The sequence below is a fragment of the Micromonospora sp. NPDC018662 genome (genome assembly GCF_044391475.1).
In the GTDB taxonomy this organism is placed as follows: domain Bacteria; phylum Actinomycetota; class Actinomycetes; order Mycobacteriales; family Micromonosporaceae; genus Micromonospora.
The window spans coordinates 1-112079 of the sequence record NZ_JBISAC010000010.1 but is presented as its reverse complement, the minus strand read 5'-3'; the positions used below and the strand labels follow the sequence as shown (position 1 = coordinate 112079).

At 74.5% G+C, this 112079-nt stretch carries 114 protein-coding genes, 1 tRNA gene and 1 pseudogene (1 of these 116 running past the window's edge); 47 read left to right on the top strand and 69 right to left on the bottom strand.

The genetic code is table 11. The annotated features are described in order from the left end of the window. The 4 genes from ACH495_RS25225 to ACH495_RS25210 all read right to left on the bottom strand — a co-directional run. Window positions 1–630: the 5' portion of a CDP-alcohol phosphatidyltransferase family protein gene (locus ACH495_RS25225; RefSeq protein ID WP_396860175.1), read on the bottom strand. Its footprint begins 6 nt before the window's first position; the window shows 630 of its 636 coding nt (coding positions 1–630); it begins with the start codon at window positions 628–630; its stop codon lies off the left edge, out of view. Between the two features lie 284 nt (window positions 631–914). Beyond that, complete coding sequence (locus ACH495_RS25220; protein ID WP_396860174.1) at window positions 915–1385, bottom strand: MarR family transcriptional regulator; 471 nt, start codon at window positions 1383–1385, stop codon at window positions 915–917. Between the two features lie 48 nt (window positions 1386–1433). Next, window positions 1434–2621, bottom strand: coding sequence for a PP2C family protein-serine/threonine phosphatase (locus ACH495_RS25215; protein ID WP_396860284.1), 1188 nt, complete (start codon window positions 2619–2621; stop codon window positions 1434–1436). Between the two features lie 86 nt (window positions 2622–2707). Then, window positions 2708–3454, bottom strand: a complete 747-nt coding sequence (locus ACH495_RS25210) for an SAM-dependent methyltransferase (RefSeq protein WP_396860173.1) — start codon at window positions 3452–3454, stop codon at window positions 2708–2710. A 139-nt stretch (window positions 3455–3593) separates the two neighbouring features. Between ACH495_RS25210 and ACH495_RS25205 the strand changes: the two genes are divergently transcribed. From ACH495_RS25205 to ACH495_RS25195, 3 genes are all read left to right on the top strand, one after another. Further along, window positions 3594–4475 carry a universal stress protein gene (locus tag ACH495_RS25205; RefSeq protein ID WP_396860172.1) on the top strand — a complete coding sequence of 294 codons (882 nt, stop codon included), beginning with the start codon at window positions 3594–3596 and terminating at the stop codon, window positions 4473–4475. Between the two features lie 89 nt (window positions 4476–4564). Continuing rightward, window positions 4565–4774, top strand: a complete 210-nt coding sequence (locus ACH495_RS25200; RefSeq protein WP_091056824.1) for a phosphatidylethanolamine-binding protein — start codon at window positions 4565–4567, stop codon at window positions 4772–4774. Further along, window positions 4771–5244: a hypothetical protein gene (locus ACH495_RS25195; protein WP_396860171.1), complete on the top strand. Its 474-nt coding sequence runs from the start codon at window positions 4771–4773 to the stop codon at window positions 5242–5244. The genes ACH495_RS25200 and ACH495_RS25195 overlap by 4 nt, the downstream gene beginning before the upstream one ends. Here the strand turns inward: ACH495_RS25195 and ACH495_RS25190 are convergent. Beyond that, the gene (locus ACH495_RS25190; protein WP_396860170.1) at window positions 5241–5447 is read right to left on the bottom strand and encodes a hypothetical protein; all 207 of its coding nucleotides are present in this window, start codon (window positions 5445–5447) and stop codon (window positions 5241–5243) included. The two genes, ACH495_RS25195 and ACH495_RS25190, sit on opposite strands and share 4 nt — an antisense overlap. A gap of 130 nt (window positions 5448–5577) precedes the next feature. Here ACH495_RS25190 and ACH495_RS25185 point away from each other — a divergent pair, with 130 nt between their 5' ends. Continuing rightward, window positions 5578–6234 (top strand): hypothetical protein, encoded by a 657-nt coding sequence (locus ACH495_RS25185; protein ID WP_396860169.1) that lies wholly within the window; start codon window positions 5578–5580, stop codon window positions 6232–6234. 9 nt (window positions 6235–6243) lie between these two features. On the opposite strand, the gene ACH495_RS25180 is transcribed toward ACH495_RS25185, so the two are convergent. The 9 genes from ACH495_RS25180 to fdh all read right to left on the bottom strand — a co-directional run bounded on the left by ACH495_RS25180 (window position 6244) and on the right by fdh (window position 16386). After that, a complete protein-coding gene (locus ACH495_RS25180) occupies window positions 6244–6414 on the bottom strand; it encodes a hypothetical protein (protein ID WP_396860168.1) in 171 nt (56 codons plus the stop codon). A gap of 81 nt (window positions 6415–6495) precedes the next feature. Beyond that, entirely contained in the window at window positions 6496–6693 is a 198-nt protein-coding gene (locus tag ACH495_RS25175; RefSeq protein WP_107157830.1) for a hypothetical protein, read from the bottom strand. 44 nt (window positions 6694–6737) lie between these two features. Beyond that, entirely contained in the window at window positions 6738–7613 is an 876-nt protein-coding gene (locus ACH495_RS25170) for a hypothetical protein (protein ID WP_396860167.1), read from the bottom strand. Window positions 7614–7642: 29 nt separating this feature from the next. After that, on the bottom strand, window positions 7643–9406 hold the full coding sequence (selB, locus tag ACH495_RS25165) for a selenocysteine-specific translation elongation factor (RefSeq protein ID WP_396860166.1): 1764 nt from the start codon (window positions 9404–9406) through the stop codon (window positions 7643–7645). Between the two features lie 3 nt (window positions 9407–9409). After that, window positions 9410–10702 (bottom strand): L-seryl-tRNA(Sec) selenium transferase, encoded by a 1293-nt coding sequence (gene selA / locus ACH495_RS25160; protein WP_396860165.1) that lies wholly within the window; start codon window positions 10700–10702, stop codon window positions 9410–9412. A gap of 20 nt (window positions 10703–10722) precedes the next feature. Then, window positions 10723–10818 (bottom strand) — tRNA-Sec (locus tag ACH495_RS25155). Between the two features lie 45 nt (window positions 10819–10863). Continuing rightward, window positions 10864–12024: an NrfD/PsrC family molybdoenzyme membrane anchor subunit gene (nrfD, locus tag ACH495_RS25150; protein ID WP_396860164.1), complete on the bottom strand. Its 1161-nt coding sequence runs from the start codon at window positions 12022–12024 to the stop codon at window positions 10864–10866. Further along, complete coding sequence (locus ACH495_RS25145) at window positions 12021–13067, bottom strand: 4Fe-4S dicluster domain-containing protein (protein ID WP_396860163.1); 1047 nt, start codon at window positions 13065–13067, stop codon at window positions 12021–12023. The genes nrfD and ACH495_RS25145 overlap by 4 nt, the downstream gene beginning before the upstream one ends. Continuing rightward, window positions 13060–16386: a formate dehydrogenase gene (gene fdh, locus ACH495_RS25140; protein WP_396860162.1), complete on the bottom strand. Its 3327-nt coding sequence runs from the start codon at window positions 16384–16386 to the stop codon at window positions 13060–13062. The genes ACH495_RS25145 and fdh overlap by 8 nt, the downstream gene beginning before the upstream one ends. Window positions 16387–16718: 332 nt before the next feature. On the opposite strand from fdh, the gene ACH495_RS25135 reads away from it, so the two are divergent. The 3 genes from ACH495_RS25135 to ACH495_RS25125 all read left to right on the top strand — a co-directional run bounded on the left by ACH495_RS25135 (window position 16719) and on the right by ACH495_RS25125 (window position 19585). Continuing rightward, window positions 16719–17045 carry a hypothetical protein gene (locus ACH495_RS25135; protein WP_396860161.1) on the top strand — a complete coding sequence of 109 codons (327 nt, stop codon included), beginning with the start codon at window positions 16719–16721 and terminating at the stop codon, window positions 17043–17045. Continuing rightward, window positions 17042–17692, top strand: coding sequence for a nucleotidyl transferase AbiEii/AbiGii toxin family protein (locus ACH495_RS25130; RefSeq protein ID WP_396860160.1), 651 nt, complete (start codon window positions 17042–17044; stop codon window positions 17690–17692). Before ACH495_RS25135 ends, ACH495_RS25130 begins: the two co-directional genes overlap by 4 nt. Window positions 17693–17794: 102 nt before the next feature. Beyond that, window positions 17795–19585, top strand: a complete 1791-nt coding sequence (locus ACH495_RS25125) for a bifunctional metallophosphatase/5'-nucleotidase (RefSeq protein ID WP_396860159.1) — start codon at window positions 17795–17797, stop codon at window positions 19583–19585. Window positions 19586–19689: 104 nt separating this feature from the next. On the opposite strand, the gene ACH495_RS25120 is transcribed toward ACH495_RS25125, so the two are convergent. After that, window positions 19690–19875 carry a hypothetical protein gene (locus tag ACH495_RS25120; RefSeq protein WP_343447184.1) on the bottom strand — a complete coding sequence of 62 codons (186 nt, stop codon included), beginning with the start codon at window positions 19873–19875 and terminating at the stop codon, window positions 19690–19692. A gap of 266 nt (window positions 19876–20141) precedes the next feature. On the opposite strand from ACH495_RS25120, the gene ACH495_RS25115 reads away from it, so the two are divergent. Continuing rightward, window positions 20142–21176 carry an NAD(P)-dependent alcohol dehydrogenase gene (locus ACH495_RS25115; protein WP_396860158.1) on the top strand — a complete coding sequence of 345 codons (1035 nt, stop codon included), beginning with the start codon at window positions 20142–20144 and terminating at the stop codon, window positions 21174–21176. On the opposite strand, the gene ACH495_RS25110 is transcribed toward ACH495_RS25115, so the two are convergent. Continuing rightward, window positions 21163–22299 carry a geranylgeranyl reductase family protein gene (locus ACH495_RS25110; RefSeq protein WP_396860157.1) on the bottom strand — a complete coding sequence of 379 codons (1137 nt, stop codon included), beginning with the start codon at window positions 22297–22299 and terminating at the stop codon, window positions 21163–21165. The genes ACH495_RS25115 and ACH495_RS25110 overlap by 14 nt on opposite strands. Before the next feature lie 137 nt (window positions 22300–22436). Here ACH495_RS25110 and ACH495_RS25105 point away from each other — a divergent pair, with 137 nt between their 5' ends. Continuing rightward, entirely contained in the window at window positions 22437–22673 is a 237-nt protein-coding gene (locus tag ACH495_RS25105; RefSeq protein WP_357302028.1) for a hypothetical protein, read from the top strand. A gap of 71 nt (window positions 22674–22744) precedes the next feature. Further along, window positions 22745–24232 carry an MFS transporter gene (locus ACH495_RS25100; RefSeq protein WP_396860156.1) on the top strand — a complete coding sequence of 496 codons (1488 nt, stop codon included), beginning with the start codon at window positions 22745–22747 and terminating at the stop codon, window positions 24230–24232. A gap of 54 nt (window positions 24233–24286) precedes the next feature. On the opposite strand, the gene ACH495_RS25095 is transcribed toward ACH495_RS25100, so the two are convergent. From ACH495_RS25095 to rho, 4 genes and pseudogenes are all read right to left on the bottom strand, one after another. Further along, window positions 24287–24838: a hypothetical protein gene (locus tag ACH495_RS25095; protein WP_396860155.1), complete on the bottom strand. Its 552-nt coding sequence runs from the start codon at window positions 24836–24838 to the stop codon at window positions 24287–24289. 437 nt (window positions 24839–25275) lie between these two features. After that, on the bottom strand, window positions 25276–26001 hold the full coding sequence (locus tag ACH495_RS25090; protein WP_396860154.1) for a hypothetical protein: 726 nt from the start codon (window positions 25999–26001) through the stop codon (window positions 25276–25278). Window positions 26002–26188: 187 nt separating this feature from the next. Next, entirely contained in the window at window positions 26189–27274 is a 1086-nt protein-coding gene (locus tag ACH495_RS25085) for a DUF3626 domain-containing protein (protein ID WP_396860153.1), read from the bottom strand. Window positions 27275–27331: 57 nt separating this feature from the next. Next, window positions 27332–28432: pseudogene (gene rho, locus ACH495_RS25080) on the bottom strand (transcription termination factor Rho); the annotation flags it as partial. A 327-nt stretch (window positions 28433–28759) separates the two neighbouring features. On the opposite strand from rho, the gene ACH495_RS25075 reads away from it, so the two are divergent. Beyond that, on the top strand, window positions 28760–29599 hold the full coding sequence (locus tag ACH495_RS25075; protein WP_396860152.1) for an MEDS domain-containing protein: 840 nt from the start codon (window positions 28760–28762) through the stop codon (window positions 29597–29599). Between the two features lie 18 nt (window positions 29600–29617). Here ACH495_RS25075 and ACH495_RS25070 read toward each other — a convergent pair whose 3' ends face one another. From ACH495_RS25070 to ACH495_RS25040, 7 genes are all read right to left on the bottom strand, one after another. Beyond that, entirely contained in the window at window positions 29618–30247 is a 630-nt protein-coding gene (locus ACH495_RS25070; RefSeq protein ID WP_396860151.1) for an MBL fold metallo-hydrolase, read from the bottom strand. After that, entirely contained in the window at window positions 30244–31332 is a 1089-nt protein-coding gene (locus ACH495_RS25065) for an S-(hydroxymethyl)mycothiol dehydrogenase (protein WP_396860150.1), read from the bottom strand. The genes ACH495_RS25070 and ACH495_RS25065 overlap by 4 nt, the downstream gene beginning before the upstream one ends. Window positions 31333–31458: 126 nt before the next feature. Next, window positions 31459–32736, bottom strand: coding sequence for a nitrate/nitrite transporter (locus ACH495_RS25060; protein ID WP_396860149.1), 1278 nt, complete (start codon window positions 32734–32736; stop codon window positions 31459–31461). Further along, the gene (locus tag ACH495_RS25055) at window positions 32733–33401 is read right to left on the bottom strand and encodes a GntR family transcriptional regulator (RefSeq protein ID WP_396860148.1); all 669 of its coding nucleotides are present in this window, start codon (window positions 33399–33401) and stop codon (window positions 32733–32735) included. The genes ACH495_RS25060 and ACH495_RS25055 overlap by 4 nt, the downstream gene beginning before the upstream one ends. Before the next feature lie 134 nt (window positions 33402–33535). Continuing rightward, entirely contained in the window at window positions 33536–34399 is an 864-nt protein-coding gene (locus ACH495_RS25050; protein ID WP_396860147.1) for an alpha/beta fold hydrolase, read from the bottom strand. Beyond that, window positions 34396–35397: an SDR family NAD(P)-dependent oxidoreductase gene (locus ACH495_RS25045; RefSeq protein ID WP_396860146.1), complete on the bottom strand. Its 1002-nt coding sequence runs from the start codon at window positions 35395–35397 to the stop codon at window positions 34396–34398. The genes ACH495_RS25050 and ACH495_RS25045 overlap by 4 nt, the downstream gene beginning before the upstream one ends. Beyond that, a complete protein-coding gene (locus tag ACH495_RS25040; RefSeq protein WP_396860145.1) occupies window positions 35390–36889 on the bottom strand; it encodes a flavin-containing monooxygenase in 1500 nt (499 codons plus the stop codon). Before ACH495_RS25040 ends, ACH495_RS25045 begins: the two co-directional genes overlap by 8 nt. A 116-nt stretch (window positions 36890–37005) precedes the next feature. On the opposite strand from ACH495_RS25040, the gene ACH495_RS25035 reads away from it, so the two are divergent. Continuing rightward, window positions 37006–37674 carry a TetR/AcrR family transcriptional regulator gene (locus ACH495_RS25035; protein ID WP_396860144.1) on the top strand — a complete coding sequence of 223 codons (669 nt, stop codon included), beginning with the start codon at window positions 37006–37008 and terminating at the stop codon, window positions 37672–37674. On the opposite strand, the gene ACH495_RS25030 is transcribed toward ACH495_RS25035, so the two are convergent. From ACH495_RS25030 to ACH495_RS25020, 3 genes are read right to left on the bottom strand one after another with little or no spacing between them, the layout of a single operon-like run. Continuing rightward, the gene (locus ACH495_RS25030; RefSeq protein ID WP_396860143.1) at window positions 37638–38168 is read right to left on the bottom strand and encodes a hypothetical protein; all 531 of its coding nucleotides are present in this window, start codon (window positions 38166–38168) and stop codon (window positions 37638–37640) included. The genes ACH495_RS25035 and ACH495_RS25030 overlap by 37 nt on opposite strands. Before the next feature lie 9 nt (window positions 38169–38177). Next, window positions 38178–38633, bottom strand: a complete 456-nt coding sequence (locus tag ACH495_RS25025; protein ID WP_396860142.1) for a hypothetical protein — start codon at window positions 38631–38633, stop codon at window positions 38178–38180. Beyond that, the gene (locus tag ACH495_RS25020; protein WP_396860141.1) at window positions 38633–39109 is read right to left on the bottom strand and encodes a hypothetical protein; all 477 of its coding nucleotides are present in this window, start codon (window positions 39107–39109) and stop codon (window positions 38633–38635) included. The genes ACH495_RS25025 and ACH495_RS25020 overlap by 1 nt, the downstream gene beginning before the upstream one ends. Before the next feature lie 45 nt (window positions 39110–39154). Here ACH495_RS25020 and ACH495_RS25015 point away from each other — a divergent pair, with 45 nt between their 5' ends. After that, the gene (locus ACH495_RS25015; RefSeq protein WP_396860140.1) at window positions 39155–40147 is read left to right on the top strand and encodes a helix-turn-helix transcriptional regulator; all 993 of its coding nucleotides are present in this window, start codon (window positions 39155–39157) and stop codon (window positions 40145–40147) included. Between the two features lie 24 nt (window positions 40148–40171). Here the strand turns inward: ACH495_RS25015 and ACH495_RS25010 are convergent, their stop codons facing one another. The 8 genes from ACH495_RS25010 to ACH495_RS24975 form a co-directional block, all read right to left on the bottom strand. Further along, window positions 40172–41416, bottom strand: a complete 1245-nt coding sequence (locus ACH495_RS25010) for a hypothetical protein (RefSeq protein WP_396860139.1) — start codon at window positions 41414–41416, stop codon at window positions 40172–40174. Next, window positions 41409–41966, bottom strand: a complete 558-nt coding sequence (locus ACH495_RS25005) for an RNA polymerase sigma factor (RefSeq protein WP_396860138.1) — start codon at window positions 41964–41966, stop codon at window positions 41409–41411. The genes ACH495_RS25010 and ACH495_RS25005 overlap by 8 nt, the downstream gene beginning before the upstream one ends. 103 nt (window positions 41967–42069) lie before the next feature. Beyond that, window positions 42070–42642, bottom strand: a complete 573-nt coding sequence (locus tag ACH495_RS25000; protein WP_396860137.1) for an AAA family ATPase — start codon at window positions 42640–42642, stop codon at window positions 42070–42072. Between the two features lie 41 nt (window positions 42643–42683). Beyond that, entirely contained in the window at window positions 42684–43700 is a 1017-nt protein-coding gene (locus tag ACH495_RS24995) for an ABC transporter ATP-binding protein (RefSeq protein ID WP_396860136.1), read from the bottom strand. Beyond that, window positions 43697–44731 carry an ABC transporter ATP-binding protein gene (locus tag ACH495_RS24990; RefSeq protein WP_396860135.1) on the bottom strand — a complete coding sequence of 345 codons (1035 nt, stop codon included), beginning with the start codon at window positions 44729–44731 and terminating at the stop codon, window positions 43697–43699. Before ACH495_RS24990 ends, ACH495_RS24995 begins: the two co-directional genes overlap by 4 nt. A 15-nt stretch (window positions 44732–44746) precedes the next feature. Continuing rightward, window positions 44747–45736, bottom strand: a complete 990-nt coding sequence (locus tag ACH495_RS24985) for an ABC transporter permease (protein WP_396860134.1) — start codon at window positions 45734–45736, stop codon at window positions 44747–44749. A 61-nt stretch (window positions 45737–45797) separates the two neighbouring features. Beyond that, window positions 45798–47543, bottom strand: coding sequence for an ABC transporter substrate-binding protein (locus tag ACH495_RS24980; protein ID WP_396860133.1), 1746 nt, complete (start codon window positions 47541–47543; stop codon window positions 45798–45800). Window positions 47544–47604: 61 nt separating this feature from the next. Next, window positions 47605–48636 (bottom strand): ABC transporter permease, encoded by a 1032-nt coding sequence (locus ACH495_RS24975; RefSeq protein ID WP_396860132.1) that lies wholly within the window; start codon window positions 48634–48636, stop codon window positions 47605–47607. Window positions 48637–49047: 411 nt separating this feature from the next. Between ACH495_RS24975 and ACH495_RS24970 the strand changes: the two genes are divergently transcribed. From ACH495_RS24970 to ACH495_RS24960, 3 genes are all read left to right on the top strand, one after another. Continuing rightward, window positions 49048–49932, top strand: a complete 885-nt coding sequence (locus tag ACH495_RS24970) for a pentapeptide repeat-containing protein (protein WP_396860131.1) — start codon at window positions 49048–49050, stop codon at window positions 49930–49932. 153 nt (window positions 49933–50085) lie between these two features. Beyond that, complete coding sequence (locus ACH495_RS24965; protein ID WP_396860130.1) at window positions 50086–50322, top strand: preprotein translocase YidC; 237 nt, start codon at window positions 50086–50088, stop codon at window positions 50320–50322. Between the two features lie 36 nt (window positions 50323–50358). Continuing rightward, window positions 50359–50619 (top strand): hypothetical protein, encoded by a 261-nt coding sequence (locus tag ACH495_RS24960; protein WP_396860129.1) that lies wholly within the window; start codon window positions 50359–50361, stop codon window positions 50617–50619. Here ACH495_RS24960 and rnhA read toward each other — a convergent pair. After that, a complete protein-coding gene (gene rnhA, locus ACH495_RS24955; RefSeq protein WP_396860128.1) occupies window positions 50538–51110 on the bottom strand; it encodes a ribonuclease HI in 573 nt (190 codons plus the stop codon). The two genes, ACH495_RS24960 and rnhA, sit on opposite strands and share 82 nt — an antisense overlap. Window positions 51111–51278: 168 nt before the next feature. Between rnhA and ACH495_RS24950 the strand changes: the two genes are divergently transcribed. Further along, a complete protein-coding gene (locus tag ACH495_RS24950; protein WP_396860127.1) occupies window positions 51279–52052 on the top strand; it encodes a tyrosine-protein phosphatase in 774 nt (257 codons plus the stop codon). Between the two features lie 2 nt (window positions 52053–52054). After that, window positions 52055–53164, top strand: a complete 1110-nt coding sequence (locus tag ACH495_RS24945) for a serine hydrolase domain-containing protein (RefSeq protein WP_396860126.1) — start codon at window positions 52055–52057, stop codon at window positions 53162–53164. Here the strand turns inward: ACH495_RS24945 and ACH495_RS24940 are convergent. Next, window positions 53161–54345, bottom strand: coding sequence for a lycopene cyclase family protein (locus ACH495_RS24940; RefSeq protein WP_396860125.1), 1185 nt, complete (start codon window positions 54343–54345; stop codon window positions 53161–53163). The genes ACH495_RS24945 and ACH495_RS24940 overlap by 4 nt on opposite strands. Before the next feature lie 80 nt (window positions 54346–54425). Between ACH495_RS24940 and ACH495_RS24935 the strand changes: the two genes are divergently transcribed. Next, window positions 54426–55484: a Gfo/Idh/MocA family oxidoreductase gene (locus ACH495_RS24935; RefSeq protein ID WP_396860124.1), complete on the top strand. Its 1059-nt coding sequence runs from the start codon at window positions 54426–54428 to the stop codon at window positions 55482–55484. Here the strand turns inward: ACH495_RS24935 and ACH495_RS24930 are convergent. Beyond that, window positions 55456–56727: an MFS transporter gene (locus ACH495_RS24930; protein ID WP_396860123.1), complete on the bottom strand. Its 1272-nt coding sequence runs from the start codon at window positions 56725–56727 to the stop codon at window positions 55456–55458. The genes ACH495_RS24935 and ACH495_RS24930 overlap by 29 nt on opposite strands. Window positions 56728–56916: 189 nt before the next feature. Here ACH495_RS24930 and ACH495_RS24925 point away from each other — a divergent pair, with 189 nt between their 5' ends. Beyond that, complete coding sequence (locus tag ACH495_RS24925; protein ID WP_396860122.1) at window positions 56917–58098, top strand: aromatic acid exporter family protein; 1182 nt, start codon at window positions 56917–56919, stop codon at window positions 58096–58098. 42 nt (window positions 58099–58140) lie between these two features. Here the strand turns inward: ACH495_RS24925 and ACH495_RS24920 are convergent, their stop codons facing one another. The 3 genes from ACH495_RS24920 to ACH495_RS24910 form a co-directional block, all read right to left on the bottom strand. Further along, window positions 58141–58713 (bottom strand): hypothetical protein, encoded by a 573-nt coding sequence (locus tag ACH495_RS24920; protein WP_396860121.1) that lies wholly within the window; start codon window positions 58711–58713, stop codon window positions 58141–58143. Window positions 58714–58790: 77 nt separating this feature from the next. Next, window positions 58791–59927 carry an RNA polymerase sigma factor gene (locus tag ACH495_RS24915; protein ID WP_396860283.1) on the bottom strand — a complete coding sequence of 379 codons (1137 nt, stop codon included), beginning with the start codon at window positions 59925–59927 and terminating at the stop codon, window positions 58791–58793. Between the two features lie 8 nt (window positions 59928–59935). Next, a complete protein-coding gene (locus ACH495_RS24910) occupies window positions 59936–60346 on the bottom strand; it encodes a YciI family protein (protein ID WP_396860120.1) in 411 nt (136 codons plus the stop codon). A gap of 222 nt (window positions 60347–60568) precedes the next feature. Between ACH495_RS24910 and ACH495_RS24905 the strand changes: the two genes are divergently transcribed. Next, on the top strand, window positions 60569–61393 hold the full coding sequence (locus ACH495_RS24905; RefSeq protein ID WP_396860119.1) for an ArsR/SmtB family transcription factor: 825 nt from the start codon (window positions 60569–60571) through the stop codon (window positions 61391–61393). Between the two features lie 50 nt (window positions 61394–61443). Here the strand turns inward: ACH495_RS24905 and ACH495_RS24900 are convergent, their stop codons facing one another. After that, entirely contained in the window at window positions 61444–61860 is a 417-nt protein-coding gene (locus ACH495_RS24900; protein ID WP_396860118.1) for a DUF6069 family protein, read from the bottom strand. Between the two features lie 171 nt (window positions 61861–62031). Here ACH495_RS24900 and ACH495_RS24895 point away from each other — a divergent pair, with 171 nt between their 5' ends. Beyond that, a complete protein-coding gene (locus ACH495_RS24895) occupies window positions 62032–63138 on the top strand; it encodes a sensor histidine kinase (protein WP_396860117.1) in 1107 nt (368 codons plus the stop codon). Window positions 63139–63185: 47 nt separating this feature from the next. Then, window positions 63186–63851, top strand: a complete 666-nt coding sequence (locus tag ACH495_RS24890; RefSeq protein WP_396860116.1) for a response regulator — start codon at window positions 63186–63188, stop codon at window positions 63849–63851. A 67-nt stretch (window positions 63852–63918) separates the two neighbouring features. Here ACH495_RS24890 and ACH495_RS24885 read toward each other — a convergent pair whose 3' ends face one another. Further along, window positions 63919–64146, bottom strand: a complete 228-nt coding sequence (locus tag ACH495_RS24885) for a hypothetical protein (RefSeq protein ID WP_396860115.1) — start codon at window positions 64144–64146, stop codon at window positions 63919–63921. 173 nt (window positions 64147–64319) lie between these two features. Between ACH495_RS24885 and ACH495_RS24880 the strand changes: the two genes are divergently transcribed. The 3 genes from ACH495_RS24880 (at window position 64320) to ACH495_RS24870 (ending at window position 66705) form a co-directional block, all read left to right on the top strand. Beyond that, complete coding sequence (locus ACH495_RS24880) at window positions 64320–64805, top strand: hypothetical protein (protein WP_396860114.1); 486 nt, start codon at window positions 64320–64322, stop codon at window positions 64803–64805. A gap of 76 nt (window positions 64806–64881) precedes the next feature. After that, window positions 64882–65532, top strand: coding sequence for a class F sortase (locus ACH495_RS24875; RefSeq protein WP_396860282.1), 651 nt, complete (start codon window positions 64882–64884; stop codon window positions 65530–65532). Between the two features lie 75 nt (window positions 65533–65607). Continuing rightward, entirely contained in the window at window positions 65608–66705 is a 1098-nt protein-coding gene (locus tag ACH495_RS24870) for a magnesium and cobalt transport protein CorA (protein WP_396860113.1), read from the top strand. Window positions 66706–66715: 10 nt separating this feature from the next. Here ACH495_RS24870 and ACH495_RS24865 read toward each other — a convergent pair whose 3' ends face one another. Further along, window positions 66716–67231 (bottom strand): TetR/AcrR family transcriptional regulator C-terminal domain-containing protein, encoded by a 516-nt coding sequence (locus tag ACH495_RS24865; RefSeq protein WP_396860112.1) that lies wholly within the window; start codon window positions 67229–67231, stop codon window positions 66716–66718. On the opposite strand from ACH495_RS24865, the gene ACH495_RS24860 reads away from it, so the two are divergent. Then, complete coding sequence (locus ACH495_RS24860) at window positions 67217–67396, top strand: hypothetical protein (RefSeq protein WP_396860111.1); 180 nt, start codon at window positions 67217–67219, stop codon at window positions 67394–67396. The two genes, ACH495_RS24865 and ACH495_RS24860, sit on opposite strands and share 15 nt — an antisense overlap. 357 nt (window positions 67397–67753) lie before the next feature. On the opposite strand, the gene ACH495_RS24855 is transcribed toward ACH495_RS24860, so the two are convergent. Continuing rightward, on the bottom strand, window positions 67754–68071 hold the full coding sequence (locus ACH495_RS24855) for a peptidase inhibitor family I36 protein (RefSeq protein WP_396860110.1): 318 nt from the start codon (window positions 68069–68071) through the stop codon (window positions 67754–67756). Window positions 68072–68377: 306 nt separating this feature from the next. Here ACH495_RS24855 and ACH495_RS24850 point away from each other — a divergent pair, with 306 nt between their 5' ends. After that, a complete protein-coding gene (locus ACH495_RS24850; RefSeq protein ID WP_396860109.1) occupies window positions 68378–70666 on the top strand; it encodes an NB-ARC domain-containing protein in 2289 nt (762 codons plus the stop codon). A gap of 133 nt (window positions 70667–70799) precedes the next feature. After that, window positions 70800–71189, top strand: coding sequence for a YchJ family protein (locus ACH495_RS24845; protein ID WP_396860108.1), 390 nt, complete (start codon window positions 70800–70802; stop codon window positions 71187–71189). A gap of 74 nt (window positions 71190–71263) precedes the next feature. On the opposite strand, the gene ACH495_RS24840 is transcribed toward ACH495_RS24845, so the two are convergent. Next, on the bottom strand, window positions 71264–73126 hold the full coding sequence (locus ACH495_RS24840) for a transketolase (RefSeq protein ID WP_396860107.1): 1863 nt from the start codon (window positions 73124–73126) through the stop codon (window positions 71264–71266). A gap of 35 nt (window positions 73127–73161) precedes the next feature. Further along, window positions 73162–74499 carry an MFS transporter gene (locus ACH495_RS24835; protein WP_396860106.1) on the bottom strand — a complete coding sequence of 446 codons (1338 nt, stop codon included), beginning with the start codon at window positions 74497–74499 and terminating at the stop codon, window positions 73162–73164. A 183-nt stretch (window positions 74500–74682) separates the two neighbouring features. Here ACH495_RS24835 and ACH495_RS24830 point away from each other — a divergent pair, with 183 nt between their 5' ends. The 3 genes from ACH495_RS24830 to ACH495_RS24820 are packed head-to-tail and all read left to right on the top strand — an operon-like array spanning window position 74683 to window position 77244. Continuing rightward, window positions 74683–75738: a LacI family DNA-binding transcriptional regulator gene (locus ACH495_RS24830; RefSeq protein ID WP_396860105.1), complete on the top strand. Its 1056-nt coding sequence runs from the start codon at window positions 74683–74685 to the stop codon at window positions 75736–75738. 17 nt (window positions 75739–75755) lie between these two features. After that, complete coding sequence (locus ACH495_RS24825; protein WP_396860104.1) at window positions 75756–76679, top strand: arylamine N-acetyltransferase; 924 nt, start codon at window positions 75756–75758, stop codon at window positions 76677–76679. Then, a complete protein-coding gene (locus ACH495_RS24820) occupies window positions 76672–77244 on the top strand; it encodes an NADPH-dependent FMN reductase (protein ID WP_396860103.1) in 573 nt (190 codons plus the stop codon). Before ACH495_RS24825 ends, ACH495_RS24820 begins: the two co-directional genes overlap by 8 nt. A 55-nt stretch (window positions 77245–77299) precedes the next feature. On the opposite strand, the gene ACH495_RS24815 is transcribed toward ACH495_RS24820, so the two are convergent. The 6 genes from ACH495_RS24815 to ACH495_RS24790 form a co-directional block, all read right to left on the bottom strand. After that, complete coding sequence (locus tag ACH495_RS24815; protein WP_396860102.1) at window positions 77300–78301, bottom strand: hypothetical protein; 1002 nt, start codon at window positions 78299–78301, stop codon at window positions 77300–77302. 73 nt (window positions 78302–78374) lie between these two features. Beyond that, the gene (locus ACH495_RS24810; RefSeq protein WP_396860101.1) at window positions 78375–79334 is read right to left on the bottom strand and encodes a hypothetical protein; all 960 of its coding nucleotides are present in this window, start codon (window positions 79332–79334) and stop codon (window positions 78375–78377) included. Between the two features lie 55 nt (window positions 79335–79389). Beyond that, entirely contained in the window at window positions 79390–81054 is a 1665-nt protein-coding gene (locus ACH495_RS24805) for a serine/threonine-protein kinase (RefSeq protein WP_396860100.1), read from the bottom strand. Window positions 81055–81329: 275 nt separating this feature from the next. Further along, complete coding sequence (locus ACH495_RS24800; RefSeq protein WP_396860099.1) at window positions 81330–83123, bottom strand: hypothetical protein; 1794 nt, start codon at window positions 83121–83123, stop codon at window positions 81330–81332. 163 nt (window positions 83124–83286) lie between these two features. Continuing rightward, a complete protein-coding gene (locus ACH495_RS24795) occupies window positions 83287–83727 on the bottom strand; it encodes a DUF4395 domain-containing protein (RefSeq protein ID WP_396860098.1) in 441 nt (146 codons plus the stop codon). Between the two features lie 128 nt (window positions 83728–83855). Next, entirely contained in the window at window positions 83856–84332 is a 477-nt protein-coding gene (locus ACH495_RS24790; RefSeq protein ID WP_396860097.1) for a TlpA family protein disulfide reductase, read from the bottom strand. A 212-nt stretch (window positions 84333–84544) separates the two neighbouring features. Between ACH495_RS24790 and ACH495_RS24785 the strand changes: the two genes are divergently transcribed. The 7 genes from ACH495_RS24785 (at window position 84545) to ACH495_RS24755 (ending at window position 93758) form a co-directional block, all read left to right on the top strand. Beyond that, the gene (locus ACH495_RS24785; protein WP_396860096.1) at window positions 84545–85678 is read left to right on the top strand and encodes an N-acetylmuramoyl-L-alanine amidase; all 1134 of its coding nucleotides are present in this window, start codon (window positions 84545–84547) and stop codon (window positions 85676–85678) included. A 267-nt stretch (window positions 85679–85945) separates the two neighbouring features. After that, on the top strand, window positions 85946–89131 hold the full coding sequence (locus ACH495_RS24780) for a penicillin acylase family protein (protein WP_396860095.1): 3186 nt from the start codon (window positions 85946–85948) through the stop codon (window positions 89129–89131). Window positions 89132–89225: 94 nt separating this feature from the next. Next, window positions 89226–90413 carry a DNA polymerase IV gene (gene dinB, locus ACH495_RS24775; RefSeq protein WP_396860094.1) on the top strand — a complete coding sequence of 396 codons (1188 nt, stop codon included), beginning with the start codon at window positions 89226–89228 and terminating at the stop codon, window positions 90411–90413. Between the two features lie 101 nt (window positions 90414–90514). After that, the gene (locus ACH495_RS24770; RefSeq protein WP_396860093.1) at window positions 90515–91447 is read left to right on the top strand and encodes a hypothetical protein; all 933 of its coding nucleotides are present in this window, start codon (window positions 90515–90517) and stop codon (window positions 91445–91447) included. Continuing rightward, window positions 91444–91896: an ABA4-like family protein gene (locus ACH495_RS24765; protein WP_396860092.1), complete on the top strand. Its 453-nt coding sequence runs from the start codon at window positions 91444–91446 to the stop codon at window positions 91894–91896. Before ACH495_RS24770 ends, ACH495_RS24765 begins: the two co-directional genes overlap by 4 nt. A 9-nt stretch (window positions 91897–91905) precedes the next feature. Further along, entirely contained in the window at window positions 91906–93135 is a 1230-nt protein-coding gene (locus ACH495_RS24760; RefSeq protein ID WP_396860091.1) for a sensor histidine kinase, read from the top strand. Further along, complete coding sequence (locus ACH495_RS24755) at window positions 93132–93758, top strand: response regulator (RefSeq protein ID WP_396860090.1); 627 nt, start codon at window positions 93132–93134, stop codon at window positions 93756–93758. The genes ACH495_RS24760 and ACH495_RS24755 overlap by 4 nt, the downstream gene beginning before the upstream one ends. Before the next feature lie 3 nt (window positions 93759–93761). Here the strand turns inward: ACH495_RS24755 and ACH495_RS24750 are convergent, their stop codons facing one another. The 3 genes from ACH495_RS24750 to ACH495_RS24740 all read right to left on the bottom strand — a co-directional run bounded on the left by ACH495_RS24750 (window position 93762) and on the right by ACH495_RS24740 (window position 96019). Then, on the bottom strand, window positions 93762–94475 hold the full coding sequence (locus tag ACH495_RS24750; protein WP_396860089.1) for an RraA family protein: 714 nt from the start codon (window positions 94473–94475) through the stop codon (window positions 93762–93764). Between the two features lie 207 nt (window positions 94476–94682). Next, entirely contained in the window at window positions 94683–95093 is a 411-nt protein-coding gene (locus tag ACH495_RS24745; protein WP_396860088.1) for a DUF6069 family protein, read from the bottom strand. Further along, window positions 95093–96019, bottom strand: a complete 927-nt coding sequence (locus tag ACH495_RS24740; RefSeq protein ID WP_396860087.1) for an NADP-dependent oxidoreductase — start codon at window positions 96017–96019, stop codon at window positions 95093–95095. The genes ACH495_RS24745 and ACH495_RS24740 overlap by 1 nt, the downstream gene beginning before the upstream one ends. A 99-nt stretch (window positions 96020–96118) precedes the next feature. Here ACH495_RS24740 and ACH495_RS24735 point away from each other — a divergent pair, with 99 nt between their 5' ends. Continuing rightward, window positions 96119–97057: an AraC family transcriptional regulator gene (locus ACH495_RS24735; RefSeq protein ID WP_396860086.1), complete on the top strand. Its 939-nt coding sequence runs from the start codon at window positions 96119–96121 to the stop codon at window positions 97055–97057. Here the strand turns inward: ACH495_RS24735 and ACH495_RS24730 are convergent. The 4 genes from ACH495_RS24730 to ACH495_RS24715 form a co-directional block, all read right to left on the bottom strand. Next, window positions 97011–97496 (bottom strand): maleylpyruvate isomerase family mycothiol-dependent enzyme, encoded by a 486-nt coding sequence (locus ACH495_RS24730; protein WP_396860281.1) that lies wholly within the window; start codon window positions 97494–97496, stop codon window positions 97011–97013. The two genes, ACH495_RS24735 and ACH495_RS24730, sit on opposite strands and share 47 nt — an antisense overlap. A gap of 13 nt (window positions 97497–97509) precedes the next feature. Further along, complete coding sequence (locus tag ACH495_RS24725) at window positions 97510–98262, bottom strand: dienelactone hydrolase family protein (protein ID WP_396860085.1); 753 nt, start codon at window positions 98260–98262, stop codon at window positions 97510–97512. Window positions 98263–98335: 73 nt separating this feature from the next. Further along, window positions 98336–99265 carry a diacylglycerol/lipid kinase family protein gene (locus tag ACH495_RS24720; RefSeq protein ID WP_396860084.1) on the bottom strand — a complete coding sequence of 310 codons (930 nt, stop codon included), beginning with the start codon at window positions 99263–99265 and terminating at the stop codon, window positions 98336–98338. A 10-nt stretch (window positions 99266–99275) separates the two neighbouring features. Beyond that, the gene (locus tag ACH495_RS24715; RefSeq protein WP_396860083.1) at window positions 99276–99872 is read right to left on the bottom strand and encodes a TetR/AcrR family transcriptional regulator; all 597 of its coding nucleotides are present in this window, start codon (window positions 99870–99872) and stop codon (window positions 99276–99278) included. Window positions 99873–99946: 74 nt separating this feature from the next. Here ACH495_RS24715 and ACH495_RS24710 point away from each other — a divergent pair, with 74 nt between their 5' ends. After that, complete coding sequence (locus tag ACH495_RS24710) at window positions 99947–100492, top strand: hypothetical protein (protein WP_396860082.1); 546 nt, start codon at window positions 99947–99949, stop codon at window positions 100490–100492. Here the strand turns inward: ACH495_RS24710 and ACH495_RS24705 are convergent. Further along, complete coding sequence (locus tag ACH495_RS24705; protein WP_396860081.1) at window positions 100453–100800, bottom strand: DUF1905 domain-containing protein; 348 nt, start codon at window positions 100798–100800, stop codon at window positions 100453–100455. The two genes, ACH495_RS24710 and ACH495_RS24705, sit on opposite strands and share 40 nt — an antisense overlap. Before the next feature lie 120 nt (window positions 100801–100920). Here ACH495_RS24705 and ACH495_RS24700 point away from each other — a divergent pair, with 120 nt between their 5' ends. Together ACH495_RS24700 and ACH495_RS24695 are read left to right on the top strand one after the other, a co-directional pair. Next, complete coding sequence (locus tag ACH495_RS24700; RefSeq protein ID WP_396860080.1) at window positions 100921–102210, top strand: histidine kinase; 1290 nt, start codon at window positions 100921–100923, stop codon at window positions 102208–102210. Further along, a complete protein-coding gene (locus tag ACH495_RS24695) occupies window positions 102198–102857 on the top strand; it encodes a response regulator (protein WP_396860079.1) in 660 nt (219 codons plus the stop codon). Before ACH495_RS24700 ends, ACH495_RS24695 begins: the two co-directional genes overlap by 13 nt. A 4-nt stretch (window positions 102858–102861) precedes the next feature. Here ACH495_RS24695 and ACH495_RS24690 read toward each other — a convergent pair whose 3' ends face one another. Beyond that, window positions 102862–104490, bottom strand: coding sequence for an ABC-F family ATP-binding cassette domain-containing protein (locus tag ACH495_RS24690; protein WP_396860078.1), 1629 nt, complete (start codon window positions 104488–104490; stop codon window positions 102862–102864). Window positions 104491–104688: 198 nt separating this feature from the next. Next, the gene (locus tag ACH495_RS24685) at window positions 104689–104994 is read right to left on the bottom strand and encodes a DUF1330 domain-containing protein (RefSeq protein ID WP_396860077.1); all 306 of its coding nucleotides are present in this window, start codon (window positions 104992–104994) and stop codon (window positions 104689–104691) included. 154 nt (window positions 104995–105148) lie between these two features. On the opposite strand from ACH495_RS24685, the gene ACH495_RS24680 reads away from it, so the two are divergent. Next, window positions 105149–106117 carry a hypothetical protein gene (locus ACH495_RS24680; protein WP_396860076.1) on the top strand — a complete coding sequence of 323 codons (969 nt, stop codon included), beginning with the start codon at window positions 105149–105151 and terminating at the stop codon, window positions 106115–106117. A 9-nt stretch (window positions 106118–106126) separates the two neighbouring features. Further along, window positions 106127–106459 carry a putative quinol monooxygenase gene (locus tag ACH495_RS24675; RefSeq protein WP_396860075.1) on the top strand — a complete coding sequence of 111 codons (333 nt, stop codon included), beginning with the start codon at window positions 106127–106129 and terminating at the stop codon, window positions 106457–106459. 46 nt (window positions 106460–106505) lie between these two features. Here ACH495_RS24675 and ACH495_RS24670 read toward each other — a convergent pair whose 3' ends face one another. After that, window positions 106506–107348: a S1 family peptidase gene (locus ACH495_RS24670; RefSeq protein ID WP_396860074.1), complete on the bottom strand. Its 843-nt coding sequence runs from the start codon at window positions 107346–107348 to the stop codon at window positions 106506–106508. A gap of 411 nt (window positions 107349–107759) precedes the next feature. Here ACH495_RS24670 and ACH495_RS24665 point away from each other — a divergent pair, with 411 nt between their 5' ends. Next, window positions 107760–109202 carry an endo-1,4-beta-xylanase gene (locus ACH495_RS24665; RefSeq protein ID WP_396860073.1) on the top strand — a complete coding sequence of 481 codons (1443 nt, stop codon included), beginning with the start codon at window positions 107760–107762 and terminating at the stop codon, window positions 109200–109202. A 112-nt stretch (window positions 109203–109314) separates the two neighbouring features. Here the strand turns inward: ACH495_RS24665 and ACH495_RS24660 are convergent, their stop codons facing one another. Continuing rightward, on the bottom strand, window positions 109315–110889 hold the full coding sequence (locus ACH495_RS24660; protein ID WP_396860072.1) for a Na+/H+ antiporter: 1575 nt from the start codon (window positions 110887–110889) through the stop codon (window positions 109315–109317). A 76-nt stretch (window positions 110890–110965) separates the two neighbouring features. Further along, window positions 110966–111586: an L-threonylcarbamoyladenylate synthase gene (locus tag ACH495_RS24655; protein WP_396860071.1), complete on the bottom strand. Its 621-nt coding sequence runs from the start codon at window positions 111584–111586 to the stop codon at window positions 110966–110968. Window positions 111587–111682: 96 nt separating this feature from the next. On the opposite strand from ACH495_RS24655, the gene ACH495_RS24650 reads away from it, so the two are divergent. Continuing rightward, a complete protein-coding gene (locus ACH495_RS24650; RefSeq protein WP_396860070.1) occupies window positions 111683–111949 on the top strand; it encodes a hypothetical protein in 267 nt (88 codons plus the stop codon). Window positions 111950–112079: the final 130 nt, after the last annotated feature.

Below are 112079 nucleotides of genomic sequence, written 5' to 3'. Positions count from 1 at the left end.
CGGCACCCCCGCGCGCCGTGCCCGCATCGCCCGGACCAGCCGGCGCGCCTGCACCACGTACATCGCCCCGGCGGCCCAGTAGAGGACCAGGCCCCACCAGGCCAGCCCCCAGCCGATCGCCCCGGCGGCGGTCGCCGCGGCCGGGGCGGCGTCGGCCAGCAACAGGATCGGGAACGCCGCCAGCAGCAGGAACGTCGCGGTCTTGCCCACGTAGTGCACCGGCGGCGGGCCGTAGCCGTAGCGGCGCAGCACCCCGAGCGAGGCGAGCAGCAGCAGCTCCCGAGCCAGCAGCGCGGCGGTGAACTGCCAGGGCACCACCTCGCGGGCGGTGAACGCGAGCAACGTGGCGAGGATGTACAGCCGGTCCGCCAGCGGGTCCAGCAGCTCGCCCAGCCGGCTCACCTGCCGCAGGCGGCGCGCGATCCAGCCGTCCACCCAGTCGCTGGTGCCGCCCACGGCCAGCACCACGATGGCGACCACGTCGGCCCGGACCACCAGGAACAGGTAGAGGAAGAGCGGCACGCCCAGCAGGCGCACGAAACTGATCAGGTTCGGCAACGTGAGGACGCGGTCCGCCGCGACCGTCGCCGCATCCCCCGGGTGCTCCGCTGGAGCCGGCCGACGCGACACCCCTCACCCTCCCTCCGCAGCACGGTCCGGCAGCCGAACGAACGGCCGCTGGAGGAACGTGCGCGTTGCCGGCCGGTCAGACGCCGGCAGCCTCTGCGATCCCGGGCTGGGACCTCCCCGATGCGGCCCGTGATCACGGGCCGTCCAGTTGCGCTGCCACTATATCGGGCTTCCCGTGCCGCCCCTGTCGTCGTGCTGCGTGGGTGCTCAGCGTGGCGACGGTGGGGACCGTCACATCGCGTACGGCATCCTAGGATGCTAGTGGAGCGATCGGGCGCGGTCGGTCACGCCGTGCGGGCGGTGGAGTCGGAGCCGGCCTGCGGCGCGCTCATGGTGGCCGCCTGACCGAACGCCAGCAACGCCAGCAGCAACTCGTGCTGCACCCGGTTGGGCATCCGGTCGAGCACCGCCTGCACCGCCCGGTGCCGCCGCTCCTGCAACTCGCGCAGCAGCGACTCCGCCGCGTTCGTGGGCAGGAGCCGCACCTCGCGCCGGTCGCGCGGGTCGGCCACCCGGCGCAGCAGCCCCACCGCCTCCAACCGGTCGCAGAGCCGGCTCGCCGACGAGGGCACCACGTCCAGCAGCTCGGCCAGCCGGTTCACGTTGGTGTCGGGGTGGGACATGATCAGCGACAGCACCCGCAACTGGGTGGGCGAGACGCTGACGTTGTGCCGTGAGGTGGCCGAGTCGAGCACACCGATGAGCGCCTCGGCAGCCGCCTCGACGGCCGCGGCAAGATTCGGAGGTCGCTCCACCCGCTGTCCCCTGCGATCGTCCCGCTCGTGTTCGCCCCGCCGCTCCGGTCACCGCCGCGAGGCGTCGTCCGGCCGGCTGGAACCGCGCCAGTCCAGGCAGACGACGACCGCGTCGTCGCGGAGATCCGCGTCGGCATGGTACGCGTGCAGTTCGCGCATCACCGTACCAACTGCCTCGGTGGCCGGCTGCAACCGAGTGGACCGCATCGCCCGCGCCATCGCCCGCGCGCCGTAGGGCTCCTGCTCGTCCGGCTCCGCCGCGTACACCCCGTCGCTGACCACGAAGAGCCGGTCGCCCGGCTCCAGGCCGAACTCCTGCACGTCGTACCGCGTCTCGGCGAACATGCCCAGCGGCAACTGCTGATCCAATGTGACCGGGGTGACCCGGCCGCCGCGCAGCCGCAGCACGTGCGGGGAACCGGCGTCCACCGCCCGGACCACGCCCCGCCGGCCGTCCAGCTCCAGCAGCAGCGTGGCCACGTGCCGGCTCCCCCGGTGCTGGTAGTAGATCGTGTCGGAGGCCAGCTCCGCCTGCTCCACCAGGCTGCCGCCAGAGCGACGCGCGTTGCGCATCGCGTTGACGGTCACGGCGGTGAGCAGCGACGCGGACAGCCCGTTGCCGGCGCCGTTGAGCACCGTGACGGTGAGCCGGTCGCCGTCGACGGACCAGTCGAAGTGGTCACCGCCCACCGTGTACGCCGGCTCGAGCTGCCCGGCCAGCAGCACGTCACCGTGCCGCACGCTGCGCCCGGGCAGCAGGTCCCACTGCATCTCCGCGGCCATGCTCAGCCGCTCCCGGCGACGCGCCCGGCGGTAGCGGTCGGTCTCCCGGTCGGCCGCGCGGATCGCCACCGCCAGGTCGCCGGCGGCGTCCCGGGCCGCCGTCACCGTCGCCGCGTCCGGCACGGTCGGCAGCTCGACCATCAGCACCCCGAGGCGTTCGCCCCACACCGACAGCGGCAGATAGGCGTGGCACCGGCCGTCGTCCGCGGTGTCCAGCACCGGCTCCTGGCTGCTGAAGCAGCGCTGCGCCACGCCGTGGGAACGGAGCGGGCCGCCGTCCGGGCGCTCCGGGTCCAGCACCGGCCACAGGCCGCTGGACCGGTAGTCGGCGACGAACACCTCCGCACGCGCGGCGCCGAGCGTGTGGCGGAGCACCGCGTCCGCGGTCTCCGCCAACTGGTCGGGTGGCGACGTGCGCAGGGCACGCGACACCGATCCGGACGCCTCCGGCATGCTCATCCTCCGATGACGACTATTGCTACAGGGCAAACATCATACGGAGGACGACCGACACCGGACGCGCCACCTCGACGGGCGACTCAATCGGCCGGCCGCCACGCCAGCGCGCCGTGGAACGCGTCCGGCACCGGCTCCGGCTCGCCCACCGGCCGCCACCGCGCGACCGGCACCACCCCCTCGGCCGTCGGACGCCACCGGCCGAGCAGCGGCGGGAACCGCTCGGGCGCGCGCATCCGGAACGCCGGCCCCATCATGGCCAGCGCCTCCGGGTGCGCGGCGAGTTCCGTGCCGTCGAAGTCGATCGCCAGCCAACTGCCCGGCGCCGCCGCCCGGTAGAGCTCGTCGAGCGTACGGGCGAGCGTGTCGTCGTCCAGGAACGCGGCCAGCCCGAGGAAGACCACCCCGACCGGTCTGCTCCCCCAGCCCGGCACGAAACGACGCAGCAGGGCCGGATCGAGCGTACCGATGTCGGTGGCGTCGCCGTAGCCGTAGCCGGCCCGGTCACTGCCGGCCAGCAGGCGCTCGCCGAGCGCGACCGTCTCCGGGTCGGCGTCGGTGTAGAGGACGGTCGCCCCCGGCGCCACCTCGTGCACGTTGCCGCAGGTCGGCACGCCGGCGCCGAAGACGAGGAACCCGTCGACCCCCTCGGCGGCGACGGCCTGCACCGTGCGGCCGAGAAAGGCCCGCAGCGAGCGGAAGATCGCCGCGCACGGCCCGTACGCCGCTTCGAACGCGGTCGCCGCCGCCACGTCCACCGGGCGGTGGTCCCGACCGCCGAGCCAGTGGTCGATCATGCGGGCGGTGCTGGGCCGGGCCGGCTCGACCATCGACGGGGCTCCCTCCCCTGCGCGCTGGTCGCCAGCGTACCGACCGGTCGACTCACGCGGTATCGCCCCGGCGGGGCCGCGCCGGCCGCGATACTGGCGGCGCGGGCCGGCGGGGCGGCCGGCGGCGAGGGGGTACGGGGTGAACTCGGCGAACGGCGCGGCGGTGGTGGTCGGCGTGGACGGCTCCGAGTCGGCGTCGCGGGCGGTCCGGCTGGCCGCCCGGGAGGCCGGTCGCCGCAACCGCCCGCTGCGGGTGGTGCACGGCTTCATCTGGCCGCTGCTGCGCGTGCCGGTGTCGGCGCCCGCGCAGGCGCCCCCCGGCGCCGGCCTGCGCCACCAGGCCGAACAGCTCGTCGGTGACGCGGTCGCGGTGGCCGAGGCGGAATGCCCCGGGCTGCGGATCACCGGCGAGATCATCGACGGGGAGGCGGCCGCCGTGCTGCTCGGCGAGTCCCCCAGCGCCGCCCTGGTGGTGCTCGGCGACCGGGGCCTCGGCGGGTTCGCCGCGCTGGTGGTCGGCTCCGTCGCGGTGCAGGTCGCCTCGTACGCCGACTGCCCGGTGCTGATCGCCCGCGGTACGGCCCGCGACACCGGCCCGGTGGTGGTCGGCGTGGACGGCTCCGCGCTGTCCCGCGCCGCCGTCGAGTTCGCCGCCGGCACCGCGTCCTCGCGCGGCGCCCGGCTGCACGCGGTGCACGCCTACACCCACCCGTCCTCCACCGGGCCCGGCGACATGCAGCCCCTGGTGTACGACGAGGACCAGCTACGCGGCGAGGAGGACCGGGTGCTGACCGAGGCGCTGACCGGGATCGCGGAGCGCTGGCCGGACGTGCCGGTGACCCGCGAGGTGACGCACGCCCGGCCGGTGAAGGCGCTCACCGCGGCCTCGCGCGACGCCCAACTGGTCGTGGTGGGCCGGCAGGGTCGCGGCGAGCTGAGCGGACTGCTGCTCGGCTCGGTGAGTCAGGGACTGCTGCACCGGGCCGACTGCCCGGTGGCGGTGGTCCGCGCCCCCGACTGAGGGACGCCCGGCCCCCGCCAACGGCACGGTTGGCGCCGGCCGGGGCGGGTAGACGGGGCGGACAGCCACAGCGACCGGAGGAGGCAGCGATGCCAGGACCACGGCCGGGCAGCAACGCGTACGACAAGCAGCGGGCGCGGTTGCGCGACCGCGTCGAGCAGTCCGGGCGGGCCGCCGACCAGGAGGCGAACCAGGTGGCCAACCGGATCCTGCAGGACGACCGGGGTCAGCGCGGCGTCGTCCGGGGCGAACGGACCTACGGGCCCAAGGGCGAACGCGAACCGGGCGACCCGAAGTGAGGACGGCACCCCTGGTCGACGGCGCCATCGCGGGCGCCGTCGGCAGTGCCGTGCTCAACGTGGTCAGCTACCTCGACATGACGGTGCGGGCGCGGCCGGCCAGCACCACCCCGGAGACGACCGCGGGCCGCCTCGCCGACGTGACGCACGTCGACCTCGGGCCCGCCGAGGAGGCGGCGAACCGCCGCGCCGGTCTCGGGCCGGTCCTCGGGTACGCCACCGGCATCCTCGCCGGCGCCGCGTTCGGCCTGCTCGCCGCGCGGCGCCGGGTGCCGCTGCCGCTGGCCGTCACGCTGCTCGGCGGCGGCGTGATGGCCACCTCGGACAGCTCGATGACGCTGCTCGGAGTGACCGACCCGCGCACCTGGCGGCGCGTCGACTGGGCCGCCGACCTGGTGCCGCACCTGGCGTACGGGCTGGCGGCCGCAGCCACCTGGCGGAGGCTGCGGCCGTCGTCGCCGCGCGGTTAGCGGTCGCTGGCGTCCTCGGCCACCGGCTCGCCGGCCGGGCCGTACGGCGACACCTGCCCCTTCGGCACCCGCCGGCCGGCGTCGGCGTTGGACGTGCCCCCGCCGCGCGAGCGGTCGCCGCCGCCGACGGCGGACTTCCGGCTGTCCTGGCTGGTCGCGCCGAGATCGTTGCGGCGCAACTCCTCCTGCTGCGGCTTGACCACAGGTCTCTCCCTTCCCGGTGGGAAGCGCGCGGTCGTCGACCGCGCCCGTCAGTCGGGTACCCGCCGCCGCCCGGCACATTCCGGTGCCGCGCGGGGGTCTGGGCCGGCCCCGGGCGGGTATCCCGGTCGAATGCCGGACGATCGGAACGTGGCCCGGGCCCTGCTGGCCCGGCAGTCCCGCACGTACGCGGAGGAGGCCGGGATCACGCTCGCGGACCGGCCCGGCCCGCTCTACCAACTGCTGGTGCTCACCACGCTGCTGAGCACCCGGATCCGGGCGAGCGTCGCGGTCGCCGCGGCCCGGGAGCTGTTCGCCGCCGGCTGGCGGACCCCGCAGGCGATGGAGGCGGCGAGCTGGCAGGACCGGGTCGACGCGCTGGGCCGGGGCCACTACCGGCGCTACGACGAGCGGACCGCCACCATGCTCGGCACCGGCGCCCGGCTCTGCCTGGACCGGTGGCACGGCGACCTGCGCCGGCTGCACCGGGAGGCCGGCGCGGACCGGACGGTGCTGCGCCGGTTCCTCACCGAGTTCCCCGGCATCGGCCCGACCGGGGCGGACATCTTCCTGCGGGAGGCGCAGGCGGTCTGGCCCGACGTCCGCCCGTACGCCGACCGCCGCACGCTGGCCGGGGCGCGGCGGCTGGGTCTGCCGACCAATCCGGGCAGCCTGGTCGGGCTGGTCGGGGAGGCCGACTTCGGGCGGCTGGCGTCGGCGCTGGTCCGGGTCGCGCTCGGCGAGGAGTCGGCCGGCGAGGTGAGCCGTTCCGCCGCGGCGGCCGGCTGAGCCGGCGGGCTACTTTGCCGAGCCGGGCCGGGTCAGGTGCCAGGCCAGCAGCGAGGCGAGCAGGGCGAGCAGCACCACCCCACCGGAGATGCCACCGCCTTCCCCGCCGCTCGCGCGGTGCCCGGTGGCGCCGAAGTAGATCACCGCCAACCCGGCTAGCACGGTGACGAATGTCCGCATGCCTCGGTCCCTCACGCCCCGGACGGTACGGCCACCGGCGGTCGCGGCGGCCCGGTTCGCCCCGGTTGTCCCCCGTCCGGGTCAGTCCGTCTCCAGGTCGTCGAGGGAGACGGCGTGGGTCATCAGCCAGCGGGCCAGCGCGGCCATCCCGAACAGCCACAGCGGCGCCGACTCGGTGGTGCCGTTCGTGGCGAAGATGGCGAACCGCAGGTCCGGGGCTCGGTACGCCTCGATCCGCCACCTGTGGTTCTTGTCCCGCCAGACCGCGGAAGGGTCCATGGCGTCACGGTAGGTGACCGGGCGGGCCGTCGTCGCCGGTTGGCTCACCCACCCGGCACGACGTACCCGCCGAGCAGCATGCGGAGCACCCCCACCGCTACCGACACCGCGATGCCGCCGACGATGAACCAGCCCACCCCGGCCCAGCCGGTGCGGCGCGGCCGGGCGGCGGGCACGTCCGCGCGCCACCGTTCCCGGTACGCCCAGGCGAGCACGCCGAGGCCGAACGGCAGCAACCCGATCCAGAACCAGTACCAGCGCGTCCCGAGCACCGGTGGTGGGCCGGCCACCAGCGTGAGCAGCCAGCCGACGCCGACCACCAGGGCGAACAGCGCGGCCGTGTTCGCGATCGCGTCGGCGCGGGTGTCGCCGCCGTGGGTGGTGGCGTCCCGGGCCCGGGGGTCGGCCAGCGGGTCGGCCTCCCGGCCCGGCCACCGGGCGGCGTCGTCGACGCCGGTCGGGTCGGCGCTCGCCGGGGTCGGGTCGGCGCTCGCCGGGGTCGGGTCGGCGCTCGCCGGGGTCGGGTCGGCGCTCGCCGGGGTCGGGTCGGCGGCGTCGCTCCCCGGGCCGGTGGCCGGGTCGTCCTCGACGAAGCCGCCGTCCGGGGTCGGCGCGGGCACGTAGGCGTAGCGGAACTGCCCGTCGGGTCGGGCCCAGACGATCGTCGAGCCGCCCTCGCGGTAGCGGGGCTCGGGGCGACGGCCCCAGGGGCCGGAGTCGTCCCACCCGTCGGCCCGCACGATCGTCAGCACCCGGCCGGCGGTGAGGTCGCGTTCCAGCTCGGCCGCGTCGACCGAGCGCGGCGCCGACCACCAGGCGAGCGCCGCCCAGAGCAGCCAGCAGCCCAGCAGGGCCAGCGGAAACACGCGCCGGTTCAGCCACGCCCGGTCGGCCCTCCCGGCGCGACGTACGTCGATCATGACGCCACCCTGCCATTCCGGCGCAACGCTCAGCCCGGCCGGCGGACCACCTCGCGGGCGTCGTCGGGCAGCCGGCGGGTGAGACCGCGGCGGTCCAGCAGCTCCAGCAGCGGCACCGCCACCCGGCGGGTGGTGCCCAGCGCCTGCCGGGCGGCGCTGAGCGTGAACGGCTGCGGCAGCCCGGCGAGCACCCGCGCCGCGTCGTCCGGCGCGCCGGGCAGCAGCACCACGTTCTCGGCCAGCCTCAGCAGCGCCCCCGCCCGCACGGCCGCGCCGATCTCCTTCGGGCCCAGGCCGAGGCCGGCGAGGTGGTACGCCTCGGGCGCCTGGAACGGCCGGTCGGCGTACTCGGCGCGGACCTTCGCCACCGCTCGGGCGACCGGGTCGGGCAGCGTCCCGGCCGGGGCGGCGGTGACCAGGCCGGCGTGCAGCCGCAGCGGTGGGCGCAGCAGCGCGGTCACCAGCGCCCGGTCGGGCAGGCCGAGGCGGTGGCGCAGCGCGTCGACCGGCACGCCGGCGGCGAGCGGGTGCTCGGCGGCGTACCTGGTGACCTCCTCGGTGAGCCGGCGCCCCAGGTCCCGCCAGTGGTCGGGGTCGGCCAGCCAGTCACCGGCCACCGGCGTGGCGGCCGGCGGCACGCCCATCCGGGTGAGCTGGCCGGCCCGGACCAGCCGCCGCCGGCGCAGCTCGCCGACCGGGTCGGGCCGCCCGTCCAGCCCGGCCAGCACGGTGGCGCGGGCGGCCGCCGCGCCGCGGCGGCGCAGCGGCGGTGGGTCCACGTCCAGCACCGTCACGCCGCCGGCCACGTGGTGCCGGCCCGGGTCGCGCAGCAGCGCCCGGTCACCGATCAGCAGCGGCAGTGGGCGGGCCAGGCGCAGCCGTACCGTGTCCGGGCCCAGCGGCCGCACCCGGGCCGGCACCGCCGCGGAACCGACGTGCAGCGTGAGGGTGGCCGGCAGGTCGGCGGCCGGATCGCCGGCCAGCCGCACGTCGAGCAGGTCGGTGCGGCCGAACCGGCCGGGGCGCAGCAGCGCGTCGCCGCGCCCCACCCGGTCCCGGGGCAGGCCGCGCAGGTTCACCGCCACCCGCGCCACCGCGTCGACCTCGCGGTGGGCGGCGCCCAGCGCGTGCAGGCCGCGCACCCGCACCGGCTCCCCGGTGGCGGCCAGTTCGAGTTCGTCGCCGACGCGCAGCCGGCCGCCGCCGAGCGTGCCGGTGACCACAGTGCCGCTGCCGCGCACGGTGAAGGCCCGGTCCACCCAGAGCCGGACCGGGGCGTCCCGGGCCGGGTCGGGCAGCCGGGCGACCAGGCGGTCCAGCGCGGCGCGCAGCTCGGGCAGGCCGGCGCCGGTGACCGCGGAGACCGGCACCGCCTCCACCTCGCCCAGCGAGGTCGCGGCGATCTCCTGCCGGGCCCGCGCCGTCGCCGGCCCCGGGTCGGCCAGGTCCGCGCGGGTCACCGCCAGCAGCCCGTACGACACACCCAGCGCGTCCAGCGCGGCCAGGTGCTCGGCGGACTGCGGCATCCAGCCCTCGTCGGCGCCGACCACGATCAGCGCGGCCGGGACCGGGCCGACGCCGGCCAGCATGTTCGGCACGAACCGTTCGTGCCCGGGCACGTCGACGAACGCCAGCGTGCCGCCGGAGGGCAGCGTGGTCCAGGCGAACCCGAGGTCGATGGTCATGCCCCGGCGGCGTTCCTCCGCCCAGCGGTCCGGTTCCATCCCGGTCAGCGCCCGGACCAGCGTCGACTTGCCGTGGTCGACGTGCCCGGCGGTGGCCACCACCCACACGGGTCAGCCCGCCACGCGCAGGATCGCCGCGTGCACGCGGTCGTCGGCGGTGGCCGGTACGGCCCGCAGGTCCAGCAGGAGCCGGCCGTGCAGCACCCGGCCGAGGATCGCCGGGTCGCCGGTGCGCAGCGGCGCCGCGTAGCGCTCGGGCAGGCTCAGCGCCCACGAGTCCAGCTCGACGCCGGGCGCGCCGCCCCCGCCGACGACGGCGGCGACCGGCACCACCTCGGCCTTGCAGCCGTCGGCGCCGAGCCGGTCACGCAGCCGTTCGGTGCGGGCGCGCAGCCGGCCCGGCTCGGCGTGCAGCGCCTCCCCGGTCGGGGTGGCCGGCGTGTGCAGCGTGGCGGCGAGCGCGGCGAGGGTGAGCTTGTCCACCCGCAACGCCCGGGCCAGGGGATGCCGGCGCAGCCGCTCGACCAGGTCCGCGGCGCCGAGCAGCAGGCCGGCCTGCGGGCCGCCGAGCAGCTTGTCGCCGCTGGCGGTGACCAGGTGGGCGCCGGCGCGCAGCGTGGTCGCGGCGTCCGGCTCGGCGGGCAGCAACGGGTCGGCGGCGAGCAGCCCGGAGCCGATGTCGGCGACCACCGGCACGCCGAGCGTGGCCAGCTCCCCGACCGGCACCGCCGAGGTGAAGCCGGTGACCACGAAGTTCGACGGGTGCACCTTGAGCACGAAGCCGGTGTCCGGGCCGATCGCGGCGGCGTAGTCGGCGCGGGTGGTGCGGTTGGTGGTGCCCACCTCGCGCAGCCGGGCACCGGTGCTGGCCAGCAGGTCGGGCAGGCGGAACCCGTCGCCGATCTCGACCAGCTCGCCGCGGCTGACCACGATCTCCCGGCCGGCGGCGAGCGCGGTGGCGGCCAGCACCAGCGCGGCGGCGCCGTTGTTGACCACGTGCACGGCGCCCGCGTCGGGCACGGCGGCGGCGAGCGCGTCCAGCGCCTCCCGGCCGCGCCGGGCCCGCCGGCCGGTGACCAGGTCGAGTTCCACGTCGGTGTGCCCGGCGGCGGCGACCAGCGCGTCCACGGCGGCCGGGGCGAGCGGGGCCCGGCCGAGGTTGGTGTGCAGCACCACGCCGGTGGCGTTGAGCACCGGCCGGGGCGTGCGTGCCGGCAACGCGGCCAGCGCGGCGTCGCGTACCGCCTCGGGGGTGATCTCGCCGCGGCGGGCGCGGTGCTGGGCCGCGACGACGGCGGCCTTGACCCGGTCGCGGCCGAACGTGCCGGCGGCGGCCGCCAGCGCGGGGTCGGCGAGCAGCGCGTCGGTGCGCGGCACCCGCCGACGCGGGTCCACCTCACGCATCGGCGCTCCCCCGGACGATGTGGCGGAGACGGACGGGAATCGAACCCGCCTGGCCCGGATCCCGGACCACACCGGTTTTGAAGACCGGGAGGGGCACCAGCCGCCTGAACGCCTCCACGCAGCAGTCAACCACAGCGGCGCGGTGGCCGCCCGGCGAGGTGTCAGGCCCGCCGGTCGGCGCGTTCGCGCTGCGGGACCACGGTGTACTTCGGGTCCCGCGCCGACGCGACGCCGCCGTGGAAGATGCCGAATCGGGTGCAGACGGCGGCGGCGAGCAACGCGCTGCCGGAGACCGCGGACAGCAGCCGGCTGCGGCGGCCGACCAGCGCGCCGACCACCCCGGCGGCGGTGAGCGCCCGGCCGGCGCGCAGCAGCTTCCCGGGCGTGCCGTCGGCGTAGGGCTCGCTGAGCAGGCCGAGCCGGTTCTCCACCCGGTGCGCGCCCCACAGCTCCAGCGCCGCGCCGGCGACCGCCATCCGCCGCGCGGGCCCGGCCTGGCCGGTCGGCGCGGCCAGCAGCCCGACGCCGGCGCCGCTGGCCAGCGCGCTGCCCGCGAAGATGACCGGCAGTTCCGGGTACGCCTCGTGCCACGACGGCACCGCCGTGCCGGCCAGCAGCACCCCGGTGTACGTGGCCAGCGCCGGCGCGGTGACGGCGGCGACCAGCCCGGCCGCGTGCCCGGTCGGGGGCAGCAGCCGCCGACCCAGCCCGAGCACCCCGTGCTCCGGCAGGCGGGGCGCGACCTCGGCGATCGCGGCCAGCCCGGCGGCCGGGCCGAACGCGCTGAGGATCCAGGTGCCCACCGACATCGGCGAGGTCAGCTTCGCCACCCGCAGCATGTGGTGGAAGCGGCTGGGCCGGCCCAGGTCGTTGATGAGGAAGTACGCGCTGGCGCTCACCGCCGCCAGCGACGTGACCCGGCCGGCGCGACGCAGCGCCGGCCGGCCGGTGAGCTGCCCGCCGGCGGCCAGCATCGAGGAACCGGCGGCGAGCCCGCCGGTGAACAGGTACGCGGCGATGTCCCACCGCCACACCGGCGGCTTGAGCACCGGCCGGCCGTAGTAGGAGGTGAACTCCGCCGGGGGCACGGTGAGCTGCTCGCCGCCCCGGCCGCCCTTGCCGCCACGCCGGCGACCGACGGTCGGCGCGGCGTCGCGGGGCGGGTGCGGGGCCAGCCCGGCGTCGCGGGCGCCGGCGTCGGTGCGGCCCACCCCCGCCCCCGCGCCGGTGGCCCGGCTGCCGCTCTCGGCGGGTACGCCGTCGGCGGCGAGGCGCTCGCGGAAGCGGCGGAACAGGGCACCCACCGGGCGGTCCGGGCTCACGACGATCCTCCGACGAACGCGGCGACGGTGGCCGCCGCCATGGCCAACGCGGCCAGACCGGCGCGCTTCCACATCTTCGGCAGGTCCCGGGTGGTGACCACCGGGTCCGGCGGCAGCCCGTACACCTCCGGCTGGTCGAGCAGCAGGAAGAACGCGCCGTCGCCGCCCACCCCGTCGGTCGGGTCGTGGCCGTAGAGCCGGGCCTCCGGCACGCCGCGCTCGTGCAGCGTGGCGACCCGCTGGGCGGCCCGGTCGCGCAGTTCGTCGAGCGGACCGTACTGGATCGACTCGGTGGGGCACGCCTGCGCGCAGGCCGGCGTCATGCCGGCGCCCAGCCGGTCGTAGCAGAGCGTGCACTTCCACGCCCGGCCGTCGTCCTTGCGCTGATCGATCACGCCGTACGGGCAGGCGGAGATGCAGTAGCCGCAGCCGTTGCAGATGTCCTCCTGCACCACGACGGTGCCGAACTCGGTGCGGAACAGCGAACCGGTCGGGCAGACGTCCAGGCACGCCGCGTGCGTGCAGTGCTTGCAGACGTCGGACATCATCAGCCAGCGGAAGTCGGTGCGGCTCTCCGCGCCGGTGCCCCGGCCCGGCGGTTGCGCGCCGGGCATGCCGAGGAACTCCGGCCCGGCCGCCATCCGCGCCGCCGGTTCGCCGCGCCCCGCCGGCAGTCCCGGGTTGGTGCCGGTGTCGGTGGCCGTGCCCGCGCCCACCGACGCCGACGCCGGGCTGCTGGTCGCCGGGCCGGTCGGGTCGCCCGCGAACGGTGGCGTCCGGGGCCCCGCCGGGCGGGGCTGCTCGATGAACGCCACGTGCCGCCACGAGTTCGCGGTCAACGCGCCGGTGTTGTCGTACGACATGCCGAGCAGGTCGAAGCCCGCGTCCGGGACGCCGTTCCACTCCTTGCAGGCGACCTCGCACGCCTTGCAGCCGATGCAGACGCTGGTGTCGGTGAAGAAGCCCATCCGGGGCGGCGCGGCGACCCAGCCCGCGTCCGGGGCCGGGTCGAGCGGTCCGTACAGGCTGTTGGCGTCAGGCATGGTCTTCTCCGTCGCGCGCCGCGGCCTCGGGCGTCTGCTCGTCGGTGCTGCCGGCCGCGTTCTCGCCGCCCAACACGTCGGTGGTCACGATCGGCACCTTCCGGTCCGCGGTCATCCCGGCCCGCCGCTGGTAGTCGCCGACCAGGTCGAGCAGCGCCGGCCCGGTGGGACGCCGGCCCGGCCGGACGTCACACGTGCCGATCTTGCTCTCCTGGATGAGCACGTTCGGGTCCAGCGTGATGCCGAACAGGTCGTTCGCCGAGTCACCGGTGACCAGGCCCTCGCTGCCGAAGTGGTAGGGCAGCCACACCTGGTGGATGACCCGCCCGTCCACCCGCAGCGGGGTGAGCCGGTCGGTGACCAGCACCCGCGCCTCGATCACGGCCCGCCCGCTGATCAGGTGCGCCCAGCCGAGATGCGCCAGCCCGACCTCGGCGGCCAGCTCCGGGGACACCTCGACGAACATCTCCGGTTGCAGCTCGGCCAGGCGCGACACGGTCCGGCTCATCCCGCCGGCGGTGTGGTGCTCGGTGAGCCGGCTGACCGTGAACACGTACGGGAAGACCTCGCTGTGCGGCTCCGGCGGGCTCGGGTTGATCCGGTTCACCGGGTGCTCGTAGATCTTGCGGGTCGGGTTGGCCTGCTGCCCGTAGAGCGGGTTGCGCATCGGCGACTCGGCCGGCTCGTAGTGCGTCGGCAGGGGGCCGTCGAGCACGCCGCTCGGCGCGTACAGCCAGGCCTTGCCGTCGCCCTGCATGACGAACGGGTCGTCACCGGCGAGCGCCGCCGGGCCGGAGGCGTCGGCCGGCGGCCGGTACGACGGCGGCTTCGTCTTCTCGAAGTCAGGCACGTCGTAGCCGGTCCACTCGCCGGCGTCCGGGTCCCACCAGACGTACTTCTTGCGTTCGCTCCACGGCCGGCCCTCCGGGTCGGCGGAGGCGCGGTTGTAGAGCGTGCGGCGGTTCGCCGGCCAGGCCCATCCCCACTCGGCGGCCACCCAGTCCTGCTCGTGCCGGGATTTGCGGCGGGCCGCCTGGTTCACCCCGTCGGCGTAGACGCCGGTGTAGATCCAGCAGCCGATCGCGGTGGAGCCGTCGTCCTTCGCCTCGGCGAACGCGTTCAGCGGGCGGCCGGTCGCCACGTCGAAGCCGTTGATCTCCCTGAGCACCGCCTCGGCGCTCGGCTCGTCGTGCTCGCCGTGCGTCGGGTAGTCCCAGGTCAGGTCCAGCAGCGCCCGGTCGCGGGGCTTGGTGGAGGCGGCCAGCTTCTCCCGCAGCACCCGGCCCAGGTGGTAGAAGAACCACAGCTCGGAGCGGGCGTCGCCGGGCGGGTTCACGGCCTTCTCCCGCCACTGCAGCAGCCGCTGCGTCTGGGTGAAGGTGCCCTCCTTCTCCACGTGCGAGGCGGCCGGCAGGAAGAACACCTCGGTGCGGCACTCCTCCGGCACGATCTCCCCGGTGGCGATCTCCGGGCTGTTCTTCCAGAACGTGGCGCTCTCGATCAGGAACAGGTCGCGGACCACCAGCCAGTCCAGGTTGGCCATGCCGAGGCGCTGGGCCCGGCCGTGCGCCGAGCCGACCGCCGGGTTCTGGCCGAGCAGGAAGTAGCCCTTCACGTGCCCGTCGATCATGTTCAGGACCTGCTGGTACGTCCCGTGGTCGCCGGTCATCCGGGGCAGGTAGCCGTAGCAGAAGTCGTTCTCCGGTGTCGCCGCGTCCCCCCAGTACGCCTTGAGCAGGCTCGCCGCGAACGCGCCCGAGTTGCCCCAGAAGCCCTTCTGGCCGGGGTGGCGGAGGCTGTCCACCCACTTGTCGAACGTCGGGTGGTCGGCGTGGTGCGGCATCGGCAGGTAGCCGGGCAGCAGGTTGAACAGCGTCGGGATGTCGGTGGAGCCCTGGATGCTGGCGTGCCCGCGCAGCGCCAGGATGCCGCCGCCCGGCCGGCCCATGTTGCCCAGCAGCGTCTGGATGATCGCGCCGGTGCGGATGTACTGCACGCCGACGCTGTGCTGCGTCCAGCCGACCGAGTAGACCAGCGCGCCGGTGCGCTCCCGGCCGGAGTTCTCCGTCCAGGCGCGGGCCAGCTCCAGGAACTTCTCCTCCGGAATGCCGCAGACCCGGGCCACCATCTCCGGGGTGTAGCGAGCGAAGTGCCGCTTGAGGATCTGGTAGACGCAGCGCGGGTGCTGCAACGTCTCGTCCCGCTGGGTCTGCGCCGGCACCGGCTCGCCGTGCGACTCGTGCTCCATCCCGGAGGCCGAGTCACGTTCCTTGCCGGTGCCCCGGGCCGGGGTGTTGCCCTCCTGGCCCTCGTACTGCCAGCTGGCGTGGTCGTAGGAGCCGGTCTCCGGGTTGTAGCCGGAGAAGAGACCGTCCAGGTCCTCGGTGTCGGCGAACTGCTCGCTGACGATGGTCGCCGCGTTGGTGTACGCCAGCACGTACTCCCGGAAGTCCAGCTCGTTGTCCAGGATGTAGCGCACCACGCCGCCGAGCAGCGCGATGTCGGTGCCCGCCCGGATCGGCAGGTAGGTGTCGGCGAGCGCGCTGGTGCGGGTGAACCGCGGGTCGACGTGGAAGACCTTCGCGCCGCGCTTCTTCGCCTCCATCACCCACTGGAAGCCCACCGGGTGGGCCTCGGCCATGTTCGAGCCCTGGATGACGATGACATCAGCGTTGGCGAGGTCCTGCTGGAAGTCCGTCGCGCCGCCGCGACCGAAGCTGGTCCCCAGACCGGGGACGGTGGCGGAGTGTCAAATGCGCGCCTGGTTCTCGATCTGGAGCGCCCCCATCGCCGTGAACAGCTTCTTGATGAGGTAGTTCTCCTCGTTGTCCAGCGTCGCGCCGCCCAGGCTGGAGATGCCCAGCGTCCGGTTCAGCGGGCGCCCCTCGTCGTCGACGTCCTCCCAGGTCTCGTCGCGGGCGGCGAGGATCCGGTCGGAGATCATGTCGAGCGCGACGTCGAGGTCCAGATCCTCCCAGTCGGTCGCGTACGGCCGGCGGTAGCGGACCTTGGTCTGGCGCAGCGGGCTGGTCACCAGGCTCTTGCTGGCGGAGCCCTTCGGGCAGAGCCGGCCGCGGGAGATCGGGCTGTCCGGGTCGCCCTCGATCTGGGTGACCCGACCATCGGAGTGGAAGACGCGTTGCCCGCAACCGACCGCGCAGTAGGGGCAGACCGAGCGGGCCATGCCGTCGGCGGTCTCGGTGCGGGCGGTCAGCTCGGCGGATCGGGCCGACTGCGCGGCGGCGCCGCGACCCAGCGGGTCGGTGCCGGTGAGCTGCCGGTAGACCGGCCACCCCTGGATGAACGTCTTCAGACCCATCCCGGGCACCCCCTCCCCGTCGAGAACGGCTGACGCTTAAGCACACTAGGCCAGCCGTCCGACGGCCGCGAGCCGAGCGCGAAACAGCGCCGCCCCGACCGGAGGGCCGGGGCGGCGCTGGGCGTCGGTGTGCAGGTCGCCTCTCGGCGAGTGGCGCGACGCGGCTCCAGCCGAACGGTATTCCGCGAAGGCTATTTAGGTGAGGCCCGGGGACACTGGTCACACCGACGCTCTGCACAACGGTACCGGGACGGTCGTTCTTCCGCCGGTCGTCGTGACGCCGGTCACGGAGCCTGGCGACCGGAACGCCCGGCTCGGGTTACCCTGAGGCCATGTCGGCCACCGCCAGCGCGTATCTCGCCCGTCCCGGGCGTCCCGCCGTGGTCGCGCGCACGCTGGACGAGCTGGCCGGCCCCACCGGGGGCATCGTCGAACTGCCGGTGCGCCTGATGTGGAACAGCGAACGCGCCTTCGACCTCGCCGACCCCGACGAGCTGCTCTGGATGTACGAGAACGTGCTGCGCGAGACCACCCGGGTGGAGGACCTGCGGGAGCTGATCCACGCGGGAACGCTGCGCCGGGTGTGGCCGCTGCTCAACCTGCCCCGGGGCGTCCGCCTGGCCTGGGAGGGCCGGCACCGGTGCCTGCGTAGCGCGTGACGCACCCGCACGACTTCTACCGGGAGGTGGCCCGGGTGGCGCTCGCCGCCGCCGGCCCGCACCGCTTCGTGCTCGGCGGCGGGGTGGCCTGGGCGGCGCACGGCCTGGTCACCCGCCCGACCGAGGACGTCGACCTGTTCGCCGACGTGGAGGGCGCCGCCGCCGCGGCGGCCGCCGACGTGCGCGCCGCGCTGGAACGGGCCGGCTACCGGGTCGACGACGCGGACCCGGGCGGTCTGGGTGAGGTGTTCGACGGCTTCGACAGCGACCTGCGGGACTTCGTGGTCGGCCGGGACGGCCGGCGGATCCGGCTCAGCCTGGCCCGGCTGGACCGCCACCGCAGCCCGGTGGTGATGGACTTCGGCCCGGTCATGGACGTCCGGGACCTGCTCGCCAACAAGACCGCCGCGCTGGTCAACCGGCGGGAGGTACGCGACTACATCGACGTCGCCGCCGCGCTGGACCGGTATGCGGTGGCCGAGCTGCTGGCGCTGGCCCGCCAGGTCGACCCGGCGCTGGAGGACGAGGACGTGCGGGCGGCCGGCCGCTACCTCGACGGTCTGGCCGACCGCCGCTTCACCCGCTACGGCCTGGACGCGGCCCGGATCGCCGAGGTGCGCCGCCGGATGGCCGTCTGGCCCCGGTGACGGGAGGGGAAACATCTCGGGGTGATGTGGCGCGTGTGACACCTGCTGGTTATGGTGCGCAGCGGCGCCCACGAGGCGCCTACCCCCATGGAAAGGCACCTCATGACCTCCTCCTCCGGCGCCTCTCGGCGCCAGGTGCTGGCCGTCGCCGCCGCCGCGGCGACCGCTCCCCTGCTCGCCGGCGCGCCCGCCGAGGCGAAGCCGAAGCAGCCGAAGACCTGGGACCTGACCGTCCTCGGCACCTCGGACACCCACGGCAACGTCTACAACTGGGACTACTACAAGGACGCCGAGTTCGACGACAGCAAGCACAACGACGTCGGCGTCGCGAAGCTGGCCACCCTGGTCAACCAGATCCGCGCGGAGCGCACGGGCAAGGCCACGCTGGTCCTGGACGCCGGCGACACCATCCAGGGCACGCCGCTGGCCACCTACTACGCGAAGCAGGAGCCGATCACCAGCACCGGTGAGACGCACCCGATGGCAGGCGCGATGAACGTGCTGCGGTACGACGCCGTCACGCTCGGCAACCACGAGTTCAACTACGGCCTGCCGCTGCTGGCCACCTGGATCAAGCAGCTCGGCTTCCCGGCACTCGCCGCGAACGCGATCAACGCCAGGACCGGCAAGCCGGCCTTCCTCCCGTACGTGATCAAGGAGGTCCGGCTCGGCGGGCACGGCGCGCCGAAGCTGCGCGTCGGCATCCTCGGCCTGACCAACCCCGGCGTGGCCATCTGGGACAAGGCCAACGTCGAGGGCCGGCTGGTCTTCGCCGACATGGTCGCCACCGCCGCGAAGTGGGTGCCGGTGATGCGCCGGCGCGGCGCCGACGTGGTCATCGTCTCCGCGCACGGCGGGGACAGCGGCACCTCCAGCTACGGCCCGGAGCTGCCGAACGAGAACCCGACCGCGCTGATCGCCGAGCAGGTGCCCGGCATCGACGCGATCCTGTTCGGTCACGCCCACAACGAGGTGCCGGAGAAGTTCGTCACCAACCTGAAGACCGGCAGGGCGGTGCTCACCTCCGAGCCGTCGAAGTGGGGCCAGCGCCTCACCCGGATGGACTTCACGCTGGCCCGGGAGAAGGGCTGCTGGAAGGTCGTCGACTCGTCGGCCACCACGCTGAACACCAACACCGTGGTCGAGGACCCGGCGGTGCTCGCGGCCGTGCGCGGCCAGCACGCCAAGACGGTCGAGTACGTCAACCGGGTGGTCGCGCAGTCGAGCGTGGAGCTGTCCGCCGCCGAGTCGCGTTACAAGGACACCCCGATCCTGGACTTCATCAACCACGTCCAGACCGAGGTGGTCACCGAGGCGCTGGCCGGTGGCGCGTACGCGGGGCTGCCGGTGCTGTCGATCGCCGCGCCGTTCAGCCGCACCGCGGTCTTCCCGCAGGGCGACGTGCGGATCCGCGACGTGGCCGGCCTCTACGTGTTCGACAACACGCTCGAGGCGGTCGTGCTGACCGGCGCCGAGGTGAAGGCGTACCTGGAGTACTCGGCGAAGTACTTCGTCACCGTCCCGGTCGGCGCTACGGTCGACCCGGAGACGATCAGCGACCCGGCCGTGCCGGACTACAACTACGACGTGTTCTCCGGCGTCGACTACGACATCGACATCTCGAAGCCGGTCGGCCAGCGGATCACCCGCCTGGTGCTGGCCGGCACCGACACGCCGGTCGCGGCGGACGCGCAGTTCGTGGTGGCGGTGAACAACTACCGGCGCAGCGGCGGCGGCAACTTCCCCGGCATCGTGAAGACGCAGGTCTACAACGCGCAGCAGGAGATCCGCCAGTTGCTGATCGACTGGGCGCAGGCCAAGGGCACCATCGACCCGGCCGACTTCTTCGTGCCGAACTGGAAGCTGGTGCGCGAGGGCGTGCCGGTCTTCTGACCGTCCGACGAGGGGGCCCGGCGCGATGCCGTGGCCCCCTCGTCACGTTCCGAGAGCGTGACCGGCCGAACGCCCATCCGGTCCTCCAGGTTGCGCCGCCTCCGTCAGCCGCCGGCGCGTAGGTGCCACTCCGACTCGCCGCCGACCGGGTCGGGCCGGCCCGGGGGGACCTCGGTCTCGGCTGACTCCATTCGCTCCTCCGGACGCACCGGGGCGGGCAGCTCGCCGAAGCGGACATGCCGGAGGAACGCGTACTCCTCGTCGGTGAACGACGCGACCGGTTCGCTCATGCCCGCATTGTGCGCCACGCGCGCGAGGACAGCCATACCGTTCCACTCGCGGGCTGGGTGGAGCACGGGTGGAACGGTATGGGTGTCAGAACGGGCCGGAGACACCCATGGCGTTCCACCCACGGGCCGGACGACCCGCGACGGGAGCGGTACGGGTGTCTCCGGCGCCAGGGGCAGCCGCCGTGGGCTGGGCAGACGCGGTATCAACCGGGGTGGTGCGGGTATGCCGCGGCGACGACCGTCGGCGACGAGGTGGGAGGGCGACGATGCGCGCGGTACGGATGACCGCTCCGGGGGTGCTGGAGTTGACCGAGGCACCCACGCCGGAGCCCGGCCCCGGTGAGGTGCTGCTGCGCGTCGGCGCGGTCGGCGCCTGCCACTCCGACCTGCACATCCTCGACGCCGAGGCAGGGATGTTCCCCACCCCGATGACGTTGGGCCACGAGATCGCCGGCACGGTGGACACCGCCGGTCCCGGCGTGGACGGCTGGTCGCCCGGGGACCGGGCCGCGGTCTACGGGATCATCGGCTGCGGCCGGTGCCGGGCCTGCCTGCGTGGCGAGGAGAACCGCTGCCGGGTCACCCCGGTCGGCGGCATCGGGCTCAGCCGCGACGGCGGGCTGGCCGAGCACGTCGTGGTGCCGGCGTCCCGGCTGCTGCACGTGGGCGACATGGACCTGACCCAGGCCGCGCCGCTGACCGACGCCGGGCTGACCCCGTACCACGCGGTGGAGTTGGCCCGGCCCCGGCTGCGTCCCGGCACCACCTGCGTGGTGATCGGCATCGGCGGGCTGGGGCACATGGCGCTCCAGATCCTGCTCGCCACCGCCGCGGTGCGGATCGTCGCGGTGGACACCAGCGTCGCCGCGCTGGACCTCGCCGACCGCCTCGGCGCCCACCACGTGGTGCGGGCCGGCGCGGACGCCGTGGAGAAGATCCGCGAGCTGGTCGGCCCGCCGCCGGACGGCGCGGACGTGGTGCTCGACTTCGTGGGCGCGCAGCCCACCCTGGACACCGCCCGGCAGGTCGTCGCCACCGGCGGTCAGCTGTTGCTGGTCGGCCTCGCCGGGGGCACGTTGCCGGTCCGGCCGGTCGCCGACGCGCCGCCCCCGGTGCCGTTGGAGACCGGGGTGGTGGTGCCGTTCTGGGGCACCCGCGCCGAACTCCAGGAGGTCATCGCGCTGGCCCGGGACGGTCGGCTGCACGCCGACGTGCAGACCTTCCCGCTGGACGAGGCGCCCGAGGCGTACGAGGCGCTGCGCCGGGGCGACATCCACGGGCGGGCGGTCATCGTGCCCTGACCGGGGGCAGACGGTCGATCAGCGCCAGCCCGGCCCGCACCGGTCGCCGGTCGAGCGCCTCGGCGAAGCTGGTCCGCCCCTGACAGAAACGGACGAACATCCGCCAGCCGGGCGGGCTGGCCAGCATCGCGTGGAACACGTCCGGGCGCCGCTCGAACGCGTCCAGCAGCCGGTGCCCGGCCCGCATCTCCGGCGTCAGCAGCCGCGCCACCTCCCGGGGGTACGCGTCCAGGTCACCGCCGGCGACCGCCGCGCCGGCCAGCCGGCCGGACCGCAACGCGTAGCTGATCCCCTCCCGGCTCCACGGCTCCAGCAGGCCGGCCGCGTCGCCGGCGACCAGCACCCGACCGTGGCGCAGCGGGGAGTCCTCCGTGCGGCAGCGGGTCAGGTGGCCGGAGTCGTGTTCCGGCGCGATCCCGGACAGCCCCAGCCGGGCCACGAAGTCCCGCAGGTAGGCGCGGGTCCGCTCGCCGTCGCCGCGGGCGGAGATGACGCCCACGGTGAGCCGGTCCCCCTTCGGGAAGACCCAGGCGTACGAGCCGGGGACCGGGCCCCAGTCGAGCAGCAGCCGGCCCCGCCAGCGGTCCCGCTCGACGGCGGGCACCGGCAGCTCCAGCTCCAGCCCCAGGTCGACCTGACGGAAGCGCACCCCCACGTGGCGGGCGGTCACCCCGGAGGAGCCGTCCGCGCCGACCACCGCACGGGCGCGCACCACCTCGCCGTCGGCCAGCCGCAGGCGTACCTCGTCGGGGTCCTGTTCCACGGCGCGGACCGCGACGCCCTCGCGGACCTCGACGCCGGCGGACACCGCGGCGGCGCGCAGCCGGTCGTCGAACTCCTCCCGCCGGATCATCGTGACCACCGGCGCGGCGTGGCGGCGGGTGAACGCCCGTCGCCCGTCCCGGGTGAACGTCACCCGGTCGACGCGGTCCTGCGCGGGGACCTCGATCACGTCACCGGCCTCGGCCAGCGAGGTGCCGATCAGGCCGCCGCCGCACGTCTTGTAGCGGGGGTGGGTGGCGCGCTCGACCACCAGCGTGCGCACGCCGGCCCGGGCCGCGGTACGCGCGGCGGAGAGTCCGGCGGGCCCGCCACCGACCACGACGAGATCCCAGATGATCACGGGTGCAGCCTAGGGCACCGGCCGGCGTGGCGGCCGGGTACGACCCTCGATCGGGTGGGCATCATCGTCGGCCGCCCGGGTAAGCGCCGGTCGCCGACCGTCCGGCGGCCGGGCGGTCCACGCCGAGGAGGGAAGCGATGCCGCAGGTCCAGTTGTCCGCGGTCGAGGAGCGGGTCTACCAGGCGGTCTCCGCGCTGGAGGTGCGGGGGCACGTCCCCTACCCGGACCTGATCGCCGAGGAGACCCAGATGACCGAGGAGGAGCTGCGCGAGCCGCTGCACACGCTCACCGAGCGGGGACTGCTGCACCGCGAGGACTCGCCGATGACGGGCCTGGACTTCGGGCCCCGCTGGTGCGCGCGCCAGATGGCCTGACCGCGTCGTTTGCCCCACCGGGGGCCGGGTAGCGATCGGGGATGCGTGATCGAGGGTCGGTGGGGGGCACGATGAGCGGAGACCGGTCGTCGGCGCCGGTGGCGGACACCGGGTACGACGACCGGCGACGCTGGCGGGCGCTGAGCGTCGGCCTGGTCGCGGCGTTCATGACGCTGCTGGACGTCAGCATCGTCAACGTCGCCGTCCCGTCGATCGACCGGGCGCTGCACGCCACCCCGAGCGACCTGCAATGGGTGCTGTCCGGGTACGCGTTGACGTTCGGCCTGGTGCTGGTGCCGGCCGGACGGTTCGGGGACGCGCGCGGCCGGCGGACCGCGTTCGTGGTCGGGGTGGGACTGTTCACGGTGACCAGCGCGCTCGCCGGGCTGGCCACGTCGGCGACCTGGCTGATCGTCGCCCGGCTCGTCCAGGGCGCCGCGGCCGGCATCGTCAACCCCCAGGTCAGCGGCATGATCCAGCAACTGTTCCGGGGCGCCGACCGGGGGCGCGCGTTCGGGCTGCTCGGCGCCACCATCGGCATCTCCACCGCGGTCGGGCCGCTGCTGGGCGGGCTGCTCATCCAGCTCGGCGGCGCCGAACACGGCTGGCGGTGGGTGTTCTTCGTCAACATCCCGGTCGGCATCCTCGCGATGGTGCTCGGCTGGCGGCTGATGCCGGCCCGGCCCGCCGGCCAGCCCGACCGGCACCGGCTCGACCCGGTCGGCGTGCTGCTGCTCGGCGTCGGCGTCACCGTGATCCTGCTGCCGCTGGTGCAGCGGGAGCAGTGGCCCGGCTCGGCCAAGTGGCTGCTCATCCCGCTCGGCCTGCTGCTGCTGGCCGGCTTCGCGCTCTGGGAACGCCGGTACGCCCGGCACACCCAGCCCCTGTTCGACCTGCGGCTGTTCACGCTGCGCTCGTACACGCTGGGTTCGCTGATCGGGCTGATCTACTTCGCCGGCTTCACCGCGATCTTCTTCGTCTTCACGCTCTATCTCCAGATCGGGCTGGGCTACAGCGCGCTTGTCGCCGGCCTGGCGATCACCCCGTTCGCGCTCGGCTCGGCGCTCGCCTCCGCGCTGGGCGGGCGCGTGGTGACCCGGTACGGCCGGCCGCTGGTCGCGATCGGACTGCTCGCCGTGGTGGTCGGGCTGGTCGCCACCGACCTGGTGCTGACCGGCGGGCCGCACCAGGACGTGCCACTGCGTACCGCGTTGCCGCTGCTCGTCGCCGGGCTGGGCAGCGGCCTGGTGATCGCGCCCAACCAGACGCTCACGCTGTCGGAGGTGCCGGTGCCGATGGCCGGCAGCGGCGCCGGCATGCTCCAGACCGGACAGCGGATCGGCTCGGCGGCCGGCATCGCGGCGGTGGGCGCGCTGTTCTTCTCCACGCTGGCCGACAACCGGGGCGACTGGGCGGTGGCGTTCCGGCACTCGCTGCTGCTGGCCGCCGGGATCATCGTGCTGGCGCTGGCCGCCGCCGTGATCGACATCGTCGCCGGCCACCGCCGTAAGGAGGGGCCCCCGGTTAACGCCTCCGGTAGAGGAACGGGCCCCGCTTGACACGTCGGGAGCGCTGAAGGCCGGCACCCTTCCGGGTGCCGGCCTTCGCGTTCCTTAGCTGTTCCAGTGCTGGTTGACGAGGTCGGTGGCCTGCTTCTCCCACTGCGCGTACGCGTCCGGGTAGGCCGACACCTGCACGGTCTGGGCGGCCTTGGTCAGCGGCATGTCCTGCCAGCCGTCGACCTGCTTCAGACCCTTCAGGAACGCCAGGGTCGAGTACTCCGGGTCGGTGATCTGCTCCGGCGTGCCCCACCCACTGGACGGGCGCTGCTGGAACAGACCCAACGAGTCGTGATCGTTCTTGTCGCCGAGGTGACCCAGGTTCTCCAACTTCGACTCCTGCAACGCGGTGGCGATCGAGATGACCGCCGCCCGCTCCGGCAGACCGGCCTTCTTCGTCGCCGCGATGATCGCCTTGGCATTCGCGGTCTGCTCGCCGTTCAGCGGGATCGTCGACTGCTCACCCTGCACGGTGGCGGCGGCGACGGGCTTGCCGGCGCTGGCATGGACGGTGTCGGCGTGCGCGGCGATCGGACCGGCGAACACACCACCGGTGAAGGCCAGACCAGCAACACCCAGGATGCTCTTGCGCAGGATCGTGTTCATGAGGGGGCTCCATTCGGGGGTCAACGCACCCGGGGATGGGTGCGGGCACCGTCAGGCGCTCTCGGGGGGATCCGGCTGGCTCGCGGAAGCGCGGGGCCTCGACGCGGCGCCGGAAGACTCTGCAACGACCGGGGCCCCACCGTCATTCCCGGCGGCGCAGGGGTGCTTGCCTTCCTCGGCCGTGCACCGGGATACAACGCCGCGACCCCCCGACCCATTCCACCGCCAGAGTGCCCCCCACCACCCCCGACCCGGACAAACCACCCACCCGGCACACTCAGCGGAACACCACCCATACCGTTCCACCCACCGCCCACCACCACCGTGACTGGAACGGCATGGGTGTCTCGGGGCTCCCCAGACACCCATGACGTTCCACCCACGGGGCTGTCCGGACAGACGGACCGGCCGGCCCCGAACTGGGGCCGGCCGGCGTGTCACCAGAGCTGCTGGACGATGTCCGCCGCCTGCTCCTCCCACTGCGCGTACGCGTACGGGTAGGCGGACACCTGGACGGTCTGCGCCGCGCTGGTCAGCGGCAGGTCCTGCCAGCCGCCGACGTTCTTCAGCGCGCCGAAGAACGCCTTGCTGGCGTACTCGGGGTCGGTGATCTGCTCGGACGTGCCCCAACCGGACGACGGGCGCTGCTGGAACAGGCCCTCCGAGTCGTGGTCGTTGTACGTGCCGAGGTGACCCAGGTTGTAGAGCTTGGACTCCTGGAGCGAGGTGGCGACGCCGATCACGGCGCCCCGCTCCCCCACGCCGGTCTCCTTGGCCGCCCGGACGATGGCCTTGGCGTTGTCGAGCTGTGCGTCGTCGAGCGGGATGCGCGACTGCGCGCCCTCGACGCCGTGCGGCATGAGCTTCTCCCGGGCCGGCCGGTCGGCCCTGCTGGGCACCTTGTCGCCGCCGGTGGTCAGGCCGGACTTCGCCGCCTCGGTGGCGGTCTTCTTGCCGGTGGCCAGGTCGATGGCGGCCACGGCGCCGGCGTGCGGTCCGCTGGTCACCGGCGCGGCGACGGCGGTGGGGGCGAAGGCCAGCCCGCCCAGGGCGGCCACGCCCGCGACGGTCAGCGCGGCGCGGCGGTTCTGGGCGACGGCGGTGGTCCTCGCGACGGCGGTCTTCGCGATGGCGGGGAGCCATCGAGTGAGGTGCTGCTGCACGATGGTTGCCCTTTCGATCGTTACGACGCGCTCCGGGGTGAGCGCCCCTCGGGGGTGCCGGCACCGGTCGGGATGCCGGCGGTACCGGGGCACAACCAGCCCGGCCTGTCGGTCATTCCGGAAATGTCAGCGAAGGCGCGCGGGCTGCGGTCCAGGTCACTCCCGGATCCACGGGGAAACGGGACGATCAGGCCGGCTGGCCGAAACGGACCAGGACGTGCCAGAGCTGCTTGAGGTGTTGCCAGGTCAGCTCCGCCGGCCCGCGATCGGCCCAACGGTGCGGCTCGCGTACCAGGGAGGCGGCGGCGCGGCCGACCAGGGCCGCGTGCAGCGGCTCCCCCGGCCGGCCGAACTCGGCGTGCACGCGAGCGGCCAGCGGCGGGATGTCCGGCCCGCGGAAGTCGGCGTCGACGCCGTCCACGGGGAGTTGGAAGCCGGGATGCCAGCGCAGCGGGAACCCGAGCCGGTCGGCGATCCCGGCGAGGCGGCGGCCGGTCCCGGTGTCGCGGAAGGACGGGTCGACCACGAGGGCCTCGACGTCGCGGGCGAGACTCAGCTCGCCGTGCACCTGCGCCTCGATGTAGTCGTCAAGTGCGCGGCCGGCCCGCTCGGACGCCCGTTCCCGGCGGGACAGCAACGTGCGCAGCAGCGTGCCGGTGTCCATCCCGGACACACCCAGGCTGACGCCGGTGCCGGCGGTGGCGACCAGCAGCGCGGCGAGGACCGGCTCGAAGACGATGACGGTGCCGACCTCGGTCGGCCCGAGGTGGCTGTCACCGAAGGTGAACGTGGTCCGGGCCAGCACCTCCGGACGCAGCCGCAGGTGGCAGGAGCCGAACCGGGGGCAGGCGCCGTCGGGATGGTCGAGCAGGTTGAGGCCGCCGTACTTCGGGCGCTCCGCGGCGGGCACGCCCGGACGCTGGTACGCGCCGCCGAACATCGCCTTCTCCCAGACGTCCCGGTCACCACCGGGGAACGCGGTCAACCCGCCGCCCGAGATCCCGGTCTCGAACTGACTGCGGTACACGCCCTCGTCGTCGAGCGCCTCGACCACCGTGCGGCCGTCGTACAGCAGCCGGTCGGGGTGGAAGTTGACGGTCAGCCGGCCGTACCCGGTCACCGCCGCGACGACCTCGTCGCAACGGACGGCGACCCCGGCGCCGGCGAGGTGTTCCGCGATCACGGCGAGCGCCGCCGGGCGGTCCCGCAGCGCGACGTCGCGCACGTGTCGCAGGGCGGCGAACTGCGCGGCGGTCAGGGTCGGTCCGGGCATGCCGGCGAGTATCGGCGGGCCGGACCCGGCGGGCCAGGGGTTTCCCGCGACGGGCGACTACCGGACGGCCGCGCCGAGGCGGGCGAGCAGGTGCGCGTTGCCGCCGGTGGCGGCGAGCTGGCGCAGCAGGTGGTCCAGGGCGGCCTGGCGGTCCAGCGTGGAGAGCGCGGAACGCAACGCGCGCAGGCGTTGCCGTTCGAGGTCGGACAGCAGCGCCTCCTCCCGCCGGGTGCCGGAGGCGCACACGTCGACCGCCGGGAACGTACGCCGGTCGGCGAGCCCTCGATCCAGTTTCAGCTCCGCGTTGCCGGTGCTCTTGAACTCCTCGAAGATGAGCGTGTCGGCAGCGGAGCCGGTCTCCACCAGCGCGGAGGCCAGGATGGTCAACGAGCCGCCCTCCTCGACCGCGCGAGCCGCCGCGAGCAGCTGTTTGGGCGGGGTCAGCGCGGCCACGTCGATGCCGCCGGAGAGCGTACGCCCGGCGGAGCGGACGGTGAGGTTGTAGGCGCGGCCGAGCCGGGTCAGCGAGTCGAGCAGCACGACCACGTCCTGCCCCAGCTCGACCAGGCGCTTGGCCCGTTCGATAGCCAACTCGGCCACCGCGGTGTGGTCCTGCGGCGGACGGTCGAACGTGGCGGCGACGACCTCGCCCTTGATCGACCGTGACATGTCGGTGACCTCTTCGGGCCGCTCGTCCACCAGCACCACCATCAGGTGACAATCGGGATGGTTGATGGTGATGGCGTTCGCGATCGCCTGCAACACCATCGTCTTGCCCGCCTTCGGCGGCGACACGACCAACGCCCGCTGCCCCTTGCCGATCGGCATGACCAGGTCGATCACCCGGGTGGACAGGACGTGCGGCTCGGTCTCCAGCCGCAGCCGCTCGCGCGGGTGCACCGGGGTGAGCTGGTGGAAGTCGCGGCGCCGTCGGGCCTGCTCGGGGGCGAGGCCGTTGACGGTGTCCAGCCGGTCCAGCGGGACCGGCCGGCCGGGACGGGACTCGCCGGTGACCGCGCCGGTGACCAGGTCGCCGCGGCGCAGGCCGTACCGGCGGGCCTGGCCGGCGCTGAGGTGGACGTCGGCGGTGGACGGCAGGTATCCGTCCACCCGGAGGGTGCAGTGCCCGCCGACGGTGTCGAGGACACCGCTGACGGGACGGTGCGCAGGGAGCATGGGTGGCCTTTCGGGGAAGGCGGTGTCGGCCGGACGCGGACACCACGGGAGGGCGCGGCCGGGGACCGGCCCGGCACGAGGCCGGGGGGTGCCGCCGCGGCGGAGACGCCGGTCGGACGGCCGAGCGGCGGAGACGCCGGTCGGTGACCGGCCACACTGGGAAGTTCGGACGACGGGCGGCGCCTGGCGCCGGCATCCGGGTCCACGAGCAGGCTAACCCGGCCGGTGGCGGCGGGCAAGCGGATCACCGGTGCCGCCGGGCACGACGCTTCGTTAGAGTGGGTCACCCGCACCGGGAAGGCCCGCACCGTGACTGCTACGACCGTGGTCGACCAGGTCGATCTGGGCGACCACGTCTGTTGGATCCACGACGACGACACCGAGGCCCTGGACGCCGTCGGCCGCTTCGCCGCCACCGGCCTCCGCCGTGGCCACAAGGTGGTCTGTTACACCGAGACCTCGACCCCCCAGGCGGTCCGCGCCCGGGTCGACGCCGTCGGGGTTCCCACCGAGGCCGCCGTGGCCGCCGGGCAGCTACGGATCATGCCCGCCGTGGACGCGTTCCTCGGCGACGGGCGACCCACGCCGGCTGCCCTGGCCGACACGGTCCGCCGCGAGGTCGACCGGGCCCGGCGGGAGGGCTACCCGGGGGTACGCCTCTGCGGCGACATGGCGTGGGTGCTGCGTTCCGGCGTCAGCCTGGACGAGCTGCGACGCTACGAGCAGGCGCTCACCCCGATCTTCCCCGACGGCCGGGTCGCCGGCCTGTGCCTGTACGACCGCCGACGCTTCCCCGCCGAGCAGCTCCGCCTCCTCACCGCGGCCCACCCGGGCTGCGCCGGGCCGCACACCCCGCGCACGTGGTCGCCGCTGCTGCGCGCGTACCGGACCGGTGATCCACCCGGGTTGCGGCTGGTGGGGCAGGTGGACCGCAGCAACCGGGACGCGTTCGTCGCGCTGCTGGGCGCGCTGACGTCCGGGGCCGGCCCGGCCCCGGTGCTGGACCTGACGGAGTTGAGCTTCGCCGACGCCGGCGCCGCCACCGAGCTGGCGCGGGCCGGCCGGGCCAGTCGCACCGGCATCCGGCTGGTGGGATGCCGTCCGGCGCTGGACCGGCTGCTGCGCATGCTGGACGGCGTGCCGGCGTGAGCGCCGCCACCGGTAGGCTCAGTGGCCGCGCGCGATCCACTCGTCCAGGTGCGGCGCCTCCGCGCCGACGGTGGTGTCGTCGCCGTGCCCGGTGTGCACCACGGTCTCCGGCGGCAGCGTGAGCAGCCGGGTGCGGATCGACTCGACGATGACGCCGAAGTCGCTGTAGGAGCGGCCGGTCGCGCCCGGGCCGCCGGCGAAGAGCGTGTCGCCGGTGAAGACCACGCCCAGTTCCGGGGCGTACAGGCTGCACGCTCCCGGGCTGTGCCCGGGCGTGTGCAGGACCCGCAGCGTGGTGCCGCCGACGGTGACGGTCTGCCCGTCGGTGAGGTCGCCGTCCGGCGGCGTGTCCGGGTGGACCTGGTCCCACAGCACCCGGTCGGCGGGGTGCAGCAGCACCGGCGCGCCGGTGGCGCGGGCCAGCTCGGGGGCGACCCGGACGTGGTCGTCGTGGGCGTGGGTGGCCAGGATCGCCAGCACCCGCCGGTCACCGACCACGGCGCGGATCGCGGCCACGTCGTGCGGCGCATCGACCACCACGCACTCGTCGTCGTCGCCGACCACCCAGACGTTGTTGTCGACGTCGAACGTCTGCCCGTCCAGCGAGAACGTGCCGGACGTGACGGCGTGGTCCACGTGCGCGGTCACGGGAAGACCACCACCGAACGGAGCACGTCGCCGTGGTGCATCCGGGTGAACGCGTCCTCGACCTGGTCGAGGGCGATCTCCTCGGTGACGAACGCGTCCAGGTCGAGCCGGCCCTGCCGGTAGAGCTCGGTGAGCATCGGGAAGTCGCGGCTGGGCAGGCAGTCGCCGTACCAGCTGGACTTGAGCGCGCCACCGCGGCCGAACACGTCGAGCAGCGGCAGCTCGAGCGTCATCTCCGGGGTCGGCACGCCGACCAGCACGACCGTGCCGGCGAGGTCACGGGCGTAGAACGCCTGCTTCCAGGTCTCCGGGCGGCCCACCGCGTCGATCACCACGTCGGCGCCGAACCCGCCGGTGACCGCGCGGATCGCCTCGACCGGGTCGGCCTCGGAGGCGTTGACGGTGTGGGTGGCGCCGAACTTCCGCGCCCAGTCGAGCTTGCGGGAGTCGGTGTCGACCGCGACGATCGTCGTCGCGCCGGCCAGGGCCGCGCCGGCCACCGCCGCGTCGCCGACACCGCCGCAGCCGATCACCGCGACGGAGTCGCCACGGGTCACGTTGCCGGTGTTCATGGCCGCGCCCAGGCCGGCCATGACGCCGCAGCCGAGCAGGCCGACGGCGGCGGGCCGGGCGGACGGGTCGACCTTGGTGCACTGGCCGGCGTGCACGAGCGTCTTCTCGGCGAACGCGCCGATGCCCAGCGCGGGCGTCAGCTCGGTGGCGTCGGTGAGGGTCATTCGCTGCGCCGCGTTGTGGGTGGCGAAGCAGTACCAGGGACGGCCACGCCGGCAGGCCCGGCACTGCCCGCAGACGGCCCGCCAGTTGAGCACCACGAAATCGCCGGGCGCCACGTCGGTGACGCCGTCGCCGATCTGCTCGACGACGCCGGCGGCCTCGTGACCGAGCAGGAACGGGTAGTCGTCGTTGATGCCGCCCTCGCGGTAGTGCAGGTCGGTGTGGCAGACGCCGCAGGACTGGACGCGGACCACCGCCTCGCCCGGCCCCGGGTCGGGCACCACGATGGTGGTCACCTCCACCGGCGCGCCCTTGCGCCGCGACACGACTCCCCGGACTTCCTGGCTCACGGCAGTTCTCCTTCGTCTCGGTCCCCCACCGAACCTACCGCCGATCATGACCGGCGGCGCGACGCCCGCCCGGTTGGCGCCTCCGCCGGGCGGATCGTCCCGTCGGGTGTCACCCGGTCGGCCCGCTCAGGCCGGCACCGCCACCGGTACCCGTTCGCCGACCAGCCGGCGGCGGGCGGCGTTGCGGTAGCGCAGCACCTGCACCGCCCCGAGCGCCCAGAGCAGGTACTGCACCGCGAACGCCCACCGGTACGCGGACAGCGGCGGGGTGTCCCGGCCGGTCGGGGTGGCCAGGTCGAGCACCACGCCGACGGCCAGGATCAGCACGATCGAGGCGACGAATCCGCCGACGTTGACGATGCCGGTGGCGCTGCCGATGCGGTGCACCGGGTTGAACGTGCGGGCGTAGTCGAAGCCGATCACCGAGCCGGGGCCGTTGACGGCGAGCACCACCACCAGCGCCACCAGCAGCGCGTGCGGGGCGCGGCCGGGCCAGGCCAGCACCACCGCCCAGACCGCGGCGGTGGCGGCGGTGATGGTGAAGACCACCACCGAACGGTGGAACGGGTGCCGGGCGCACAGGTGGGCGACCACCGGGCCGCAGACCAGCGTCACCACGGTCATCAGGGTGAGCAGTCCGGCGGCGGCGGTGGGCGGGAAGCCCTGCCCCTGCACCAGGAACGGATAGCCCCAGAGCAGCGCGAACACCGACCCCGAGAACTGGGTGACGAAGTGCGTCCACAGGCCCAGCCGGGTGCCGGGTTGCGCCCACGCGTCGGCGAGCTGCCGGCGTACCGCCGCCGGGCCGGGAGCCGGCGCGGTGAGGTGCGCGGCGTGCGGGGTGTCCCGGACCGCGACGAGGACCAGCAGCAGCACGGTGACGCCGAGCGCCGCCGCGGTCAGGAACGCCGGGGCCCAGCCGGCGCGGTGCAGCAACGCCACCAGGGGTACGGCGCCGAGCACCGCGCCGAGCTGGCCGATGGTGCCGGTGAGCTGCACCAGCAGCGGATTGCGGCGGCCCGGGAACCAGAACGCCACGATCCGCAGCACGCTGATGAACGTCATCGCGTCCCCGAGACCGACCAGCACCCGGGCGGCGACGGCGAGGCGGACGTCGGTGGCGACCGCGAACACGAGTTGCCCGGCGACCATGAGCGCGCCGCCGGCCAGCAGCAGCCGGCGTGACCCGTAGCGGTCCAGCAGCACCCCGACCGGGATCTGCATGGCCGCGTAGACGGCGAGCTGGGCCACGGAGAAGGTGGCCAGCGCGGCGGCGTTGATGTGGAAGCGGTCCGCCGCGTCGACCCCGGTGACACCGAGGGAGCTGCGGTGGAACACGGCGGCCACGTACGCGGTGACGGCCACCGCGTACACCAGGGCGGCGGGCCGGCGGGCGACGGTCACCGCAGCGTCCCGAGCATGGCGGCGGCGGAGTCGATGTGCCCGGCCACCGCGTCGCGCCACACCGCCGGGTCGTCGCCGTCGAGCGCGGCGAGCTGGCCGGCGTGCTCGGCGAGCGCGACCTCGGCCCAGCCGGGCGAGAGCCGGAAGCCGGCCTCGCCCATCCGTAGCTGCCGGTCGCGCAGCCGGTGGTAGAGCTCGGCGAGGATCTCGTTGCCGGCCGCGTCGACGACCGCCGCGTGGAAGGCGCGGTCGGCGGTCATCAGGGCGGTGAGGTCCCCGGCGGCGTGCGCCCGGCGCATCTCGTCGAGCCGGTCGGCCAGCTCGACGCGGAGCGCGGCGCGGCGCGGCCAGACCCGTTCGGCGGCGTGCAGCTCCACCAGGCGGCGGGCCTCGATGACGTCGGCGATCTCGCGGGCGGACACCGGCCGGATCAGCGCGCCGCGCTTCGGGTAGAGCTTGACCAGGCCCTCGGTCTCCAGCCGCAGCAGCGCCTCGCGGACCGGAGTACGTGACACACCGGTCGCCGTCGCGATCTCACCCTCGCTGACGAGCTGGCCGCCGGGATAGACCTGCTCCAGGATGGCCTGCTTGAGGTGCCGGTATGCCCGCTCGGCCGCGGACGGCGCACCGGAGGGGGCGCCGGCGACAGCGCTGAGATGCGTCATGTATCTATGATGCGCCGCCCCCTTCCCCCATGCCCCCACCCCGTCCCGTCCGGTGGCTCAGCCCACACCGCCTCCACCGTCGATCATGAAGTTGGCGGCGTCGGCGGTCCGCATTGTCGCCGTCAACTTCATGATCAACCGGCGTGGCGGGCGGGGTGGGTCGCCCAGAAGTCGCGCAGCAGCGCCTCCACCTCGGCGGTCCGTTCAATCTGCGGCATGTGGCCGGTGTCGCGGAACAGGTGGGCCCGCGCCCCGGGCAGCCGGGTCCTGGCGTACGCCAGGTGCGCGGCCGGCAGGACCAGGTCGCTGTCGCCCCAGACCAGCAGCGTGGGCAGGTCGAGCGCGGCCACCGCGTCGAGCAGTTCGGCGCGCCACAGTGGGCGTACCCCGCGCCAGGTCCCCAGGTCGCGGACCAGCTCCCGCATCACCCGGGCCGCGTGCGGCTGCCGGGCCACCGCGAGCGCGGTGGTGATCCGCTCCTCGGTGACGTGGGCCGGGTCGACGAAGATGGCGCGCTCGGTACGGCGGGCGATCGCCGGGTGCGGGCGCAGCAGCAGCCGTGCCAGCGGGGGCACCGCGAGCAGCCGCAGCGCCACTGTCACCTCCCGGCCGAAGCCGGCGCTGTTGAGCAGCGCCAGGCCGGCCGCCCGGTGCGGCGCGTCGGCGGCCAGCCGCATGGCCACCGCCCCGCCGAGCGAGTTGCCCACCACCTGCGCGGGGCCGACGACCCCGGCGGCGTCGAGGAACCCGGCGACCGCGCCGGCCAGGGCGGGCAGCGTGTGCGGTCCGCGCAGCGGCGCGGAGCCGCCGTGGCCGGGCAGGTCCACGGCGAGCACGCGGTGGTCGCGGGCCAGCGCGGCGTGCAGCGCGGTGAAATCGTCGAGGGTACGGCCGATGCCGTGCAGCAGCAGCACCGGCGGCCCGTCGCCGGTGATCCGGCAGCGCATCCGCAGACCGGCCACGACGCGTTCGTCGGCCGGGGGCAGTCCGACGGTCACGCCTGGCGTCCCGGCTCCCGCCCGACCGCGTCACCGGATATCGGCGCGGTCGCGTCACCGGAGCCGGCCGGCGCGGTCACGCCAGCGGAACTAGCCGGCGTGGTCGCGTCAGCGGAACCGGAGCCGTCCGGCAGGGCCGTCGGCGCCGGCCGGGGCGCGGGCACCCGGCCGGGTCGCGGGCGCATGGCCAGGGCCAGCACCCGGCCGTATCCGGCGGGGGCGAGCCGGACCAGCAGGTCGGGCAGCTTGGCCGACCAGCCGATCAGCACCCGGCCGCGACGCCGCTGCGCGCCGCGCAGGATGACCTCGGCGGCGGTGGCCGGGTCGATGGTCAGCAGCTTCTCGAACTGTCGGAGTCCGGTCTCGTACTCGGCGCGGGGGACGCCGCTGCCCACCCGGGCACTGGCGGCGATCCGGGTCCGGATGCCGCCGGGGTGCACCGAGGTGACGCCGATCCCGTCGTCGACCAACTCGTGCCGCAGCGCCTCGGTGAACCCGCGCACGGCGAACTTGCTGGCCGCGTACGCGACCTGCCCGGCCGGGGCGATGAGGCCGAAGAGACTGGACACGTTGACCAGGTGGGAGCCCGACTCGGCCTTGAGCGCGGGCAGCAGCGCGTGCGTCAACCGCACCACGGCCCGGAAGTTGATCTCAATGACCCAGAGGAACTCGTCCAGTGTGACCTGGTCGAACCGGCCGCCCAACGCGACGCCGGCGTTGTTGATCAGCAGCCGGATCCGGGGATGGGCCCGCCGGATCTCGGCGGCGACCCGATCGGTGGCGTCGGCGTCGGCGAGGTCGACCACGTAGGTGTGGATCTCGCGGCCCAGGTGCCGGGCCCGGATCGATGCGACCACCGCGGCCAGCCCCTCGGCGTCCCGGTCGAGCAGGACCAGGTCGGCGCCGCGCCGGGCCAGGCCGTCGGCGAGCGCCGCGCCGATGCCGCTGGCCGCGCCGGTGACGACCGCGGTGCCGCCGGGAAAGTCGAGATCACGCATCACTACCTCCGGAGGCGGCCACGGCCGCGGTGGCCGGCGTGCCGGCGCGGGCGAACCGCACGCCGTCGGTCAGCGGCCCGCGCCGCATCAGGCGTACGTCGCGGGGATAGTTCTGGTGCAGCCGCCACGGCGCGCGGGGGCCCTGCTTGGGTAGCTGGTCGACCGCCCGCAGCACGTACCCGGACTTCAGGTCGATGATCGGCACCAGGTCGTCGGTGTCCGGGGCGAGCGGGGTGACGATCTGCTGGCCGGTGTCGTCGAGGTGGCGCAGCAGCCGGCAGACGTACGTGGCGACCAGATCGGCCTTCAGCGTCCAGGACGCGTTGGTGTAGCCGATGGTCATGGCGAAGTTCGGCACACCGGAGAGCATCATGCCCTTGTAGGCGACGGTGGCGGCGAGGTCGACGGCGGCGCCGTCGACGGTCACCGTCATGCCGCCGAGCGCGAGCAGGTTGAGGCCGGTGGCGGTGACCACGATGTCGGCCGGCAGCTCGTCGCCGGAGGCGAGCCGGATGCCGCGCTCGGTGAACGTGTCGATGGTGTCGGTGACCACCGACGCCCGCCCCTCGGCCAGCGCGGTGAACAGGTCGCCGTCCGGCACCACGCACAGCCGCTGGTCCCAGGGGTCGTAGCGGGGCGAGAAGTGCCTGTCGACGTCGTACCCGACCGGGAGTCGACCCTTCGCGGCGCGGCGCAGGAACCGCTTCACCACGCCGGGCGCCCGGCGGCTGAGCTGGAAGTTCGCCACCCCCAGCGCGACGTTCTTCCAGCGCGCCACCGCGTACGCGGCGGTCGGCGGCAGCCAGCGCCGCGCGGCGTCGGCGAACGGGTCGCGCGACGGCAGCGAGATGACATACGTCGGTGAGCGCTGGAGCATGGTGACGTGGGCGGCCCGCTCGGCCATGGCCGGGACCAGGGTGACCGCGGTGGCGCCGCTGCCGATCACCACCACCCGCTTGCCGGTGAAGTCCAGCCGCTCCGGCCAGTGCTGCGGGTGCACCAGCGTGCCGGCGTACCGCTCGACGCCCGGCAGCGGGGGCGTGTAGCCCTCGTCGTAGCGGTAGTAACCGGAGTTGGTGAACAGGAAGCCGCAGGTGACCGTGACGTCCTCGCCGGTGTCGGCGCGGTGGGCGTGCACGGTCCAGCGGGCGGTGGCGCTGTCCCACTCGGCGCGGGTGACCCGGTGGTGGAAGCGGATGTGCCGGTCCACGTCGTACTCGGCGGCGGTCTGCCGGACGTACCGGCGGATCGACTCGCCGTCGGCGATCGCCTTCGGGTCGGTCCACGGCTTGAACGCGTAGCCGAGCGTGTACATGTCCGAGTCGGAGCGGACGCCGGGGTAGCGGAACAGGTCCCAGGTGCCACCGATGGCGCCCCGGGCCTCCAGCACCGCGTAGGTCTTGCCGGGGCACTCGCGTCCCAGGTGGACGGCGGCGCCGACGCCGGACAGCCCGGCGCCGACGATGAGAACGTCGACGTGGTCGGAGGCCATGGCTTCTCCCGTTCTCCCCCGGCGGTGGACCGGACCCTATCGACCGCTCCGGACCCCAGTCAACACCCTGTCGAGTCCGATCGACAGGGTGTCGAGCGGGTGTAGCATCGGCCGACATGAGCCCCGCCCGTACGCCGACCGGCGCCGCGCCGACGCGCGGACGGCGGGCCGGCCGCTCCACCGGCGACGACCGGGAGACGGCGATCCTGGCCACCGCCGAGCGGCTGCTGCGCGAGCGCGCCTTCGGCGACATCTCCATCGACGACCTGGCGCGGGGCGCCGGCATCAGCCGACCCACGTTCTACTTCTACTTCCCGTCCAAGGACGCGGTGCTGCTCACCCTGCTCGACCGGGTCACCGAGGAGGCCGACGCCGCCGCCGGCGACGTGCTGGACCGGCTCGCCGAGGACCCGCGCGCCCGGTGGCGGGAGCTGATCGCCCGGTTCCACGCCACCTTCGGCGGCCACCGCGACGTGGTGCTCGCCTGCGCCCAGGTGCGCGGCACCAACGCCGAGGTGCGGCGGCTCTGGGCCGAGGTGCTCGAACGCTGGGTCCGCGCGGTGCAGGCCGCCGTCGAGATGGAACGCGCGCGCGGCGCGGCCCCGGACGGGCTGCCCGCCCGGGACCTCGCCATCGCGCTGAACTCGATGAACGAGCGGGTCTGGTACGCGACGTTCGCCGACGACGGCCCGGCGGTGGCCGAGCGGGACGTGGTCAACGTGCTGCTCGACGTCTGGCTGACCGCGATCTACCGCACCACCACGCCGCCGGTCGCGCCGTACTGAGCCGCGGTGTGCGCCGCACGCAGCCGCTCCAGGGTCAGCCGGAAGGCCGCCTCGGACAGCACCGGACCGTTGTTCTTGCGCCAGCCCGGCCGCATCGAGCGCTGCTGAACCGGCGCCTCCCAGAGATCGTCGCGGGTCCGCACCCAGATCGCCGCGCGCACGGTCGTCCCACCGGGCATCCGGGCCGCGCGGACCTCGAAGCCGGTAACCTCGGACCAGGGCAGCAGCCGGGACCGGTGCACGTGGCGCAGCAACAGCCCGCGGTCGTCGCGGTAGATACCGATCAGGTAGAGCCGGACCGCGAAGGTGAGCCAGGCGGCCATGACGGCCGTCGCCGCCAGGAAACCCGCCCCCGTCGCCATGTCGATCCCCCGGGCCGCCGCCCGGACGGCGGCCACCACCAGCACGGACACCATCACGGCACCCGCCAGGACGAACGCCCCGGTGAACGCCTGCCATGGTCCCCACGGATCCACCCGCTGCCGTCGCCGCACGCCGTCACGCTAGCGTCGCCGGACAAATTCCATGATCCAGTTGGTCTCCCAGGTGCGCTCGCCGTCGGTGGAGAACGCCTGCTCCCAACGGCAGGAGGCGGGGGTGATCGCCGACCAGAGGAACCGGCAGCGCACCGGCCGTCCCTCGTCGGAGTCGTCGGCGTGGAACGTGCCGACGCCGTCGGCGAACCGGCCCACCACCGGCGGCAGCTCCAGCACCCCGCGGCGGCTGTTCATCCAGTAGATCGACCAGAGGCCGGTCGCCGGGTCGAGGAGCCGCACGGTGGAGCCGGAGAAGCCCCGGCTCGGGCAGCGCATCTCGTCGAAACTGCCGGCACCGTCGAAGAACGACCGCGCCTCGCTGACGCCGGCGAACTCGTCCCAGTCGTCGCTGCCCACGTGGCGCTCCCGCAGCCGCCGGTTGGTCACGTCCCAGGCACCGACGAGGAAGTCGAAGTCACCCATCAGCGCCCCACCGGCCCCTCGGCGCGGGTGTCGGCCAGGTAGCCGGCCAGGTCGGGCCGCTCCGGCGCGAGCACGTGCCGGATCCAGGCGGCCCGCTCGTGCTCCAGCACGCCCAGCTCCCACACGCAGCCCACGCCGGGCCGCGTCAGGTCGACGAAGTGCGCCGGGTCGTCGTCCGGGCAGGCCAGCGCCGGCTGCCCGGCGATCGCGATGCGGCACTCGACGACGTTGTCGAAGAACCAGCTGTACGCCAGCAGGTACGCGCCGCTGTCCGCGCCCCGGTGCAGCACCGTCCAACTCGCCTGCGGCGTGGTGCCGTCCGGGCCGGGCAGCAGCGCCGACAGGTACGCGTACGCGGCGTCGACCACCTCCGGTTCGAGGCGGCGACCGGGCTGGTCGATGTGGTAGCGCTTGACGTGCCGACCGGCGACCTCGACGGTCCCCGGCACGGTCAACTCCTTGTCGTGGAAGGTCATGCGCGGGACGGTAGGCGGCCTTCCCTGACAGCTAGTGTCAGCGGAATGCGGGCCAGTCGACTCCTGTCCATCCTGCTGCTCCTCCAGGCGCACGGCCGGCTCACCGCCGCCGACCTGGCCACCCGGCTCGACGTGTCGGCACGCACCATCTACCGGGACGTCGAGGCGCTGCACGCGGCCGGCATCCCGCTGTACGGCGAGGCCGGACACGCCGGCGGTTACCGGCTCGTCGAGGGCTGGCGAACCCGCCTGACCGGGCTGACCGGAGAAGAGGCCGACCGGCTGCTCTTCGCCGGGCTTCCCGGGCCGGCCGCCGAGCTGGGCTACCGGTCGGTGGTGGCGGCCGTGCAGCTCAAACTGCGGGCCGCGCTCCCCGCCCCGCTGGCCGACCGGGCCGCCCGGCTGGAGCAACGGTTCCACCTGGACACGCCGGGCTGGTACTCCGACGGGGACCCGTCACCGCACCTGGCCGCGGCGGCCGAGGCGGTGTGGCGGGAACACCGGATCCGGGTCCGCTACCGCAGTTGGCGTGGCGAGGCGACCCGGGTGTTGGAGCCGTACGGGCTGGTGCTCAAGGGTGGCCGCTGGTACGTGGTCGCGGCCCGCCCGGAGCGGGCCGGGCCGGCCACCTACCGGGTCAACCAGATCCTCGACCTCACCCCGCTGGACGAGTCGTTCGACCGGCCGGAGTTCGACCTGCCGGCCTGGTGGCGGTCACACGTGGTCGCGTTCCGCGCCGGGCTGCACCGGGGCGAGGCCCACATCCGGCTCTCCCCGCGCGGGCGGGAGCGGTTGCGCGAGATCGGCAGCGACGTGGTGGTCGCCGCCGCCGAGGCGAGCGCCGGCCCGCCCGACGCGGCGGGCTGGGTGCGGGCCGTGATTCCCATCGAGTCGCTCACCCACGCGCACGGTGACCTGTTGCGGCTCGGCGCCGACGTGGAGGTCCTCTCCCCCGCCGACCTGCGCGCCCGTCTGGCCGAGACGGCCGCCGCGCTGGCCGCCCTCTACCCTCCGGCCGCCCCCGCCCCGACCCGTTGATGGTCGGGCGAGGGCGGTGCCGGGTCAGGGCAGCTCGGGTGGGTCGAGCCAGGTCCAGGTGAGCCCGTCCGCGGAGAGCCAGGCGCCCTTGCTGTCCGGCCAGCCGGTCTGCACGAAGCCACCGGGAACGGGACGCGGGTCGGCGCCCGGACCGAGCGGCGCGGGCCGCAGCGTCGCGCCGCCGTCGGAACTGGCCAGCATCATCGGGTCCTCCCCGGCCGAGATGCCGGCCTGGACCGTCAACACCCCGTCGGGCCGCACCGCCGCCCGGATCGTGCGCTGACCGACCACGGCCGTGCCGGCGGCGCGCCCCCAGGTGCCGCCGCCGTCCGTGCTGCGCCACACCACCAGGGCGCCCCGTACCCGCCCAATCGCGTAGACGGTCTGCCCGTCCCACGTCGCGACCGCCGGCCCGCCGACATCGTCGGAGGCGGTGAGACCCTCCGGGAAATCGTGCCGGGACCAGGTACGACCGCCGTCGCGGCTCACCTCGATCGCGCTGCCGACGCCGACGATCCGCCCGTCGGCCTCGGTGCGCTCACCGGTGAACCCGCTGACCCAGACGCCGGCGTCGGCCGGCACGCTCTCCACCAGCGCCGCCATGCGCAGCGCCGGCGGTCGGGTGAGCTGCGCCAGGTCGCCGGTGGCCGGATCGGCGGCGAGCAACGGCTCGGCGGCGGGCCCCGAACTGCCGAGCAGCCGCCAACCGGCCGGCAGCGCGTCCACCCGCCGAACCGTCACCTCCCGCCAGCTCGCGCCGCCGTCGGCGCTGGCGATCCAGCCGGTGGCGAACGACCGGGTGTAGTACGCGGCGACAATCGTGCCCGGCCCCGCGGATCGCAGGTCCACGTTGGCGTCGTCCGGCACTGGAAGCGGACCGGTGCGCCAGTGCCGACCGCCGTCGTCGGTGCCGGCCCACCGCAGCGGGCAGCCGGTACGGCATTCGCTCCAGCGCAGGTAGACGTGGCTGAGGTCGCCGGCTGCCGGTTGGCCGGTGTTGACCTGCCGGCGGGGTTCGGCGGTCGGGGTGATCCCCGGCGTCGGGATGAAGTCCGGTGTGCGATCCGGGGCCAGGCCGGGCGGCGGTGGGGCCGGGTCCGTTCGGGTGGCGGCCACGCCGGCAACGCCGGCCAGCAGCGCCACGGTGGCGACCGCCAGCAGCCGGCGACGGCTGCGGCGACGGCGGGCCACGGTGACGACCTGCGCGAAGTGCGGCTTGAAGCCGGCCTGGGCGGCGGCGTCTAGGCCGCGGAAATCCAGTTCAGGCATGGAAGGCCTCCCGGTCCGGCGGGTTCGGCACGGATCGCGGCGACGGGTCGGGTGACCGGGGTGGGTCGTCCTCGCCGAGATATCCGGCCAACGCGCGGCGGGCCCGGACCAGCCGGGTCTTCACCGCCTCCGTCGAGCAGCCCAGCGCGGTGGCCACCTCGGCCACCGACAGGTCGGCGACGTGATGCAGGACGACGGTCTCCCGGGCCGGCCGGGGCAACCGCTGCAACGCCGCGACCAAGGCGACGTGATCCGCCGACAGGGCGGGGTCGTGCCGCTGCGCCGGCGTCAGCTTGCCGGAGCGGACCAGCCCGTGGAACAGGGTGCGGCGGCGGTGCCGGGAGCGGGCCACGTTCAGCGCCACCGTGCGCAGCCACGCCTCCGGGTTGCTCAGCTCACCGAACCGGGACCGGCTGGTCAGCGCCCGGACGAACGCCTCCTGGACGACGTCCTGCGCCTCCGCGTAGTCGCCGGTCACGGCGTACATCTGCGCCACCAGCCGCGCCGCCGAGGCGGCGTAGACCTGGCTGACCTGTTGTTCCGGATCCACATCGGTCCCTCCCGTTCCGGTCGTCACATCCCTACGACCGGCGGGTGGAGGATTCGGTGACAATCCCGAAGGCGGACGCGGCCGCTGAGTCCTGGCGCGCCGTTCAGGGTCGGGGGCAGGCAGGCCCGGCGCGTAGCGCCTCGGCCAACAGATCGTAGGTCTCCTGGATCGCCCCCGCCGCGCTCGGCACCACCAGCGTCCCCGGGCGCAGGCGGACCACGTCCATCAGGCGGTCGTACATGGACCCGAGCATCACGGGTCCGCCGCCCCGCTCGATGAGCCGGCGGTGGTGCAGGATCCACGGGTCGGCATTGCCCTGGGCCCGGCGGCCGAACCGTTCGATCGCCGCCTCCCGGTCGTCGAGCAGGACGACCTCGCGAAACGTCGCGCCGTGCCGGCGCGCGAGTTCCTCGATCCCGGTGATCTCGTCCACCGTGGCGAGGTACTGCGGGAGGAGGACGTCGTGCCCGCCCGCGAGGTGGGTGGCCGCCATCGCCCGCACCAGGGCCCACCCCATCGGCCACGTGTCGATCGCGTCCCCCTGCCATCCGCCGACCAGGCGTTGGACGGTGTCGACGTCGAGGTGCAGCACACCCGGATTCCGGTCGGCGTAGAGCGCCGACAGGGTGGACTTGCCGATCCCGGGCGGGCCGTTCAGATGGACGAGCCGTGCCACCCGCGTCACCCCCGTCCCGGCTGCCTCCCTGCGTCATCGTTTCATGTCAGGTGCCCACTTCCGGTCAGCACGCCGATCGGGCCGCTCTCCGGGTAGTGGCAGGCGGTGAGCTGCCCGCCGCCGTCCCGGGTGACAAGCGCCGGTTCTTCGGTGGCGCAGTGGTCGGTGGCTTTCCAGCAGCGGGTGCGGAAGCGGCAGCCCGAGGGTGGGTCGAGGGGGGTGGGGACGTCGCCGGTGAGGCGGATGCGGCCGGCGGGGCCGAGGGTGGTGACGTCGGGGATGGCCGAGAGCAGGGCTCGGGTGTAGGGGTGCTGGGGGCGGGTGTAGATGGTGTCGCGGTCGCCGATCTCGACGACCTTGCCGAGGTACATGACGGCGACGCGGTGGGAGAAGTGGCGGATCACGGCGAGGTCGTGGGCGATGAACACGAACGCCAGGTCCAGGTCGCGTTGCAGGCCCCGCAGCAGGTTGATGACCTGCGCCTGGATGGACACGTCCAACGCGCTGACGGGCTCGTCGGCGACGATCAGCTTCGGTTTCAGCGCGAGGGCGCGGGCGATGCCGACGCGTTGGCGTTGCCCGCCGGAGAACTCGTGCGGATACCTGTTGTAGTGCTCCGGGTTCAACCCGACCAGTTCCAACAACTCCTGGACCCGGCGTTTGACGCCGCCGGGTGGGGTGATCCCGTTGACCTGCAACGGCATCGCCACGATCCGCCCGACGGTGTGCCGGGGGTTCAACGACGCGTACGGGTCCTGGAAGATGATCTGCAAATCCTGGCGCAGCGACCGCAGGTCACGACGCCCGGCGTGGGTGATGTCCCGCCCCGCGAAGGTGATGCTGCCGGCGGTGGGTTCCAGCAGCCGCACCAGCATCCGCCCGGTCGTCGTCTTCCCACACCCCGACTCCCCCACCAGCCCGAGGGTCTCCCCCGGCCGCACGTCGAAGTCCAGGCCGTCGACCGCCCGCACCACCGCCCTACCGCGCAGCCCCTGCCGCACCGGGAAGTGCTTGCTCAACCCGCGCACCGACAGCAGCGGCTCGGTCTCCACGCTCACCGGGCCACCCCCACCTGCGCGACGTCCTGCTGGTAGATGCGGGTCCGCTCCTCGGCCGGCAGGTGACACGCCACCAGATGCCCCGCCCGCCCGGCGTCGCGCAACTCGGGCACCTCCGTGCGGGACCGGTCGTCGGCGTAGCGACAACGGGGATGGAACGCGCACCCCGACGGCAGGTTGATCAACGACGGCGGGTTACCCGGGATCGGCACCAGATCCGCGTCCGCGTCACCACGCAACGACGGCACACTCGACAACAACCCCCACGTGTACGGATGCTGCGGCGACCGCAACACCCGCGCCACACTCCCATGCTCCACCGCCCGACCCCCGTACATGACCAACACGTCATCGGCCACCTGCGACACCACACCCAGGTCATGCGTGATCAGGACGATCGCCGAACGGAACTCCGCCTGCAGATCGGCGAGCAGGTCCAGGATCTGCGCCTGCACCGTCACATCAAGGGCCGTCGTCGGCTCATCCGCGATCAGCAGATCCGGATCGTTGACCAACGCCATCGCGATCATCGCCCGCTGCCGCATTCCACCCGAGAACTCATGCGGATACTGCTCGAACCGCCGCCCCGGCTGCGGAATCCCCACCCGACCCAACATGTCCACCGCCCGCGTCCGGGCCTCCCGCCTCCCCGCCCTCGGGTGGTGCACCCGATACGCCTCCGCGATCTGCTTCCCGATGGAGTAGTACGGATGCAACGCCGACAACGGATCCTGAAAAATCATCGCCATGTCCCGGCCCCGCAACCGCCGCACCTGCTCCTCCGGCAGACCCACGAGCTGACGCCCACCCACCGAAATCTCCCCCGAGATGGTGGCCCGCCTGACGTCGTGCAACCCCAGGATCGCCAACGACGTCACGCTCTTACCGGAACCGGACTCCCCCACGATCCCGAGCGTGCGACCCCGCTCCACCGCGAACGACACCCCGTCCACGGCCCGCACCACACCGTCCTCGGTGTCGAAACGCACCCGCAGGTCGGTGACCTGGAGATACGCGTCCTGCTGTGCCATGTCCACTCCTCCCACTCAGCTCAACCGGACGCGCGGATCGATCACCGCGTACAGGACGTCGACCACGATGTTGGCGACCACGATGAACACGGCCGCCAGCAGCACGGTCGCCATCACCACCGGCAGGTTGAGGAACTGCACCGCCTCCACGGTGGCCTTGCCGAGACCTTGGAGGCCGAAGATGGTCTCGGTGATGAACGTGCCGCCGAGGCTGCTGCCGATGTCCAGCCCGGCGATGGTGACGATCGGCGTGATCGCCGCCCGTAACGCGTGCCGCGTGTGCACCTGCCGCGCCGACAGTCCCTTGGCCCGGGCGGTACGGACGAAGTCCTCCGACAGCGTCTCCAGCATCTGCGCGCGGGACAGGCGCGCGTAGAGCGCCGAGTTGAGGAAGCCCAACGTCATCCAGGGCAGGATCAGCCCGGCCGCCCAGCGGGCCGGGTTCTCGGTCAGCGGGGTGTAGCTGGGGAACGGCAGCAGCCCGGTGGAGTAGACGAGCAGGTAGAGCAGGATCAGTCCGAAGAAGTAGACCTGCATGGACGCCCCGGCGAGGGTGATGCCGATGGCGGCCCGGTCGAACGCCGTACCCCGGCGCAGCGCCGACACCATGCCCAGCGAGATGCCGAGGGCCAGCCAGAGCACGGCGCCACCGAGGACGATGCTGAACGTCACGGGGGCGCGCTGGAGGACGATCTCGGTGACCGGCTGGTTGTTGCGGAACGAGTAGCCCAGGCAGGGCGCCGGACAGTCCTGCCGGAAGTCGCCCTCGCCGTAGCTGCGGCCGGCGAACACGCCGTGGACGAAGTCCGCGTACTGGCGGGGCAGCGGCCGGTCGATGCCGAGCCGGCGCTCGACCTGGGCGATGTCCGCGGCGGTGCAGTTCTTGCCGCACATCACCTTCGCCGGGCTGCTCGGCACCGCGAAGAACAGCCCGAAGGTGACCAGGCTGATGACGACCAGGGTCAGGACGGCGACGAGCAGTCGCCGGACGACGAAACGGAACACGGACACACCTCCCCGGGGTGGCGGTGGGGGCGGCCGGCGTGGCCGCCCCCACCGGCGACGGTCACTGCTTCAGGTAGATGCCGTTGAGCGAGATGATGCCGAACGCGTCGCTGAGGAAGGCGTTGCCGACCTTCGAGCCGTGCAGTTCGTAGGTGGCGTCGTAGTAGGAGGGCACCACCGGCGCGTACTCCCGCATGATCGTGCGGTCGAGGGCCATCCAGCCGGCGTCCTGCTCCGCGGCGGGCAGGTTGCGGACCCGGTCGATCTCCGCGCTGATCGACGGCTCGTTCAGGTACGACAGGTTCTGGTTGCCCTCGGCCACGATCTCCCGACCGTCGTAGACCGGCGGGATGACTGTCGAGCCGGTGGGCCAGTCCGATCCCCAGCCGCTGAGGTAGATGTCGTACGGGTTGTCCTTGCGGCCGATCTCGTCGTAGTAGCTGCTGTTGTCGATCGGCTTCATCACGATGTCGAAGCCCATGTCGGTGAGGTTCTTGCGCAACGCCTCGGCCTGCTGGGTGCGCAGCTCCAGGTTGGAGTGGGCCAGGACCAGCTTGGGGCGCTTGCCGGCGAGCAGTTCGGTGACCTTCGCCCTGTCGCCGGTGACCGGGGCGTTGAACAGGTCGTACTTCTGGAAGCCGGCGGTGGTCGGTGACATCAGCGTGGTGGCCGGGGAACCGGCGGCCTGCCCGCCGAGCACCTTGAGCAGCGCGTCCTTGTCCACGGCGTAGTTGAGCGCCCGCCGTACGGCCAGGTCGGTGACCCGCTGCGTGTTGATGCTGAGCACCCAGGTGTACTGGGTGGGGCCCTTGGCCACACGGTCGGCCACGCCGGAGCCGGTGGTGCGGGGCAGCACGGACGGCGGCACGTCGGCCCAGCTCAGCGCCGCCTGGTCGGCGGGTCCGTCGGCGACCAGACGTTCGGAGATCTGGGCCTGCTCCAGACCGAACGTCACCCGGATCGTGTCCGGGTACGCGTTGCGGATCGGGTCGGTCGCCGCGTCCCAGTGGGGGTTGCGCTCCAGTTCCAGCGCCACGTCACGCTGGTAGGACTTCACCCGGTACGGGCCGGACGAGAACGGCCGCAGGTCGTAGTTGGCCCGGGTGTCCTTGGCGACCGGCACCGGCGCGCTGGTGGGCAGCGCGGCGGCGTACGGCAGGTCGCAGTGCGGCTGCGGGAACGTGAACCGGATGGTCTTGTCGTCGGGGGTCTCGACGCCGTCGGGCACCGGCCGGCCGCCGTCGTACGGCCCCTGGTAGCTGGCGTTGTAGGTGCCGCCCGGGTAGAGCCACTGCTGGATGTAGTGCGGGCCCTCGTTGAGCGCCGGCGCGAACGACCGGGCGATGCCGTGGGCGACGTCCTTGCTGGTCACCGTCGAGCCGTCCTCGTACTTGACGCCGTCGCGGAGGGTGAACTCCCAGACCTTGCAGTCGTCGTTGACGTCCTTGCCGGGGTTGGTCGCCAGGTCGCCGACGAGCAGCAGCTTGCCGCTGCCGTCCTCCTTGTAGCCGTTGAGCGCCCGGTAGAGCTGGCCGCCGGCCACCTGCTGGGTGTTGACGTAGTTGCGGGCCGGGTCGAGGTGTTCGAAGTCGGCCGGCTGCATGACGGTCAGGGTGCCGCCCCGGGCCGCGCCGTCGACCGGCTTCGCCGGGCCCTGGTTGTCGGCGGCCTGGTAGGAGATGGAGCCGCTCTGGGTCTTCGTCTTCTGGTCCTCGCCGTCACCGCCGTCGGTGGTGGGGCTGCAGCCGGCGGCGACCAGCGCCGTCGCGGCGAGGACGCCGGTCAGTGTCCGGGTTCGTACGCGCACGGTGTGCTCCTTTCTCACCCGGCGGCCCCCGCCGGCCGGGCACGTGATGGCCGGGTGGGGACTACCGGGTGGAGCGGGGATCCAGCGAGTCGCGCAGCGCGTCACCGAGCAGGTTGAACGCCAGGACCAGCAGGAAGATCGTCAACCCGGGGAACAGGGTGTACCAGGGGTCGCTCGCGACGTAGCCGATGCTGTTGAAGATCATGCGGCCCAGGTCGGGTGTGGGTTCGGTGACGCCGATGTTGACGAAGGCCAGCGCCGCCTCGATGGCGATGAACTGGGGCACCATCAGCGAGACGGTGACCAGGATGGGCGCCCAGATGTTCGGCAGGAGCTGCCGCAGCAGGATGTGTCCGGTGCCGGCGCCGGCGGCGCGGGCCGCCTCGACGAACTCCCGCTCCCGCAGGGAGATCACCTGCCCGCGGACCAGCCGAGCGGTGTACGTCCAGCTGAACAGCCCGAACGTGGCCACGATCAGGGCCACCCGGAACGCCGGCGACGGGGACTCCCGGTCGGAGTAGAAGCGGTCCTGGAGGATCGGGATCACCGCGAGCGCGAAGATGAGGAACGGAAACGCCAGCGTGAGGTCGACCAGCCAGTTGACGACGCTGTCCAGCCAGCCCCGGGCCCAGCCGGCCAGCACCCCGACCGCGACGCCGATGAACGACGCCAGCAGCGCCGAGGCGAACGCGATGAACAGCGACGTACGCAGGCCGTACACCAACTGGAGCCCGATGTCGCGGCCACTGCCCGGTTCCAGCCCGAGCCAATGGTCGGCGTTGATCCCGCCGGCATAGCCGATCGGCATTCCGAAATCGTTGAGCCGATCGACGAACTTGTCCGTCGGGTCGATTCCGGTGAGGTGGCCCAGCAGCGGCGCGCCGAGCGCGACCACGGCGGCGACGGCCAGCGTCACGGCGCTGGCCCGGGCCGTACGGTCCCGCTTGAGCCGCAGCCAGGCGAGCTGGTTGGGCGACCGGCCGACGATCTCCGGGCGATCGGCGACGGATCCGGACTCGGTCTCGGCCGCCGGGTCCGGGCCGGCCGGATCGGCGGGTCCGGCCACCGACGGCGGATGGGAAAGGTCGCTCATGAGGATCCTCCCGGGAGGAGCGAAAACGCCCTGCCACCCGACGGTAATGCGCCTGGGAACGGTGGAAAGAATCGTTCCGGTAACGGCCGTTCCGGTTGTCACGCATCGACAACGATCCGGTCTACGGAATGCATCGGCGCAATAACGGCGCTATCTGGTTGTCAGCCTTTCAGCCATCCGTTCCACGGATTTTCGAATGCGTTGCCACGAACCACGGCCGCGGTTGTCACCCGTTCAGCCATTCCGCACCCCGGCCTGCGCCGATCATGAGGTTGACCGCACTCGTCGTCCGATTCGTCACCGCCAACCTCATGATCACGAGGTGGGACCCGGGGGTGGGAGGGGTGCCGGGGTGGGTGGGCGGACAATGGGTCGGGCGAGCGGGTGGTCGGAAGCGTGGGGGACGTGGTGATGGGCGGAGAGGTGGGGGCGGGCGTGGGCCGGGAGCTGCGGGCGGACTGCGCACGCTGCGCCGGGGTCTGCTGCGTCGCGCCGGCGTTCGCCGCGTCGGCCGACTTCGCCATCGACAAGCCGGCCGGGCGGCCCTGCCCGAACCTGCGCGCCGACGCCCGCTGCGGCATCCACGCCGAGCTGCGGGAACGTGGTTTCCCCGGGTGCACCGTGTTCGACTGCTTCGGCGCCGGCCAGCACCTCACCCAGGGCACGTTCGCCGGCCGCGACTGGCGTGCCGATCCGGTCACCGCGCGGCGGATGTTCGACACGTTCGCCGTGTTGCGACAGTTGCACGAGCTGCTCTGGTATCTGACCGAGGCGGTGCGGATCACCCCACCCGGCCCGCTGCGGGACGACCTGGCCGCGACGCTGGACGAGACGGGCCGGCTCACCGACGGCACGCCCGACGAGTTGCTCGCCGTCGACGTCGACGCCCACCGGGACCGGGTCAACCGGCTGCTGTCGAGCGCCGGCGAGGCGGCCCGCGCCGGCCGCGCCGGGCCCGACCGGCGGGGCGCGATGCTGATCGGCGTCGACCTGCGCCGCGTCGCGCTGGCCGGGGCCAACCTGCGCGGCGCCACCCTGATCGGCGCGGACCTGCGCGGGGTACGCCTCGGCGCCGCCGACCTGACCGGGGCCGACCTGCGCGGGGCGGATCTGCGCGGCACCGACCTGGGCGAGTGCCTGTTCGTGCACCAGTCCCAACTCGACGCCGCCCGCGGCGACCACCACACGCTCCTGCCACCGGGCCTGCGCCGCCCGCCGCACTGGTCCCGCGCCCTCACCCTCACCCCGTCCCGCCCACCCCACCGCCGTCGCCCCGACCACCGTCGCTCCCGGTGATCAAGGGGTTCGCGTCGCCCGCGTGTGTCCCCGCGACGCCAACTCCTTGATCACCACTGGACACCTCCCGGCGGCCGGGGGTGGGTTTTGGTGGGGGTGGGGTGGGTAGGCGGCGGCACGGCAACGCGATCAGCGCGATCGGGAGGCGGAGCGATGGGATATCGGGCACGCGACGGCGAGGAACCCGTCGACCCGGCGCACGCCGAGGACACCGCCGGTCAGGCCCGCCTGGTGCAGGTGGCGGCGGACACGGACGTGCCGGCCCCCACGGCGGACGCGCCGAGACCGGATGAGGTGACCGAGGACGACGGCTCCGGGATGGCCGGCGGGGCGTCCGGCAGCAGCTCGGGCGGCTCGTCGATGCCGACCCACCCCGACGCCGCCCGCTGAACGTTTGCCGCCGCCGCAGGCGGGCAGGAGTGCGACATGACCAGTGAAGAGTCCTTCGGCCGCGCCGCCGGCGACGAACCCGACGGCGCCACCGCCTACGAGGCGTCCCTGCGCCCGCCGGGCGAATCCCTGCACACCACTGACGACACCGGCGACGACTTCGCCGACCTGCCGGCCGAAGATCGGCGCTCGGCGCAGGACACGAGCCGCGCCGGCTACGACGTCGAGGCCGTCTCCGGCACCGGTGACCCCGCCGACGAGCCGGAGGAGATCGAAGAGGGCCGACCGCTGCGCTGAGTCGCGCCCGCGCGCGGGGCGGCCGGTGCGCCGGCGCCCCGCGCCTCGGTCATCCCCCGGTTGGCCAACGCGTCGGCGCGTTCGTTCTCCGGATGTCCGTTGTGGCCCTTCACCCACAGCCAGGTGACGTCGTGCCGCGCGCAGGCGGCCTCCAGGCGCTGCCAGAGGTCGGCGTTCTTCACCGGCTGTTTCGCGGCGGTGAGCCAGCCGTTGCGCTTCCACGCGTTCAGCCAACCGGTGATGCCGTTACGCACATAGGTGCTGTCGGTGTGCAGCCGTACGGTGACCGGCCGGGTCAGGCTCTCCAACGCCCGGATCGCGGCGGTCAGCTCCATCCGGTTGTTGGTGGTCGGGGTCGCCTCGCCGCCGCACAGCTCCCGCTCGTGCCCGCCCCAGCGCAGCACCGCGCCCCACCCGCCCGGCCCGGGATTGCCGCTGCACGCGCCGTCGGTCCAGATCTCCACGACCCGGCCGGTCTCCGCCTCCGCCATGCCCGGCAACCTACCGGGTACGCCGCCCGGCCAGGCCACCCGACCCGCCGCGCCCGACCGGCCGCGCCCGACCCGCCGGACCCGACCGGTCCCGCCGGACCCCGGGCCGGCCGGCCCGGGGTCCGGCGGGACCACGCGTACCGCGACGCCCGACTAGCGTGCGGAGCCATGACCGCGCCCCCGGAGTTCACCGCCCTGTGCAACTTCCGTGATCTCGGCGGCTGGCGTGCCGACGACGGTCGCACCGTCGCCCGCGGGCGGCTCTACCGCTCCGACTCGCTGGCCAAGCTCACCGGCGACGACCTGGCCCGGTTCGCGGCGCTCGGCGTGCGCACCGTGATCGACCTGCGCTACCCGTGGGAGATCGCCGACCGCGGCCGGGCGCCGGAGAGCCTCGGCGTCGCCTGGCACAACCTGAGCATCGAGCACCGCCCCTACGTCCAGGCCGACATCGACCCCGACGTGGACCCGTGGCGCTACCTGGCCGACCGGTACGCCGAGGTGGCCGAGGACGGCGTGGTCGAGCTGCGCCGGGCACTGGAGGTGATCGCCCACGACGCGCACCCGCTGGTGTTCCACTGCGCGTCCGGCAAGGACCGCACCGGCCTGCTGGCCGCGCTGGTGCTGGCCCTGCTCGGCGTGGACACCGACCAGATCGCCGCGGACTTCGCGCGCACCGAGCACGCCACCGGGCGGCTGGTCGCCGAGTGGCGCGACCGCAACGGCGGCGCGACGCCCCGCTGGCCCGCGTACGGGCGGGCGCCCGAGGCGCTCATCCGGCTGGTGCTGGCCGAGCTGACCGCGGCGCACGGCTCGATCCGCGGCTACGTCACCGGGCGGCTCGGGGTCGGCGAGGAGACGATCGCCGCGCTGCGCGCCCGCCTGCTCACCGACGACGAAAAACCGCACGACGGCGACGCGGCGCTCTGGCAGGCTCGCTGATCGTGGACAGTCGCTGGGACGACCTGCGGGCCGAGGTGCGCACCGCGCTCGACGACCTCGTGACCTCCGGCCGGGAGGCCGGCGTGCAGGTGGCCGCATACCTCGACGGCGCGCCGATCGTCGAGGAGCAGGCCGGTCTGGCCGACACCGTCACCGGCCGGCCGATGACCGCCGACACGCCGGTGCACGGGGTCTCCACCGGCAAGGGCATCACCGCCACCGTGGTGCACGTGTTGGCCGAGCAGGGCCGGCTCGACGAGGACCTGCCGCTGGCCCGGGTGTGGCCGGAGTTCGCCCGGCACGGCAAGGACGGCATCACGCTGCGGCACGTGCTCACCCACACCGCCGGCCTGCCCGCGCTGCCCGCCGACGTCACCCCCGCCGACTTCACCGACTGGCCCCGGATGTGCGGCCTGCTCGCCGACGCGACGCCGTTGTGGGCGCCCGGCGAGCGGCTGGCGTACCACGCGTGGACGTGGGGCTGGCTGCTCGGCGAGGTGGTCCGCCGGGTCACCGGCAAACCCGTCTCCCGGGTGCTCGCCGAGGAGGTGGCCGGGCCGCTCGGCGTGACCCGGGAGCTGTTCCTCGGCGTACCGGCGGCAGAGCTGCCCCGGCTGGCCCGGCTGGAGGACGCCGGGCTGACCGCGTTGATGACCTGGGCGGGTGAGAACCTGCCGCACTTCGACGCGGTGGCCCCACCCGCGGTCCGCCCGGACGCCACGACCGGCAGCGACCCCGACGTGCTGCGCGCCGACGTGCCGTCCGTCGGCACCATGAGCGCCCGCGCGGTCGCCCGGATGTACGCGGCGCTGCTCGGCCCCGTCGACGGCGTCCGGCTGATCTCCCCCGAGCGGCTGCGCGCGGTGAGCGCGCCGGCGGTCCGCGCCCCGGAGTGGGTGTTCGAGCGGGAGAGCACGTTCGGGCTCGGCTACGCGGTCGACGACGACGGGTCGTTCGGCACCGCCGGCAGCGGCGGCAGCCTCGCGTTCGCGTACCCGGAACTGGGCTTGACCGTGGCCGCGCTGCGCAACCGGCTCGGCGCCGGCAACGGCGACCCGATGGAACGGTTGCGGGCGCTGGTGCGCGACCGGGTCGCCGCGACGCTCGGCTAGCGCCGCAGCCGGGCGCGCAGCCGGCCGGCGGCGTCGCCGAGCACCGCGCTGGTCATCGGCAGCAGCGGGCTGGACCGCATCACCGCCAGGTCCTCGGCCGGTGTGGTCGCGCCGTCGAGGAACCGCAGCACCCGCTCCGGCGGGTTGCGGTCGAACAGCCGCTCGAAGAACTCCACGCCGTCCACATGCCCCCGGTCCAACGCGCGCAACGCCACCGCATCCATCCACCGGTGCCGACCCGGGTACGCAGGCAGAGGCACCGGTGGCCGGCCCGCCGCGACCGCCCGGGCCACCTGCTCGGCCTGGCGCAGCATCGCGGAGAACGTGAACCCGGTGGACGGGCGGGTCGCCCCGCCGGCGGTGCCCAACCGCACCACCCGCGGGCTCGGCCGGGCCACGAACGGGCCGTCGGTCATCGGGATCACCCCGTTCTCCACCTCCCGCACCCGCAGCGCGCCCAGGTCCAGCCCGAGCAGCCCGGCGTAGCCGCGCAGCGCCGCGTCGTAGCCGGCGTCGTCGAGCACGGCCGGCCCGAACTCGGTGTACTCGACAAGCGCGAAGCGGTCGTCGACCGGCAGCACGTACCCGAACGACACCCCGCGGGCCGGCTGCGGGGTGCGGAAGTCCATCAGCACCGCCCGCCCCGGCTCGAACGTCGGCCGCTCGGCCGCCAGCCACCAGCCCCGGAAGTGCTGCAACCAGCTCGTCCGCCCCGGCCGCGACGGCGGGCGGGGCCGGGAGTCCAGCACCCAACCGGCGCGCACCAGCGGCCGCCCCGCCGGGTCGCACACGGTGACCCGCTCCCCGTCGTCCCGCAGCTCCCCCGCCGGCGCGGCGATGCGGACCGCGTCCAGCCGCCGCTCCGCCTCGGCAGCCCGGTCGTAGACCGGGGCGGAGCGGACCATGGCGTACCGCAGCGGGTCCAGCGGCAGGACGCGGCGGCCCGCCGCCGTGACCACCTCCACCCGCGACCAGCTCGCGCTCAACAGCGGGTCGAGGTCGCCGCCGGGCGTGCCCCAGAACGCCCAGGTGCGGTCCTGGCCGCGCTTGCGGACCGGGTCCACCACCGCGACCCGCACGCCGCGCACCCCGTGCCGGTCCAGGGCGGCCAGGACGAGCGACGCGGCGCCGCCGCCACCGACCAGCGCGAGGTCGACGTCGGGCGGGGAGGATGCGGGCATCCGCCCACGCTGTCACACCGGCGGGGAGCGCCGCCGGGGACCCCGCCGCCCGGCGCGCCGCGCCGCGTAGATTCGGCGGCATGACGCTGCGGGTGGGACTGCTCGGGTACGGGACGGCCGGGCGGGTGTTCCACGCCCCGCTGATCGCCGCCACCCCCGGCCTGCGGCTGGACGCGGTGGTGACCCGCGACCCGCAACGCCGCGCGCAGGCCCAGGCCGACCATCCCGACGCCCGGGTGGTCGACGACGCCGAGCAGCTGTGGCCCGCCGCCGACCAGCTCGACCTGGTGGTCGTCGCCGCGCCGAACCGGCAGCACGTGCCGCTGGCCCGGGCCGCGGTGGCCGCCGGACTGCCGGTGGTGGTGGACAAGCCGGTCGCCCCGACCGGCGCGCAGGGCCGGGCGCTGGTGGCCGACGCCGCCGCCGCCGGAGTGCCGCTGACCGTGTTCCACAACCGGCGCTGGGACGGCGACTACCGCACCGTGCGCCGGCTGGTCGAGGCCGGCGAGCTGGGCCGGGTGGCCCGCTTCGAGTCGCGGTTCGAGCGGTGGCGGCCGGCGATCAAGCCGGGCTGGCGGGAGAGCGGCGCGCCCGGCGAGGCCGGCGGCGCGCTGTTCGACCTCGGCGCCCACCTCATCGACCAGGCGGTCCGGCTGTTCGGGCCGGTGGAACGCGTCTACGCGGAGGTGGACCGGCGACGGCCCGGCGCCGAGGTGGACGACGACGCCTTCGTCGCGCTCACCCACGCCGGCGGCGTGCGCTCGCACCTGTGGATGGGCGCGGTGACCGCGCAGCTCGGCCCCCGCTTCCGGGTGCTCGGCGACCGGGCCGCGTGGACGAGCTGGGGCCTGGACCCGCAGGAGGCGGCGCTGCGCGACGGCCGACGACCCGGCGGACCCGGCTGGGGAGAGGTCGACCCGCAACGCTACGGGCGTCTCGGCACGGACGACGACCTGCGCGCCGTGCCCACCGAACCGGGCTGCTACCCGGACTTCTACGCCGAGGTGGCGGCCGCGCTGCGCGACGGCACGCCGATGCCGGTCGACCCGGCCGACGCGGTCGCCGTGGTCGAGCTGATCGAGCTGGCGCACGAGGCCGCCGCGCAGGGCGTCACGCTGCCGGTCCCGCCGCTGCGCTGACCGCCGGACCGGGCGCCTCCGGGGCGGGCTCGGCGTACGCGGCGGCCACTGTCGACCGGTCGAACACCCGCCACGTCGCGGCGATCACCGCCACCGCCACCGCGAACCCCACCCAGTACGGGGCGGTGATCCCGAACCGGGCGGCCACCACGCCGCCCAGCAGCGCGCCGACGCAGTTGCCGCCCGCCGCGAGGAACAACGTCGTGCTGCCCACCCGGCCCATCAACGCCGGCGGGGTGAGCCGCTGCCGCAGCGAGTTCGCCACGATGTTCCACAGCGCGCTGTGCACGCCGAACGCGAACAACGCGAACCCGACCACCGCCGCGCTGCGCGACGCCGCCAACGCCAGGTGCAGACCGGCCTCCACCAGCAGACCCAGCCGCACCGTCCAGGTGGCGGTGATGGCGGCGATCAGCCGGTCGCCGACCACCGAGCCGAGCAGCCCGCCCACCGCCATGCAGGTGAACAGCACGCCGTACCCGACCGGGCCGAGGCCGAGCCGCTCGGTCGCCAGCAACACCAGCACCGCGACCGCGGCGGTCAGCGTGACGTTCAGCAACCCGATCAGCAACGCCATGGTCCGCAGCAGCCGCTGCGTCGACAACCAGCGGAAACCCTCCGCGACCTCCGCCCGCACCGAACGCCGTCCCGCCGGCGCCGGCGCGCCCCGGTACGAACCGGCGAGCAGACCGACCAGCACGGCGCTGAGCGCGTACGTGCCGGCGTTGAGCGCGAACGGCACGGCCGCCGCCAGCACGAACAGGAACCCGCCGAGCGGGCCGGCGACCATGTTCTGCATCACCTGGGTGCCGCCGCTCAACCAGCCGTTGGCCCGTTCCAGCCGGGAGCGGGGCACCACCGCCGGCAGCACCGCCTGGGCCGCGGTGCGGAACACCACCTCGCCGGTGTTCACCACGAACAACACCACGTAGAGCAACGCCACCCCGGCGCGGCCGGCCAGCATCGCCGCGGCGAGCACGACCAGCGCGCCGACGCGTACCCAGTCGATGAGCACCATCAGCCGGCGCCGGTCCACCCGGTCGGCCAGCACGCCGCCGGGCAACGCGAACAGCAGCCACGGCAGCCACGAGACCGCCGCACCCGCGGAGACCACCAGCGGGTTGTCGGTACGCGACGCCACGTACAGCGGGGCGGCCACGGTGGCCATGCCGCTGCCCAACGCCGACAACGTGCTCGCGGTCCACAGGCGGACGAAGCGCCCGCCGAGCCGTTCCCCCGTCACGACGACGCAAGCTACCAGCGACGGCGCCGTCCGCCGAGCGGTTTAGGCGGGGGCCCCGCTTAACGCCTCGGGTATGGGCGGGGCCTCTGCTTAACAGCAGGCCGACCGGGGTACCTCCGGGCGACGACCCGGGCCGGCCGGTGAACCCGGCCGGTGGCGAGACCGGCGCGACCAAGGTGAGGTACGGACATGCGGGACTGGGTACGAGCCGCCGCCGGGCGGGTACGCCGGGACTGGGTGTCGGTGGTCGAGGCGACCGTGGCCGCCACCGTCGCCTGGATCCTCGCCTCCCGGGTGATCGGTCACCCCGATCCGTTCTTCGCCCCGTCCGCCGCGCTGGTGGTGCTCGGCGAGACCCGGGGCAAGCGACTGCGGCAGACCATCGAGATCCTGCTCGGGGTGGCCGCCGGCATCCTGGTCGCCGACGTCGTCGTGCAGGCCCTCGGCCCGACCACCACCACGGTGTTCCTGGTCCTGGGCTGCACCCTCGGGCTGATGGTGGTGCTCGGCGCGAGCACCACGCTGACCGTGCAGGCCGCCGTCTCGGCGTTGTACCTGGTCGTGGTGGCCGCGCCGAAGGGCAGTCTGATGCCGTTCCGGTTCGTCGACGCGCTGATCGGCGGCGCGGTGGCGATCGCGGCGAGTCAGCTGATCGTCGCCCGGGACCCGCTCGCCCCGCTGGTGGCCGAGGCCCGGCAGACCTTCGCCGACCTCGCCGACCTGCTCAACCGGGTCAACGACGCGCTGCGCCGCTGCGACGAGGACGCCGCCCGGGCGGCGCTGGAGCGGGCCCGCCAGGTGGACGACTGCGTGGACCGGCTGCGCGAGGCGGTGGCGGCCACCGGGGAGACGTTGCGACTGCGGGTACGCCGCCGCCGGCACATCGGTCAGGTCCGGGAGGTCGAGGCCACCGCCCGGCAACTCGACTACGCCGCCCGCAACATCCGGGTGCTGGCCCGCGCCGGGGTGCACCTGACCCGCCTGCACACCGCCACCCCACCCGAGCTGGCCCTGGCGATCAACGAGCTCGCCGACGCGGTCCGCGCCGCCGGCGAGGCCATGGTGCACAGCCTGGCCGGCGACGAGGACGCGGCCGAGTGCGCCGAACGGGCCGACGCCGCGGCCCTGGAGGCGGTACGGATCGCCGCGCAGCTGTTCGAGTCCCAGCCGCCCCTGCCACTCATCATGATCATCGGCCAGATCCGGGCCACCGCCATCGACCTGCTGCGCGCGGTCGGTACCGACGACCTGGTCCTCGGCCGGGTCGACGAGGCCCTCGGCCTGGCGGAGGCCCCCACCCGGACCGGCGCCGGCGGCCCGCCGACCCCACGCGTCGACCCCGGGCCGGCACCGACGACAGTGGCGGCCTGACCGCTTCCACGGGTAGAAGCACGGTCCGGCCGGCCGTCGGCGTCAGATCGGACGCGCACCCCGCTCGGCTCGGTCGGGCCCGTCGGAGGTGGGAATCGGCAGCGCGACCGGGTCGGCCGGACCGACCGCCGTGACCGAGTGCGCCGGTGCCGGCCGGTCCGCCACCGGCCGCCGCGAGTACCGCCGCCCCTGGCCGGCCGGACCGTTGCGGCGGGCCACCTCGAGCGTCACCATCCGGATCGGCGCGGGCGGCGCGGCGAACCCGGGCACGCCCCAGCGCAGCCAGATCGGGACCCGCCCGGCCTCCGCCTCGGCCAGCAGTTTTTCCACGGTCCGTCGGCGGTCGGTGTGGTCGACCTCGACGACGACCGGCGGACGACCCGGCCGGGCGCAGGCGACGTCGAGCACCGACTGCCGCCCGGACAGCGGCGGCGGCAACGGCACCACGCTCGCCGCCCGGCGGTAGACCCGCCAGCCCTCGCCGGTCGCCCACTCGACCACGGCGTCGACGAGCCGGGCGGTCACCTGGTCGGTGGTCAGATCCACGAAGGTCAGCCCGGCGAGTCGGTGCGCGAGGGACGCGGCCACCCGCTCGCCGTCCTGCCCCGGATCCATGCCCGCAGGCTAGCGTGCGGGTCGATCGGCTTCCCACCGGCGGGCAGCAGCACGGCCGCCGGGGCGGGAGCTGCTGGTCACCGCGTGTTCAGGCGGGCGGCCTGGCGGGTCAGGTGGTCGCGTTCGAGGAGGTTGGTGGCCCGGCGGGCGGCCTCGGCGTAGAGGCGGGCCGCCGTCTCCGGGTTGCCGTCGCGTTCGTGCAGGTACGCCGCCACCGCCGCGTGCCGGGGCAGCGTGTCGTCCAGCGCCGCGAGCGCCGCCAGCCCGGCCCGGGGACCGTCGGCCTCCCCGACGGCGACCGCGCGGTTGAGCCGTACCACCGGGCTGTCGGTCAGGCGGACCAGGTCGTCGTACCACTCGACGATCTGCACCCAGTCGGTCTCCGCGGCGGTGGGCGCGTCGGCGTGCAGGGCCGCGACGGCGGCCTGGGCCTGGAACTCGCCCACCCGGTCGCGGGCCAGCGCCGCCTGGAGGATCCGCACCCCCTCGGCGATCAGGCCGGTGTCCCACCGGCGGCGGTCCTGCGCGGCCAGCGGCACCAGGCTGCCGTCGGGCGCGATCCGGCTGGCCCGGCGGGCGTGGTGCAGCAGCATGAGCGCGAGCAGCCCGGCCACCTCGGGATGGTCGACGACGGCGGCGAGCTGCCGGGTGAGCCGGATCGCCTCGGCCGCCAGGTCGACGTCGCCGGAATAGCCCTCGTTGAAGACCAGGTAGAGCACGCGCAGCACGGTGGCGACGTCGCCGGACTGGTCGAACCGGACCCCGGAGACGGTGCGCTTGGCCCGGCTGATCCGCTGGGCCATGGTCGCCTCGGGCACCAGGTAGGCCCGGGCGATCTGGCGGGTGGTGAGCCCGCCGACCGCGCGCAACGTGAGCGCGACCGCGGACGACGGCGTCAGCGACGGATGCGCGCAGCGGAAGTAGAGCTGGAGCGTGTCGTCCACGCCGGGCACCGGGCCCGGCGCCGGCTCCTCGTCCACGAGGTCCTCCCGCCGACGCCGGGCGGTGTCGGCGCGGGCGACGTCGAGGAACCGGCGCCAGGCCACGGCGACCAGCCACGCCTTCGGGTCGCGAGGCGGGTCGGCCGGCCAGACGCGGAGCGCCTCGACCAGCGCGTCCTGCACGGCGTCCTCGGCCGCCGCGAAGTCGCCTCCGCGGCGGACGAGAACCCCGAGCACGGCCGGGATGAGGCTCCGCAGCAGCACCTCGTCCATCGCGGCGGTCACTCCGTGATGGTGGGTGGCGCGGTCAGGAACGGGCGGACCTCCAACCACTCGTGGATCGGCTTGCCACCCTGCCCCGGGGCGGCGGACAGCTCCCCGGCCAGGTCGAGGGCGCGCTGGTAGCTGTCCACGTCGATCACCAGCCAGCCGGCGATGAGGTCCTTGGTCTCGGCGAACGGGCCGTCGGTGACCGGCGGGCGCCCCTCGCCGTCGTAGCGCACGAAGGTGCCCTCCGGGGCGAGCGCCTGCGAGTCGACGAACTCGCCGCTCTCCTCCAGGCGGGCCGCGAAGTCCGTCATGTACTGCACGTGCGCGGAGACCTCCTCCGGCGTCCACCGGTCCAGCAGCGGCATGTCGGTGACCGGGGTCGGGCCGCCGCGGTAGTGCTTCAGCAGCAGGTACTTCGCCATGGTGCGTCTCCTCGATGCGGGTGCGGCCATTCTGGCCGCGTTCACCCCGGGGACGGAGCCGGCCGCCGGTTCTCGACATCACGTCGAGGAGAGTTTCGGCGGCTCACACACCGCGTTGAGCGTCCTAGGAGGCTAGCTTCAAGGTGGACAGGCAGCCGCAAAGGTGCCTATCCTTCGGACAGGCACCCGAATGGCTGCCTTTTCCGATGAGTGGAGCGACGGGTGGACGACGTGTTCCGGGCGCTGGCCGACGCCAGCCGGCGGCGCCTGCTCGACCGCCTGAACGCGCGCAACGGTCAGAGCCTGCGCGAGCTGTGCGCCGGGCTGGACATGACCCGGCAGTCGGTGAGCAAGCATCTCGCCGTGCTGGAGGCCGCCGGCCTGGTGACCACCACCCGACGGGGGCGGGAGAAACTGCACCACCTCAACGCCGCCCCGATCAACGCGGTGGCCGACCGCTGGATCGGCCGCTACCACCGGGAGCGCGCCCGCGCCCTCGCCGACCTGCGGACAACATTGGAGCGGGAGCCCATGGAGAGCCCCACGTTCGTCTACACCACCTACGTCCGGACCACGCCCGAGCGGCTCTGGCGGGCCCTGACCGAGCCCGCGTTCACCCGCCGCTACTGGGGCGGCGTCACGCTGGTCTCCGACTGGCGGCCCGGCTCACCCGTGCGGTGGCAGGACACGCCGGACGGCGAGCCGAAGGACCTCGGTCAGCGGGTGCTCGTCGCGGAGCCGTACCGGCGGCTCGCGTACACCTGGCACGGCTTCCAGGCGGAGCACGCCGCGCACTTCGGGTGGTCCGACGAGGAGTTGGCCGCCCGGCTCGGCGAGCGCCGGTCCACGGTCACGTTCGACCTCGTTCCGCAGGGCGAGACCGTCCGGCTGACTGTCGTCCACGACGACTTCTCGCCGGACAGCGAGATGCACCGGGCGATCAGCGGCCAGCTCGACGGCAGCGGCGGCTGGCCGGAACTACTGGCCAGCCTCAAGACCCTGCTGGAGACCGGCGAGCCGTTGCCGGAGCCGGCCGCGGCGAGCTGACCGGGATCGGGGCCGCCCACCCCCGTCGCGGCGGCCCCGATCCCGGCCGGTCAGCGGACCGCGGTACGCCGCAGGCCGGGCACCAGCACGGCACCGGCGAGCAGGTGCAGGACCACCAGCGTCACCGTGGCCGCCCGGCCCACTCCCCCGCCGAGCGGCCCGAGCAGGGACAGCAGGAGCACCAGCACCGCGACCACGGTCCAGACCGCGCGGGCCCGCCCGGTGAAGCGTTCCAGCAGGGCCAGCAACGCCCACCCGGCCAGGCCGGCGAGCAGCGTGCTGACCGCGACGGCGAGCGGCGTGACCCGCTGCTCGACGTCGCCGCTGCGCGCGACCAGCTCCACCCCGGCCAGCGGCACCGCGACGATCCAGCCCAGCAGCGTGGCGACGGTGGCGGCGAGCACGGTGAGCAGCCGGTCGCGGCGACGGGCCGGACGGACGGTGGTGCTCGGGATCGTGGTCTCCATCGGTGCGTACCTCCCGGTCGGATCTGCTGGCGGAAACGCTAGGGCCGGCGGGGCGCCGCGCGGATCGCGCCGGGGAGCGGTTCCCGGCTCCGTCCCGGGACCCAGCGACCCGCCGCATCTCCGTCTGACGGCCGATGAACGGCGGTGGGCCGGCGGCCTAGCATCCGGGGCATGAGGTGCCCGTCCCGGTCCCGGTCCGTGCTGCTGCTGATCGACGGCGGCCTCGCCGCCGTCGTACTCGGCGTGTCGCTGCTCGTGCTGCTGACGTCGGAAGGCCGCCCGACGACGCCGGGCGGCACCGCCGTCGCGGTCGGCCTCGCCGCCTGGCAGGCCAGCTGCCTGCTGTGGATCCGCTACCGGCCCGGGTACGCGCTCACGATGGCCGCGGTGGCCGGCGTGGGCCTGGAGGCGCTCTGCCCGGCGCTGGGCTGGCTCGGGCTGGTGGCCGCGCCCCTGTCCTACGTGGCCCGGCTGCGGCCGCCCCGGTTCTCGCTCGTCGCGCTCGGCCTGCTGACGGCGCCCACACCGTGGAAGCTGGTCACCGGTGACTGGCGTGACCTGCTGCTCGCGGTGACGGCGCTCGGCCTGAGCTGGTCGGTCGGCGAGCTGCTGCGCAGCCGGGAGCAGCGGCGCTGCGAGTGGGAGCGGGAGGTCCGCGCGCGGGAGCGGGAGCGGATCTCCCGCGAGCTGCACGACGTGGTCGCCCATCACGTGGCGGTGATCGCCGTGCAGGCCGTCGCCGCCGAGGACGTCTTCGACGAACAACCGGCGCAGGCCCGCGCCGCGCTCGGGTCCATCCACACGGCGGCGCGGTCCGCCCTCACCGAGCTGCGGGCCATGCTGCACGCGTTGACCGCCGACGACGGGACCGACCCGAACGGGCCGCAGCCGGGGCTGGCCCAACTCGACGCGTTGGTCGAGGCCGTGCGGGCGGTGGGGCTGCCGGTGACGCTGCGCCGCGAGGGCGACTGCGGGAAGCTGCCCGGCGGGGTGCAGCTGTCGGCGTACCGGATCGTGCAGGAGTCGCTGACCAACGCGCTGCGCCACGGGCACGCCACCCGCGCCGACGTCGACGTCAGGTACGGCGAGGGCGTGCTGCGGCTGGAGGTGGTCAACGACGGTTCGCCGCCGGCCCGCCGGCCCGGGACGACCGGGGGACGCGGCATCGTGGGCATGCGGGAGCGGGCCCGGCTGCTCGGTGGCACGCTCGACGCGGGCCCGCTGCCGGCCGGCGGGTTCCGGGTGCGCGCGCGGCTGCCGGTCGGCGCGGCCCGGTGAGCGCCAGGAGCGAGCCGGGCCTGCGAGCCGAGGGTGATCCCGCGCGCGTGCGGGTGGTGGTTGCCGACGACCAGGAGCTGATCCGCGCCGGGTTGCGGATGATCCTCGACGCGCGACCGGACCTGACCGTGGTCGGCGAGGCGGCGGACGGCGTCGAGGCGGTCGCGGTGGCGGCGCGCACCCGGCCGGACGTGGTGCTGATGGACGTACGGATGCCCCGGCGGGACGGCATCGCGGCGACCCGGGACCTGGTGGCCACCGGCAATCCGGCCCGGATCGTCATGCTCACCACGTTCGACGTCGACGAGCACGTCTACGCCGCGCTGCGTGCCGGCGCGAGCGCGTTCCTGCTCAAGGACACGCGTCCGGTCGATCTGGCCGAGGCGGTGCGGGTGGTGGCCCGGGGCGACGCGTTGCTGGCGCCGACCGTGACCCGGCGTCTGCTCGACCGGTTCGCCGACCGGCTGCCCGGCCCGGCGCCGACCGTCGAGCGGGCCCTCGCCGCGTTGACCGCGCGCGAGGTGGAGGTGCTCACGCTGACCGCCCGCGCGCTGTCGAACGCGGAGATCGCCGCTCGGCTGCACCTGAGCACCGCAACCGTGAAGACCCACGTCTCCGCGATCCTTACCAAGCTGGGCCTGCGGGACCGGATCCAGGCGGTGGTCCTCGCGTACGACGTCGGGCTGGTCCGACCGGAGCCACCGGCGCGTTGAGCGAGTCGATGCCGTGGGGCGGACCGCCACGGCATCGACTCGGTGAACCGCCCGTCGACCTACCGGATCAGCGTCCGCGCACCCATCTGATCAGGTGGTCGACCCAGACCACGGCCGCGCAGGCCGTGATGATGACGAGCACGAGGGGTGCGGTGGGTATGTCACCGCCGTTCAGGGCTCTGGCCGCCGCCAGCGACGCGACCACGAGCACGAGAACGATTCGGGCGAGGATGGATCGGGCTTCGGTCACGATTCCATCATGATTTGTGCCCAGCTGCGCGTTGAAGGTCGACATGTCCGACGCCAGGTGGCGGGAGGGGGGACACCGGACGGCAACGAAGATTTCTCAATTACCCCCAGTGACCGCCGCAACCCTCCTAGTGTTGGCCACACCGGTGCTAGTCACGGAGTTGGCCACCCGAACGACGTCCCACGCAGACAGCGGACGAAAAGTGAGGGAAGACGCGGATGAAGGCACAGTCAATTCTCGGATCGGCGGCGGTCGGCGTGGGCCTCGGCGCACTGCTGCTCCCGGCCGCCGCGCTGGCGGACACCAGAGTCTCACCCGCCACCACCCCGGTCGGCGGCACTGTCGTGCTCACCACGACGTGCAACCCGAAGGCCGGTGACGCGATCTTCCGGGTCACCGGGCCCGACCGCGATCAGAACGTCAGGTCCACCACGGCCGCCGCGGGCGGTGGGCTGAGCGCGGAACTCTTCACCGCCGGGTTCACGCTCGGCACGTACACGGTGGCCACGACCTGCGGCGACGGCAGCGACGGCGGCAGCGCCACGTTCACCGTCACCCCGATCGGCGGTGCGCAGGCCGGCGCCGGCGGCCGGGACGGCGACACCGGCGTGCTGGTCGCGGGCGGCGCGCTGGCCGCCGGCGCGCTCGCCGGCGGGGCGTACGTCCTGGTCCGTCGCCGGCGTCGGGCGGACGCCCCCGCCTGAGCGGCTCACCGAGCGGGTCGCCCGCGCCGGTCCACCCGGCGCGGGCCCCGCGTCCACGCCGGACGGAGGTAGGACCCTGTCCCCAGCAGAGGGTCGGGCGGGCGGGCCGTCGCGGGCCCGCACCGCCGTCGTCGTCACCGCCGTCACCCTGGCCGGCGCCACCGGCGTGGGGTTGCTCTCGGCCGGTCTCGGCAGCACCTCGGCGTCGCCGCCGCAACCCGGCGCGTCCGCCGCGCCGGCCACCGAGCGTCCCGGCTCCGCCGGCCCGGTGCTCCCCCGCGCGACGCCGCTGCGGGTGGTCATCCCCCGGATCGGCGTCGACGCCGAGATCGTCGCGGTGGCCACCGACGACGGCGGCGCGCTGGAGGTGCCGCCGCTGGAGCACCCGGAGGTGGCCGGCTGGTACCGGCCCGGGCCGGCGCCGGGTCAGGCCGGCAACGCGGTGCTGGTCGGGCACGTCGACTCCACCCGCGGCCCGGCGGTCTTCTTCGATCTCGGCCGGTTGCGCCCCGGCGACACCGTCCGGGTGGTCCGGGCCGACGGCCGGACCGCGGCCTTCACCGTGGACGGTGTCGGCGCGTACCCCAAGGCACGTTTTCCCACCGAGCGGGTGTACGGCGGCGGCGCGGCGGCCCGACTGCGGCTGATCACCTGCGGCGGCCGGTTCGACCCGCGCACCGGCAGCTACCCCGACAACATCGTGGTCTTCGCCACCGCCGTCGGCTGAGCCGGGCCGGGCACCGCCGCCGCGCCGGCGGGCCGTACGGTAGGCCGTCGGTCTCCCGGCGGTCGGAGGTGCGCGGTGGTCCGGATCCGGTGGCGGGAACGCCTGCCCGGCCTCGTCGGACGCCTGCTCCGGCGCGACCGCCCGGCGGACGGCAGACGCCCGCGCCGCGCCAACCCGGACGCGGTGGTCGACTGCGCGGTCTATGTCGCCGGGCGGCGGGAACCGGGCCGGCCGCACTACGCCGACGCGTACGCCCGGGCCCGCCACGGCCGCCGCGCGTTCGTCTGGCTCGGGTTGCACGAGCCGGGCGCGGCGGTGATGGCCGCCGTCGGCCGGACGTTCGGGCTCGACGAGCCAGCGGTGGAGCAGGCGCTCGCCGACGGGCACCGGCCCACCGTGCGGTGCCACGGCGACGTCACGCTGCTGGTGCTGCGCAGCGCCGGCTACGTCGAGCACACCGAGCTGACCGCCACCTCCGAGGTGGTCGACACCGGGGACGTGCTGGTGTTCCTCGGCGACCGCTTCGTGCTGACCGTCCGGCACGGCGCCACCGGCGCGCTCGCCCCGGTGCGCGAGGCGGTGCAGCACCGCCCGGACGTGCTGGCCCAGGGCCCCTGGGCGGTGGCGTACGCGGTCTGCGCCCGGATGGTCGCGCTCTACGGGGAGGTCGCCGAGCACCTGGAACGCGACCTGGAACGCGTCGAGGAGAGCGTCTTCGCCCGCGAGCACGGCGCCGACATCCAGCATCTCTACCAGCTCAAACGGGAGGTGGTGGAGTTCAAGCGGGCGGTGCTGCCGTTGAGCGCCCCGCTGCGCGCGCTGCTGGACCCGCCCGACGCCGGCCCGCCACCCGCGCTGCGCCAGCGGTTCGCCGCCGTGGTGGACGACCTGGCCCGGGTGGTCGAGCGGATCGGCGCCTACGACGAACTGCTCACCTCGCTGGTCCAGTCCCGGCTGGCGCAGCTCGCCGTGGAGCAGAACGACGACATGCGCAAAATCGCGTCGTGGGCGGCGATCGCCGCGTCGCAGACCGCGGTGGCCGGCGTGTACGGGATGAACTTCGCCCACATGCCGGAGCTGCACTGGCGGTACGGCTACGGCGGCGCGCTGCTGCTCATGGCGACGCTGGCGGTGACGCTGCACCGGTTGTTCCGCCGCTCCGGCTGGCTCTGACCGGCCGTGTTCACCGCGGTTCGGGCGGCTTACCGGGCCCGACCGCGGCCCGGAGCAGGCCGGTGAGGCCCTCCTCGAACAGCAGGTCGTCGCTCCACCGGCCGTCGTCGAGGTGACCGGAGGCGGTCAGCGTCGGATAGGCGTCGGCGCTCGCCGCCACGTGGGCGCGGGCGGCGGCCCGCGCGTCGGGGTCCGCCGTCCGGCGCCACGTGGCCTCGGTCAGCGAGGCGCCGATGACGTAGTTGGCCAGCATCCGGGTGACCACTGCGAGCTGCCGGCCGTGGCAACCGCCGCGCACCAGCGTGGCCTGGAGGAACTCGGTGCGGGCCAACACGTTGGGGCCGAGCAACGGCCGACCGACCAGCCCCGGCGCCCAGGGGTGGTCGAGCATCGCGGCGCGCCACGCGCGGACGAGAGCCCGGACGTCGTCGCGCCAGTCGTCGCTGGCCGGCGGGACCGGCAGCCTCTGCTGCGAGTCCAGCTCGACACCGACCCGACCACCGCCCGCCGCGTGCTGCTCCTGCACCGCCAAGGCAAGGCCCATCACGAGTCGCGGGAGGCGGCCCGGCAGCAGGTGTGGCGTCAGGGCCGCACCCCGGCCGGCGAACCGGTCTTCGTCGGCGTCACCAACGGCCGCCGCCACGTCCGGCTGCTCTACGACGTCGAGGTCCACTCGGACACGGTGCCGTGAGCGGTCGCCGGCCGGGCGCCCGAGCGCGCCCCCGCCGGCCGGCCCCCAGCCGACCGGCCCGGCCTTGAGCACCACCTCACGCCCGTCGGTGAGGCGTACCCATCAGACCGCTCGCTCGCCTGATCCCGCTGATGAGCTGCCGTTTCTCCCACGTCGGCGGCCGACCCTCCGCGGACGCGACAGGCAGCCGCCCGGCGAGCCGCCACCACTGAGCGCCGGTGCGGTCATGGGCACGAGGTCTCCGGCATGACGTTCCCGCTCGGTCGCAGAACCAGATGCCGGAGACCTCTTCAGATGTCGATCACCGCCACGCCGGGATCTTCATCGACCACCACAACTTCTGAAGTCACCTCGCCGTCAGCAGGGGGACGTGATCCACCTGTGCGAGAGCAGGTAAGCAGGGCCGATGTTGCCCTGCCAACCCCGCCCCATGCACCCGTTGTAGCCGGTGTAGTACGCGCCCGTGTAGAACGCCACCGCCGTGTAGGAGGTGGAGGTTCCGCGGTTGTACACCGAGCGGGCCGGAGCGCTCCGGGCCCAGGAACAGCTGTCGACCCCCGACGTCCAGTCCGGGTCGGCGTCCGACCATCGGCACATGCTGCCGGACCCGCCGCTGCCGGTGTAGAAGCACACGTGGGAAGCGGGGCAGTCGGCGTAGGTGGCGGACGGGGTCACCACGGCCGCCGCCGGAGAGCCGATTCCCAGAAGGGCCGCTGCCGCCGTGGCGGTCACGGCGAGAGCCTTGCTCGGTCGGGTGAGTGCGGACAGTGCTCGCTGAAACATGCAAACCTCCACAGGACCGCCGGAAGGGGGCTTCCGGCCCGTTGGAAAGAACGCCGCGCGGGATGCCGGCCGACCTTCCTCCGCGCTGACGTTCGTCTATTGGTTGCAGTGTCGTGAGCGCACTGGAGACAATCCAGGCGACTGACAGGCGATCAACCGGCGACTTCCTGCACGACGGCTGAGGGAACAGGACAAGCGATGGAGTTCGGTCCCTTGATCAAGTCGCGTCGACAGTCGCTGAACCTGTCTCAGGAGGAGCTCGCCAATCGGTCGGGAATCAGCGTGCGGAACCTTCGTGACCTGGAAACCGGGCGGATCCGGAAACCACGCCAGCAGACCGTGCGGTTGCTGGCCGAGGCGTTGGGGCTGTCCGGTGACGAGCGGCGCGACTTCTACGAGCGGTCACGGGCGGCTGCGGGGCTCAGATCGCCGACGGACAGGGCAGGCGGCGACTCCCCGGCGAGACCCCGTCCGGCTCAACTGCCGCCGGACACCGCCTCCTTCACCGGACGTACCGACGCTCTGGCCGCGATGGACGCGCTGCTCAGCACAGAGACGCCAACCTTGGGCACGACGATCCTGGTGGTGGGTCCGCCAGGGATCGGCAAGACCTCGCTCGCGATGCACTGGGCGCACCGGGTGAAGGACCGCTTCCCGGACGGGCAACTCTTCGTCAACCTGTCCGGATTCGACCCCAGCCAACCGCCGCTGGATGCCACCTCGGCGGCGCATGCGTTCCTGGACGCGCTGGGCGTTCCCGCAGCGGCCATGCCGGTTGACGAGACGGGCCAGACCGGCCTGCTGCGCAGCCTGCTCGCCGACAAGCGAATGCTGTTGCTGCTCGACAACGCCCGCGACGCGGAGCACGTACGACTGCTGCTGGTCGCGGCACCGGGATCCGTAGTCGTCATCACCAGCCGGGATCGGCTCATGGGGCTGGTCGCGGCGGCGTCCGCCCACCCGATCAGCCTCACCCCGCTCAGCGACGACGAGTCGCGAGAACTGCTAAGCCGCCGGGTCGGCGCCGGCCGCCTCGATGCCGAGCCGACCGCCGCACAGGTGATTGTCGACCGCTGTGGCGGCCTGCCGCTCGCCTTGGCGGTGACGGCTGCCCGCGTCGTCTCCCAGCCCGCAGTGCCGCTGGCCGTCGTCGCGGGTGACCTGACCGGTGCCGTGCCACTGCTCGACGGCCTGGCCAGCCACGACAGCCCGACAGACCTGCGCTCCTGCCTCCTCGGCTCATACCGGCTGTTGAACCCCGGGGCGCGGCAGGTCTTCCGGATGCTTGGACTGCATCCCGGCACCGCCAGCGAGGCGGCGGCGGCAAGCCTGGTCGGACGCCCACCCGAGCACGTGGGCCCGCTGCTCACCGAGTTGGCCCGGGTCCACCTGATCGGCGAGACGACCGACCACCGGTGGCACCTGCACGACCTGGTGGCCGTTTTCGCCAGGGAACGAGGGCGGCGGGACAGCGAGGCCGACCACCGGTCCGCGCTGCGGCGGCTCGGCGATCACTACCTGCAGACTGCGGTGACGGGTGCCCGTCTCCTTGAGCCTCGCCGGGAGCCGCTCCCCACGATCACCCCGGCGCCGGGGGTCACCGTCCACTCGCTCGCCGACGAGGAGGACGCCAACGCTTGGTACCGGGCGCACCGGGCAAACCTCGTCGCCATGGTGCACCTGACCGCCGAGCACGGCATGGCGGCCCACGCCTGGCAGTTGGCGTGGGCGATGACCACGTTCCTGTCCCGCGGCGGCCACTGGACCGACCAACTGGCGGTGAACCGCGTCGCCCTCCGTGCCGCCCGAGTGGCGTCCGACGCCCGCGGCATGTCGTACGCACTGCGCGGTCTTGGCCGCGCTCACCTGCGCCTCGGCGACCACGATGCGGCCGAGGCCAGCCTGCGGCGGGCGCTGCGGCTGTCGGGCCGGATCGGAGACCTCGGCGGGCAGGCGCGGGCCCACCACGGGTTGGCGTATGTGCATCAACAGCGCCACGGCCTGCCCGGCGCCCTCTACCACTCCCGGCGGGCGAGGCGCCTCTTCCTGCTGGCGGGCAACCACAGCGCTGGTGCCGAAGTCCTCAACAGCTCTGGCTGGTACCACCTGCTGGCTGGCAATCTCCGCCAGTCGTTCCGCCAGACCCGGACGGCGCTGATTCTGTTGCAGCGGTTCGGTGAGCGGCACGGCGAAGCCAGCGCTTGGGATACTCTCGGCCGGCTCTCCACACATCTCGGCGATCCGGGCCAGGCGGACCGATGTTACGCGCACGCCCTTGCGCTGTTCCGGGAACTGGGGGACCAGTTCTTCGAGGCGGAGGTGCTGATGCACCGGGCGGAGGACCGGTGGGCCGCGGGCGACCAGGACGCCGCCAGAGCGGACTGGAGCGCCTCAGCGCGGATCCTCGAGGGCCTGCACCATCCGTGGGCCGTCATCGTGCGCGATCGGATCGGCAGGACCGCTCCGGGCAGCAGTGGCCTGGCCTGATCCTGGCCACCCGGCCGGGACGTACAGGACACGGCCACCGCCGTTCCTGACCCTGGGTCCCTTCCTGCGGCGACTGGCAGCGCCATGCCGCCCCTCCGGCGTCCGGCCTGCGGCGGCGGGTGAGAATCGGGGAATGGGGAAACGGAACACCGCCTGCCCGTGCGGGTCGGGCCGGCCGTACGCGGACTGCTGCGCCCCGGTGCACCGGGGCGTCGCGACCGCGGCCACCGCCGAGGCGTTGATGCGGTCCCGGTTCAGCGCGTTCGCGCTCGGCGACGCCGACTACCTGCGGCACAGTTGGCACTCCCGCACCCGGCCCGAACGGCTGGAGCTGGATCCGGGCACCCGGTGGACCCGGCTGGAGGTGCTGGAGACCGGGCAGGGCGGCCTGTTCGACAGCACCGGCACGGTCCGGTTCCGGGCCCACTACCGCGAGGGCGGTCATCCTGGCGTGCTCGCCGAGCACAGCCGCTTCGCCCGGGAGGACGGCCGCTGGGTCTACGTCGACGCGCTGCCAGAGTGAGCGCGCCGGCCGAGCGTGTTAAGAAGGGGCCCCTGCTCTACCGAATGCGTTAACCGGGGGCCCCTCCTTACACCTCAGGCGAGGGCGCGGGCCGCGGCGACGACGGCGTGCACGCCGATGCCGGCGCGGTCGAGCTGCTGGGTCGGGGTGCCGGAGCCGGGCAGCTCACGCACCGCGAGGTGGTGGACGCGCACCGGGTCGGGCCGGTCCGCCAGCGCCTCCAGCACGGCCGAGCCGAGGCCGCCCTCCGGGTAGTGGTCCTCGACCACGACGAGCCGGCCGCCGGTGTCCCGGACGGTCTCGATCAGACGCTCCCGGTCGACCGGCTTGATCGAGTAGAGGTCGACCACCCGGGCGTCGATCCCCTCCCGGGTCAGCTCGTCGGCGGCGGCCAGGCAGACGTGCACGGTGACGCCGGCGCCGAGCAGCGCCACGTCGCCGCCGTCGCGCACCACCCGGCTGCCGCCGATCGGGAACGCCTCGCCGTGGTCGTAGAGCACCGGGTACGCGCCACGGGTGGTGCGCAGGTAGTTGACGCCCGGCCGGTCCGGCAGCTGGGCGACCAGCGCCGCGCAGGAGACCGCGTCGGACGGGCACAGCACCGTGGAGCCGGGGACCGCGCGCAGCGCGGCGACGTCCTCCAGCCCCATCTGGGAGGGCCCGTCCGGGCCGATCTCCACGCCGGCGTGCGAGCCGACCAGGGCGATGTCGGCGCGGGAGACGCCGGCCATCCGGATGAAGTCGTAGGCGCGGGACCAGAACGCGGCGAACGTGGCCGCGAACGGCCGCCGGCCCCGGACCGCCAGGCCCACGGCGGCGGCGACGAGCTGCTGCTCGGCAATGAACATCTGGAAGAACCGATCCGGGTACGCGTCGGCGAAGCGCTCGGCCCGGGTGGAGTCGGCGACCTCGCCGTCGAGGGCGACCACGTCCGGCCGGGCGGCGCCGAGCGCGCGCAGCGCGTCCCCGTACGCGTCCCGGGTGGCGACCTTCGCGCCGCGCTCGTAGCGGGGCAGGTCGGGTTGTCCGGGCTCGGCCGGGGTGGCGCGCGGCGCGGCGGGCGGGCGTGGCCCGGCCACCCGGATCCGGGTCGGCCCGCCGAGCGCCCGCACCGCCCGGTCGGCCAGTTCGGGGTCGAACGCCTTGCCGTGCCAGGACGGATCGTCCTCGACCTCGGGCACGCCCCTGCCCTTGACGGTGCGGGCCAGCACCACGGTCGGGCCGGTGGCGTCCCGGGCCTGCCGGTACGCGTCGTCGACCGCGCCGAGGTCGTGGCCGTCGACGACGATCGCCCGGCAGCCGAACGCCTCGACCCGCCGACGGTAGGTGTCCAGGTCCCACTCCAGCTCGGTCGGGCCGCGCTGGCCGAACCGGTTGACGTCGACGATCGCGGTGAGGTTGCGCAGGCCGTAGTGGCCGGCCTTGTCCAGCGCCTCCCAGACCGAGCCCTCGGCCGTCTCGCTGTCCCCGCAGAGCACCCAGACGTGGGCGGACGACCGGTCGAGGTACTGGGCGGCGAGCGCCACGCCCACCCCGACCGGCAGGCCCTGGCCGAGCGAGCCGGTGGCGACGTCCACCCAGGGCAGGACCGGGGTGGGGTGACCCTGAAGGCGCGACCCGGCGCGGCGGTACGTCTCCAGCAGCTCCTGCTCGCTGATCGCCCCGACGGCCCGGAACACCGCGTACAGCAGCGGCGAGGCGTGACCCTTGGAGAAGATCAGGTGGTCGTTGCCGGGGTTTCCCGGGTAGGACCAGTCGTAGCGCAGGTTCCGGGCGACCAGCACGGCGAGCAGGTCGGCGGCGGAGAGGCTGGAGGTGGGGTGGCCGGAGCCGGCCATGGTGCTGCACCGGATCGCGTCCACCCGCAGTTGGGCCGCCAGCTCCGCCAGCCCGCCGAGCTCCTCGTCGCGCAGCGTGCGTTCTGCTTCCAGGGTCACCGCAATCGTCTCCCGCAGTCGGTCGGGTCCGGCACTCACCGTAGTCGCGAAGGTGATGTGTCATCCGCTTTCCGGCAACTCACCAACCGACCGGTGAGCAGCCAGAGCGCCACCAGCAGGTACGGCAACACGGCCACCGCGAACGCGACCGGGTTGCCCAGCGCGCCGGCGAGCAGGCCGTACGCGCCGTAGAAGGCGACAGTGGTCAGGTCGGTGGCCATGCCGGCCAGCGAGGTGACGGTGGCCCGGGCGTCGCCGGTGATCCGCGCCTGCAACCGCGCGTCGGCGAGCACGGTGGCGAGTTGAAACGCGGCGAACGCGACCGCCAGCAGCAGGAACCCGGCCGGGTGGCGCAGCAGCGCCCCGCCCGCCATCGCCGCCGCCGCGACCACCAGCAGGCCGGCGTACCCCGCCGGGGACAGCCGCTCGCCCAGCGGGGCGAGCAGCCCGCCCACGGTCATCCCGCCCCACACCAGCAGGAGCAGCAGCGGCACGGTCGCCTCGGCGACGCCGGTGTCGCGGGCCAGCAGCCCGGTGTACTCGTCGAGCCCGCCCCAGATCGCGGCCACGGCGGCGACCAGCAGCACCGCGGCGCGGACCGTGCGATCGGCCCGCACCTCGGCGAGCCCGCCGCGCAGGCTCTCCCGCCAGCCGGGCTCGTCGTCGGCCGTCTGCTCCCCCGGTCCGGCGCCGCTGCTCGCGGCGGCTCGCGCGGTCGAGGAGGGCGGCTCGTTGACCATGCTGGCCTCCGCGCCGGCCGGTGCCGGTCGGTCGGCCGCCGGCGGGGTGACGGACCGGTGCTCCGGGAGGCGCGCCGCGACGACGGCGGCGAGCAGGCAGGTCAGCACGCTGGCCGCGCCGACGGCGAGGTAGCCGCCGAACGCGAACACCGGCCCGGCGAGCACCCCGGACCCGACCGCGCCGAGCACCTCGGTGGTGCGGGTGCGGCCGATCAGGCGGGCGTACCGGTCGGCCGCGCCGAGGCGGTCCAGCTCGGTGAAGACGAGCGCCTCCAACGCGCCGGAGCGCAGCGCGCCGCCCGCGCCCCAGAGCAGGAAGCCGACGGCGAACGCCGGGTACGACGGCAGCAGCACCCAGAGCGCGAAGCCGGCGGCCGTGAGCAGCGGCGCCAGGCAGAGCAGCAGCCGCCGGGACAGCGCGTCGGCCCACGCGCCGGACGGGATCTCCAGCAGGATGCCGGCGGCCGACCAGAGGACGAACAGCGAGGAGATCTGCCCGACCGACAGCCCGGTGTCGGCGAACAGCAGCACGTAGAGCGGGTACAGCAGGACGAGGTCGGTGAGGAACGCGTACCCGTAGAGCGTTGCCGCCAGTCGGCGGGTCGCGGGTACGCGGGCAGGAGCGACGAGCATGGGGCCTTCCCACGGGACGTGACGGACACCGGTCGGAGTGCTTGGTGTCCGCGGCGGCCCGCGGCCTCGTCGGTCAGGCGGGAATCACCATCGCCATGTCATGCCGACGATCCTAACCGGACGCCGGCCTTGACGACACGGCTCGGGCGAGGCACTCTGTTAAACGATTAACAAGGGAGGGTCATGGGTTCCCGGATCACCCTGCGGTCCGTCGCCGAGGCGGCGGGCGTCTCCACGGCGGCGGTCTCGTACGCGTTCAGCCGGCCGCACCGACTCTCCGCCGACCTGCGGGAGCGGATCCTGGCGGTGGCCCGCGACCTGGGCTACGCCGGCCCGAACGCCGCCGCGCGGTCGCTGCGGACCGGGCAGGCCAACGCGATCGGCGTCATCCTGACCACCGAACTGGCGTACGCGTTCCGCGACCCCTACGTGCTGGACCTGCTCGGCGGCCTGGCCGAGACGTTGGCGGCGGGCCGGAGCAGCCTGTTGCTCATCCCGTTCGCGCCGGTCGTCGCCGGGCTCACCGACGCGGAGGTCCGCGAGTCGCTCGACGCCGTGCACCGCGCGGTGATCGACGGCGCGGTGGCCGACGGGCTCACCGACGACCACCCGGCCGTCCGGGCGCTCGCCGACCGGTCGCTCCCGCTGGTCCTCTCCAACGAGTCCGCCAGTGCCCGCTGCGTGCTGATCGACGACCGGGAGGCGGGCCGGGCCGTCGGCCGGCACCTGGCCGACCTCGGTCACCGCGACGTGGCGATGGTGGTCGCCGCGCCCGGCGAACCCGGCCGGATCCTGCCGACGGTGGACGAGGCGGCGCTCTACCCGTACTCCCGGAACCGGCTGGCCGGCGTGCGGGACGCCCTGCCGGCCGGCGCCCGCCTGCGGGTCGTCAGCGGCGGCAGCAACGCCACCGCCTCCGGCCGGGCCGCCGCGACGGCGGTGCTGGCGACCGCCGAGCGACCGACCGCGATCGTCGCGGACAGCGACGTGCTCGCCGCCGCCGTGGCGCGGACCGCCGAGGGCCGGGGGCTCCGGGTCGGACGCGACCTGTCGGTGACCGGCTTCGACGACGTGCCGCTGGCCGCGGCGGCCGGGTTGACCACCGTCCGCCAGCCGATCGCCGAGAAGGGCCGGCTGATGGCCCGGATGCTGCTCGACCCGGACGGCACCCCGCACCGGGTCACCCTCCCCACCCACCTCGTCGTCCGCTCCAGCACCGGTCCCGCGCCGGGGCGCTGAGCAGAAAGGACCGTGACGTGACCGAATCACCGGCTCCCCCGCTCGGACTCGTCGACCCGGCCGCGCACTGGCCGGCCGACGACCTGGACCTCGACGCGTACCTGCGCCGCGTCGGCCACCGAGGCGCCGTCACGCCGGACGGCCGGACGCTGCGCGACCTGCACCGGGCCCACGTCGCCGCGATCACGTTCGAGAACCTGGACGTGCGGCTCGGCCGGGGCGTCGCGGTGGACCTGCCCCGCGTGCAGGACAAGCTCGTCCGGGCCGGCCGCGGCGGATACTGCTACGAACACGGCGTCCTCTTCGGCGCGGTCCTCCAGCGCCTCGGCTACCGGGTGGACCGGCTGCTCGCCCGCACCGGCGACCCGGCCGAGACGCCCCGCCCCCGCTCGCACCTGGTGCTACGCGTCGACGACGGCGACCGGGCCTGGCTCGCCGACGTGGGATTCGGCTCCGGCCTGCTCGAGCCGCTGCCGCTGGCCGAGGACGCCCCCCGCCGGCAGGGCCGGTGGGAGTACCGGCTCCGCCGCGGCCTCGACGGCGCGTGGCGGTTGCAGGAACGCGCCGACCGGGACTGGAGCACGCTGCTGACCTTCACCGAGGAGCCGCAGTACCCGGTGGACGTCGAGGTCGCCAACCACAACACCGCCACCAGCCCGCACTCGCCGTTCACCCGGCAGCACATCGTCGTCCGCAAGGACGACGAGTCGGTGCGCCGGCTGATCGACCGCGAATACACCGAGGAACGCCCCGGCCAGCCCGCTCGCGCCCGGTCGCTGACCGACCAGGAGTACGCCGCCGCGCTGGTCGACGACTTCGGCCTGCCGCTGGGCCCGACCGAGATCGGGGCGCTGTTGGCCCTGCTGCCCCCGCCCGGCACCGAGCCACCCACCGCCCCCGACCTGGAACTCCGGTTCCCCACCGGAGGACACCGTGCCTGACCGGACCGACCCCTACCTGCTCGCCGTCATCACCGCCAGCGTCCGCCCCGATCGGATCGGCCCGACGGTGACCAGGTGGCTGCTCCGGCACCTCGACCGGCACCCCGGCACCGTCGTGGACCACCTCGACCTGGCCGACCTCGACCTCCCCGGCGACCTGTCCGGCGGCGGCGACGCCGAGCAGTTCACCAAGCGGATCGACCGGGCCGACGCCTTCCTCGTCGTTACCCCGGAGTACAACCACGGCTACCCCGGCCCGCTGAAGACGGCGATCGACACCGCGTACGCGGAATGGCGGGCCAAACCGCTCGGCTTCGTCTCGTACGGCGGTGCCTCCGGCGGCCTGCGCGCGGTCGAGCAACTGCGGGGCGTCCTGGCCGAGCTGCACGTCGCCACCATGCGCACCGGCGTCATGATCCCCGACGTCCACGCCGCGTTCGACGAGCACGGGGAGCTGCGCCGGCCCGACCGACCGGCGGCGGGCCTGGCGGAGATGCTGCGCCAGCTCGACTGGTGGGCCGGCACGCTGCGCCGTGGCCGGGCCGCGCACCCCTACCCCGGCTGAACACCGCACCGGGGCGGGACCCGCGTCGGATCCCGCCCCGGTGCGCGCGCTCGGCTCAGCGGCGGAACTTGTCCACGTCGGCCGGCGGGATGACCATCGTCGCCTCGCTGTCGGCGGCCTGCTCGGCCGTCGGCTGGCGCGGCGCGGCCGGCGGGGTGCGCCCGGAGTCGCCGAGCGGCGGGATCACCTGGGTGGCGTCCTCCGCGCCCGCCGCCGGCACCGGCTGGGTCGGCTCGGCGGAACCCGCGTACGCCGGCACCGGCTGGGTGCGGTCCGCCTCGGCGTCCCGGGACACCGGCGGGGTCAGCTCCGCCTCGCGGTACGGGTCGGCCGTGGCGAGCCGGGCCTCGACGTCGCGGCGGCCGGCCTGGTAGGCGCGGGCGTGCGTGGCGATGGTCCGGGACTCCTCCTCGGCCCGGGTCAGCCAGCTCTCCCAGCGGCTCTGCATCGGCCGGACGAGGCCGCCGCCGACGCCCACCACCAGAATGCCGCCGACGGTGGCGAGCACCGCGATCAGCACCGGCGTGGTCACCGCGGTGGCGACGCCGATCTGGTTGAGCGCGGCGATGACGCCGAGGCCGAGGATGAACACCGAGGCGAGGTTGGCCAGCACCCGGCCGTAGGAGAGGCCGCCGAGCGCGCTGGAGATGATGTCCTTCACCGCGCGGGCGATGGCCGCGGCCACCACCACGATGACGATCGCGACGAACGCCCGCGGCAGCCAGGCGACCACCATGGCGATCAGGTCGGAGATCGGGTTGGGGCCCCAGATGCCGAACGCGAGCTGGAGCGTGACCAGCAGCACCGCGTAGTAGGCCAGCTTGGCGACGATGTCGCTGGCGTCGTACTTCGAGCGGGCCAGCGCGGTCTTGATGCCGCCGCGCTCGACGGCCCGGTCGAAGTGCACCCGCTCCAGGACCTTGTCCACCAGCTTCAGCACGGCCTTGGCGATCAGCCAGCCGGCGACCAGGATCGCGACGAACGCGACCGCCTTGGGCAGGAAGAGCATCACCGAACGGAACGCGTCGCCCACCGCGTCACCGAAGTTGTCTTTCATCGAAGGGCCTCCACGCATGGGGTCAGGGTCGTTCCGGGTGGGCCTACCCGAGCCGACGCGCGGGGAAACGCGCTCAGCCGCCGGGGCAGCGGTAGCTGACCCGCGTCCCGGCCTGCGCCGGCGTCGGCTCGACGATGTTGACGGTGGCCGTCCCGGTGGTAGCGCCGACGCCGCTGAACGTCCACCTGAGGGTCAGCGTCGCGGTCCGCTGCCCACCACCGACCCGCTCGGTGAGCAGGGCCCCGGGCGGCGCGTCCGAACGGAACCACTGATAGCGGATGGTCCCGGCGCGCCCGTTCGTGCGTACCGTGGCGACCACGTCGACGGTCACGTCGCAGGCCACCCCGGCCGGCCGGGGCACCGCCACCGAGACCTGCTCGACCTCCAGCGGTCGCAGCCGCTGCCACAGGTAGAGCCCGACCGCGACCAGAAGCGCCGCGGTGAGCACCGTGGACAGCACCGACACCACCCGCCGCCACACCGGACGCGCGCGGACCGGCGGAGCGACCGGCCAGGCCGGCGCCGACGGCGGCGTCACCGGCACACCCGGACCGAACCGCACCTCACCGCCGGGCGCGAGCGCCGGAACGCCGCTCACCGCCCGCGCGTCCACAGTCGTCTCCCGGTACGCCCCGGCGGTCGTCCCCACCGGCGGCCGGTACGGTCCACCCGGCTGCGGCGCGGCGGTCAGGTACCTGGTCGGCTCCGCGCCGCCGGCACCGTCGCGGGTCGGCATGCCGAAGTGCACGGTCCGGTCCGCGTCACCCGGAACGTCCCCGGTCGGCGACCCGAAGAACACGGTCCGATCCGCGCCATCCGGGACGGCACCGGCCGGCGAACCGAAGGAGACGGTCTGATCCGCGCCACCCGGGACGGCACCGGCCGGCATGCCGAAGTGCACGGTCCGATCCGCGCCACCCGGGGCGTCCTCGGTCGGCCGGCCGAGGTACACGGTCGGTTCCGGCGCGCCGGCCGGGTCGACGGGCCGGGCGCGGGTGGGCAGCGCCTCGGTCGGCTCCTCGGGGCGGGTCACGCCGGCCCTCCCGGGGAAGAACTGCGGTGCTGGTCAGCGGGCACGGTTCGCGCTCCTAGCCGGGGGTGCAGTAGTTGTAGAGCGTCACGTACACCGGTGACGCCGAGGTGGTCGCGTTGCCGGCGGCGTCGGCGGCGGTGACCTGGATCGGGATGCGGGTGCTCTGTCTCGGCGCGGCCAGCGGGCCGAGTGTGCCGGTGAAGACGCCGCGCCCGGCCGCGGCCATCCGGCCCGTCGCGGTGACGCCGTCCACCGTGTAGCGGAACTGGACCGTCAGCGCGGCCGGGCCGCTGCGGTCGTCGGTGACCGTGACCGTGACGGTGCTGCTCTGCACGCCGAACGGGCAGCCCTTCGGTTCGAGCTGGCCCGGGTCGGCCGTCACCCCGCCGACGACCGGCGCGGTCACGTCCGGCGGGGGCGGCGGCGTGGTGCGGCGCGACGGGGTCGGGGCGGGCGCGGTGGTGCGTACCGGCGGTCGGGTCGGGGCGGGCGAGGCGGACGGCGGCGAGGTGGGCGGCGCGGGAGTCGGTGTTGGCGTCGCGGACGGGGTCGAGGTGCCGCCCGGCGTCCCGGCGTCGGTCGGGTCCGGCGTGGCCGGCCCGGCGGTAGCGGGACCGGAGGCGGCGGGTCCCGCGGCCGACGGGTCCTCCGCGGGACCCTCGTGGGCGGCGTAGCTGTAGCCGGCGCCGCCGGCCAGCACGGCGGCGGCCACCGCGCCGGCGGCCAACACGGCACGCGTGCGACCCCGACGGAACCAGCCGCCCCGGCCCGCCGCCGCGCCGGTCGCCACGCCGGTCGCCGCGCCGAGCGCGGTGCGGGCCACCGCGGTGCCGCCCTCCGCGCGGTCGGGGAACGGCCACAGCGCGGCCAGCAGGGCGGCTCGTCGGGCCAGCTCGCGCAGCCCACGCTCCTCCCATTCCGGGCCGTAGCCGGCGCCGGCCACCCGGTCCAGCAGCTCCAGGAAGACCGCGGCCGGTTGCGGCCGTTCGTCGGGACGCTTGGCCAGGCCGTACCGGAGCAACTCGTGGACCGGCGCGGGCGCCGGATCGGTGGGGATCGGCGCGGTGGCGTGCTGCTCGCGCAGGGAGAGCAGGTCCGGCCCCTGGTACGGCGGCCGCCCGGTCAGGCACTCGAAGAACGTGGCGGTGGCGGCGTAGATGTCGCAGGCCGGGTCGGCCGGCGCGCCGGTCCACTGCTCGGGGGCCATGTAGCGGGGCGTGCCGGAGACGGTCGTGTCGGTGCCCCGGCCGATCGGCATGGCGATGCCGAAGTCGGCGAGCTTGCTCAGCCCGCCGCCGGTGACCAGCACGTTCTCCGGCTTGTAGTCACGGTGCACCACCCCACGGACGTGTGCCGCGGCGAGCCCGGCGAGCGACCCCCGCAGCACGCAGAGCGCGGCCTCGGGGGTGGTCGGGCCGTGCGCGCGTAGCATCTGCCGCAGCGAGACGCCGTCCACCAGCTCCATCACGATGGCCGCGCCGTGCGGGGACTCGACATACTCGTAGAGGCGGCTGACGTGCGGGTCGTCGATCTCGCCGAGCAGCCGGGCCTCGGCCCGGAAGGCGGCCCGGAACGACGAGTCCGCGCCGAGGTCACGCACCAGATACTTGATCGCGACCGGGGTGCCGGTGGCGTCGTGGGTGGCCAGCACCACGCTGCCGGACGCGCCGGCGCCGAGCCGACGGACCGGCGTGTAGCCGGACAGCTGCCAGCCGCTCATGCGACCCACTCCACGGCGTTCCAGGGGCGGATGTCGGTGGCCGCCTCGCTGGTCATTCTGGTCGCGCCGGGACCGCCGGCCATCGGCGCAACGGATGTTTCCGCACGCCGGACGGCGGCCCCGGGGCCGGCAGCGGACGGTGGACGGTCGGCAACGGACACACCGCCACTGCTACCAGACGCCGGCAAGCGTCAGCCCGTCGATCGTTCCCGGTCGGCGGCACGACCCAGCGCCACCGTCAACTTCATGATCGACGGGGTTGTCGGGCCGGGTGGTCAGAAGCGGCGGGCCGGGGGGATGCGGTGGGGTGGGGGGCGGCGCAGCAGCCAGACCGGGTTGCTCGCGCCGACCACGGCGCCGTCGCGGTCGCGGACCTGGGTGCGTACGTACGCGCCGGCGCCCACCCGCACCGGCAGGTCGTGCCAGCCCTGCCGCAACTGCCGCCACGGCACCTGTCCGGTCCGGATCGCAGGCGTCGGGTCCGCGACGCCGGCCAGGTCGACCTCGCCGGTGACCACCTCCAGGGTGGCCCCGGCCGGCAGGTCGGTGGCGCGCAGCCGCACGGTGACCGCGTCGTCGGCGACGGTGGGCAGCGCGCCCATGGCGCTGCGGCCGCCGAGTTCCAGGTCCAGCGCGCCCCGGTAGCCGGCCAGGTCGGCGAACCACGCCTGCCCGGCGCGCAGCGCCGCGACCAGGTCGTCGCGGTCGGTCGAGGCGGCCCAGACGGACGTGACGTGCCGGTCGCGCCCGGCCCGCCAGTCGGTGCCGTCGTGGTCGTCGGTGACGCCGACGGCGGTCAGCGGGATCGCGTTGCGGGCCGCCACGTCGTACGCCCAGAGGTGGTCCTCGACCGGTGTCCGTCCGATCTCGATCAGGTCCACGCCGAGCCCGCGCCGGGCCACCAGCAGCCGGGCCAGCGAGTCCCGCCGCTCGACGTCCAGCGGGTGGTTCCAGCAGACCACGCCGCCGTGGGCGTGCAGGAACTCCACCATCCGCTCGGTCGCGTCGACGTCGTTGTCCCGCACCGGCGGGGACGGGAAGCGCGGCAGCGTGCCGTCGCCGCCGAACCAGTTGAGGTGCCGCACCATCGACACCTCGTACGCCCGGTGGTGGGTCACCCCCGGGTACGCCCCGGCGTAGCCGCGCAGCACCTCGGCGCGCAGTTCCTCGCCGGCCTGGCCGGCGCGGCGGGCCCGGTCGAAGACCAGCCGGTCGACCAGGTAGGCGCCCCGCGCGCCGCCGGTGACGGTGACGCCGAGACGCAGCCCGCGCAGCGAGTTGTCGCCGGCCACCAGGTCGGGCCAGAGTTGCCGGACGTCGGCGAGCAGGTCGAACGTGTGCCGCTGCCAGGCCCCGGCCGCTGCGGGCCGGTCGACAGTGCCGTGCCGGCCGTCGACGGCGTGCCGGACCGTGTCGGTGGCGCCGAGCCGGTAGCGCAGCACCAGTTGCCCGGCCGGACGGCCGGGGCCGGCCGGGTGGTGGGACAACGCGATCTCGACGGTCAGCGTGGCGTCCCGGCCGGCCGACTCGGGCCGCACGTCGAGGTGGAGCGTGGTGTCGGAGATGTTCCCGGTGTGGGTCCAGTTCCACGCCTTGCCGGCGTACCAGTGGGTGCCGGCGCCGGTGGCGGCGAGGCGCAGCGCGCGGCCGGGACCGTCAGCGGCGTCCGGCGCGGCGACGAAGTCGGCGGACGCGTCGGTGAGCCGCCCCTCGGTGGCCGGACGCCAGCTCCAGGCCAGCCCGCCCTCCGGCTCCTCCGGCTCCTCCGGCCCGTCGAAGTGCACGACGCGGCGGTGGTCGTGCGCGGCCACCCGGAAGTCGTGGTCGGTCCACCAGAGCACGTCGACGGCGTTGCGGCGGGCCTGGTCGAGGTGGGCGGCGTAGCTGGCGACGCCCTCGCTGAACGAGGCGTGCAGGTGCATGGCCATGCTGACCGGCCGGCGCCCGCGGGCCGCCGGCGGGCTGTCGCGGGTGACGGCCAGCCCGACCGGTACGCCGATCCCGGCGACCGCCAGCCCACCCGCGGCGGCGAGCACGCTGCGCCGGTCCACCCGACCCCAACCGCCCATCGCCCACTCCCCGTCCCCGCGCCGGCCGGCCCAGCGTAAGGCCGGCCCACCCGAAACCCGGCGCCGCACCCGTTGATCTTGCGGTTGCGGCCCTCGACACGGGCGGATCGCCCCATTCGCCGGGGCACCGAGTGCAAGACGCGGCGGGGGGTGGGGGCGGGGGTCAGTGTGGGGGTGGGGCTGCTCGGGCGGCGAGGGGGCGGCCGGTGAGCCGACGGACCGCCAGGTACGCCTCGCAGCCGAGGCAGAGGCCGAACGCGGCGTTGAGGAACGCGGCGGCGAGCGCCCCGGCGGTGGCGACCAGCCCGAGGGCGGACCCGCCGGCGAACCAGCCGGCCGCGCCCACGACGGTGAAGGCCAGCCCGACGAGCTGCGCGAACCGGACCGGGGCGACCGGCTCCAACTCGGTCGGCGGGTCCAGCCGGGGCGCCACCACCGCCCGGAACAGCAGCCCGTACGGGGCGAGGCGCGGGCTCGCGGCGGTGAGCGCGAAGACGGCGGCCTGGGCGAGCAGGAGCAGCCCCGATCCGGTGAGCAGGGCGACGGCGAGGACGACGGTGGTGAGGGCGGCGGCGAACCGCGGCCCTCGGGGGTCGAGCAGCATGGGGTTCCGTTCCGGCGAGGAGCGAGGGGCGAGCGGGGCGGTCGGTCAGGCGGGGCGGGTCGGCACACAGAGGCTCGCCGCGAGCCGGCCGTGGTCCACCACCCGACGCCGGGTGAGCCGTGCCCCGGTCATCCGCGCGCCCGGGCGGCGAGCGGGGCGAGCGTGCCGAGCAGCTCGTCGCGGTCCGGCACGCCGGCGGCCCGTCGGACGACGCGACCGGTCGCGTCCACCACCAGCACCGTCGGGGTGCGCCACACCTCGAGCGCGCGGGCGGCGTCGAGGTGCTCGTCGACGCCGACCTCCAGCAGGGTGACCCCGTCGAGCCGGCCGGCGACGTCGTCGAGGACCCGGCGGGCGGCCCGGCAGGGGGCGCAGACCGGGGCGGAGAACTGCACCAGGGTGACCGCGCCGGGGCGTACCCCGAGGGTGGCGAGGGTCGCCGCGTCGCCGGCGGCGGCGGTCCCGCCCGGGCCGGCGGCGGCCGGGCGTCGATCGCGGACAGCACGCAACCGGCCGTCGTGACGACGGCGCCACCAGCCGAACGCGGTGGCCGCCGCGATCACGGCGACGAGCACGGAGAAGCTGGTCAGGTTGGGCGACTGCACCGGTCCAGGCTGCCACGGTGAACCGCCACGCGACATGGTCCGTTCCGGTCAACGGACGTGACATCGCCTACTGATCCGGTAGGAGCCGACCAGCACGGGTGGCATTTGTCCTCTGGCGCACCGCGCCGTCGTGGCAATATTCTCCACCTCGCGCGCTTCAGTTGGAGTTCCTTTACATCGCCCGGCGTCGGTCGGGTCATCGAGGAGATGCCATGCACTTCGACCACCCCGAGCTGGACCGCCGTACGCTGCTGCGGGCCGGCCTCGGCGCCGCCGCGGTCGCGGTCGTCGGGAGCGAGCTCGCGTTCCCGGCCGCCGCGCACGCCGCGCCGGGCGCGGACCTCGACTGGATCATCGGCTGCGACGAGTGGGCCGCCCGCCCGCCGGCGGGTGAGCTGTCGGTCAGCGCCATCCCGACCAACAAGATCATCGTGCACCACATGGCGTTCCCGAACGTCACCGACTACTCCGAGGAACACGCCAAGCAGCTCGCCCGCGACTGCCAGGACCTGCACATGGACGGCAACGGCTGGTCGGACACCGGGCAGCACTTCACGGTGAGCCGGGGCGGTCACGTCCTGGAGGGACGCCACGGCAGCCTGGAGCGGTTGCAGGCCGGCGACCGGCAGATGATCGCCGCGCACTGCCCGGGCGAGAACGGCCGCGCGATCGGCATCGAGAACGAGGGCACCTACGTCACCGAGACGCCGCCCGAGGAACTGCTCGACGGTCTGGTCCGGCTCTGCACCGCGATCTGCCGGCAGTACGGGCTGCACGCGCACGACATCTTCGGCCACTGGGACTTCCGCGCCACGCAGTGCCCGGGCGCGATGTTCTACCGGGAGTTCCCCCGGTTGCGCCGCGAGGTCTTCCGCAAGCTCGGCACCCGACTGGGCGACGTGCCGGCGCGGCGCTGGCCGGACATCTGGCGCTTCGTCGGCGGCCCGGTGGTCCAGGTCGCGCAGTACCTGCTCACGTTCCGCGGCTACGCCGTGCCGGTCACCGGCGTGTTCGACGCCGCCACCGTGGCCGCGGTCCAGGACTGGCAGGCCCGCAACGGGATCCCGGTCGAAGTGGACGCCACGCTCACGGCGCCGACCTGGGAGACGCTCGCCCCGGAGCTGGACCAGCACGACACCGGCATCCCGGTGGTCGCGGCGCAGGTCATGCTCGCCTCCAAGGGCTGGGCGGAGGTGCTCCCGACCGGCGAGTACGACCACGTGACCCGGACCGCGGTGAAGGACCTGCAACGCCTGCACGGACTGCCGCCCACCGGCAAGCTCAGCACCAGCACCTGGTGCGCGCTGGTGGGGGGTGTGGTGCGCCAGTCGTTCCACAAGGGCTGACGGCGCACCGGCGGGGAGCACGGTGGGGGGTGGCAACGGCGCCATCCCCCACCGTCGCGTCCGGGACCCGCCCGTGAGCGAAACGTCGGCATTCGCGGCTGGTGAACGACGGGTATCCCGGACGGCGGTCCGCCGCCGATCATTGCCCGGAGATAGATGTGAGTCATTCTCACCTCCGGGTGGAACGCCCGGGCGCGGAGGGCGAGACGTCGGCAACCGGCAGCCGGGCGTACCGAAGGCCCGACTCCGCGTCCCCGGAGGATCGCCATGCCCCGACCCCCACTCCGTGCCCGGCTCGCGGCGCTCACCGCCGCCGCCCTGACCGCGAGCGTCCTGACCGTCACCCCGCCGTCACCGGCGCTGGCGGCCACCACGTTCGCCGCCAACGACTACTGCCTCGGCCAGTGCGCCGACATCCTGCCCCCCGGGCAGAACGGCAACGCCACGCTGGTCGCCATCCTGGCCCACCAGACGCTCGGCACCCGCCCGGCGCACTCCAGCGACCAGCTCGACGAGTACGCCAACCTGGTCTACAACTACGCCGGGCTGACCGACGAGCAGATCGCCCAGTTCTACAACGACTCCTCGTTCGGGGTCCCCGCCGCGCAGGTCGAGAGCACCGTCTCGCCGCGTTCGGACGTCACCATCGTGCGGGACAAGGCCACCGGCGTCCCGCACGTCACCGGCACCACCCGCGCCGGCACCATGTTCGGCGCCGGCTACGCCGGGGCCCAGGACCGGCTCTGGGTGATGGACCTGCTGCGGCACGTCGGCCGCGGCAACGTCACCTCGTTCGCCGGCGGCGCCCCCGGCAACCGGGAGCTGGAGCAGAGCGTCTGGGCCAACTCGCCCTACACGGAGGCGGACCTCCAGGCCCAGGTGGACGCGCTGCGTCAGAAGGGCGCCCGGGGCCAGCAGCTCTACACCGACGTGGTCGACTACATCGCCGGCATCAACGCCTACATCGACAAGTCGATCGCCGACGACAACTACCCCGGTGAGTACGTCCTTGCCGGCGCCGGCAAGCCGAAGCACTTCACCATGACCGACCTGATCGCCACCGCCGGCGTGATCGGCGGCCTGTTCGGCGGCGGCGGTGGCAGCGAGATCCAGTCCGCGCTGGTCCGGGTCGCCGCCCGCGCCAAGTACGGCGCCACCGAGGGCGACAAGGTGTGGGCGGCGTTCCGCTCCCAGAACGACCCGGAGACCGTGCTCACGCTGCACGACGGGCAGAGCTTCCCGTACGGCGCGACGCCGCCCGGCGCGACCAGCGCGGTGCTGCCCGACGCCGGGTCGGTGGTCGCCGAGCCGCTCGCCTACGACGCCACCGGCGGCGCCGCCGCCCGCGCCGGCGCCAGCACCGCCACCAAGGACCTGCTCGGCGGCCTGGCCAACCTGCGCGCGCACGGCATGTCCAACGCGGTCGTCGTCTCCGGCCGGCACACCACCACCGGCAACCCGGTGGCCGTGTTCGGGCCGCAGACCGGCTACTTCGCCCCGCAACTGCTGATGCTCCAGGAGTTGCAGGGCCCCGGGATCAGCGCGCGCGGCGCCGCCTTCGCCGGCCTCAACCTCTACGTGCTGCTCGGCCGCGGCCAGGACTACGCGTGGAGCGCCACGTCCGCCTCCCAGGACCTGACCGACACGTACGCGGTGCCGCTGTGCACCACCGACGGCAGCGCGCCGACGCTGCGCACCAACCGCTACTTCTACCACGGTCAGTGCCTCGCCATGGAGGCGCTGGAGCAGCGCAACTCCTGGTCGCCGACGCTCGCCGACTCCACCCCGGCCGGGTCCTACACGCTGCGCGCGCTGCGCACGAAGTACGGGCTGGTCTCGTACCGGGGGCTGGTCAACGGGCAGCCGACCGCGTTCACCAAGCTGCGCTCCACCTACCGGCACGAGGCCGACTCGGCGATCGGCTTCCAGGCGTTCAACGACCCGGCGGCGATGGGCAGCGCGGCGGCGTTCCAGGCGTCCGCGGGCAGCGTCGGCTACGCGTTCAACTGGTTCTACGTCAACTCGACCGAGGCGGCGTACTACAACTCCGGCGCCAACCCGGTCCGGTCGTCGGTCACCGACCCGAACCTACCGGCGAAGGCCGAGCCGGCGTACGAGTGGGCCGGCTGGAACCCGGACACCAACGACGCGAGCTACGCCCCGGCGTCGGCGCACCCGCAGTCGGTCAACCAGGACTACTACGTGAGCTGGAACAACAAGCAGGCCCGGGACTTCGGGGCGGCGGACGGCAACTTCAGCTTCGGCTCCGTACACCGGGGTCAGTTGCTGGACGGCCCGGTGCGCGCCGCGATCGCCCAGCGCAAGCTCGGCCGCGCCGACGTCGTGAAGATCATGGCGGACGCGGCGGTGACCGACCTGCGCGGCCAGCAGGTCCTCGGCGACCTGCTGCGGGTGCTGGACAGCGCGCCGGTCACCGACCCGGCGCTGGCCGACGCGGTCGGCAAGCTGCGCGCCTGGCAGCAGGCCGGCGCCCGGCGGGTGGAGACGTCGCCCGGCTCGAAGGTCTACCAGCACGCCGACGCGATCCGCATCTTCGACGCCTGGTGGCCGCTGCTGGCCTCGGCGGAGTTCCGCCAGGGCCTCGGGCCGGACCTGTACGCCGCGCTGGTGGACGCCATCGAGGTGAACGAGGCACCCTCCGGTGGCCAGAACGGCGGGCGCGACGGCGCGGTGAGCTGGGCGTCGCAGGGCCAGGCGCACAAGGGCTCGTCGTTCCAGTATGGCTGGTGGGGCTACGTCGACAAGGACGTGCGCACCGTGCTCGGCGACCCGGTCGCCGGCGGGCTGGGGCGCGCGTACTGCGGCAACGGCAACCTCGGCGCGTGCCGGACGGCGTTGCTCGACGCGCTCGGCCAGGCCGCCGCGGTGCCCGCCACCACTGTCTACCCGGGTGACAAGTCCTGCGGCGCCGGCGACCAGTGGTGCGCCGACTCGATCGCCCAGTCCGGGCTCGGCGGCATCACCCATCCGCTGATCGCCTGGCAGAACCGGCCCACCTACCAGCAGGTCGTCTCGTTCCCGGCGCGCCGGGGCGACGACGTGACCAACCTGGCCCAGGGTCGTCCGGCCAGCGCGTCGAGCACCCAGTTCCTGACCAGCTACACGCCGGACAAGGCGGTCGACGGCAGCCTGGGCAGCCGGTGGGCCAGCAGCTACAACGACAACCAGTGGCTGCGGGTGGATCTCGGCGCGGCCCGCACGGTGAGCCGGGCGGTGCTGCGTTGGGAGTCGGCGTACGGCACGTCGTACCGGGTCGAGGTGTCCGGCGACGGCAACTCCTGGACGCCGGTGTTCGCCACCACCACCGGCAACGGCGGCGTCGACAACGTCACCTTCGCCCCGGTCAACGCCCGCTACGTGCGGGTGTACGGGGTCAAGCGGGCCACCTCGTACGGCTTCTCGCTCTACGAGTTCGAGGTCTACGGCCGGTGACGCCGGCGGCCGGTCGGCGGGGTCTCCCCGTCGGCCGGCCGTCGTTCGGGCAGGTCAGCCACCGCGAATCGAACAGGTGTGCGAAGATGGGCGGGTGTCGGGCGAGGCCACCATCCTGCATGCCGACCTGGACGCGTTCTACGCCTCGGTCGAGCAACGCGACGATCCGCGGCTGCGCGGCCGGCCGGTGATCGTCGGCGGCGGCGTGGTGCTCGCGTGCAGCTACGAGGCGAAGGCGCGGGGCGTGCGCAGCGCCATGGGCGGCCGGCAGGCGCGATGGCTCTGCCCGGACGCGATAGTGGTGCCGCCCCGGATGGCCGCGTACACGGCGGCCAGCCGGGCGGTGTTCGAGATCTTCCGGCACACCACCCCGCTGGTCGAGGGCCTCAGCATCGACGAGGCGTTCCTCGACGTGGGCGGGCTGCGGCGGCTGGTCGGGCCACCGGCCGGCATCGCGGCCGAGCTGCGCGACCGGGTCCGCCGCGAGGTCGGCCTGCCGATCACGGTCGGCGTGGCCCGCACGAAGTTCCTGGCCAAGGTGGCCAGCGGGGTGGCCAAGCCGGACGGCCTGCTGGTCGTCGAGCCGGCGCGGGAGCTGGCCTTCCTGCACCCGTTGCCGGTCGAGCGGCTGTGGGGCGTCGGCCCGGTCACCGCCGCGAAGCTGCGCGAGCGCGGTCTGCGTACGGTCGGGCAGGTGGCCCGGCTCGACGAGCCGACCCTGGTGTCGCTGCTCGGCGGCGGCGCCGGCCGGCACCTGCACGCGCTCGCCCACAACCGCGATCCGCGCGCGGTGCAGGTGGGCCGCCGTCGCTCCTCGATGGGCGCGCAGCACGCGCTGGGCCGCGAGCCACACTCCCCCGCCGAGCTGGACGCGGTCCTGGCCGGCCTGGTCGACCGGGTGACCGGGCGGATGCGCGACGCCCGGCGCACCGGCCGCACGGTGACGCTGCGGTTGCGCTTCGCCGACTACACCCGGGCCACCCGCTCGCACACGCTGGACAAGCCGACCGCGCAGACCGCCCCGCTGCGGGCCACCGCCCGGGCGCTGCTGCGCGCCGCGTTGCCGCAGATCGAGCAGCGCGGCATCACCCTGCTCGGCGTCTCGCTCGGCAACCTCGACACCGGGCACACCCAGCTCACCCTGCCGTTCACCGCCGAGCCGGGGCCGGCGCTGGACGCCGCGGTCGACGCCGTCCGGGACCGCTTCGGCGCGCGGGCGTTGACCCGTGGGGTGCTGCTCGGCCGCGACCCGGGTGTGGAGATGCCCCGGCTGCCCGACTGACCGTCTCCTCCCCGGGTAGGAGACGCGGCTCGGACCGCCGGCCGCGACCGCGACCCCCGGTCGGGCGCGACGACGGTCATCGGCCCCGAGCATCTACAGGCATGACTACCGTGCGGAACCGGGCGGCCGGATGGCACCGCCCCCTGCTGCTCCTCGCGTCCGCGATGGCGGCGCTCGCCGTCGTCGCGGCGGTCGGCGTCGTCGCCGATCCCCGGGTGCTCACCGGCGCGCCCGTCTGGCTCAAGCCGTTGAAGTTCGCGGTCTCGTTCGTGCTCTACGGCGTCACGCTCGCCTGGATGCTCTCCCTGCTGCCGCGACGCAGCCGGCTGGCGGAGCGGGCGGCCACCGTGATCGTGGCCGTGTCGGTGGTGGAGATGGCCGTCATCGTCGTCCAGGTGCTGCGCGGCACCACCAGCCACTTCAACGGCACCACGCCGCTGAACGCGGCGCTGTTCAACGTCATGGGCGCGGCGATCACGGTGCTGTTCGGGGCCCAGGTCGTGCTGGCGGTCGTCCTGCTGCGCCGGCCCCTGCCGGACCGGGCCGGTGGGTACGCGGTCCGGCTCGGTCTCGGGGTGTCGCTGCTCGGCATGCTTGTCGCGTTCCCGATGCTGACGCAGCGCCCGGCCGGCACGCCCGCCGGGATCACCGGGGCGCACAGCGTCGGCGTGCCGGACGGCGGCCCGGGGCTGCCGCTGGTCGGCTGGAGCACCACCGGTGGTGACCTGCGGGTCGGTCACTTCATCGGGCTGCACGCGTTGCAGGCGCTGCCGCTGCTGGCGATCCTGCTCGACCGGTTCCTCGGCGCCCGCCTGGACGAGCTGGCCCGGGCCCGGCTGGTGCTCGTCGGCGGCGTCGCCTACGCCGGGGTGACGGTGCTGGCCACCGCGCAGGCGCTACGCGGACAGCCGCTGCTGCGGCCGGACGCGCTCACCCTGACCGCGGCGGCGGTGCTGGTGGCCGCCACCGCGACGGCCGCCGGCCTGGTCCTGGCCCGCCGGTCCGGGCACGCCGCGGTGGTGCTGGTCGGATGAGCGCCACGCTGTTCGGGTTGACGTTCGCCCTCGCCGCGCCGTTCTGGGCGCTGATGATCGTGGCGCCCCGCTGGTCGTGGACCGCGCGGATCGTCGACTCGCCGCTCGTCGTGGCGCCGGTCCTGCTGGTCTACGCGCTCCTGGTGCTGCCGGCGCTCGGCGCGGTGCTGCCGGTGGTGACCGCGCCCACGCTGGACGGCCTGCGGGACCTGCTGGGCACCGCCGACGGCGCAGCGGCGGCCTGGGCCCACATGATCGGCTTCGACCTGTTCGTCGGCCGGTGGATCTGGCGGGACGCCCGGGAGCGGGGCATGCCGGCGCTGCTCACCGCGCCGGTGCTGGTGCTCACCATCCTGCTGGGGCCGCTCGGCCTGGCCGTCCACCTCGGGCTCCGGACCGGATGGCGGCGGCCGGTGGGCGTGGTGGCCCCGGCCGCGCCGGTTGCCTAGGCTGACACGGTGGGCTGGGTGGGTCGGCTGTTCGACGCGCGGGACACGCTCGCGCGGATGCTGCTGCTGGATCTCAGCGGCGTCGGCTACCTGGTCGTCGGCGTGCACGGCCGGCCCGCGCCGACGACGACGCAGTGGGTGCTCGCGCTCGGCGCGTTCACCCTGGCGCTGGCGTGTCACCGCCGGCCGCTGCTGAACCTGCTGCTCCAGTCGGCCCTGCTGGCGGTCGCGTTCCCGCTGGTCGACGACGTGATGATCAACCAGGTCGGGGCGAGCTGGGCGCTGCTGGAGCTGACCATGCGGGCCGCGCGGCCCCGCACGTTCTGGCTGGCCGCCGGGCTGCTGGCCGCCGTCGACCTGACCGACCTGGTCGGCGACCCGGTCCGGCAGGTGCTCGCCGGCCTGTTCGGCCTCGCCGTCACCGTCGGGCTGCCGCTGCTGCTCGGCCTGGTCGTGCGGACCACCCGGGAACTGGGCCGGCAGGCCGAGGAACGGGCCGCGGCGGAGCAGCGCCGGCGCGAGTCGGAGAGCCGGGCCGCGCGCGCCGACGAGCGCGCCGCGATCGCCCGGGAGCTGCACGACGTGCTCGCCCACCACGTCGCGTCGATGGTGCTGCGGGTCGGGGTGGCCCGGCACGTGCTGCCGGACCTCGACCCGCGGGTCGGCGCGGTCTTCGACGACGTGCACGGCACCGGCACGGCGGCGCTGACCGACCTGCGCCGGCTGGTAGCGGTGCTGCGCGACCCGGAGGGCGTCCGCGGGGACGCGGCGCTGACCGCGATCGAGCCGGCGGCGCTGCCGGCGGCGCTCGGCGTGGCGGTGGACCGGGCCCGGCAGGCCGGGGTCACGGTGGAGGCCGACGTGGACCCGGCGATCGGCACGCTGGACGCGGTACGCGGCCAGGCGGTGCTGCGACTGACCCAGGAGGCGTTGACGAACGTGGCGAAACACGCGGGCGCGGCGGCCCGGGCCCGACTGACCGTGTCGGTGGTCGACGGGGCGGTGCACTGGGCGGTCGCCGACGACGGGCGCGGCGCGGCGCCGGCCGTGGTGCCGGTCGGTGGCGGCCACGGCATCGTCGGCATGCGGGAGCGGGTCGAGGTGCTCGGCGGGCGGCTGGAGGCCGGGCCGACCGGCGAGGGCTGGCGGGTGCGGACGGTGCTGCCGGCGGGGAGCGCCCCGGACCGGCCCGTCCGGGTGGCGCCGCGGACGCGACCGGCCGCGCCGGAGCCGGCGTGATCCGCGTGCTGCTGGCCGACGACCAGCACCTGATCCGCGCCGGCCTGCGGATGCTCTGCGACGCCCAGCCCGACCTGGAGGTCGTCGGCGAGGCCGACAACGGCCGCGACGCGATCACCCTCGCCGCCCGGCTACGGCCGGACGTGGTGGTCATGGACCTGCGGATGCCCGGCGTCGACGGGATCACCGCGACCAGTCGGATCCTCGCCGACCGGCCCGCCACCCGGATCATGGTGCTCACCACGTTCGGCGACGACGACCACCTCTATCCGGCGCTGACCGCCGGCGCCTGCGGCTTCCTGCTCAAGGACGCGCCCCCGGCCGACCTGCTCGACGGCCTCCGCCGGGCCGCCGCCGGGGACAGCCCGTTCAGTCCCGAGGTGCTGCGCCGGCTGGTCCAGCGGGCGGTGCACGCCCGCGCCGACGCGCCCCGGCGTGCCGCCGGGCTGACCGGCCGCGAGCAGGACGTGCTGGACCTGGTCGCGGAGGGGCTGGCCAACACCGAGATCGCGGACCGGCTGCACATCGGCGTGACCACGGTGAAGACCCACATCACCAGCCTGATGGCGAAGACCGGCAGCCCCAACCGGGTCCGCCTGGCCCTGTGGGCGCGCGGCGGCTGACGGTCACTCCTCGATCGCGCCGCCGACCGCCCGCAGGTGCGCCCGGAACGTCAGCGTCGGGTCCGCCGCGCGGGCGGTCAGGTAGGCGTCGAACCCGACCTGCGCCCGCAGCGACCGGCCGGCCCGGATCCGGTCGGCCTGCCGCCGCTCGGTGTCCCGGATGGACCCGGCCAGGTCGAACAGCTCCCCGGCCCGGTCGGCGGGCACGAACAGCACGCCGTCGTCGTCGGCCAGGACCAGGTCACCGGCACCGACCGTCCACGGCCCGACCCGGGCCGCGTCGAGCGCCCCGGCCGGTCGCGGGTCCAGCTCCAGCGGCCCGGTCGGGGTGGCGCCGAGGCTGAACACGGGCAGCCCGACCGCGGTGAGGTCCGCGGTGTCGCGGTGCGCGCCCCACACCACGAGGCCGGCCAGGCCGGCGGCCCGCGCCTCCCACGCCACCAGGTCCCCGACGCAGGCCCGGTCGGTGCGACCGCCGTCGTCGACCACCAGCACCTCCCCCGGCTCCGCCCGGTCGATCGCCTCCAGGAAGACGTCCACGCTGCCGGCGTGCCGGGCCGGCCGGACCCGCCCGGCCAGTCGCCGCCCGGCCAGCACCGGGCGTACGGCGGCCGGGGCGCAGCGGACCGCGACGCCGGCCCGCAGGCAGGCGTCGGCGACGTGGGCGGTGGTCAGCGCGGCGAACCGGCCGGTCGGGGTGGTGTGGTCGGCGTCCATGGGCCGACGCTAGCCAGCCGGGGACACCGATGGCAGGTGCCAGTTGCGGCCGGGTGGCCTGGGGACGCGGCGCCGGACGGCCGTCAGTGGCCGGCGAGCCGTGCCACGCCGTCGCCGGTGAGGTCGGCCAGCGCCGCGCGCCGGTGGGAGCCGATAGTGGCAACCATCATTGATCAGTGAACTGGTGCCTGACCCGCTAAGCGGTGATCAAGGACTCCGGCGGCCGATGGTCGGGATCAGTACGGCAGCCACTGCGGCGTGCATCAACGCCAGGATCGTCTTGGTGGCGCCGGTCGCCTCGACGGCGAGCAGGGGCAGGAAGGATGCGAGCAGCACCAGAATGGCCAGCACGGTCCAGACAAGTGATGCCCGGCGGACCAACCGATCCAGCAGCGCACGAACGCCCCAGCCGGCGGCGGAGACGACGAGGGTCAGGGTGGCAGCGAACGGCAGGCTGATGACTCCGGGCGGCCGGCCGTTCCGCGGATCTACGCGCAACTCGATACCCAGAAACTGGGCCGCTGTCCACAGCAGCGCCGTCGCGAGAACGGTACCGCCGACCGCGAGGGCGCCGACGCGCAGCCGTACGGTAGGTGAGGTGGCGGGCGTGGTGGTCATCAGAAACTCCCTCCCGGAACAAGGACCGTCTTGCCGCGGATGCGGCCGGACTCGGCATCGCGGTGCACCGAGGCCAGATCGGCGAGCGGACGTGACGCGGCGACATCGACACGAACGGCGCCGGCGTCGACGAGCTTGACCAAGGCAGCGAGGTGGCTGGTGTCGTTGCGGGCCACAAAATGAACCGCCGTCACAGGGGACCCGGCGGGTGCCTTCAGCGCACCGGTGGCGGACACAACAACGCCGCCTGGCCGCACCAGCGACATCAGCGTCCCGGCGTGCCGCGCACTGACCACGACCAAGTTGAGGATCGCATCGACCGGCCGGTCGAGCGTGTCACCGAGGGGCGTGGCCGTGTAGTCGACAATTTCGTCGGCTCCGAGTTGGCGAACCACGTCGGTACTGCGCGGGCTGGCCGTGGCGATGACGTGGGCGCCGGCGTGCTTGGCAAGCTGGACCGCGAACCCGCCGACGCCACCGCCCGCGCCGTTGACCAGCACCCGCTGACCAGACGTGATGCCCGCATGCTCGAACACCGCCTGCCAGGCGGTGACACCGGCGATCGGGATGGCGGCGGCGTGCGGGAGGGGAACGGCGGTAGGCGCCACCACAACGGTGTCAGCCGCGGCGGTGACGTACTCGGCCGCGGCGCCGCCTGTGTCGAGTCGGCCGATGACCCGGTCACCGACGGCCAGGGTGTGCACGCCGTCGCCGACCTCGACGATCGTGCCGGCGACGTCCCCGCCGAGGGTGTACGGCAGATCCAGAGCAAACACGGAGCGCAGCAGCCCGCGACGTAGCCCGATGTCAGACGGATTGAACGAGGTCGCGGCGACGTGGATCAGCACGTCACCGCGGCCCGGCACCGGGCGTGGAACCTCTTCCTCGCGGATGACCGAGGCGTCACCGTACTGGTGAATTCGCATAGCTCTCACCGTTCGAACCTATGGCGGCGCGCAAAGACGAGCCATGCTTCGTGGTCCTCAGTTCATACTTGTTCGTCTCTGCCGCGATACTCTGGCCGCGTGGACGTACTCAGCGACGTGATCACGGTCATGCGAGCCGGCCAGCCGCGTTCCGCGCGGGTGGCGTGGCAGGCCCCGTGGGCGCAGCAGTTCGCCTCCGTACCCGGCTCCGCAGGCTTCCAGATAGTCCTGCAGGGACCGTGCTGGCTCATCGCTTCGGACACCGGCCCGGTGCCGCTTGCGGCAGGGGACATCGTGTTCCGGCCGCACGGGCGTGGGCACACGCTGGCCGACAGCCCGACGACGGCACCTGCCGCGCCCGCCTGCGACCCGAACGACCCGCAGGCACTCCAGCGCTACGTCACCGACCTCGTCGGCACCCCCGCCGACCCCAAGGTCCCCGCCACGGTCACCCTGTGTGGTGCGTACGAACTTGATCCGGCCCGCACCCATCCGCTGCTCAACGACCTGCCCGAACTCATCCATCTCCCCGCGCACCTCGGGCGACACCCCGGACTGCGCGCCACCGTGGACCTGCTCGCCACCGAACTAGAACGACCCCGGCTCGGTACCGACGCCATCATTCCTGCACTGCTCGACACCCTGCTACTGCACATCCTGCGCAGCTGGCTCGACCAGCACCCCACGCCCGGGACCGCGACCACCGGCTGGGCAGCGGCACTCAACGATCCGGCCACCACGGCCGCACTACAGGCCATCCACCGCGACCCGGCGCGGCCGTGGACCGTCGCGACGCTCGCCGCCGAAGCGGGCCTGTCCCGGGCGCCGTTCGCCCGCCGGTTCACCACTCTGCTCGGCCAGCCGCCACTGACCTACCTGACGTGGTGGCGGATGACCACCGCCGCCCGGCTCCTCCGCCAATCCGATGCGCCACTGAGCGCCATAGCGGGCAGCGTCGGCTATACATCCGAGTTCGCCTTCGCCAACGCGTTCAAACGCCAGTACGGGGCCGCCCCCGGCAGATACCGCCGCACTTGATGCCACAGCTGACTGGCCCGGCAGCCTCCGACACCGGCGCGCCGCAGCTGGTGAGCCTCACCAAGGCCGAGGCGGAGGCAACCGCCAGAGAAGGCAGCATGAAGCGCCCGTCGGCGGGGAGGCCGAGCGGCCGGCGGATGTCCTGCCCGTGCACCTGAAGGTCGGTGAGCTGGCCGTGCCAGCCGACCACCGGTGGGCGGAACCGGTGCTCGGCGTGCTCCCGCAGCGCGGCGGCCAGCTGGGCGGGCGGCCGCCGGGCCACCTGCCGGGCCAGCCGCGCGTTCGCCACGTGCGGCCGGAACCCGGCGCCCACCAACAGCGGCAGCAGCCGCCACGGCGGGGAGACCAGCGGCGACACCAGGTGGCCGGCGACCTCCCGGACGGTCCACGCCCCGCAGAGGCTGGGCGTGTCCAGCTGGGCCGAGGTGAGCGAGTCGATCCGGCCCGCCGGGTCAGCCCCGGAACGTGCGGTCGAGCAGATCGAACAGCGCCGCCCAGTGCCGCTCGGTGGCCCGCTCGTCGTACATCGGGGTGTCGGCCTGGGTGTAACCGTGGCGGGCGCCCGGGTAGACCTCCGAGCGGTAGGTGACGCCGGCCGTGTCCAGCGCGTCCTCCAGCGCCCTGATCTGGTCGGCGGTCATCGACGGGTCCTGGTCGGCGTGGCCGAAGTAGAGCTCGCCGGTCACCGTGCCGACGCCCCGGTGCGGGCTGTCCGGCGCGTCGCTGACCACGTGACCGGCGTGGAAGGCCGCCACCGCGGCGATCCGGTCCGGGTGGGCCTCGATCGCCCGCAGCGCGTTCGTGCCGCCCATGCAGTAGCCGGTGATCGCCGCCGGGCCGGCCGCGACGTCCGGCTGGGCGGCGAGGAAGTCGAGGTAGGCGGCGGTGTCCCGGGCCACCGCGTCCGGCGTCAACGCGGCCATCATCGGGCCGAGCCGCGCGAACAGCTCGGCACGCCGGCTGTCGTCGGCCAGGGCGGACATGTCGACCGGCGGGGTGGGGCCGGCGCGGTGGAACAGGTTGGGCACCAGCACGACGTAGCCCCGGGCGGCGATCGTCGCGGCCATCTCGGCCAGCCGGGGCCGCAGCCCGAACGCGTCCATGAACAGCAGGACGCCCGGGAACGGCCCGCCGGAGTCTGGCCGGAGCAGGTAGGCGTCCGCCGTCCCGTCGGCGGTGGGCACGTCCACGATCGTCGGCTGCACGGTCCGAACCTCCTCGCTGCGGTTTCCGCGTCGCACGCTACTCCCGGTGCCGGCGGGCGGCACGCCGGGCCGGTCAGCGGTCCGGGCTGTCCGCGGGCGCCATCAGCCGCAACGCGTTCGGGTCCAGGCCGATGCGCACCGGCGTCCGCCCGTACGGCTCGCCGTCGACCTCGATCCGGGCCGGCGGGTCGGTCTCCAGCCAGAGCTGGCGTACCGCCAGGAACGGCTCGTCGCGCAGCGTGCGGCGCCGGCCGGCGGCGGCGTTGCGGGCCGTCTCGCGCAGCAGGCCGCGCCGGGTCGGGCCGCCGACCGGGTACGCGACCAGCAGCCGGTCGTCGGCGTTGGCGTCGGCGGTGATCGGCCGGCCGGCGTGGAACCCGCCGTTGGCCACGTACACCTGGTGGGTGCGGAACGCGTGGTCGCGGCCCTCGGCGCGGACCGTCACGCGCAGCGGGCGGTGCCGGGCCAGCAGCCCGAGCGCGGTCAGCGGATAGGCGAGCCGGCCCACGACGCGTTTCAGCCGGGGCGGCGCGGTCAGCATGATGTCGGCCGACAGCCCGATCCCGACGTGGTTGGTGAACCGGGTGTCGCCGATCAGGCCGAGGTCGACGTCGATCACCTTGCCGCCGGTGAGCACGGCGATCGCCGCGTCGAGGTCGAGCGGGACGCCGACGGTGCGGGCGAAGTTGTTGGTGGTGCCCAGCGGCAGCAGGCCCAGGGCGACGTCCCGGTGGGCGAGCAGCCGGGCCGCCGCGCCGACCGTACCGTCGCCGCCGCCGGTGACCAGCAGGTCCGGGCCCAGGTCGGCGGCCTCGGCGAGCACCCGGTCCAGCTCGCCGGGCCGGTCCACCGGGTACGCGCCGAGCAGCGTGAACCCGGCGGCGCGCAGGCGCGCGTGGACGGTGTCGTAGAGCCGGCGGCCCCGGCGGGAGTGGGCGTTGACCACCAGCGCCGCCCGCCGTCGTTCCCGGATCGCCGTCGACAGCTCCTGTTTGGTCCGCACGGGTGCGACCCTATCCGCCGCCGCGGGCGTCGGGCCCCTGGGCGAGCTGGTCGAGGTGCGCGGCGAGCAGGTGGCGGATCCGGGCCGGCGGCATCCGGTCGGGATGCAGCAAGGCGTGCAGCGTGAGGCCGTCGAGCAGGGCGTGCAGGCGGGCGGTGGCGTCCGGGTCCGCCGGTTCCCCGACGAGCAGGGCGACGGCCGCCTCGGCGGCCCGGCGTACGCCGTCGTCGGCCTCGGTCATCCGCTCGCGGGCGGCGGGGTCGACCTGGGCCCGGGCGGCGAGCAGCAGCCACACCTCGGCCTCCCGCACCCGTTGCCGGTCCAGCGGGAGCAGTTCCTCGAGCATCCGCTGGACGATCTGCCGGGTGGTGCCGCTGCGGTCCCCGGCGGTGAACCGCTCGGCCGCCTCGGCCATCACGTGGTCCATGGCGAAGACCAGCAGCTCGGTCTGGGTCGCGAAGTAGTGCCGCAGCGCGCTGGGCGACCAGCCGGCCTCGGCGGCGATGCTGCGCACCGTGGCGGCGCCGACACCGTCGCGGTAGACGACCCGCCACATCGCCTCGGCCAGCTCGGCGCGGCGGGCGTCATGGTCGACGATCTTGGGCACGGGCCCCTCCGGCGGCGGGTGGACGACAGTTGCTACGGTTGTTGTCGCACAGCGTACTAAAACCTGGAGGCCACGTGCTCATCGGAGTGATCATCGCCTGTGAGGTGGCGTTCTGGCTGTTCCTGGCCGCCGGACTGGTCGCCCGCTACCCGCTGCGGCGGCCCCGCCTGGGCGCCGCGCTGCTGCTCGCGGTGCCCGCCGTCGATCTCGTGCTGCTGGCCGCCACGATGATCGACCTGCGCGGCGGGGGCACCGCCACGTTCGCGCACGGCCTCGCCGCCGCGTACCTGGGCTTCTCCGTCGCCTTCGGGCACAGCATGGTGCGCTGGGCCGACGAGCGGTTCGCCCACCGGTTCGCCGGCGGCCCGCCGCCCCGCCGCGCGCCCCGCCACGGCTGGGCCCGGGCCCGGCACGAGTGGCGGGAGTGGGGCAAGGGCATGCTCGGCTGGGCGGTCGCCTGCGCCGTGCTGCTCGGCGGCATCGCGCTGGTCGGCGACGCCGAGCGGACCGGGGAGCTGTGGGCCTGGGCCGGCCGGCTCACCCTGGCCATGGCGGCCTGGCTGGTGTTCTGGCCGGTCGCCTACACGGTGTTCCCCAAGCGGGCGCCCCGCGACGCCTGACGCCCACCCGTGCGGCCGGTGGTCGCGGCCACCGTCAGCCGGACGTCCACCCGGTCGCCCAGCTCGATCCGCTCCGCCCGGCGCACCGCGACCTTGAGCGGCAGCACGTAGCGTCCGTCCTTCGGCCACAGCGACGTCCGCCAGCCGGTGCCGCCGATCCGGACCGCCACCGGGACCATGCCCCAGCCGTAGCTGACCGAGGCGGCGGCGGCCTCCAGCGCCGCGCACTGCTCGTCGGGCACGGTGACGAAGTGGTAGGGCGCCGGGCCGCGCCAGAACCACACCTCGCCGCTGAACGCCAGCTCCATCCGCTCAGGATAGGGACGACCTCCGACGCGCCCGGCTCGGCCGGGGTGGGGCCAGCCCCACCCCGCACCGGGGGTCTGGACGGCTGGGCCGGCCGTCCGCTGCCTGGCTAGCGTCAGCGCATGACCGTGGACCAACCGTCGTACCTGGCCGGGGCGTTGCGCCGGCGCCGTTACCTGCGCTCCGCCTGGCCGTGGCGTGCCCTGGCGTACGCCGTGACGACCCTGCCGTTGGCCGGCGTGCTGGGGGTGGCGGCGGGCGTGCTCGCCGCGCCGCTGCTGCTGGTGGTGAGCGCGCTGCGGCAGGGCCGGCCGGTCGACGTCCCGGTCCTGGCCGCGCTCACCGTGGTGTCGCTGGTCGGGCTCGCCGTGGCCCCGCTGGCCGGTGCGCCGGTGGCGGCGGTCGAGCGGTGGCGGCTCGGCCTGGTCGACGGCCGTCCGGTACGCGCGCCGGGGCGGCGTGGCCCGGCCGCCCGCTGGACCGGCGCCGCCGCCTGGCGGGAGGTCGCGTACGCCGGTTGGCTGGGCACCGTGGTGCCGCTGGCGTACGGGACGTTCACGCTGCTGGTGCTGCTCGACGCGGCGCTGGTCGCCGGGCCGTGGCTGGCCGGCGACGGGGACCGGATCATGCTGGTCTGGGCCACCGTCGACTCCCCGGCCGGGGCGGTCCCGTACGCGGTCGCCGGCGTGCTCGCCGTGCCGGCGCTGGTCTACCTGGCCGGCCTGCTGGTCGCGGGCCAGGCGGCGGTGGCCCGGTGGCTGCTGGACGACGCGCCCGACGCCACGGCGCTGCGCGAGGTGACCCGGTCCCGGGCCCGCCTGATGGGCGCGTACGAGGCGGAACGTCGCCGCATCGAGCGGGACGTGCACGACGGGGCGCAGCCGCGGCTGACCAGCCTCACGCTCCAGCTCGGGCTGGCCCGCCTCGACGTGCCGGACGACTCGCCGGCGGCGCGACCGCTGGACCTGGCGCACGCGCAGGCCAAGGAGCTGATGGGGACGCTGCGCGGCGTCGTGCGCGGCCTGCGCCCGCCGCAGCTCACCGAGCTGGGGCTGGCCGGCGCGGTCGACGACCTGGCCGCCCGCTCGGTGGTCCCGGTCACCGTGCGCGCGGAGCTGCCCCGCCCGGCGCCGGAGCTGGTCGAGACCACCGCCTGGTACGTCGTCTCCGAGGCGCTGGGCAACGTGGCCCGGCACGCCCACGCGACGCGCGCCGCGGTGCGGTTGACCCGGACCGACCATCGGCTGGTGGTGGAGGTCGAGGACGACGGCCGGGGCGGCGCCGACCCGGCGCGGGGCACCGGCCTGACCGGGCTCGCCGACCGGGTGGCCGCGGTCGACGGCAGGTTGCTGCTGGCCAGCCCGCCCGGCGGGCCTACCCTCGTGCGGGTGGAGCTGCCGTGCCGTCCGTGATCCGGGTCGTCCTCGCCGAGGACGAGGTCCTGCTCCGGGAGGGCCTGGTCGGCCTGCTGACCCGCTTCGACTTCGCGGTGGTCGCCGCCGTCGGTTCCGCCCCGGAGCTGGTGGACGCGGTCCGTACCCACCGGCCGGACCTGGTGGTGACCGACATCCGGATGCCGCCGGAGCACCGCGACGACGGCCTGCGCGCGGCGGTCACGCTGCGCGCGGAGCGGCCCGACCTCGCCGTGGTGGTGTTGAGCCAGCACGTGCGGAGCGGGTACGCGGCGGCGCTGCTGGACAGCGGCGACGGCCGGCGGGTCGGCTACCTGCTCAAGGACCGGGTGGCCGACGTCGCCGAGTTCGCCGACGCGCTGCGCCGGGTGGCGGCCGGCGGCACCGCGGTCGACCCGGACGTGGTGCGGCACCTGCTGCGCCGCCCCCGCGACCCGCTCGACGCGCTCTCCCGGCGTGAGCGGGAGGTGCTGGGGCTGGTCGCGGAGGGGCACTCCAACGGCGCGATCGCGGCCCGGCTGCACGTCACCGAGGCGGCGGTCGGCAAGCACGTCGGCAACATCCTGGCCAAGCTCGACCTGCCGCCGGACCAGGACACCCACCGCCGGGTGCTGGCCGTGCTCGCCTACCTGCGCGCCGGCGGCTGACGGGCTACTCCTCCGGGGCGTCGGTCCCGGTCAGCGTGCCGTCGGCCAGCCGCAGCCACCGGTCCACGCCGAGGGCGGCCAGGAACCGCGGGTCGTGACTGACCACCAGCAGCGCTCCCCGGTAGCCGCCGAGCGCGCCCTCCAACTGGGCGACGCTGTCCAGGTCGAGGTTGTTGGTGGGTTCGTCGAGCAGCAGCAACTGCGGCGCCGGCGCGGCGTTCAGCACGCAGGCCAGGGTGGCACGCAGCAACTCGCCGCCGGAGAGCACCCGGACCGGCAGGTGCGCCCGGTCGCCCCGGAACAGGAAGCGGGCCAGCAGGTTCATCCGCTCGGCGTCGGCGAGCCCGGGCGCGAAGGCGGCCAGGTTCTCCGCGACCGTACGCGCCGGGTCGAGCAGGTCCAGCCGCTGCGACAGGTACGCCACCCGCCCCCGCACCCGGGTGGCGGCGCCGGCGGCGGGCTGCTGGTCACCGCTGACCAGGCGCAGCAGCGTGGACTTGCCGGCGCCGTTCGCGCCGGTGAGCGCGATCCGTTCCGGCCCCCGGATGATCAGGTCGACACCGGTGAACACCGGGCGGCCGGCGTACTCGGCGGCCAGCCCTTCGCCGTGGAACACGGTCCGCCCGGCGGGCACTGTGGTGTCGGGCAGGTCGATCACGATCCGATCGTCCTGGCGGGCCGCCCGGCCGGCCTGGTCCAGCCGGTCCTGCGCGTCGCCGACGCGGGCGGCGTGCGTCTCGGCGGCCCGGCCGGCGGAGACCTGGGCGTCCCGCTTGAGGCCACCGGCGACGATGCGGGCCAGCCCGGCGTCGGGCAGGTTGCGGGCGGCCGTGGAGGCACGGCGGGCGGCGCGTTCCCGGGCCTGCTGGAGTTCGCGCTTCTGCCGCCTGAGGTCCTGCTCGGCGCTGCGGACCTGCCGCTGGGCGACCTCGCGTTCGGCGCGGACTGCCTGCTCGTACGCGGTGTGGTTGCCGCCGTACCAGCGGAGCTCGTCGGGTTCGAGCGCCGCGATGCGGTCCATCTCGTCCAGCAGCGCCCGGTCGTGGCTGACCACCAGCAGGCAGCCGGTCCAGCCGCGCAGCACCGCCGTCAGCCGCTCGCGGGCCGTCTCGTCGAGGTTGTTCGTCGGCTCGTCGAGCAGCAGCACGTCCGGACGCCGCAGCAGTTGCGCGGCCAGGCCCAGGGAGATCACCTGACCGCCGCTGAGCGTGCCCAGCCGGCGGTCCAGGGCCAGCTCGCCCAGGCCGAGGCGGTCCAGCTCGGCATGGGTGCGCTCCTCGACGTCCCAGTCGTCGCCGACGGCGGCGAAGTGCTCCTCGCGGGCGTCGCCGGCCTCGATGGCGTGCAGCGCGGCGACGGCCCGGTCCACGCCGAGGACCTGCGCGACGGTCTGGTCGACGGCGAAGGGCAGGTGCTGGGGCAGGTAGCCGAGCACGCCCCGGACGGTGACCGCGCCGGCCGTCGGGCGCAGCTCGCCGGCGACGAGCCGCAGCAACGTGGTCTTGCCGGTGCCGTTGGGCGCCACCAGGCCGGTGCGCCCGCCGGGCACGGTGAAGGTCAGGTCGGTGAAGACCGGCGTGTCGTCCGGCCAGGAGAAGGAGAGCGCGGAGCTGACGACGTAGGCGTCGGACATGATCAACCTCAGGAGGGAGAGCCGCGGGCGCGCGTGCGCCGGCGTGGACAGGGGACGACGAAGGGGCCGCGGCGACGGCGCGGGATGCGCGCGTCGGCGGCCGTCCGGGGACTCTCACCCGGAGATGTCGTCGTCACCTGCCATGATCACTCCGATCCTCGGCGGACCCGACCACGGTAGCTCACCGGTGGCGCGGTGTCAGGCCGGCCAGGCGTGGCCGATCCCGTCCAGCAGCAGGACCACCCCCTCGGTGGCCGCCTCCCGGTCCCGGGAGATCTCCCGGTACTCCGGCGAGGCGGACCAGCGCTCGAAGTCCTCCCGGCTGTCGAAGGACATGAGCACCACCTTGTCGTGCGGCCAGTCGCCCTCCACCACCCGGGGGGCGGTGTCGGCGGCGAGCAGCCGGCCACCGTGTCGGGCCAGCACCGGGAGGAAGGCGGCGACGTAGCGGTCGTAGCGCGCCGGGTCGTGGACGGTGAGCTGCGCGAGGGCGTAGACGGTCACCGGGCCAGGCTATCGATCGGCAGACGCGCCCGGTGTCCTCCGTCGGGCCACCGGTCCCCGGCGGCCGACGTCCCGGTTTGTCCGGATTACCGGCGCTGACCTGGGGATACTGGCGGCAGCGACGGCGCAGGGCCGGGAGCAGGGGGTGCGCGGGATGACCGATCAGGAGAGCCCGCCGGCCCGACCCGGGGGCCGGGAGGCGTGCCCCGTCCCGCCCCTGGACCGCGTACCCGCCTCGGTGTGGCAGGTCGAGGTCCGCACCCGGGTCGACGAGTTGTGCCAGCAGCTCTCGGTGCTGGCGCCCACCGCTCCGGACCGGGCCGCCGTGCTGTGCGCCCAACTGTCCGGCGTGGCGGCGGCGCTCGGCCGAAGCGGGCCGGTCGAGTGGCTGCGCGGCGCCACCGTCGAGTATGCCTGGCGGACCGTCCACGGGGTGGAACGGGCCATGGTGGACCTGCGCACGCCGACCGAGCTGATCGGCCTGCTGCCCGCGTACCGGGACGAGGCGACGCGGTTCGTGCGGGCCGACGACAAGGTGGTCACCGACATCGACCCGGTGACGGACGCGGCGACACCCGAGCTGCTGCGGGCCAAGGTGCAGGCGTTGCTGCTGCGCTACCACTGCGTGTCGGACGAGTTCCACGAGTCGGTACGGCGGTTGCGCAACAGGATGCTGGGGCTGTCCGTGTCCGCGCTGGTCGCGGAGGTGCTGCTGGTGCTGGTGCAGTGGCGCAGCCGCGGCCTGCAACTAATCCGGACGCCGACCGACGCCGCCGGCGTACCGCCCTGGCGGCTGCTGGTCTTCGTGCTGCTCGCCGGCGCGCTCGGGGCGTTCGTCAGCGCGTTGCCGTCGATGATCACGTCCCGGTCCGGCGGGCTGCCCTACCGGTTGCCGTTCCAGCAGGGGCTGCTGAAGCTGGCGATCGGCCCGCTGGTGGCGGTCGTCGGCATCATGCTGGTCGTCGGCGGCCTGGCGAACACCACAGTGGACAACACCGCCGCGCTGCTCGGCCTGGCCATCGTGTTCGGCGCCGGACAGCAGGCGGTCACCGCGTTCGCCGACCGGCGGGCGGGCGAGCTGTTGGGCCCGGTGACCAGGGATCGGAGCGCCCGGCCTGGGTAGCCTGGACCCATGATCTTCATTACCGCCAAGTTCCGGGTCCGGCCGTCCGACGCCGACCGCTGGCCGCAGATCACCGCCGACTTCACCGAGGCGACCCGGGCCGAGCCCGGCTGCCTGTGGTTCGACTGGTCCCGCAGTCTGGCCGACCCCACCGAGTACGTGCTGGTCGAGGCGTTCCGCGACGACGAGGCCGGTGCCGCGCACGTGCAGTCGGCGCACTTCCGCGAGGCCCGGCGCACGCTGCCGCCGCACCTGGTCGAGACGCCGCGGATCGTCAACGCGACAGTGCCGCAGCAGGACTGGTCGCGCCTCGGCGAGATGGCCGTGCCCGGCGACGAGTGAGCGCGGGCCGGGTGGGCACGCGTCGTGCCCACCCGGCCGGCGTCGGTCAGGGAATGCTCAGGCCGTAGGCCGCGAGGATCTCCAGGATCGGCTGGTAGTAGCTGGTGCCGCCGCTGGCGCAGTTGCCGCTGCCACCGGAGAGGATCCCGAGGACCGTGCCGGTCGCGGCCACGTAGAGCGGGCCGCCGCTGTCCCCCGGCTCGGCGCAGATGTTCGTGCGGATCAGCCCGGTGACGCTGCCCTCGGCGTAGTTGACGGTCGCGTTCAGCCCGGTGACCGTGCCGCACCGTACGCCGGTGGTGGCGCCGCTGCGGCAGACCGCCTGCCCGACGTACGCGTTGCCGGCGGCGGAGATGGTCACCTGGCCCGGATAGGTGTGGACGGCGCTGGGGTGGGCGACCGTGCCGGTGTAGCGGACCACCCCGTAGTCGTTGCCGGGGAAGCTGCTGCCGGTCCGGCTGCCCAGCACCGTGGTGCGGGCGCTGTCGGCGTACCAGGTGGCGCCGAGCGTGGTGCAGTGCCCGGCGGTGACGAAGTACCAGGTGCTGCCACTACGGACGTTCGCGCCGAGCGAGCAACGCCCGCCACCGCCGTAGATCGCCTGTCCGCCGGCGATGAGCGGGCGCAGCCGGCCGGGCTCGTGCCGCAGCACCGCGCCGGCGCGGGCGACGGTCCGGCGCAGTGCGGCCAGCTCGGCCCCGCGTACCGTGTCGTCGACGGTGACGGTCAGGCGGCCGGTGGCCGGGTCGTGGCCCCAGGCGGTGCCGGCGGTGCTCACCTCGGCGAGCGCCGCCGAGGCGGGTGGCGTCGCCGTGGCGGCGCGGGCGGCGGCCGGGGTGGCGGCCAACAGGGCGGTGAGGACGAGGACGACGAGCGACGGTCGGCGCATCCGGAGGATCCCTCCATCGTTGACGGTCGATTCCGTCCAGCATCGACCCCGGGGCCGCCGGCCTTCAAGCGCCGCCCTCCGTCCGGTGCCGGACAGCGGCGCGACCGGACCGCATCGGCGCGCCCGGTGCCGAAACTTCCGGAGCCGGCACGCCAACCGGGCCGGCCATCCCGGCCCGCACGTTCACGCCCGCCGGGTGCCATCATCGTTGTCGAATTGGGGTATCGACGGCGTTAAGTTTTCGGAATGGTTCCGGTAGGCTCCCGGCAGAGATTCGCATCGATCGACCCACGGTGGCGGGGAGTCACTCCCCACCCGCGCGGCCTCCGGGCGGCCGCGCACGAGCCGACACCGTGACGGGCGGTGGTCGAGGCGGACTTCCCATTCGCCCATGCTAGGAGAGGCTTTCAGATGGACAAGGTGCTCGCCCGCGGCAGCGGGAGCGCGGCAGCCCGGTCGCGTCCGCGTGCCGCGGTGGTGTCGATCGTGGCCGGGGCCGCGGCCGTCGCCGCGACGATCGCGGTGGCGACCAGCGCCAGCGCCGGCACGACGCTCGGCGCGTCGGCGGCGGAACAGGGCCGCTACTTCGGCACCGCGGTGGCCGCGTTCAAGCTGTCCGACAGCACGTACGTCGGCATCCTGAACCGCGAGTTCAACATGGTCACGCCCGAGAACGAGATGAAGTGGGACGCCACCGAGCCGTCCCAGGGCCAGTTCAACTACACCAGCGCCGACCGGATCGTGGCGCACGCCCAGGCCAACGGCATGCGGGTGCGCGGGCACGCGCTGGCCTGGCACTCGCAGCAGCCCGGCTGGGCGCAGAACCTCTCCGGCACCGCGCTGCGCAACGCCATGGTCAACCACATCACCCAGGTCGCCACGCACTACAAGGGCAAGATCTACGCCTGGGACGTGGTCAACGAGGCGTACGCCGACAGCGGCGGCGGCCGCCGCGACTCCAACCTCCAGCGCACCGGCAACGACTGGATCGAGGTGGCGTTCCGCACCGCCCGCGCCGCCGACCCGGGCGCCAAGCTCTGCTACAACGACTACAACACCGACAACTGGACCTGGGCCAAGACGCAGGGCGTCTACAACATGGTCAAGGACTTCAAGGCCCGGGGCGTGCCGATCGACTGCGTCGGCTTCCAGTCGCACTTCAACAGCGGCTCGCCGTACCCGAGCAACTACCGCACCACGCTGCAGAACTTCGCCGACCTCGGCGTCGACGTGCAGATCACCGAGCTCGACATCGAGGGCTCCGGCAGCACCCAGGCCACCACCTACGGCAACGTGGTCAAGGACTGCCTGGCGGTGGCGCGGTGCAACGGCATCACCGTGTGGGGCATCCGGGACAGCGACTCCTGGCGGGCCAGCGGCACGCCGCTGCTCTTCGACGGCAACGGCAACAAGAAGGCGGCCTACACGTCGACGCTCAACGCGCTGAACGCCGGCGGCACCACGCCGCCGACCAGCGCGCCGCCGACCAGCGCGCCGCCGACCACGACGCCGCCGACGACCACGCCGCCCACCTCGGAGCCGCCGTCGACCCCGCCGCCGGCCGGTGCCTGCACCGCGACGCTCACCACCAACCAGTGGCAGGGCGGCTTCGTCACCACCGTGCGGGTCACCGCCGGCGGCAGCCCGCTGAACGGATGGTCGGTGTCGGTGACGCTGCCCTCCGGCTCGTCGGTGACCAACGCGTGGAGCGCGCAGGCCAGCGGCACCAGCGGTCTGGTGACGTTCCGCAACGTCGACTACAACCGCCAGGTCGGCGCCGGCGGCAGCACCGAGTTCGGCTTCCAGGGGACGGGCACCGCCCCCGCCGGCAACGCGAGCTGCACGGCCGGCTGATCCCTCTCCCCTCTCCCCCTGTTTCACGGAAAGAGTGGCTATCCGGGCCCGGATAGCCACTCTTTCCGTGAATCGGGCGCGGGCGGGGCGGGACTGGCCATCGACGCGACGTTCAGTCCTCCAACTCGGGGCCGAGCAGTCGCAGTTCCTCGATGTCGGTGGCCGCCTGGAGTTCCCGCAGCACCGCCTCGTCGATCTGGTTGGTGTTGCGCAGCCGGGTCACCGCCTGACGCTTGCGGTCCAGCATCTCCAACTGGAGTCGCCGGGCCAGCTCCCGCTCCCGGTCCGCCGCCTCGTCGCGCGGGTTGCGGACGTCGTCCAGGTGGTCCTGGTAACCGGCGCGCAGCCGCTCCACGGTGTCCGGCGCGACGCCCAGCTCCGCGGCGGTTCCCGGCAGCGCCTCCAGCACCGCCTCGGTGGCCCGGATCCGGGCCACGCGCACCTCGTCGGCGCGCTCCCGGTCCCCGGTCAGGCCGGCCCAGCCGACGACGGCGGGCAGCGTGGTGCCCTGCACCACCATGATCAGCACGATCACCACCACGGTGACGAAGATGATCAGATCACGCTCGCGCACCGGCGTGCCGTCGTGCGTGGTCATCGGCACGGCCAGCGCCGCGGCGAGCGAGACCGCGCCCCGGAACCCGGCCCAGCCCGCGGCGGTACGCATCCGACCGTCGAAGTGTCGCGACCGCCGCGCCTGGCGCCGGTCGACGCGTTGCAGCGCCGAGACCGACAGGTGCACCCAGGCCAGCCGGGTGACCACGACGACGAGCGCCACCAACACCGCGATGCCGAGCGACGCCAGCGGCGAGTGGCTGCTGATGCTCCGCAGCGAGCGCGGCACCTGCATGCCGAGCAGCACGAACAGGCTGCCGTTGATCATGAAGGTGGAGAGGTCCCAGAACGCGTACGCGGTGACCCGGGACCGGGCCCGGATCACCCGGGGTCCCGCCCACGACAGCAGCAGGCCGGAGACGACCACCGCCAGCACACCGCTGGCGTGCACCGCGTCGGCGAGCAGGAACGCGACGAACGGGGTCATGATGCTCAGCCCGCCCTCGCGCATCGCGTCGTCGACGTGCTTCCGGATCAGCACGACCAGGCCCCCGACGAGCAGCCCGGCGGCCACCCCACCGAGCGACTTGCCGACGAACTGACCGGTGAGGGAGAACGGCCCCGGCACCTTCCCGCCCGCGATCACGCCGACGGCCACCGCGAAGAGCACCAGCGCCGTACCGTCGTTGACCAGGCTCTCCGCGCGCAGGGTGGTGAGGATGCCGCGCGGCATCCGCTTGGCCAGGCCGGCGACGGCGGCGGCGTCGGTGGGCGCCAGGACCGCGCCGAGCACCCAGGCCGCGGCCGGTTGCACCCCGAGGGCCTGGGTGACGTACGCGACCGCGACCATCGTGATGATCACCAGGGCGACGGCCAGCAGCACGATCACCGCGAGGTTGGCCCGGATCTCCCGCAGGCTGATCACCAGGCTCTCCCGGTAGAGGATCGCCGGGAGGAACAGCACCAGCACCACCTCGGGTTCGAGGACCACGTTCTCGAACGGCGGCAGCAGGCCGAGCAGCGCGCCCATGGCGATCAGCAGCACCGGCGGCGCGACGCTGTACCGGCCCCCGATGGTCGTGCCGACGAGCACGGTGGCGCCGAGCACCCCGATCAGCACGAGTGCGTCCACGCCGTACCCCCGTCACCGTCCGCCGCCACCACCGTGCCGCACGTCGCGGGCCGGGTGGGGCGGAACGGGCCGATCGCTACTCGAAGCGGGACGGGTCGCCGGCGCCCCGGCGCAGGATCTCCGGCTCCGGGCCGGACAGGTCGACCACGGTGGTGGGTTCGAGCCCGCAGTCCCCGGCGTCGAGCACGGCGTCGACCTGGTGGTCGAGACGCTCCTTGATCTCCCAGCCCTGGGTCATCGGCTCGTCCTCACCGGGCAGCAGCAGGGTGCTGGAGAGCAGCGGCTCGCCCAGCTCGGCGAGGAGCGCCTGGGTCACGGTGTGCTTCGGTACGCGGGCGCCGACCACCCGTCGACGCGGGTCCTGCAATCGGCGGGGCACCTCCGAGGTGGCCGGCAGCAGAAACGTGTAGCTGCCCGGGATCACGGACTTGACCTGCCGGAAGACCGCGTTGCTGAGCTTGACGAACTGGCCGAGCTGGGTGAAGTCGGCGCACACCAGCGTGAACGGATGCCGCTCGTCGAGCCGCCGGATCTCCCGGATCCGCTCCACGCCGGCCCGGTTGCCGAGCCGACAGCCGAGCGCGTAGCACGAGTCGGTGGGGTAGACGATCACGCCGTCGGACCGGAGCAGCTCCACCACCTGCCGGATCACCCGGGGCTGAGGATTGTCCGGATGCAGGTCGTAGTACCTCGCCACGCCGGCCAGCCTATGCCCCTTCCCGATCATCCGCAGGTTTGCCGGCGGCCGGTTCCGGAAACAGGTGGGGGCCGTTCACCACAGGGGGGATCGATCATGTCCGAATCCAACACCGACCGCGCCACCGACCGTCCGACGGAGGTGACCGACCCGCTGCTGTGGGACCTGTCCGCCGCGGTGGCCGACGCGCACCAGCCGGACGCGGAGCGGGTCTGCGCCAGCCCGAGTTGCGCCGGCGCGGCCTGGCCGTGCGCCGCCTGGGACACCGCGCAGGTGGGGCTGAGCGCCGCGCGGGCCGGCTCGCCCGCGACCGCCGCCCCACGCCGCCCCACCGAGCATCAGCGCCTGGCCCCCGCCGCCTGACCCCACCCCACCCCGCCCACCCCCGCAAATTCACGGAGCTTGTCTCATCCTGTTTGTGCTGGTCGGGGGGTCTTGACGTGGTGGTGTGAGGTGTTTTCTGGCTGGTCGGTGGGGTGTTGATCTTTTGGTT

Coding starts and splice junctions, on each gene's coding strand:
- ACH495_RS25215 (WP_396860284.1), bottom strand. CDS start 2,621: ATGCCGGAGGCGTCCGGATCGGTGTCGCGTGCCCTGCGCACGTCGCCA.
- ACH495_RS25210 (WP_396860173.1), bottom strand. CDS start 3,454: ATGGTCGAGCCGGCCCGGCCCAGCACCGCCCGCATGATCGACCACTGG.
- ACH495_RS25200 (WP_091056824.1), top strand. CDS start 4,565: ATGCCAGGACCACGGCCGGGCAGCAACGCGTACGACAAGCAGCGGGCG.
- ACH495_RS25185 (WP_396860169.1), top strand. CDS start 5,578: ATGCCGGACGATCGGAACGTGGCCCGGGCCCTGCTGGCCCGGCAGTCC.
- ACH495_RS25180 (WP_396860168.1), bottom strand. CDS start 6,414: ATGCGGACATTCGTCACCGTGCTAGCCGGGTTGGCGGTGATCTACTTC.
- ACH495_RS25175 (WP_107157830.1), bottom strand. CDS start 6,693: ATGGACCCTTCCGCGGTCTGGCGGGACAAGAACCACAGGTGGCGGATC.
- ACH495_RS25170 (WP_396860167.1), bottom strand. CDS start 7,613: ATGATCGACGTACGTCGCGCCGGGAGGGCCGACCGGGCGTGGCTGAAC.
- selA (WP_396860165.1), bottom strand. CDS start 10,702: ATGCGTGAGGTGGACCCGCGTCGGCGGGTGCCGCGCACCGACGCGCTG.
- ACH495_RS25145 (WP_396860163.1), bottom strand. CDS start 13,067: ATGCCTGACGCCAACAGCCTGTACGGACCGCTCGACCCGGCCCCGGAC.
- ACH495_RS25135 (WP_396860161.1), top strand. CDS start 16,719: ATGTCGGCCACCGCCAGCGCGTATCTCGCCCGTCCCGGGCGTCCCGCC.
- ACH495_RS25125 (WP_396860159.1), top strand. CDS start 17,795: ATGACCTCCTCCTCCGGCGCCTCTCGGCGCCAGGTGCTGGCCGTCGCC.
- ACH495_RS25120 (WP_343447184.1), bottom strand. CDS start 19,875: ATGAGCGAACCGGTCGCGTCGTTCACCGACGAGGAGTACGCGTTCCTC.
- ACH495_RS25115 (WP_396860158.1), top strand. CDS start 20,142: ATGCGCGCGGTACGGATGACCGCTCCGGGGGTGCTGGAGTTGACCGAG.
- ACH495_RS25105 (WP_357302028.1), top strand. CDS start 22,437: ATGCCGCAGGTCCAGTTGTCCGCGGTCGAGGAGCGGGTCTACCAGGCG.
- ACH495_RS25100 (WP_396860156.1), top strand. CDS start 22,745: ATGAGCGGAGACCGGTCGTCGGCGCCGGTGGCGGACACCGGGTACGAC.
- ACH495_RS25095 (WP_396860155.1), bottom strand. CDS start 24,838: ATGAACACGATCCTGCGCAAGAGCATCCTGGGTGTTGCTGGTCTGGCC.
- ACH495_RS25085 (WP_396860153.1), bottom strand. CDS start 27,274: ATGCCCGGACCGACCCTGACCGCCGCGCAGTTCGCCGCCCTGCGACAC.
- ACH495_RS25055 (WP_396860148.1), bottom strand. CDS start 33,401: ATGACGCATCTCAGCGCTGTCGCCGGCGCCCCCTCCGGTGCGCCGTCC.
- ACH495_RS25045 (WP_396860146.1), bottom strand. CDS start 35,397: ATGCGTGATCTCGACTTTCCCGGCGGCACCGCGGTCGTCACCGGCGCG.
- ACH495_RS25040 (WP_396860145.1), bottom strand. CDS start 36,889: ATGGCCTCCGACCACGTCGACGTTCTCATCGTCGGCGCCGGGCTGTCC.
- ACH495_RS25035 (WP_396860144.1), top strand. CDS start 37,006: ATGAGCCCCGCCCGTACGCCGACCGGCGCCGCGCCGACGCGCGGACGG.
- ACH495_RS25025 (WP_396860142.1), bottom strand. CDS start 38,633: ATGGGTGACTTCGACTTCCTCGTCGGTGCCTGGGACGTGACCAACCGG.
- ACH495_RS25020 (WP_396860141.1), bottom strand. CDS start 39,109: ATGACCTTCCACGACAAGGAGTTGACCGTGCCGGGGACCGTCGAGGTC.
- ACH495_RS25015 (WP_396860140.1), top strand. CDS start 39,155: ATGCGGGCCAGTCGACTCCTGTCCATCCTGCTGCTCCTCCAGGCGCAC.
- ACH495_RS25010 (WP_396860139.1), bottom strand. CDS start 41,416: ATGCCTGAACTGGATTTCCGCGGCCTAGACGCCGCCGCCCAGGCCGGC.
- ACH495_RS24990 (WP_396860135.1), bottom strand. CDS start 44,731: ATGGCACAGCAGGACGCGTATCTCCAGGTCACCGACCTGCGGGTGCGT.
- ACH495_RS24975 (WP_396860132.1), bottom strand. CDS start 48,636: ATGAGCGACCTTTCCCATCCGCCGTCGGTGGCCGGACCCGCCGATCCG.
- ACH495_RS24970 (WP_396860131.1), top strand. CDS start 49,048: ATGGGCGGAGAGGTGGGGGCGGGCGTGGGCCGGGAGCTGCGGGCGGAC.
- ACH495_RS24965 (WP_396860130.1), top strand. CDS start 50,086: ATGGGATATCGGGCACGCGACGGCGAGGAACCCGTCGACCCGGCGCAC.
- ACH495_RS24960 (WP_396860129.1), top strand. CDS start 50,359: ATGACCAGTGAAGAGTCCTTCGGCCGCGCCGCCGGCGACGAACCCGAC.
- rnhA (WP_396860128.1), bottom strand. CDS start 51,110: ATGGCGGAGGCGGAGACCGGCCGGGTCGTGGAGATCTGGACCGACGGC.
- ACH495_RS24950 (WP_396860127.1), top strand. CDS start 51,279: ATGACCGCGCCCCCGGAGTTCACCGCCCTGTGCAACTTCCGTGATCTC.
- ACH495_RS24940 (WP_396860125.1), bottom strand. CDS start 54,345: ATGCCCGCATCCTCCCCGCCCGACGTCGACCTCGCGCTGGTCGGTGGC.
- ACH495_RS24935 (WP_396860124.1), top strand. CDS start 54,426: ATGACGCTGCGGGTGGGACTGCTCGGGTACGGGACGGCCGGGCGGGTG.
- ACH495_RS24925 (WP_396860122.1), top strand. CDS start 56,917: ATGCGGGACTGGGTACGAGCCGCCGCCGGGCGGGTACGCCGGGACTGG.
- ACH495_RS24920 (WP_396860121.1), bottom strand. CDS start 58,713: ATGGATCCGGGGCAGGACGGCGAGCGGGTGGCCGCGTCCCTCGCGCAC.
- ACH495_RS24915 (WP_396860283.1), bottom strand. CDS start 59,927: ATGGACGAGGTGCTGCTGCGGAGCCTCATCCCGGCCGTGCTCGGGGTT.
- ACH495_RS24910 (WP_396860120.1), bottom strand. CDS start 60,346: ATGGCGAAGTACCTGCTGCTGAAGCACTACCGCGGCGGCCCGACCCCG.
- ACH495_RS24900 (WP_396860118.1), bottom strand. CDS start 61,860: ATGGAGACCACGATCCCGAGCACCACCGTCCGTCCGGCCCGTCGCCGC.
- ACH495_RS24895 (WP_396860117.1), top strand. CDS start 62,032: ATGAGGTGCCCGTCCCGGTCCCGGTCCGTGCTGCTGCTGATCGACGGC.
- ACH495_RS24885 (WP_396860115.1), bottom strand. CDS start 64,146: ATGTCGACCTTCAACGCGCAGCTGGGCACAAATCATGATGGAATCGTG.
- ACH495_RS24880 (WP_396860114.1), top strand. CDS start 64,320: ATGAAGGCACAGTCAATTCTCGGATCGGCGGCGGTCGGCGTGGGCCTC.
- ACH495_RS24850 (WP_396860109.1), top strand. CDS start 68,378: ATGGAGTTCGGTCCCTTGATCAAGTCGCGTCGACAGTCGCTGAACCTG.
- ACH495_RS24845 (WP_396860108.1), top strand. CDS start 70,800: ATGGGGAAACGGAACACCGCCTGCCCGTGCGGGTCGGGCCGGCCGTAC.
- ACH495_RS24835 (WP_396860106.1), bottom strand. CDS start 74,499: ATGCTCGTCGCTCCTGCCCGCGTACCCGCGACCCGCCGACTGGCGGCA.
- ACH495_RS24830 (WP_396860105.1), top strand. CDS start 74,683: ATGGGTTCCCGGATCACCCTGCGGTCCGTCGCCGAGGCGGCGGGCGTC.
- ACH495_RS24815 (WP_396860102.1), bottom strand. CDS start 78,301: ATGAAAGACAACTTCGGTGACGCGGTGGGCGACGCGTTCCGTTCGGTG.
- ACH495_RS24805 (WP_396860100.1), bottom strand. CDS start 81,054: ATGAGCGGCTGGCAGCTGTCCGGCTACACGCCGGTCCGTCGGCTCGGC.
- ACH495_RS24800 (WP_396860099.1), bottom strand. CDS start 83,123: ATGGGCGGTTGGGGTCGGGTGGACCGGCGCAGCGTGCTCGCCGCCGCG.
- ACH495_RS24795 (WP_396860098.1), bottom strand. CDS start 83,727: ATGCTGCTCGACCCCCGAGGGCCGCGGTTCGCCGCCGCCCTCACCACC.
- ACH495_RS24785 (WP_396860096.1), top strand. CDS start 84,545: ATGCACTTCGACCACCCCGAGCTGGACCGCCGTACGCTGCTGCGGGCC.
- ACH495_RS24780 (WP_396860095.1), top strand. CDS start 85,946: ATGCCCCGACCCCCACTCCGTGCCCGGCTCGCGGCGCTCACCGCCGCC.
- ACH495_RS24770 (WP_396860093.1), top strand. CDS start 90,515: ATGACTACCGTGCGGAACCGGGCGGCCGGATGGCACCGCCCCCTGCTG.
- ACH495_RS24765 (WP_396860092.1), top strand. CDS start 91,444: ATGAGCGCCACGCTGTTCGGGTTGACGTTCGCCCTCGCCGCGCCGTTC.
- ACH495_RS24750 (WP_396860089.1), bottom strand. CDS start 94,475: ATGGACGCCGACCACACCACCCCGACCGGCCGGTTCGCCGCGCTGACC.
- ACH495_RS24745 (WP_396860088.1), bottom strand. CDS start 95,093: ATGACCACCACGCCCGCCACCTCACCTACCGTACGGCTGCGCGTCGGC.
- ACH495_RS24740 (WP_396860087.1), bottom strand. CDS start 96,019: ATGCGAATTCACCAGTACGGTGACGCCTCGGTCATCCGCGAGGAAGAG.
- ACH495_RS24705 (WP_396860081.1), bottom strand. CDS start 100,800: ATGGAGCTGGCGTTCAGCGGCGAGGTGTGGTTCTGGCGCGGCCCGGCG.
- ACH495_RS24700 (WP_396860080.1), top strand. CDS start 100,921: ATGACCGTGGACCAACCGTCGTACCTGGCCGGGGCGTTGCGCCGGCGC.
- ACH495_RS24690 (WP_396860078.1), bottom strand. CDS start 104,490: ATGTCCGACGCCTACGTCGTCAGCTCCGCGCTCTCCTTCTCCTGGCCG.
- ACH495_RS24680 (WP_396860076.1), top strand. CDS start 105,149: ATGACCGATCAGGAGAGCCCGCCGGCCCGACCCGGGGGCCGGGAGGCG.
- ACH495_RS24675 (WP_396860075.1), top strand. CDS start 106,127: ATGATCTTCATTACCGCCAAGTTCCGGGTCCGGCCGTCCGACGCCGAC.
- ACH495_RS24670 (WP_396860074.1), bottom strand. CDS start 107,348: ATGCGCCGACCGTCGCTCGTCGTCCTCGTCCTCACCGCCCTGTTGGCC.
- ACH495_RS24665 (WP_396860073.1), top strand. CDS start 107,760: ATGGACAAGGTGCTCGCCCGCGGCAGCGGGAGCGCGGCAGCCCGGTCG.
- ACH495_RS24650 (WP_396860070.1), top strand. CDS start 111,683: ATGTCCGAATCCAACACCGACCGCGCCACCGACCGTCCGACGGAGGTG.